Here is a 97,087-nt window from a genome sequence, read left to right as displayed (position 1 = left end):
CGATATCTAAACCGATTGTAGTAATCTTCATAGGTGGACCCGTCCTCTTTCTGATGAGTTTTAGCGACTACATCGTGGCCCATTGCGAGGCCGATTTAAAGTGGATGGGTCCATTCCATTATCCATGCCTCGATCACGCAACGAACGCAAATGCCCTGCGGCAACTCCGAGGGGATGGTGAACTCCTGTGATCTCGGCGTTGGCGCTAAATTCCAAAAGAGTTGTGCCTGTCCCAACTTTTCAGATACCCAAAAGAAAGACCTGATGATGAGGGATTGCAAGCATCGTTACAGTGAATCAGACTTGCCTATTTTGCGTAAGTGCTTGACCTTTAATTTTGTTCTCGCACGCATACCATGATTTAACTTCATATAGAAACCTTAGTAATATCAAGTTTTCAGGTGATACATATAGATTTTTGTTGCATCGAATCTTAATCAGCACTTAGCCTATGAATAGTGATTGATAGTAGCTTATAGGACTGGGGTAAAAATACGATGTTTGGATTAGTCAAAAAGTCCCTTTTAATGGAAGCTCGAGCTAAGGTCTCAGAGCTTGAAAATGAATTGGAAGGTGTCAAATCAGCATTATTGGGAGCCCAAAAAACTTTAGGATCTCCAGAATATATAAAGGCTAACAACTTAATAATGCTCGAAGAGGAACTAGGTGATCTTCGAGCAAAATGTAATGAATTTAGAGGTCAATATGAAATAGAAAAAGAGGCGGCCAAAAAGCACCTTGTTGAGATAGAAGAACAGTGCTCCATCGCGTTAAAAGAGCATGAAAATGCTATCGAGTTAGCAAGGTCAGAATTAGCTTTAGAGATAGATGAAATACATAGAAAAAAAGAAATAATTATATCTGAAGCGAAAACTGAGCGAGAACAGATTTTAGTTCATGCAGAAACTGAAGCCCAAGTAATTGTGGATCAAGCAACAGTTCGTGCAGATAAAAATTTGGCTGATTTAGATAAAAAAATTGAAGCCAGTAAAGCAGAAGAAAAACTGCTTTCTGGGAGAATTCAAAAGCTTCGAGAAGAGCTAAAAGATTTGGAGTTAACCCAAGAGAATCAAGATATCCTCTCAACGATTACGCCATTTAATCAACTCCTTGACGGGCCCCCTAGCCATGATATTAAGGTCTCCTTACAAGAAGTGAAAGACAAACAGAAGGAACTTATAAAACAAGGAAAGGCATTCGATATTCTTCAAGATATTTATTGGAACGATAATCTTGCTAAAGGAAGGGCAAGACAAATGAGGCATGGTAAATTTCTAATAACAGCCTTTAATGCAGAAGTTGATAATATTATAGCTAACACTACAGCACGTAACTTCACTGCTAATGCAAAGAAAATAGATACGTGGTTCCAAAAGGTAAATAAAAGTGGTGACGATAGCTATGTTGAATTAAATCGAACCCTATTATTTTTGCGTCTGGAAGAACATCGCCATGCATTTGAATATAACTATAAGAAGGAAATGGAGATAGAAGAACAACGATTTATGCAAGAGTCTTTACGCGAAGAGGCTAAGGTTAAAAAAGAAATTGAGCTATTTGTTACTGCTCGTGAAAAAGAAGAAAAAGCTTATAAAAAGGATTTAAATATTGCTCTAGAGGAGATGTTAACGGCCAACCAAGAAGAAGTTGAAAAGCTTAATGCACATATCGAAGAATTGAGATTTAAGCTAGAGCGAGCAACCTCTGAGAAAGAGCGAGCACTGAGCATGGCTCAACTTACTAGGTCAGGATATGTTTACGTTATCTCAAATAAGGGGTCATTCGGTGAAAATGTTTATAAGATTGGTATGACTAGACGTTTAGATCCCATGGATCGTGTCAAAGAGTTGGGAGATGCATCTGTTCCTTTCTTTTTTGACGTCCATGCACTAATCCCCTCAGACGATGCTCCTGCTCTGGAAAACAAACTTCACTCGAAGTTTGCCTCTAGAAGAGTAAACAAGATTAATCACAGAAGAGAGTTCTTTAATCTCACGTTTGAAGAGGTTGAAGAAGCTTTAAATGAGTTTGTTGAAGGAAACTTTAACTTAATTCGTGATGTTGTTGCAAAGCAATATGAAGAATCGTTATTTTTAGATCCGCAGGAAATGGTTAATGGCTAGTATAATAAATGATTTAAAGCGTATTCAACGTGTAGTTTCTGTTGTAACTAGGGCTACGGAGCGCTGCTTTCATAATGCAGATGTATCGCTAGTGACATGTAAATATAGCAGCGGTGAATTTACTATGGAGTTGTCAGCTAATGTTCTGGAGTATTATTACCTTGATGCTAATATTTGCTGCGCTAGCGCTGATAAGTGTGCATCAATGTTTATAGCAAGCATCTTAAATTCAGTTGACAGGATTATCAGTAAACTAGAGAAAGAAGAGAAAGAATTTCGAATTGATGTGAAAAAATACGGTGAAGCCTTCTCTGAAAGCCCCGCTGCATATCTATCATCGGCATTAATGTTCAAACAAATTATAACAGGGATAAAATCATGAGTAGTGCTAACTACTAAGTCCTATTAAAAACTACTTAACTTTGAATGTTTTTTGTCAACCTATATATACTAATAAAAATATATGACAGAGAGATTATATGAAAATTATTGAACTTAAAAATAGATTTAGGTTTGCTTGAAAATATCAATGGAAAAGATGGGACATGCATAACTCTTTTGGGATTAACAGCCAACGCCAAGGCTACAGAAGTTCACCCTCCCCTCGGAGTTGCCGCAGGGCGAATAGACAAATTGCGTGAGTCTTGCCATGGATGGCAAGCTAGCTTTCGCAGGTGCAGGGACGCATCCTTCGGAAGCGATAGCAAATTTGGCTATGAGCACAAGGGGCTTTCAACTCCGTTGGGGCGTCTTGGAGAATCCAAGGAGGATAGGACGAGCAGTCCTCCTTGGTCGGGTGTGGGGTGAAGCCCCACGACTTTAAACATATCTCGGCCGTTAGGCCGCAATGACAATACATCTACATAAACAAATACATCTACATAAACAAGTGTGAGATGAAGTCCCACGACTTTGACTTTGATTTAGCAAGCTAACAGGACTGATAAAACTTAAGCAATTTCATGTGCTAGCACGAACGTAAAGGCTAACCCCCCAAGTTGTCACACCTTCAACCTAAGGTTAAATCTTCACACAGACAAACAGCGCATTACCTGAACTTAAATCCCATGGGACGATTTTTTCATAATCGTGTTCAAAGATATGTACTTCAAAATATGGCGCGAGTAACGCTTGCAGCTCCGCAAAACTGGTCGCGACCATAGTATGTTGGTCTTGCCATAATTCAGTTTGATGCGCAGATGTATCGGTATCGACGTCTACATCAGCCTGTTGAGTAAAAGGCTGGTGACTCTTTGCAATACTCAGGTTTAATGACTGGTTTTCGCCTTGACCACTGTAATGCCAGCCAGATTCAAAGGCAAAATGGTGTCCCTCAAACTCGGCAAAATGCTTAATCGATAAGCGGTTATCGATGCGGTGCTTATCAACCGAGTTAAAACAAAATATCCCGCCGTCATTCAAGGCGCGGTGCACGCTGGCAATACAACTCTTTAGCCGCTCGATGCCCGCACTGTAATGGATGGAATATAAAAAACAGGTAATTAAATCCACTGGCTGCTCGAGATAAAAGGCGGTCATATCCTGTAGATTAAACTGGGCCTCAGGGCAACGACGCATGGCCATATCTAGCATGGGTTGATTAATATCCAGACCACGACACTGATAGCCAAGGTCGATAAAGTGCCGTACATGCGGGCCAGTGCCACAGGCTAAATCAAGGTGTTGTTTACCATTATTCCCTAAGAACTGATGCAATCGATGGATGCTCGCACTCTGTTGTTGATAGTTAATATCGGAGCACATTAAATCGTAATAACCGGATAGATCGGTATAAAGCGCGTTAGAATACATAGCAGCAAAGAGAAGGCATGGGCAATTAAGGGTGGCGCATGATATATCAGTTGGCTAAGAACCGATACACGCAATGTGACGCCTAAGCGTGAGCGCAAGACACTTGCATCAATTTAATCCGATAAATCAATGCTACAACGCAGAATAACAATCCAATGTCTCAAAGCTGGTTAAATGCTCGAGCCGAGGCTTTGCAAAATAATAGCCTTGGAAATAGTTAATTCCACGGCCCACAAGATAGTCTAATTCCTCTTTACACTCGATCCCTTCGGCCAGCACCTGAGTGTTAAGCGTGCTACAAATCCCGAGGACTTCATCAATAACAAACTGTTTTTGTTTATCTAAATGGATATTCCTGATTAACTCCATATCGAGTTTTAATACCTGAGGGCGTAAAAACTCCAACCAACTCAAATCCGCAAAGCCACTGCCAAAATCGTCGATGGCAGTAATAAAACCTCGTTTGGCATAACTTTCAAAAATACGGCTTAATTTGGCTCTATCGACAATCTGTTCACCCTCAGTGACTTCAAACATAATGTGATGAATATTAAAACCAAAGAGGTCAGCCGCTTCAATCGAGGCGCGAATACAGGTTTCGGGGTTATAAACAGCATTAGGTAAAAAATTGATACTTAACACTTTATCTAGACCAAGCTTGGCTGCGGTTTCAATAGCCTTCACGCGACAAGCCTGATCAAAATAGTACTTATTGCTTTCGTTTATGCGCTCAAACACCCAAGTGGCGCCTTCGCCATTTGGACCTCGTACTAGGGCTTCATAACCAAAAATTTGCTGATTTGGCCAATCGATGATTGGCTGAAATGCCATGCGAATTTCAAATCCGAGTGATTTGCCACTTAAGCAGTCCATGCAGGTTTGTTGCTTAATTTGAGAGGGGAAATCCATCATAGGTCTCCTTTAGCTTGCCCTCTCTCAGTGTGGGGATGATTAGATCATTTTGCCAGCTTTTCGTGTTTCAACCCGCTCAATAAACACTATTGTGTCAATTCATGGCAGAGCACTGATAGATTTAAATACAAAAAAACGATAGATGAGCCGAGATTAAAGATGGAACAGACGCAACTCTTTTGAGATTTACAGCCAACCCAATTTACCTTCCCCGGCGAGTAGTTGAAGGGCGCTGAAGGCTCTTTATTTAAAAGAATGGACGTGAGTTTGGCATAGTTACCAAACTTGCTTTCAGGAAAGGGGCGAATAACAATCGGTCATTTTCTAATGAGCACAAAGCTCTGCCCGTAAATAAAGTGTTAATGCCTGTCACTTAGCGAGGAACGTCTGGCTGCTTATGAATTAATCCCAAGAGGATCGGTCCAACTTAATCGACTCTTCATTAAAACTCAGGGATGGGGCTATGCTAGCTTGGCTGCCCCCTTCAAAACAACCAACCTATTCACTGCATTGTAAAAACCACCTAATACAATAAGAAACAAAATGCAAATAATGACTTACGGATACACATAACAAAAAACACTAAAATTTAAAGAATTTACCAATTAAATCGCTATAAGTCACAGTTTAATATAGTTTAAAAACCTAGAATCCAGAACCATTCATCATATATTTCATACGGTTATTTTTGGAGTCGGGTTGTGAGTCAAGCCATCTTTTCCAAGCTTTCTTTGCGCAAGTTGTTAATCACTTTGTTCGCTGCGCTTTTAGCGCTGTTTTGCCTATCTTTGGGTACCATTGCCTATCATTTACAAGAGGTTAAAAGCCAGATAAGCCTGCTAGAAAGGGAGTATCACAGTAACGATCAGGCAGCCGCTTTACTTCAGCTAGTATCAGGCCTCAGACGTGAACAGTTGGGTTACAGTTTACGGCGGGTACTGGATGCCCCCATGAGCGAAGAATCACGTCAATATCTGCAAGACCAGACAATGCTGATCCAAGCTGCTCTAAATGAACTCAAACAAGGTTCAGGAAAAGATACTCTAATACAGTTAGAAAAGCTGAACGCTCCACTGCAAGCATTTATGGGGTTGCATACACAATTCTTGAAACAGGATAATAACGACCTACCAGAGAATACCGCCAACATGCTGACATCAATGGAAGCATGGCATATTTACAATAACGTAGAGACAGAACTCAGCGCCTTAATGGCGCTGGAAACTCAGAAAGTCAGCTACGCCAGAAACGCTAGTGAGCAGGCAATCCAATCCCTTAGCAGCAGCCTGATTATCGTCTTCTGCCTCTTTGTCACTATCGCTCTCGGGGCCGCATGGTTCCTGCTGCGCCGGATCTTTATTCCCCTTGGTGCAACCACTCAAGTACTGGAACACATCGCTTCAGGGGATCTCGCCACCCGCATCCCAATGGAAAAGTTCACCAGCAGTGAATTCACCCATTTGGCAAAAACACTTGAGCAAATGCGTACTACATTACAGGATATGATCTCTCAGATTGGCGCGGCCTCGGTACAGTTGGCCGCCGCAGTGGAGGAGATGAGCACAGTTGCGGCCGAAGCGGCCGAAGATATGCATCAACAACGCGCTGAAGTAGACCAAGTGGCAACCGCAATGACGGAACTGCAAAGCTCGATTAGCGATATATCTCGTAACACCACTCAAACGGCCGACCAGGCTAATCAGGGTGTGCAAGCCACAACCGAAGGTCAGCAGGTGGTATTACAAACGCTGGAAACGATTCGAAACTCAGATGTCGAAATAACGACCGCCAGTGAAGTGATTGGTCAATTGCAAAAAGACTCAGACTCCATCGCCATGGTGCTAGAAGTCATTGGCAAGATCACAGAGCAAACCAACCTTCTGGCCCTCAATGCAGCTATTGAAGCAGCCAGAGCGGGTGAAGCAGGCCGAGGCTTTGCCGTGGTTGCGGATGAAGTACGCACTCTCGCCAGCCGCACTCAAAGTTCAGCACTGGAAATCAAAGGTACCATAGAACAACTGCAACAAAGAGCTCTGCATGCGAACGAAGTCATGCAAAAAAGCCGAGAGCGCATGCAAGGGAGTGTTCGCTGTGCCAATGAAGCCAGTGATGCAATTGAAAGGATCAGCGCTGCCATCAGTATTATCAACGATATGGCTATTCAAGTTGCTAGTGCCACCGAGCAGCAAACCGCCGTAACTGGCGAACTGGGTGTCAACATCATCAATATTAGTGATGCAGCCACTAAGGTCTCAATGGGTACGGGTCATGTATCTCAGTCCAGCCAAGAACTGAGTCAACTGGCTCACAACTTAGCTCAGTTGATTAGTCGCTTCCGAACCTAAATACGCAATCACACTTAACCTCATGCGGCCAATAGGTCGCATGAGGATTGGCTCTAATATCAAAAGCCATCCTAACCTCCCTCGGATTTATGATTCGAATTGCATGCCATTAAATGCAAAGACTGCTAAGCAAGATATTCCTCCACAAACGACACAACCTTGATGTCACCATAGAGCAGCTCCGCTTACCCTTCTAACCATGCAAATGAACTTTGCAAAAATGCCATAGCGTCTTGCTCAACAATCAGCCCGTGGGCCATCACTATCCTTTTAGGCTGCCAAGCCAGCATCTTCACCAGATGCGTGCGGGCTTGCTGCTTGGCAAACATAAAACTTAACCGCCAATCTAAGGGCATTTTGCCATTGGGGGCGAGTATGCCCGCGCCTCGGGCGAGCAATCGCTGCAAGGCATTAAAGGCATCGGGGGAAAAGTTCTCGATAAGATCGGTCACGATCAAAGTACTAGACGCTTTATGGAAGAACACACATTCCTGCATAAAGTGGGAGCCAGTAAATAACAACTGTGCGATATCCGCCGACCAAGGCGCATTAAACTCTGGGGTAAACACTTGCTCAAAATGCAGATCGGGACGCTTAGTTTGCACTTCGCTAGTACCAAAACTCTGAGCCTGCGGGTAAGCCTGCTGCCATTCCAATAAAAACAAATGATGCAGATGATTTGGGGCAATCAAATAACGCACCTCGCCGAGGCTGGCGATCTGCGTTTGCAGCTCTGACGTGAGCTTGATAGGGCTGTGCACCCACAAAGTGCCATCACTTAAGCGGACAATCGTCATCCGTGTGGTATAGGGCAAGGTAAAAAAAGGTACCGCCTCGCCATCAACAATCCATAGGTTTTCGGCTAGCTGTTTCATATCGACACTCCCTGTTGTCTACGCAGCCCCATTGACGGGGCCATATCGACCATTGAAACACAAAACCTGCCGATGAGGACACTTAAACTCTGCTCACCATGCTAAGTGGGATATGCCTTTACGGCCAAGCATATAAAAATGGGCTGCTCAGTTGAGCAGCCCATTGCGATAGAGAGTCATACTCACATCGCGGTTTTATTTGAGTTTATAAACCACTTCGACTCTATCCTCGATAGTCACTTGGCCATATTGATAGCTTTCAGCGGCGCCCATGGCATCGGCCTTGGCATTCATGCGCAACATTACGGGCTGCACAGGGCGTTGATCGTAATAACGAATTTGCCACACCTTACCTAAGTTCTCCCCAAATCCCTTGGCTAAGCTTTCGGCTTTTTGTTTAGCATCTACAATCGCCGCTTGGCGCGCCTTGGCCACATACTCGGCCTCTTTGCTCGACTTAAGGGCGATATTATTGACCCTGTTGATCCCCTCCTCTAAGGCGGAGTCCAAAATGGTATTTAAGCGGGCTAAATCACTAATGGTAACTGTGATTTGGCGACTCGCGGTATAACCACTCAGCTCTGGCGCCTTATCCTGGGCATACACATATTGCGGCTGCAGATTTAAGTTAGCGCTTTGGATTTGCTCCTTGGTAATGCCCGCAGCAGTTAAACGGGCGATAAATTTCGCCACTGCGGCATCCGAATTATCCTTGGCGGCCTTAGCCTCTTTCTCGGTAACGGCTACTTCGACATTAAGCTCTGCCATATCCGGCTCAACCTGAATTTGGCTCACGCCCATGGTTTCAATATGGGGAAAATCTACGTCGGCGGCCATCGCCTTCGCGGTAAACACACCTGAAAAAAGACCACCAGCCACTAATACAGCTAAAAGAGAATGCTTCATTGTTAACTCCAACTAAATCATTTAAGGCGAGACTGCCGTGGTTCTGACGCGGCGGCTATCGGTTAAAAGTGCGACTTGCTGTACCAATATGTAACAACCCGATTTGTCGTCCGTTGCGATAGCCACGCATCATGCAAACTACCCCTATAAACGCAGGCAAAAATAAAAAGGGTTAATTTTTTTGAAAATTTTTTAAATCGGCAGCGAGCGGCTGTGCACTGGGCCATTCAAACCTTAAAGCCATTCACGCAAGATGAAATGCGGCGGGATAACTAAGCTACGGACTCTGCCGCGCCGCAACTGGTAGAAACGCTCTCTTGGCTGTACACTTTTCACCCAAAGACACTGTACCTTTTAATCACTTCAGGTATAATCCGCGCTCTTTTTACGGCGCTCTTTTATCAGCATCAGCGAGACACCATGACAGTTGAAACTTTTAATCCTAAGCAAACAACCACGCTTGAGACCCCAGCCAAGACATTAGAAGCAGCGAGTGCTGATTCTACTGCTACCGGGAATCGCATCGGTTTCGTGTCTTTGGGTTGCCCAAAAAACCTAGTGGACTCAGAGCGCATTCTGACCCAATTACGCATCGACGGCTATGAAGTCACCAACAGCTACGACAATGCCGATCTGGTTATCGTCAACACCTGTGGCTTTATCGATGCGGCGGTTGAAGAATCCTTAGATGCGGTGCGCGAAGCCCTAGAAGAAAACGGCAAAGTGATCGTGACCGGCTGTTTAGGCGCCAAGGAAAACCAAATCCGTGAAGTGCACCCTGACGTGCTCGAAATCACGGGTCCACACAGCTACGAAGCCGTGTTAAAGCATGTACACAAGTACGTGCCAAAACCAGAGCACAACCCATTTACCTCGTTAATCCCACAAACTGGGGTTAAGTTAACGCCTAAGCATTATGCTTATTTAAAGATTTCAGAAGGTTGTGATAACCGTTGTACCTTCTGCATCATCCCTGCACTGCGTGGCGATTTAGACAGCCGCCCAGCGGGTAGCGTATTAGATGAAGCCAAGCGTTTGGTTGAATCAGGCGTGCAAGAAATTTTAGTCGTTAGCCAAGACACCTCTGCCTACGGTAAAGACAAGGGCGGCCGCACCGACTTCTGGAACGGTATGCCAGTGAAGCAAGACATCACTAGCCTTGCTCGCCAACTGGGCAAGATGGGCGCTTGGGTACGTTTACACTATATCTACCCATACCCATGGGTTGACGATCTGATCCCCTTGATGGCCGAAGGTTTAATCCTGCCATACCTAGACATTCCGATGCAGCACGCCAGCCCACGCATCCTGAAGATGATGAAGCGTCCAGGCCGTGTTGATCGTCAGTTAGAAGCCATCCAACGCTGGCGCGAAATCTGCCCAGACTTGGTGATCCGCTCAACCTTTATCGTGGGCTTCCCTGGCGAAACCGAAGAAGACTTCGAAATGCTACTCGACTTCCTGCGTGAAGCGCGCCTCGACCGCGTAGGCTGCTTCAAGTACTCAGAAGTAGAAGGCGCTGTAGCCAACACTATCGCTGAACTGATCAGCGAAGACGTGAAGGAAGACAGATACCACAGATTTATGGAAGTCCAAGCCGAGATCAGCGCCGAGCGTTTAGCCCGTTTCGTTGGCCGTACTATGGATATTCTGATCGATGACGTAGACGAAGAAGGCGCGATTGGCCGCAGCTTCGCCGATGCTCCAGAAATCGACGGCATGGTCTTTATCAACGGTGAAACCGAACTCGAACCCGGCATGTTAGTGCGTGCTGTGATCACTCACTCGGACGAGCACGATCTGTGGGCCGAGTTAGTCGACGCCGATGCCGAAGATGATATCGAGGCTTAAGCACTCGGCTTAAACACTAGGCTTAGGCATTCGCGCTAAGCGCTTGCCCTCTGCATTCGATTAGCCAGATTAAAAGCATCAATAGCGAGCCCCTGATATTAATACTAATAGTCAAGGGGCTCGCTTTTTTATGGGCAATCGTTACCGACCTAGTGATAGACATTGAAGGATATCGGCAGCAAATGGCAGAGCAGATAAGTCGAGGAGCTCAAGAATGGCGCGTTAAAGGTTTACAGGACAAGAATCAAAGAGAAATCGAGCAGAGATAAGGGATAAACAAATCAGCGCGAGCAAAGTTAAGGCTTCAACGCTAGGCTCCAGCAAGGCAAACTCCCATAAAGTCGAAAGGGGTATCGCCCCTGTGCTGATACCCCTTTCGGTTTGCTGCTTTACGGTTGTAAGACCCTTTGCCCTTTTTCGGCTTTTCGGTGCGCATTCTAAACAATGAGCTAGTCACCACTGCCTTGAGTGCGTTGTCGGTAATAGTGCCGCGACCATTTTCATGTTCGAGCACACTAGTCTCTTTAAGCTTTGCCATAGGAACTCCTCAGTTAATTTCATACAGGCCAAATACACCTCACTCGACCTGCGGCGACACTATAGCGCAATATGGCAGGATGTACAGAGTTTGTGCAGTAGTGCAAAGAATCACGCTTTTTATTATCAAAAAGTATGATAGATTAATTCAATAAAAATAATACATTAGGCTATCAAGCCTTCGCCTTAGTTGTACTTTTAGCTCGCCCATTGGCGGCAAGATTACCCTTTGTAATCACGGGATAAGGAGATCATTTTGCAATTTGCAGTTATTTATCGGCCTTTGCTTTGCTTAGTAGTCCTGTTACTCAGCCTCTCCCCTAGTCTAGCGCAGGCTTTTTCAAGCTCTGAGTGCATCATTACCATGGGTTATCGCACCAGTGAGCGCCTTCCTTTTATCCAACACGAACCCAATAACCAAGGGTTTTACCACGATATCTATCAAGCCGCCGCCGAGCGGATTGGTTGCAAACTCAGGATCACGCGGGCGCCTAAGATGCGGATTTTGCGGGATTTGAAACTCGGTAATATCGACTTTTACCCCGGCCTGAGTTTTAGTGAGGAGCGCGCCCAATTTGCCTTTTTTATTCCAAATGGCCTATCGGAGCGCGCCATCGGCATTAGCCGTGCGGGAGCCGCCGATATACGTTCGTTAGAGCAGTTGTCCCAGAGTGGGATGACACTGTTAATCGCCCCCGGCAGCTACGACTTTAATGGCCTACCCGAAACCATGTCGGTACGCAAACCGCCAGAACTCGATGTGCCTAAGGCCTTAGATTACCTGCTTGCCAGCCAAGGGGATTTTTTTATCTACGATCAGGCCACCATCAGCTACTACCTTAAACAGCGGGACATGAGCCAATTTAAGCTGCACCCCAATTGCTGCCAGCAGCCTCAGGCCATGTATCTGGGCTTTTCGAAAAAAAGCCGCCATTTTCGCGGGCAACATAACCCTAACTACCGTGCAGACCTCCCCGTCAGCCCAGATAACAGCCCCAACACACTGGCCGAAGATTCAAAGGCCTATGAGTTTGCCAAGGCACTCGCCGCCATGGATGCCGAAGGAGAAACCCAGCGTATCTACTTCAATCACTTCGGTTAATCCAAGGGCGTGTTAAATCAAGCCACTTGATATCCACACTTGGCGCTAGCTTATCTTCATCTTGGTGCTAACGAGCACTTCAGGCCGCTAATTCAGCTTTGTCTTTATAAGCTCTGCGACAATATGCCGCACCTGTCACACTGTGATGATCTTTATAATGCAGCGCAATTTATCCGAGTGAATGGAAGACAATAAGATGGCTGCAAACGCTTCAACGATCCCCCACGGCTTTAAATGCTCCGCAATCGCCAGCGCGCTGACCTTAGCATTAGGCGCTTCGGTTACCTCACACGCCATGGCCAACGAGACAAATCAGACGCAAATTGAACGTATTCAAGTCCATGGCGAACAGAGTATTGGCCGTAATGCCTTAGGCTCGGCCGATGCCTTGCTAAAAGACCAAGGCGTCGATTTCTCCGAAGCGGGCGGCGTCTCCGCCTTGCCCGTGCTGAATGGCATGATGGGCGATCGCATTAAAGTGTTAGTCGATGGCGCGGATATCACCGCCTCCTGTGCCAACCAAATGAACCCACCACTTTCCTACGTTTCCGCTAATCAAATCAGCTCGGTAGAAGTGGTCGCGGGCGTGTCCCCTGTCAGTGCGGGCGGCGACAATATCGCCGGGGTGATTAAGGTTAATAGCCTGAATCCTAAATTTAGCGACAGCGACAACCTCAGCTTCGAAAGCGGCGAGATTTCATCGGGATACCGCAGCACCAGCGATGCCTTCTTACTCGGTGCTAAGGCTGGAATCGCCAGTAAGGACTTAAGTTTCAGCTATCAAGGCGCCTATGAAGATGCCAATAGCTACCACGATGGTCACGGCGATAAAGTACTCGATACCCTCTATCGTGCCCAAAACCATGCGTTAACAGCGGCATGGCGTGATGACAAACAACAACTGGCGATTAAGCTAACGCATCAGGCGATCCCTTTCCAAGGTTTCCCGAACCAATACATGGATATGACGGATAACAAGAGTTACGGTGCCCTAGTCCGTTATCTGCGTGATTTAGACAACGACGGTGAATTTAGCGCCCAGTTAAACTGGCACAGTGTGAAGCATGAAATGGGCTTCTTCACTCCGGAAAAAACCGGCAAGATGCCGATGAACACTGAAGGCAGCGATTACAGCTATCAACTGCATTGGCGCCTACCTATGGGCGAGGACAGCACACTACTCGTTGGGCAGGAATTTTATAACTATCAACTCGATGATACTTGGCCAGCCGTGTCCGGCACTATGATGGCCCCCAATGACTATATCAATATCAATGACGGCGAACGCCGCCGCGCCGCAGTTTATGGCGAGTGGCAGCAAAACCTCACGCCACTCTGGTGGTTGTCTGCCGGGGTGCGTTATGAATATGTCACCACAGATACGGGCGAAGTGCAGGCCTACAGCAATATGCCCATGATGGGCATGCCGAATATGGATGCCGAAGCGGCAAAAGCCTTTAATGCTATGGATAGAAGCCGTGACGACAACCTTATCGATGCGACATTGCTGGCACGCTATCAATTGTCGGCCAAGCAACAATTGGAATTTGGCTTAGCCCGTAAAAACCGCGCGCCAAACCTGTATGAGCGTTACAGCTGGGGCCGTGGCGTGATGGCAACGACAATGATCGGCTGGTATGGCGACGGTAACGGTTACGTGGGCAATCCCGATCTTAAGCCTGAAACCGCGCACACCCTGAGTGCGGCCTACAAGTTTGCGGGCGATGAATGGCAATTCTCGACCACGGCTTGGTATAGCGCAGTGACCGACTATATTGATGCCGAGGTGATTGGCAGCTTTAACCGTAGTGGCCTTGCCAACGGTAAACGCAATATCCTTAAATTCACCAACGAAGATGCCCATTTATATGGCGCTAAGTTTAGTGCGAACTACCTATTAGCCGATACCGACAGCGGTAAATGGCAGATGCAGGGCAAGCTGAATATCACCCGTGGCGAGCGCGATGAGGGTAACGAGCCGCTTTATCAAATCAAACCGCTACAAACCGAGTTAGCCCTTAGCCATCAACTGGGTGATTGGGAAAACCGCCTGTCATGGCAATGGGTAGCGACTAAGGATAAGGTCGATGAGCGCCGTTTAGAAAATGAGACCGACAGTTATTCGCTGTTAAATTTAAGCAGCAGTATCAAGTGGCAAGAGCTGAGTTTAACCTTTGCGATCAACAACCTGTTTGATACTTACTACGAACTACCGCTGGGTGGTGTCAACCTTGCCGAATTTAAGGCCGATAGTACGGGTGGCTTTAGCCAAGTCGCAGGCTCGGGTCGCTCATTTGAATTAGGCGCTAGCTACAAATTCTAATGAGCACCACCGCTAAAATGTGGCAAAGCTATTTAAGACGAGGCAATTAAATCAAAAGGGCAAATGCGAACGCATTTGCCCTTTTGATTAAAGCTCATTCCGTTAACGCTGAACCGTTAGACTGAATGGCTCAATAGGGTCAACTCAATCAGTTACCCGCGACCTTCATCTCGGATAATAAGATCCCGCCGGTGCGGATAGACGAACGTAAATCGAAGTCTTTACTAACCGCCTGAATACCACGGAACATATCCTTCAAGTTGCCCGCGATAGTGATCTCTTCGACGGGGAACTGCACTTCGCCATTTTCGACGTAAAAACCAGCGGCGCCGCGGGAATAATCCCCCGTTACCATATTCACGCCCTGGCCCATCACTTCAGTGACAATCAGGCCTGTGCCCATACCTTTGACTAGCTCATCGAAACTTTGACCCGTGTGCGCCAGCGTCCAGTTGTAGATACCGCCCGCATGGCCTGTGTTGGTTAAGCCTAGTTTGCGCGCCGAATAGCTGGTCAGCAGATAGCTTTCTAACATACCCCGGTCGATGATACGTCGATCTTGCGTCGCTACACCTTCGCTATCGTAGTTGGCACTGGCAAGCGCACCCAGCAGATGCGGCTGTTCTTCAATGTTGAACCAATCGGGGAAGATTTGGGTGTGAATCGCATCCAACAGGAAGCTGGATTTACGGTACAGGCTGCCACCGCTGATCGCGCCGACTAAATGGCCGATGAGCCCTGTGGCGATTTCAGGCGAAAGAAGAATAGGTAAACGCGAAGTCGCAATCTTACGTGCGCCTAAACGGCTCACTGTCTTTTGTGCGGTTTTCAAGCCAACGGATTCGGGAGATAGCATCTCACTGAATTTACGGGCGATAGTGTAATCGTAATCCCGCTGCATGCTGCCATCTGAGTCTTCACCGATCACGCTGCAACTTAAGCTGTAGCGCGAGCTGCAATAACCGTTTAAGAAGCCGTGGCTATTGCCGTAAACCTTGACCGAAGTGTGGGCGTTTGCGCTGGCACCATCGGAGTTATTGATGCGCGGATCGGCATCGAGCGCCGCGGTTTCGGCGCGAATCGCCAATTGGGCTAATTCGTCGGGAGAAATCTCTTCAGGATAATAGAGCTTAAGATCGCGGATCTCGGTCGCCATTAAGGCTTTGTCGGCTAAACCGCTAAAGGGGTCGGCCGAGGTGTAACGGGCGATATCGTCCGCCGCTTTCACCGCCAGGGCAATGGCTTCTGGGCTGAGATCGGAAGTCGATGAACTGCCCTTGCAACCATCGCGATAAACCGTAATCCCTAGGGCGCCATCTTTATTAAATTCAACCGTTTCCACTTCTTTTAAGCGGGTTGAAACCGATAATCCCTGTTGTTTACTGATCGCCACTTCGGCGGCATTTGTCCCTAATTTATTGGCATATTCGAGGGCCACGGCAACCGCATCTTTCAGCGCGGCCAATTCACTATCGATTCTGTTCAAAGACACAAAGCTACTCTTTCGTTGTCGGCAATGGCGTTAGCATAACAAACACCCATGCCATTCTCATTATTTATTGCGCGCTTATTTCGTCAATCTCAGCCATGGCGCACGCGCTTTCGTTAGGCGATTTTTGGCGGGAGATGTTATTATTAGGCCGTTATTTAACTGAGGTTTTATCTATATGAAGATTGTTGGTGATTCAGAGCATTTTAAACAACCCTATGACAGTGACGAAGAGTATGTCAGCAAAACCGAGGACAAGCGTGACTGCGAAGCTGCTCAAAAAGTCGGTATGGAATTGGTGTCGCTCAGCAAAACCCAGCTAGATAAAATCGAGCTGGACGAGCACTTATATGACAGCATCCTGCAAGCCCATAAGATTAAGCCGAAGACAGAAGCCTATCGTCGCCATATGCAATATATCGGTAAGTTGATGCGTCACGTCGATATTGAGCCGATTAAAGCGGCGCTCGCTGTCGTGCTGAACAAAAACAGCAACGAAACCGCTAAGCTGCAAATGTTCGAGAAAATGCGCGAGCGCTTACTGAGCCAAGGCGACAGCGAAATTCAAACCTTAGTGGAACATTACCCACAGTTGGACAGACAGAAGCTGCGTACTTTAGTGCGTCAAGCCACGAAAGAGCTGGCGAAAGGCCCTGAGTCCAAATCCTCAAAAGAGCTGTTTAAATACCTACGCAGCGAAATTCAAGACTAATTAACTCAGCACCACAAGGATGTTTGCTTATGCGATTTAGCAACACGTTTTGCAATCTCACTTTGCTTTCTATTGGCTTATTTGGACTCTGGGGCTGTAACGGCCCCTCTGACGAAGATAACGGTGGCACAGATGCCAGCGACGGTATTTACAAACTGTCTATCGACTTTAAAACCTTATCGGGTAGTCAATGCGGCAGTTTTACCTCACTTCAAAGTTTCCCTAAAGACGCAGGTTTTTGTGCTGTCGCCAAGTTAAACAAAGGGTCAGCAAAGGTCAGCAACCAGAGAGTAAACTTTACGACCGACCTTGGGACGTTAACACCGGAAAGCAAACTCACGGATAGCAATGGTGAAGCCGTTGTTATTGTGAGTAATCCAGATTTGCTGATCAATGCAGGAACGATTACGGCAACCACTACCCCAAGTGATTCGAGCACAGCGCTATCGGCGACTCGCAACTTTGAATTTACAGGCACTATCGACGGTACTGGCGCATCCATCGCCCCAAAACTGAGCGCCAGCATTCTAAGCGGCGCGAATGTAGTGACTCGCTTTAAAGTTGATGAAGCCGTACAACTGCAAGCCATTTTCCTCGATGCCGAGAGTAAAGGTATTACCGACGCTAAAGTCAGCTTCAGTGCGGGGTCAGCGACCTTAACCCCGGCCAGCACGCTAACCGATGAGCAAGGTATTGCCCAAGTCACTTATACCCCAAGTGCCACCGAATTAGGCGCCAACGCCTTAACGGTAACGGTGGATTATCAAGGGCAATCGCTACAAAGCAGCAGCTTGTATGAAGTGCTCAGCAAAGATGCAGTTAACGAAGCCGGCACTCTAAAATTAGGCTCCTTTAATGGCGGCAGTTTTACCGAAGGAAAACTGGCCAGTACGTTAACGGCGCAGGCCGATGGCAGCTATAAAATCAGCGCAGGCGGCAGCTTTGGCGTGACTGCAAGCTTAGTGTTAGAGGCCAGCGATGGCACTGTCACTCGCGTACAGACGCCGTCATCCATCAGTTTCAGCTCTGACTGTACTGCCAGCAATAATGCGAGCTTAGACTCGCCTGTCACGACGCTATCGGGCAATGCCAGCTCGACCTTCCAAGACACCAGTTGCAGCGGGAATAGCGAGCGTAACGATCAAATCGTCGCGACCACAGTCGTGGGTAATCAAACGCTGACGGCGAACTTCCCCTTTACGCTTCAACGTCAAACCTTAGCCAGTCTGAGCTTTGAAGCGGCCGAGCCCAACCAAATTCGCATTAAAGGCGCGGGCGGAACTGGGTCGAGCGAATCATCACTGGTGAGCTTTAAAGTCACCAGCGCCAATGGCCAGCCAGCAGCACAGCAAAAGGTTAGTTTTAGTTTAGATACTGTGGTCGGCGGTTTAAGTTTTGCCAATGGCAGCGCCAGCGCCGAGAGTCTAACCAACTCCCAGGGCATTGCTAGTGTGCGTGTGCTTTCGGGTACTGTGCCGACCCCAGTTCGCGTGGTCGCCAGCGCAGTGGATGCCGATACCAAGGAAGTGATCACTAGCCAATCTGAGCAATTAACGGTTAATACTGGCCTGCCACAGCAACTTGGCTTTGGTCTTTCGACGACGATATTTAACCCCGAAGCGGGCGATTATAACGGTGAAACCGCGACTATTACCGCCAGACTGTCGGACAGCTTTGGTAACCCCGCGCCCGATGATACAACGGTGAACTTCACCACCGAAGGCGGCCAAATCACCTCAAGCTGCCTAACGCAAAATGGTGCCTGTAGCGTGACTTGGACTTCAGGCGCTTATCGCCCTCAAGATCACCGTATTACCATCTTGGCCTACGCCTTGGGTCACGAAACCTTCTTCGACACTAACGGCAACAATCAGTTTGATAGTGCCGATGGTGGCGATGGTGGCGTTATCACTAACGCCTGCTTATTCAATGGTGTAGCAACTCACTGCAGCGGCAATGGAATGGATGTGGAGACCTTCCACAATAGCGGTTTTAGCGACTTACCGACTGCGTTTCGCGATGATAATGAAAACTTTAGCCGCGACAGCGGTGAACCTTATTTCGATAACCTCGCCCGCGAGACCTATCCCGCCGCCGATGGCAAGTTTAACGGCCCTCAATGTGAAGGCAGCCTCTGTGGCGCTGGTCAAGCCAACAAAACCTATGTGCGTAAGGCTTTGGTGTTAAGCATGTCTGGTTCGCAGGCTTATATCAGTGTGCAGCAAGACGGTGTGTTACTCGCAAGCGTTAATGATATTAAACCCGTTGCCGCAGGTAGCGAGTCTGAGTTTGTGGTGTTTGTACATGACAGTGCCAAACAAATTATGCCTGCTAAGACCCAAATCGAGCTCTGCGTCGATTGTAACGGTACGCCAGATATCATTGAGGTAGCCAATACTCTCACTGGCAAGAATGGCTTAGGCACACCAATCAGTTTCACCGCCTCTGCGGGGAGTCAAATCAGTGTAGTGACCACTACGCCTAAGCAAGTTAAGACTACCCTCAGCTTTACCGTGCCGACACTGTAAAAACCAAAAGACCCGCAACTGCGGGTCTTTTACTTTCTAGCTCAATTTGCGAGTTAATTCTGTAACTCTACCGCCTTGCGTAAACGCAGGCTTCGCAGCGCTAAGTACAAGACCCCAACTGCTGCCCAAATCAAGCCAAGCTCTAAGGACTGAGGTTCAAGGTTAAGCCACAGTACGCCAATCGTCGCCGCGCCGCACAAAGGTAAGACGAAGTACTGCAAGTGCTCTTTCAAGGATTGGTTACGTTTCTCTTTGATATAAAACTGCACTATTACCGACAGGTTCACAAAGGTAAAAGCCACCAGCGCCCCGAAGTTGACAAGCGCCAATGCCATTTCGAGATCGAAGGACACCGCCGAAAGCGCCAGTAATCCCACCAGAATCACGTTAAATGCCGGCGTGCGCCATTTGGGGTGAATATAGCCAAAGCCTTTATTGGGCAGCATATTGTCACGCCCCATCACGTAGAGAATACGTGCCACCCCCGCATGGGCTGCCATGCCAGAGGCCAACACCGCAATGGTGGTTGCCACCAGCACCACTGACTGGAATAAATTCCCCCCCACATACAGGGCAATCTCAGGCAGCACAGCATCTAACTGCTGGAAGCGAGAAATATCTGGGAAAAACAGCTGTAAGAAATAGGACACACTGACAAAAATTACGCCACCAATCAGCGCCGTCAGCACGATGGCGCGGGGGATCACCCGCTTAGCGTCCTTGGTTTCTTCACTCAACGAACTTAAGCCATCGAAACCTAAGAAGGAGAAACACAGAATGGTCGCGCCAGTAAACAGCGGCGCAAGGCTTATCTGTTCGGAATAGAATGGACGCACACTGGCAATCACACCTTCGCCTTCGCCAAGGGACAGGCTGTGGGCCATTAGACCGATAAACACTAAGATAATGGCTATCTGGGCGAATACGATAACACCGTTAAAATTCGCCACTAAATCTATCCCCCTCAGGTTGAGTAGAGTCATCACAGCGACTAAACCAAAGATAAAAATCCACGGCTCGACGTTAGGGAACATGGCCGTGAGGTAAATCTTTGCCAGCAACATATTGATCATCGGCATAAACATATAATCGAGCAGCGATGACCAGCCCACCATAAAGCCGACATTCGGGCTAAAGGTTTTTTGCGCATAGGTATAGGCCGAGCCAGCATAGGGATATTTACGTACTAAGTGGCCGTAGCTAAAGGCGGTAAACAGGATCCCCGCTAACGCGAGCAGGTAAGAGGTGGCCACATGGCCTGAGGTGATCTCGGAGACAATGCCAAAGGTGTCAAACACGGCCATAGGCGTAAGATAGGCTAATCCCATCACAACCACTTGCCACAGACTAAGGCTTTGCTTTAAGCCTGGATTTTGTTGGCTCATATCCAACCTCCTTTTGCAGCAGGTGGAATTGCAAACGCAACAGATTGATTTACGGCAACTACCGAACATCCGGTAAACAACAGCCCCATTGAATTGTCCTCAGTAAAGTAGGTTCAAACGAACCTCATATCATTTCCGGATGTTTACCGGCCTCAATTGGTTTAAAACCCATACGCTCAAAAAGAAAATAACCGGGATACTGAATACCCCGGTTATTTTTGCGGCGCGCATTCTCCCCCAAAACAGAGTCTAAGACAACCCAATCAAGGCATTAAGTTGCCTATATGTGCTTTAGGCAGATAAAAAAATCTTACTATTTCGCAAGCTCTCTGAAATGGCTCCTTCGCTTAAGAAGAGTACGAATTTTGTACTTATCTATGTGAGTTTGATCTGATTGTCGCGTTTTTTGAGACAAAGAGACACGCGGTTACAGGCTTATCCTCGTTAAAGGGTTGCCGTAAAGTAGGCTCCATCAACCCGATATTATTTTGATAAAACGACTTAGCAGTCTTAGGAGTCCATGATGAAACTGAATAAAATTATGATGATGGCAGCAGGTGCAGCATTAATGACTAGCAGTGTTCACGCCGTCGAGATCGATTACTTTGCAGGTATGGGTTTAGGTTATCAAGCAGATGAGATTGAAGGTGTTATCAACAAAGACACCGAAGATCTGAGCTATCAAGCCCGCATTGGTATGCTGATTGAACAGAACCATCGTATTACAGGTACTTTTGGTTATATGGAAGACAAATTCAATTTTGCCAATGATAAGTTTAAGCAGGAACAGTACAGCTGGTTAGTGTCCTATGACTATCTGTTACCAGTACATAAAGACGTTAATTTGTTTGCAGGGGTTAGCATTGGTGCCAACGACAACAAAGTCTCAGGCAAATCGGCAACCGATTTTGTATATGGCGGTCAAGTGGGCGTGCAATACAAATGGAGCGAGCATTTCTCATCGGATCTCGGCTACCGTTATTTAGCCCAAGACTATGAAGAAAACGGCAATGAAATTAACAACAGTCAGCAGGTTTACCTCACCTTAGACTACAAGTTCTAACACTATTTTCTCCCTCATTATTTTCTTGGAGTACCTAGTTTATTTGGGTACTCCCTTTTTTTTAAACAGCCTACCGAGTTCGATACAACTATCCACAAGGGAACACACTAGATACAGGGGCCATGTAGCGATATGTGGGATGCTTAGAAGTAAAGGCTTTCGACGATTTTACCGTTAACCAGCATGTCGCATTTATCGCCAGAGCTGGATTTCGTTGCTTGGATCACCCCAGCAATCGCACCAAATGCGCCACCTTGGCTGCTCAGCACTGAGCCAAAATAACATTGGCTAGAGATGGTGTAACCCTTGTATTTACCGCTGAGGTTTTGGGTTGGCGTGTAAGGTGGGAAAGTGCCTTTCATCACTGAGTCGCCATTCACCGACAGTGAAATATTTTTGCGTTCAGTATCGTAGCTACCGCCAAAAACGAGGTTGATACCATCGACTTCAACGGTTTTTTCTTGTGCAACGATGGGAGGTTTAGCGGCGCAGGCGGCCAACAGACAAGTACCCATGGCCAAAGAGAGTAAAGTAATTTTACGCATTTCATCTTCCTTTTGATGCGATAAAAAAATGAAGCAACTGCTTCGAAATTAAACGGCCCCTGTTTAATTTTTTGCCGGACGATTATATCTATATCTGCCTAATATCCAATAACAAATTTAATACAAACATAAAAATCAGTATTCTGTCGGTACGAATAACAGCCCCGCCTAAGATGTACTGGGTTCAGCCAATGCCCGCGCACGACGTTTGATCCCTAACATCGCAAGGCCAAAAAACAGCACAAACAAACCCCAAAGCTGTAACCATTTTGGCAGCACACTCGCCCAGCTTGCGCCCATTTGGTTCAACTCCAACATCCCCATAATGGCGGGCACCGCAGGGATTATCTGCGAGCCCAGCACCAAAGGCTCAGGGATTAAGGCAATCGGCCAGACAAAGCCGGAGACAAACAGAATCGGCATAGAAATCAACAGCAATACTTGAGTCGGTAGGTCACGGCGGCTAAACAGCGTGCTCATCGCAACCCCAGCCGCCGCCGTCGCCAATAAAAATGGCAGCAACCATAGCGCTACTAAACCAAGACTCGCCTGAATACTCACCTTATACCAGTGGTAGCAATACCCCACATAAAAGCTGGTAAACACTATATAAATCAACATAAAGGCGAGAATACGACCGCAGACCAATTGCAGCGGCGACACCTGCTGCCAATAACTGCGGTTGCGCCACTGCCCCGCACCGAGGATCCCGGTTCCAATCAACAAAGTTTGATGCAGGATAAGTAAGAACAGCCCAGGCACCACGTAGGGGGTATAACCTAGGCTAGGGTTAAAGGCAGGCACACTGTTTAAATGCAGCGAGTTTAGGTTCTGCTCGGCTTCTTTCGGATTTTTCCCCTGCGCGAGCATTCCAATTAATTGCACTTGCTTACCCGCATCCATTCCCGCGCTGACAAGTCCCTCGGCCACCGCCGAATAAATCAAGAAGTAACTGGCATCGCCGCCGTAGCTTAAGGTCACGCCCTTGCCCAACAACAAGTCGCGGCGAAATCCTTCGGGGATCACCAATAAACCATGGGCTTTGCCGGTTTCGATAAAACGCTTCGCCTCGGTGATGGAGCCCACTTGGCCTATCACTTGGATTTTAGCGCTGGCATCCGCATGGCGAATAAGTTGACGGCTCAGGGAAGAGTGGTCTAAATCCACCACGATAAGCTGTTGTTCTGTTGGGACTTGGTGCAAGTAAGGCAAAGGATAGAGCACCGAATAAAACAGCACTCCGCCGAATAGGGTCACGGCAATCGCCTTGTCGCTCACAATCGCCTTTAATTCTGTCAGCACTAACTGCCATAAATTCATGTTATTGCCCCCTCGCAGGCAGAGGCGCCGCGTCGTATTCCGCCGCTTCAGCCTGAGCTTTTACCGTCATCGGCAGTAATTTAATCGCCAAGAGATAAATCAGCGGCAGTAAACCGATAAAACCCCAATAACTACTCAATTGCTGCGCCACCGTCGGCCACGCCGCGCCATAACTCACCACACTCACATGGGACTCAATATAATGGCTCGATGGCATGATGAGTCGCCACCACTGGGCGAGTTGCGGCATTTCATGGGTGGGGAAAGTGATCCCCATAAAGGCAAAGGCTGGCGCAAACAGCGCAGTACAAAAACTGATGACCCGCGCGCTATCACGCATCAGCACAAAGATAAACAATACAAGGCTCCACACCGCCAGCAGCATGAACAACTGAGCAACTAGCAGCAGCGCTAAACTGCCCGCAAAAGGCAAAGCCAAATACAGATACAACCAAGCGAGGATAAACCCGCCTTGGAGCATCAATATCGGGCTAAACAACAGGATTTTACCCAACACCTTAGGCCAGAAATGCTCGGTCAATCGATTGGAGATCCCCTCCTCTGACTGCGTGGCATTAAGGTGCAACTCGCGATTTAAGCTGTTGGCCATCACCAACATGGATAATAACTGCCACAGCGCGACCAATACCGGCGGCACTAAAAAACCTATGTAGTTATTGTTACGGTTAAACAGCGCAGTCGTTTGGCTTTTCACTGGGCTTAAGTTCACCGCCACTTGGGATTTTGGCGTGCCCGTCATCAGCTGCTTAAGGCCTGCGACCTGCAACAACCCATCGCCTAGACTCAACTGAATTTGACTCGACAACAACTTACCCACCAGCAAAAACTGGCTGTTGTAACGCACATCGATTGTCGGTTTATGGCCGGTGAGTAGATCCTTTTTCATATCATGGGGAAACACCACTACGGCATAGACCTGCGCCTGTTGCATCGCCGCAACAGCCGAGGGGAGATCGGTAAAACTTCGCGGCTCGGTGACAGGGTTGGCTTTGAGTTGACGGGTCAACATTCGGCTCAGCTGGCTGTGGTCTTGGTCAACAATCGCCACGGGTAATTGCCGAGGTAATCCAGCACTAAATAGCCACCAGAGACACAAGATGCCCAGCAGCGGGATGTAACTGATAAGGGCCAGTTGCCAAGGATCGCGCCATAGCGCCCTAAGCTCGCGCCGCACTAATGCAATGATGCCTGAAGATGCAGGATGCGCCGCATTCTGAGCCCCATTCAACGGCTTAGACTCGCGCAAATGCGTTTGCTCGCTCGGTGACTTGGCCACAATGGTTACTCAGCACTGAGCAGCACAGACATACCGACACGCAGATCGGGGATCGGCGCAGTTGGGCGCAGCTCCACCTCGAAGGTGCGCATATCAAAATCGTGGCCACTTTCGGTTGAGCGCCAAGTCGCAAAATCGCCCATCACGCTGATATGAGAGACAGTGAACTCCAGTGTTTTATCCAGCGCAGGAATGGTTAATGGCAGTTTGTCGCCCTTTTTAAAGCGTTTGAGTTGATCTTCACGCACTTGGAATACCGCCCAAGCGTCCTGCATGTCGATAAGGCTGACCACTGGGAAGCCGCTCGGTGCTAACTCTCCCGCTTGCAACAATACTTCGCTGATTTCACCAGACTTAGGCGCACGCATTTGGCTATCAGCCATGATGGCACTGACTTCTTTCACCGCGCCCTCGGCCATACGAGCATTACCCGCCGCTGCGGCTTTGGTTTCGACCCGCGCACCCTCTTCGGCCATTTGATACATGGCTAAAGCCGCTTGCTCTGTGTACTTGGCCGCTTGCCACTGTGTAAAGGCTTCATCGCGTTTTTGTCTTGCGGCAACCCCTTCATTGAAGAGATTTTCCACTCGGGTATAGGTGGTTTTCGCCAGCGTTGCCGCCGCTTGTGCCTTGAGCCATTGCTCTTTAGCCGCCATCACCTCTTGGGTGCGGGCGCCGTTATTCGCCTCCTGTTGCAGGGCTTTGGCCGCATCGCGACCGCCTTCGGCCTGCATCAACTTGGCATCGAGCTCTGGACTATGGATGGCAAATAACAAATCGCCTTCGCTGACGCTATCGCCACGGCGCACAAGGACCTGTTCAACCCGCCCTGGCACTTTGGATGATACGTTATACTCACGGGCTTCGATTTGCCCCTGTAACAGACTCGGCGCTGGGCTGTAAGCCAGTTTGAGCCCATAGGCTAAGATAAGGCCTAATGCGACCAACGCCGTTAGGGCAAGGATTCTGTTAGCGCGCATTGATAGTCTCCTGCGATTGAGCGCCTGTGGCACTGCGACCGATAAATTCATCTAATTGACCACTGATGGCCATTAATCTGGCATAGGCTTGCACATAGCGATAACTGGCGCCAAGCTGCTGAGTTTTAACGGCACTCAGTTTTAATTCGGCATCGACCCTGTCGATAGAAGTGGACAACCCTTGGTTAAAGGCGATTTCCCTTAAGCGCAGGTTTTCACTCGCCAGTTCGAGTGAGGTATTCAGTGCCTTGACCTCTTCCTCGGCCTGCAATAACTGCCGATAACTTTGGTCTAGCAGCAAACTTAAGTCTTGGCGGGTCTGCGCCTTAGTGTAACGGGCTTGCAGCAAGGCACTCTTAGCCGCTTCCACTTTACCGCTGCGGCCATCGCGGCTCAGCAAGGGCACTTTTACGCCGACACCCACCATCCAGTCCGGCTCCACCTTAGAAAACAAGCTGTCATCTTCATATAAGGTGTAATTACCAAAGAGGAACACAGTCGGATGATATTTGCCTTTCTCTAAGGAAACCAAGCCATTCGCCTGCGCCTCTTTAGCCTCGAGCAGCTTAAGTGCGGGATGCTGGCTCAGGGTCACTTGGGTCAAATCCCCCAATGAAGGCGCCTGTGGCAACACAAATAGAGGTGAGTTAGTGCTGACATCGCTCTGCTGCAACATGCGCGATAGGGCAATCACGGCCATTTCATGTTGACGGCGGGCGCTGCCTAAATTGACCTTAGCGTTATCTAAGGCCACCTGAGAATTCAGGCGCTCGACCTTAGCGATTTGCCCTTCGCGCTCCAGCGCTAGCGCGTGGTCAACGTGCTTAGTGAAGGAGGCCACCAGCTCGGTTTGGGTGCTAACGAGGGATTGAGTCACATCGACGGCATAATAACGGTCAACCAACTGAGTGAATAAGTCGCGTGTAGCTAACTGTAATTCCTGTTGCTTCTCGGCCACCATGGCGGCATGAATGCCTTGAGCCGCGGTGATCTGGCCGCCAGTATAAATCGGCCACATCGCCTGTAAGCTGGCGCGGAAAATATCTTGCTCGGTAAAGGGCGTGACAAATAATGAACCCGGAATACTCGCCAAGGCGCCGCCAAGTGCGGGTGGCAAGGTTGCTGGGTCAAGCGAGGCTAAGGGATTAAGATCCCTTAAATCTAATTCGATTGGTTTTTCGAGGTGGGTATAACTGCCATTCAGGCTGAGGGACGGCAGATTTAAACTCTCGCCTGCCTCTTGCTCGCCCTTGGCGCGATTCACCTCTTGGGATTGGGCCTGGAGTTTATCGCTCACCTTAAGCACTTGCTGCCAAGCCTCAGTAAAGCTACTGGGCTGGGCATTGGCCGCTAACGGCAATAGCGAGGGCAAAGGCAATAAACACAGCCATGCCAAACGTGATAGTTTCATTAACACCTCTAGAGTAGTTACTCTAATTTCCTTTGCAAATGATAACATCCATCATGGAAGGCGGCTAGAACCCACCGCCTTAAGTGCTGCCTAGACAGTAAACAAGCGGGTTACGCGGTGCCTCCAACGGTTAAACGGTCAAGTTTGAGGGTTGGTTGACCTACACCCACAGGCACGCTTTGACCATCCTTACCACACACACCAACGCCCTTATCTAGGGCCATGTCGTTACCCACCATGGAAATCTGGCTCATGGCTTCTGGGCCATTACCAATCAGGGTAGCGCCCTTAATCGCTTGAGTCACTTCACCATTTTCAATCAGATAGGCTTCAGAAGCGGAGAACACGAACTTGCCCGAGGTGATATCAACCTGACCGCCGCCAAAATTAGGCGCATAAATGCCCTTCTTCACCGACTTGATGATCTCGCTCGGATCAGACTCGCCCGCAGTCATATAAGTGTTAGTCATCCGAGGCATAGGCAGATGCGCATAGGATTCACGGCGGCCATTCCCCGTTGGTGCCACGCCCATCAGGCGCGCATTTAATTTATCCTGCATATAGCCTTTGAGAATACCGTCTTCGATTAACACGGTTCTCTGGGTTTGTACGCCTTCATCGTCGATGCTCAGTGAGCCACGGCGATTCGCAAGCGTGCCATCGTCCACGACAGTCACCAGTTTTGAAGCCACTTGCTCGCCGACCATGCCACTAAAGGCGCTGCTGCCCTTGCGGTTAAAGTCACCTTCTAGGCCATGACCCACGGCCTCGTGCAGTAACACGCCCGGCCAACCGTTACCGAGTACCACAGGCATCTCTCCGGCTGGCGCATCGATGGCATTCAGATTGACTTGCGCCTGACGCACCGCTTCGCGGGCGAAGGCAAAGCACATAGGTAAACCGGTTTCATCCGTCACCATAAACACGCTGTAATCGTGACGACCACCGCCACCGGCGCTGCCACGTTCACGCTTGCCATTTTCTTCTAAAATAACGCTGCAATTAAAGCGCACTAGCGGGCGAATATCGGCGGCCAAAGTACCGTCACTGGCGGCAACCAGGATTTCTTCGTGCACACCAGCAAGGCTAATCACCACTTGGATAATACGGCTGTCGAGGCTACGAATATAGGCATCGGCCTCTTTCAGCAGGTTGATTTTTTTCACTTCTTCCATGGCGGCGATAGGGTCGAGACTATCGTACAGCGCAAAGACTTGTTGACGTTTGAAAGCCTGAACCTTGGCCTGCTCACCCGCCCCAGCAATACCGCGCGCCGCCTCGGCCGCAGCGCTTAAGGCCGCTGGCGTAATATCATCGGCATAGGCAAAACCGGTTTTCTCGCCGCTGATGGCACGTACACCGACACCGCGTTCGATATGGAAGCTACCATCTTTAATAATGCCATCTTCGAGCACCCAAGATTCGTGGCGACTACCTTGGAAATAGAGATCCGAAAAATCGACTTTATGTTGATGTATGGTGTTTAAATAACTTTGTAACCCATCGAGGGCTAAGCCACCCTTTAATAAACTTTGCTCTACTTGTGCTAAAAAAGGCATCGCGGTTCTCTCTGAAAGCTTGGCTAAAATTGGCAACTCACTCATTTTTAAAATAACTTAAATTCGCTGTGAGTCTATTTCATCTAAATCTGTTGAAGGCTTAATCTGTTCAAGGCTTAAGGTTCGGTGCAGTAAAGCGATTATGTTGCGCCACGGGCATTTTACTGCGGATGCTGTGCACCTCGGCCACATCGATATCGGCATGCACCCAACCTGTACCGGTTTTCTGCTCGACAATCACCTCGCCCCAAGGACCTATTACCATGCTCTGCCCCCAGGTCTCGCGACTGCCTTCGTTATGGGCGCCCCATTGGGCGGCAGCCAAAATAAAGCATTGGGTTTCAATGGCTCTGGCCTGTAATAATACCTGCCAATGGGCTTCTCCCGTGACCTTAGTGAAGGCCGAAGGCACGGTGATAATCTCGGCTCCTGCGAGGCGTAGCGCCCTGAATAAATCCGGAAAGCGTAAATCATAACAGATGGTCAAGCCAATTTTGCCAAAAGGGGTGTCAATGACGCTGATATGATTGCCAGGGCAGAAGGTTTCACTCTCGCGGTATTGCTTCGTGCCGTCGGCAACATCCACATCAAACAGATGCAGTTTATCGTATTGCCCTAAGGTATCACCTTTATCATCAAACAGATAACAACGGCTGTAGACGCGCCCATCCTCCGCCAGCGCGGGGATGGTTCCCGCCACCATATACACGCAGTAACGGGCAGCTAAGGCACTTAAGGCAGATTTTAACGGGCTAAGATGACTGTCGCCGGCATAGGCGAGTTGCTGACTCTCATGGCCACCAAACAGCAGGCTGCATTCTGGCAGCACCACTAAATGAGGAGCATCTTTATCCCATTGCAGACGCTGACGGGTTAATTCCTCAAGCTGCGATTCGATAAACAACAGATTCGCGCTGACGTCGCGACTGCTCTGACATTGCAACAGGCTGATGCGCATGACTATCTCCTTGAATTGTGTTTATCGACAATGCCACCTTAGGGCTCACAGGCTTAGGCTGTTCTGGTTCGGCTTTGGGCGGCTCAGCAGGCTCTACCTTGGGGAGCGTTGGCGCTTGCGGCGATGTATCTTCATCGACCGCTTTTACTGGTTCAACTTTAGGTTTATCAGCATCTGGCGCAGGCTGCTCATTGTTTTTTTCAGGCTCGACGTGTGGCGTAGCATTTGTCTTAATCGGGTCGCTATTCTTGACAGGCGCCGCATCAGTCTTAGGCTCAGCGCCCTCGGTTGGCGCAGGCAATTCGCCACCCACCATGGGCAGAATCGACTCGGGGATCTCGATCTCTTTACTTTTACGCTCGAGCTCTTCCACCACAGGCTCAGACATAGTGCCTGTCACACGGAAACGGATTTCAGAAATAACCTCAATCACAGGTTCGAGTACCTTGGTAAGCGCAAAAGCGCCAAGGCCTAGTGTCCAAGCGCTGGTGCTGATCAGCACTACAGTCGGCACACTCGACGCCAACTGCGGCACAAAGCGGATATCGTAATTTAAGCTTTCGCTGGTGAGATCCGTATAGCCACGCACCTTCATATTGCCCGCAATCGCATCCATTTCGGTATCCGTGGTTTTAACCACACCATTATCGATTTGTAGATTGCCACTAAAGGAGTTGAAGTACATGCCCTGGCCGAACACATCACTGAAATCTAAGGATAACTTACGCACTAAGGAGTCGAGGCTGAACAGAGAAAAAATCCGCGCGCCCTTATCGCTCACTTGGGATAGATGCCCCTTACCCAGCTCAAACTTCATTTTTCCGTTTAAGGTTTCGAGGGAAAACGCATAGGGCGCCCCCTGCCAAGCTAGCTCGGCATTCACCTTAAGTGGCGCCTCATTCACACCAGGGTCGATGCCTAATTGCTGACTCAAATAATTAAACTGGCTGGCGTTCAAACTCACCGTTAATTCAGTTTGGTTCTGACCATTCTGTTGCTGCCAAATACCATTCCCCTGTAATGACACCTCTGGCGTCGTCAAAGACAGTGTTTGAATTCGATAGCCCGAAGCTTGTGGGCTCGCCTGCAGCACCAGCTTGCCAAAGGGTTTATCGAAGAAACGAAAATCTTCCACATTCACCGCGACGGGCGGTAAATTGGTGAGCACCTGATCCGCAGCGAAATCGCCTTCCCCTTCGGGTTTAACTTCGGGGGAGAAATAAAACTTATTGGCGGTAACTTTTAAGCCCTGGGTCATCCAATTCGGATAAAAATCGACCGTGCCCTCAAACTCGCTGGCCACGGCATCGAAACGCCAGCCATGTTCGTTTGGCTTGGCACTCAATCTGAGTTCGGTCAGCCCTTGCCCCAATAAATCAAACTTGCCGATATTGGCATCAATCCCAGCAACCGAGGGGAACAAAGCTGAATGGCTCGCCTCCTCGACCAAAATACCAGTACGGACAGGCTGATGATCAGTGCCGACAAAGGCATTGATCACTGGCAACCAATTGATGAGTTTGCCGCTAGTCACATCGATCTGGATATGTCCCTGCTCGGTATTGGATACCTCGCCTACATCGAAGAGTCGACCCAATAACAAATCAAAATAACTGAATTGGGTGCCCTTTTCAGCCTCGAAACCACCGACAAACTCGGCCTGCTTATCCAGTTTAACCCTGAGCGTCGCCGTTTGTTGATCGCCAGAAAACTCCGCCATTAGGGGTCTAGGTTCATCTTCGGGTTTTGCAAAGGCACCCGGTAATTTCAAGCTTGCGCCAACCAGATCCGAACCCACATTGGCTTGAATTTGATAGCCTTGATCGTCGAACACCATATTCAAGTTGCCACCCCAAGCGACTTTACCTTGGTAGAAATCACTCAATGGATTGTGCAGATCTTGTGGTAAACGGCTGAGATCCCAACGGCTCTTCATATCCACATTAAGCGCAAAATCTTTGCCTTCGGGTTTAGTGGCAAAACTAAATTCGAAGGGCTGCTCAAATAGACGCGATTGAATACCTTTGCCTTCTACAATCTGATTTGCAAACTGCACTGTGCCCGTCACCGCCTTAAGCTGCAAACCGGGCTGGGCAATAAATACTGGCGTATTATCAAAGGCAATTTGACCACGGATATCCTCGGCCTCACCCTCATACAAGGGAATGCTGATGTCTAAACTACCTGTGACCGCGCCCTGCACTTGTACGACACTTAAGGTCTTGCCCACAGTATCGGCGAGCGGTGATGCCTGCAATACTTGGGTGGCGGCGCTACCATTGGTGGCGAGATCGGCCTGAATTTTTAACAGCGAATGCTCGCCTAATTCGGGGATAAACACATGGGCACCATCGGCCACCACATTCATCAATTTGCCTTGGTTGACCCAGATATCCATGCGGGCATTTTCAAATAAGGCATCGAGAGAAAGCTCAGTCACCGCTGGCCAATCGGGTTGGAATTGGTACTCGGCGTTGTCTAAGGTAAAGGCCGCTTGGAAGACCCCGCTATTATCCTCGAAGGGAAAATGCGCTAAGGCGCCCTGCCATAACACTTGTGCGTTTTGGCTCTGCCCCGCCTTGATAGCGCCATCCAAATACTCCACCAACGCCTCGCCCATGGCTTTGACGGGGAAGTATCTATCCGCATTGGCGGCATTTTTGACGGCCACATTGGCGGCGAGTGACATACTGGCTGCGGCACTAAAATCCAGTTTTAAGGCGGCCGAAACCCCAATATCGTCGTTTTCAAGCTGCACCTGAGGCACGGATAAGGTCGCCTTTTGGGTGTCGAAAGCGCCGGTTAACGCAGCGCCATGCAGCACTAAAGGCGCTGAGAACTGTTCGCCAAAATCGAGGGTATAGGTCTGCTCGGGCAGTGAAAACACTAAACTGTCATGCTGCCACTGTAATGCTAAATCTAAAGGGTTGGTGTTAGGTATGCCTTCGACTTTCTGCCAATGCAATTGCTTGATATGAGTACTGGCCAGCAAGGGTTGCTTGGCGCTTTGATAGAGACGTATCGGCCCAATACTGCCTTCGGGCGCCAGCTGAAACCATTGCTTAAGGACGGCTAAATCGACGCCCGGAAATAATGGCAAGAGTGGGAATAGGGTCGGTAAATCCAAGCGACTCACATAGGCATAAAAAGCATCGTCTTGCTGCTTAGCCGCAAGCTTAAGGTCAGGCCAATGCTCGCCATTGGTCACAAAATCCAAATCCGCACTGCGGATCTCCCAGCCTGTTTCCTTAGGTAGCCAGCTAATGCTGCCGGACTGGATTTCAAACTTTTGCGGCTCACCTTCCATCGACCATTGCAGCCAACTGGGTTCAAACTGCACTAAGCCCGCGCTGATGCTACGATGGGCAAAATCAAACCACGCCTTGAGATTGACCACCCCTTCTAAGGGTAACTTCTTGCTCGGATCATAGGGATTCGGTTGGCGTGATGCCCATTCGCCCAAATCTAAGGACTGGGCCGCAAGATAGATTTGCCCCTTCAGCGTATCTGGCGCAGTTGCGTCACCCTGAAGATCGAGTTGCAAACCCAGCGACTCATTTACCATGGCATTATTATCGAGGTAAATTTCCCCCGCGCCGCGGTGGCGCTCACCACTATTACGCCAGTTAAGGTGGCGAATGTGGATGGGTCGATATTCATGCTGCAAGCTCAATAGCTGCACCGAGGCATCCGTCAGCGAGAAACGTTCGAGCTGCTTTAAGAGTAATTTATATAGCCAATCGGTTTGCGAAGTTTGATTGGCCGCGCCCTGCGCCTTAGTGCCCGATAATTTGTCGATATCGAGGGCAATATGAACGCCATCGAAATTCACATCTTCGATGCGTGGGCTGGTCGTCAGTAGCGATTGCCAAAAATCCAATTTAATTTGAACGTTCTTAACCAGCACAGTGACGGGAAGTTTTTCCTGCGGTGGGATCACCAGATTATCAACCGTCACGGCCGGGCCAAAGGCTTGCCACTGGGCGGATAACTCACCGACTTGCACATCAATTTGATATTCGCTTTTTACATACTCAACTAACTGCTGACGCACACCGTCGACTTGGGGCAATAAGCCGCGGATCAAGCTTACCGTCAGGGCAAACAAGACTAAGATCAGCGCCAGTAATTGCCAGCAAAAACGGCTTAGTTTTTTCGCAGTAAAAAGCGTTGCCACTACATCATCACCACGTCGTATTTGTGCTGGGAATACATGGGCTCATTTTGCAGGCGAATGCGTTTACCTATGTAGACCTCAAGCTCGGCGACCAGATGACTTTCATCGCCACTTAAGCTGTTATATACAGCGGGCGAGCAATAAAGCAAAAACTCATCGGCATCATAGGCTCGATTCAAGCGGATGATTTCGCGGAAGATTTCGTAGGAAACCGTTTCAACCGTCTTCATGCTACCCGTGCTCTGACAGGCAGGGCATTCGCCGCACAGCACGTGCTCCAAGCTCTCGCGGGTGCGCTTACGGGTCATTTCGACTAACCCAAGACCCGAGAAGCCACTGACATTCGTCTTGACTCTGTCTTTAGCGAGCGCGCTATTTAAGCTATTGAGTACCCGCGTTTTATGCTCGTCACTCAGCATATCGATAAAGTCGATAATGATGATGCCGCCGAGATTACGTAGCCGCAGTTGCCGCGCAATCGCTTGGGTCGCTTCGAGGTTCGTGTTGAAGATGGTTTCTTCAAGATTACGGTGGCCAACAAAGGCACCTGTGTTGATATCGACCGTGGTCATGGCCTCGGTCTGATCGATAATCAGATAGCCACCCGATTTGAGTTCGACCTTGCGACCCAGTGCGCGCTGGATTTCATTCTCCACATCGTAGAGATCGAAAATCGGTGCAGGCCCTGAATAGTGCTCAATCTTGTCGGCGATTTCCGGCATAAACTCTTGGGCGAAGGCTTGCAGCTCGGCAAAGGTGCGGCGCGAATCGACTTGAATTCTATCGAGCTCGGTTCCGACAAAGTCGCGCACAATACGCACTGGCAGGGCGAGGTCTTGATACAAAAGTGCCACTCCGCGGCGCTGACGACGCTCGGAGACCTTAGACCATACCCGGCGCAAAAAAGCCGCATCCTGAGCAAGTTCATCTTCACCTACGCCTTCGGCGGCGGTGCGGATAATAAAGCCGCCATCTTCATCGACGAAAGGCAGAGTGATTTTCTTAAGGCGACTGCGCTCTTCTTCCTGCTCAATCCGCTGGGAGACCCCAACATGGCTGGAGCCAGGCATAAATACCAGATAACGGGAAGGCAGGGTGATATCTGTGGTCAGGCGCGCACCTTTAGTGCCGAGGGGATCTTTTACCACCTGCACCATAATATCTTGCCCTTGGCGAACCAACTCGGCGATATCACGGACCACAAAATGGCCTTTTTCCACATCGGCCACGCATTCGGTGTGCGGCACAATATCGGAGGCATGTAAAAACGCGGCTTTATCTAAGCCAATATCCACAAAGGCGGCTTGCATGCCGGGCAACACACGGCTGATTTTGCCCTTGTAAATATTGCCCACCAGACCGCGCTTCATGCGCCTCTCGATATGGACTTCTTGCAGCACGCCATGCTCAACCAGAGCCACACGTGCCTCAGATGGGGTTACGTTAATCAGTAATTCTGAACCCATCTTGCGCTGAACTTTATTCGGATTTAAGCGACCGGTATTCACGACTCACCCCATTAGGGAAATTAAATTAATCTCAGTATGTGTTAAGCCTGAAAACCTATATCACAGAAGTTTGTCTAGCGGATACTCAACTAAGGCCTCATATTGCGCCCGTTAACGAGTCGCTTAATCCATGGATTAGCCTATGCCCGCCGCGGATAGCAGCTCGCGGGTTTCCACTAAGGGCAGACCCACGACGCAGGAGTAACTCCCCTCAATGGATTCGACAAAACAACCGCCCAAACCTTGGATCCCATAGCTACCCGCCTTATCCATTGGCTCCTGTGAGGCAACGTAGGCATCGATGTCGGCGTCCGACAGCACGCAAAAACGCACTAAGGTTTCGACTAAACGTACAGAGGTTTGGTCAGCCATAGCTAAGGCGACAGCTGTCATCACAGTGTGCGCCTTACCCGAAAGTGCGCGCAGAACCCGCTTGGCATCGGCCTCATCTACAGGCTTACCTAATATTTCGTTTTCAAGCACGACGATAGTATCAGAACCTAATACAGCAGGCTGTGACATGCCTGAGCATAATGCAAGCCCTGCCTGGGCTTTTTCGGCCGCGAGTCGCTGTACATAGTCGCGAGGTAACTCACCTGCCCTCGGGGTTTCGTCGATATCCGGTGCCACTTGGGTAAAACGAAACTCGGCGCGGCCTAAACCAATATGAGTCAATAACTCTTTACGGCGCGGCGAGGTTGAGGCTAAGACTAAATTCACGACTAACGAACCTTATAATGACGTCGAACACGACGTAAAATCCAAAAAATCCATGGCCAGAATGCCAGCCCCGATAGTGCGGGTAAGAACAGATCCGTATGGAACTTAGCGCCATCCATCACAAACTCGACCCAGTAGATGATCAGGTGATAGATGACGATCAGCACCATCACCACCAGCGACTGTTGCCACTTAGGGAAGTTACGTAAACGCTGGCAATGCAAAATCGCAATATAAATCACCAGCGACATGGCGAGCGAGCGCACGCCTAAGGTGGCGCCGAGTAGAATATCGAGGGCTAATCCCATCAGCCAGGCGGTGAGAATGTTATATCTGTGGGGCAGCGCAATTGACCAATAAATTAAGATCATCAATAGCCAATCGGGACGCCAGGCATCGACAATCGAAGGCAGCGGCATAATCTGACTCAAGAGCCCGACAAAGAGGGTCAGCCATACCACGAGTCTGCCATTAGCAGCTTGTAAACTCATTAGTGCACCTCGGCTGGCGGTTGAGTGGTGGCAGCATTCGATGCACCATTAGCATTGCTTGGTGTCGCAGCGGCATTCGGCGCTGTCGTATTAGGAGTGGTGCTATTAGGTGCCGTGGTATTAGGTGCTGCACTACTCGGCGCGCTCGCATTAGCAGCCGCGCCTTGAGGATTAGCACTGCCATTGCCGGCATCGGGTTTGGCTTCTTCCGCAGGGCGATCCGCCGCGGGCACAGGGAGTTGATTAGGCAAAGTCACGCCAGAATCTGGGGATGGCCAAATCAACAGCAGATAACGAATCCTATCGAGCGCCGCTAACGGCTGAGCCGTGACACGCGCGTAGCTCTGACCATCTTCGGTCAAGACTTCCATGACCCGCGCCACCGGATAACCTTCGGGGAAACGATTACCAAGGCCCGAGGTCACTAATAAATCGCCAACGCGAATATCGGTACTCTTGGCCACATGGCGCAGTTCAATCTCATCGAGCTCGCCAGTACCATTCGCCACTAAGCGCACATCGTTACGGGTAATTCGTACGGGTAAACCGTGGGACACATCGGAGAGCAAGAGCACGCGGCTGGTCATCTCACTAACCTGAACAACTTGGCCGACGACGCCCTGGGCATCCACAACCGGTTGACCAACAAATACCCCACTGCGCGAACCGTGGTTCAGCACCACATAATGATGGGAAGGATCGCTGGCCACCTCCATCACTTCGGCTACCATCTTGCGGGAATCCTGATAAGCAGGCGACCCCAACAAGGCCCGTAAACGCTCGTTTTCCTGACGCAGATGCTCGAAACGCTGCAGACGCTCACTCATTAATAATTGTTGCCTTAACAACTCTTTATTTTGCAATGCCAGCATATTGCGGGTAGCAAAACTCTCCGATGACCAATCGAGGATCGCACTGGGCACACTCGCAAGGTATTGGATGGGACTTAAGGCAGATGAAAGGGATTCACGGGCAGGCTCGAGACGGTGATTTGCGGCGAGCAAAATCACCGACAGGATAATTGCCAGTGTTAAACGGAACTGGTTCGAAATACCACGAACAAAAATAGGCTTCATAGGAAAGCTAAGGCGGTGATTAACCGCCCCATACCGAAGTTAGATTAGGTTTCTTCGGAGAACAGATCGCCGCCGTGCATATCAATCATTTCAAGGGCTTTACCACCACCACGCGCTACGCAGGTCAGAGGATCGTCCGCCACCATGACTGGAATTCCAGTTTCTTGCATCAATAAACGGTCTAAATCACGCAGTAAGGCACCACCACCGGTTAATACCATGCCGCGCTCAGAGATATCAGACGCTAATTCTGGCGGCGATTGCTCTAATGCCACCATGACTGCACTCACAATGCCTGATAATGGCTCTTGCAGTGCTTCTAAAATTTCGTTGCTGTTCAGCGTGAAACTACGAGGTACACCTTCGGCCAAGTTACGACCGCGGACTTCAATCTCTAATACTTCATCGCCTGGGTAAGCAGTACCGATAGTGTGCTTGATGCGCTCAGCCGTTGCTTCACCAATCAAGCTGCCGTAGTTACGGCGTACATAGTTGATGATGGCATCATCAAACTTGTCACCGCCGATACGTACAGAAGAGGAATACACCACACCGTTCAAGGAGATAATTGCGACTTCAGTAGTACCACCACCGATGTCCACAACCATAGAACCTGTGGCTTCAGATACAGGTAAACCCGCACCAATTGCTGCGGCCATTGGCTCTTCAATCAAATAGACTTCACGGGCACCTGCGCCCATGGCTGACTCGCGAATCGCACGGCGTTCAACTTGGGTTGCGCCAACAGGAACACAGACTAAAACGCGTGGGCTTGGACGAAAAAAGCTGTTGTTATGCACTTGTTTAATAAAGTGCTGCAACATTTTCTCTGTCACATAAAAGTCGGCAATCACACCGTCTTTCATCGGACGGATTGCTTGGATATTGCCTGGGGTACGGCCTAACATTTGTTTGGCTTCTGTACCGACAGCGGCAACAGACTTCTGACCAGAACTACTACGCTCACCACGTATAGCAACAACAGAAGGCTCATTGAGGACTATGCCTTCATCACGAACATAAATTAAGGTGTTAGCTGTACCCAAATCGATCGATAGATCATTAGAAAAAATGCCACGCAGCTTCTTGAACATGTAACTAGCCTGTATTCTGTGGAGTCAGAAGAAAAGAAAAATCAGCTAACTTTATCAATGCCACCCTGATTCCACAAGACCGTTGAGGTTAACAATCGCTAATGGAGTGATTTTTTTTCAAATGTGCCGCTCAAAAACACTATTTAATCGAAAAAAGCGCTTTATTGATGAAAAATCCAACAGTTAAAAACCACTCTCAATACAAGTTCGCAACATTAGTAAAACCTGTTTCTTGCATTTTTCCTCTGTATCACACTTTGCAACGTCACCTCAAAAACCATCGCCTCATGATCAATCACCAAAGCAGAAACCCAATTCAGCAAAATCAAATTGAAAACCGCTTTAATTGACTTCTCGCCAGTAGATGATTCTGTCATGACCACGGTAACGACCAAAAAATGCACTCGCACGGGGATCGGATAAGCTAGTTGGGGAGACCCCATTCCAATTCCAATACCATTCTAACCAAGTCGGTACATCTAAAGGCGCGGTCACTTGGCCGCGATATAAATTGCCACTTGAGGTGATCGCTCGCCACAGCAAATCAAACTGCCCCACTTGGAATGCTGCTGTAGCGCCAGAGCGATTAATACTCTGCCCAGTGGTCAAATCGGGGTCAAAGTTATAACCCAGCCCTGCATTATCCACCTGCGACCCAAGGCCGTAGGTAGCAATAGTGCAGCTATCATCGCCATTTAATACCCAATTAGCCCCATTCCAATATTCGGCTCGGGTCGGCATCCTGAGGATTTCAGTTTCTGGACCATAGGTATTGTCCATCACCACCCTGCCGTGACGCAGGATCTGTGTGGTGATTTTTTTGGCATTACAGTTAGTGCAATTACCTGTGGTTGCCGCATCCATATCAGGTGATGCCACATAGCTAAAAAGTCCATTTGGTCGAGGATCGTTATCCATCAACTGCACGCCAATATCGAGCAGCTCGAAGGGACCATCTTGATATAGATTCGTCGTCACATTTGGGGTGACTCGGCTCAAGTTAGCGCGGTAAGCGCCATCGACCGTCGCCACACCTTGAACCCAACTCGCCGCATTGACGGGCAAAGCGCTTAAGCGACTCTGTAAGTCGATACCATTGTTATTGTTCTCCCCCACCAATTTGGCGGTCGCGAGGGAGAATGGTGGGAAATAGTTCTGCGTCACCGCGCCACCGATATTTAAGGCTTTGAGGCTCATCGACATCGGGAAGGGTTGATCCATATAGCTAAAACTGCCACAGGCAGGCACGACAGAAATATCACCCACTAAGAATCTGTCGGGCACAAAGCGGCCAATATTGGCTGAATAGCCAATCGGAATATTTAAGCTGCTAGCCGCACCGAGATAGTTAGGGCTTGCCTGCGCCGCAATTTGGAATACCCCTACTTCGCTAATCGTCTGATTGGTGATGCTATTAAGGTTATTGGCTTGGATAGCATGACTATAGGATGCCACGCCTAATGCGCCATCATGGCCGCCGCTGGCTATGTTTGGCGCCACGACCTTACTGGTTAGTGTCATGGCCTGGTCACTAAAGTTAGGCGTAGATAAGTTGCCCGAGCAAAAGTCCGTATCGCCGTCTTCCTCCCAAGCCATAGCTTGGACCGTCATACCAAAATTCTGCCCCGCTTTACGGTAGGCATTACAGCTCATATCCGCACTTGGACAACTGGCGCTAGCGTCCACGGGTTTGACGCACAAGCCCGCAGGCACACTGACAAATTGGTCCGAACCTGTCATCACCAGTCCTTGCTCGTTGCTACTGCCGATATATTGGGCATCGAGTTGTAATTTGCCCGCATCGGGGTAATTGACCGACATTTTTGCCTGCCCATTAACATCAAAGCCTAGGCTCAATACAGTAGGTGTGGCGCTCGCAGTACTGATTGCTGTGTTATTAACAGTGACAGCCTTAGGTGTGATTGGCGCACTTGGCTCCACATACTGACTCCAAAAATTCAATGTCTTGGTTTGGCCCTGAAAGCTTGGAACACACTGCTTTGTCACATCGGATTTTTTCACCGCTTTGACTAGCACCTCAACGGGCTTATTAGCCAATTTATCGGGCACATCGAAGACAAAACCACTGTCGGCGAAGGTAAGTGAACAGTTGTTCTCGCTCAGGCCCCCATTCCCGATACGGCATAGGGTTTTACTTAAAGGTTTGGTTGTCGGGCTCGAACCTTTCACACCCAAGGTCACAACGCCAGGGGTGTTACGTCTTAGCTGCAACTGAGTGCTGCCATTGCTAAAGCTCACCTGATTGCCGCCAACCCATATGCCTTCGGAGGCGGATTCGGGTAATAAGGTCGCCGTCAAAGGATCGGTAAAAAGCTGACTACAACTGGCGTTGGCACAGGCTCGAATCGTCACAGTTTCGGGATTACAGGTTAATCCCTGCCCCGTATGGTCAAACTCAAAATGATCGATTTGCGCGCCAATTGGATTAGACCTCAAGGCACAAATTTGAACGTTATCAATTTCATGGTTGTTATTCGAGCCACCAGTTGAGCCTGTAAGCGACAACAAGAAATCACTCGGCGTCGCCGCTTGTCCCGTTTGCGCGATGGCATTAAAAGCAGGGATTAAGGTGACAAACCCAGATCCGGTATTACGCTCAATCTTCACCATCGACTGACCGGATACCTGCGAGTCGATAGTGATTTTATAGCGGTGCGCAGGTGAGACATTGTTGCCATCGACCGTGGGTGATAAACAGTTGCCACTGGTATTGCTGGTACCGTTATTACAGGTGCCCCGCAAATAGCGGTATCCCGAGGTGCCAGCACCAGAGCCACGTACTGCAACCGACTGGCGGCGCTGGCCAATATTGTAACTACCGCCTTCGCCGGAGAAGTTACCAAATTCATCGATCCCTATACCCAACCATCCACCAGCAAAACCATTGATACCGGGTTTAAAGCCATAACCCAAAGGCCCACCAAAGGCGCCTGGCTGAGGGGTGATAGCAGCATCTGATAAGACCAACGCGATACCGTCGGCACCATTGCCACCATAGGCATAGTGATCAAACTGGATCTCGACTAAGTTATTGGCAGCGGGGAATAATCTTTGATAGGTTGAGGCAGTGGATTGATTGGATTTGGCCTCGGTTAAGCGCATACGACCACTAACAATGGCTGGTGTAAAAGTACCGCTACTACGGGATACTACCCAGTCGTTACTTAAGGCACTCTGAGAGAAATTATCGTTAAAACATTGAAGCGGTGGCGCTCCTTCATTGATTTGACCATTCGAGTTGATCACTAAGTAGCGACTCGTCACTCGACCATTAATGACGGAACTATTATCTAGGGTGAGCGTGTCATCACTATACACCAACGCATTAACGAGCGATGAACCAGTTAAATGCACATTATCGTAACCAATGATCAACGCATTGGCGTTATTCGCTTCGTTGAAAGTGGCACCATTAATGTTAAATTCCTGCCGAGTGAAAATGCGCACATTCCCCTGCAAAACTACTTTGGCATTTTGATTTAAGGTAAAACTATTGATCCAATAGTCCCCTTCGGGCAGTACCAAGGTGGCACCACCACCGACTGCAATAGAGTCAAATCGGTACTCATTATAATTGGGCGATAACGTCAGAGTACAAGCAGAGTAGAGGGAAATATTAGAGTACTGATTATAGTACCCCCTACCTAAAGTAAGCTGCTGACCATTGCTGCAATAATCTATGCCACCACCGTAACCATTACTCCATTGGAAGGCATTAGACCCAGTTAACTTTAATCCGCGAATATCACTACCATCGACAGTACATCGACGAGTACCGCCCGCACCATCATCACAGCTGGTATTGGGAAGGCTGCCAGAATTCACAGAGCAATAATCCAGCCTGTCACCACCCGTGCCATTGATAATCCCGCTGTTATAGATCGTAAGCTGCGGAGAATATATCTGGTGGCATACATTCGAGTTATTCCCATGATGCCCCTGCGCAACATTAGGGAAAATGGCACTCTGATCAATATAATCAAACGCATATGTTACGCCTGACATACCTAACAGCGCGCTAGAGAGCACAATTCGATATAACCAGTTAATTGCCACGGGCTTCTACCTCGACTTGACGGCTCACGCGGGTATCCCCACTCTCGCATACCGCTTGGCTCTTAATGTGGTACTGGATGACAGAACCCACAAAATACCGGGTACATTCTAAAGTCACGCTACAGGCATGAAACCCCACCACATTGGGCGGCGTCCAAGAGCTTGCAACACTGGTACATGTCGCCGTCGCATTAGCGGGGGCGTTTAATGGGAATAATTGCGCCAGCGCCGCATCAGCACCGCTGTTCGCCGCCGCTAAGGCGCGAGTTCCCCACACTTCTTGAGTTAATCCGGTATCAGCATCTTCCACAATGTTGATTAAGGCGGCGGCCAATAAAAACATCACGGTAATGACAAAAATACCGATGATTAAGGCGCTGCCACCTTGGCGGTGAGCCGAACACTGACGATATGCTGAGCGCGATAGGCTAAATAAGTTAGGGGACATTAATCACCTGCACTTGATGTCGATATTGAAATGTCTCACCGTTGACATTAAATCGCGGTTGTAAATGCACCATAGCATTATTGACTAGGCTCGATGGCGTTAATATCAGCGGTAAATCGGCACTGTCGTTCAATGCATTGGCCACATTCTGCGCCATTAACACCCCAGCGCTCATGCTGCTAGGCGTGGGTTGGCTGACATTCAACCCATAACCAGTATAACGCTTTAGGGTTAACTCATTGCTGGAGGGCGATTTTTCAAAACAATAACTCACAGGACTCGAACCAAAATAGATCCGCTGCCGCGGTGATGCTTCGGCAAAGCGTGTTGATGCCATAAAGGTAAGAGTGACTTGATTAGCCGGGTTAGGCGACTCACCTAGGGGAGTAAAAGTCTTAATCTGTGCCCGTTTTTGTCTGGCGCTGTTATAGACATCGCTATCAGTCAAAGGATAAATCCAAATATATTGGTTGTCCTTAATGTTATCGGTCGCATTGAGAATTACTGTTCCCGTTAAGGCTGCGGCACTCGGCGCAATCGGCATCGATAAATAAGTGGTGCTCGCCTCAATGGGGACAAATTCAACGCACTGATAGGTTAAGCCATTACCATTGAGCCGCACACTGTTAGGCACGGCGCTGCGCAGCTCACGAGTCATACGCTCGATGGCGAAACGACTCTGGCTTAGCACTTGATCGACCGAGCTTGACTCCACAAAAATCCGCGTGCCGAAAATAATAAAGCTACTCACGCCCACCACCAGAATGCCTAAGATCAGGATCACAGTGACCATTTCGACTAAGGTAAAACCCCGTTCGGAGCGCGCTATGCGCTTTGCAGATAAAGCGCCCATTAGTAATTGCTCCTCACCAGATTGTAAGTGATCACTTCGTTATCTGGGGTAGTCACATTAATGGTCACTAACTTGGTATTGGGTGCAGAACCATAGGCGACAGAGACACTTAATTGATAGTTCGGATATGCCTGCGCATAAGTTTGGCTGGAATTGAGCATAGTGGCGTTTTGAGTTAAGCCGTGATAGTCATCCACATCGTTAAAATCGTTACGCCCCTCACCCGCTTCAGGCCCTAATACGGCTGAGCAACTACCGCCTAATGGACTCCCGCAAGCAGGCACACCGCCATTGGCATTGGTATTTTGATCATAACGCTTACCCCAAATCTCATTCATCACCGAGTGGGCAAGTTCGGCACTCTTGACTCGATGCAAGGTCTTGGCGGCGCGATCCGCCTGCGGAAATAACATGCTACTGAGCATCACAATAGCGATGGCAATGACTAACATGCCAACCACTAATTCGATTAAAGTAAACCCCTGTTGTTTAGCTTTTGAGGATGCTTTTACTGATGTACTTTTCGAAAACAGCCGAGAACTAATTCGCATAAATATAGCCCTCGCTGGAGATATTAATCGCCATAATGTCATTGGCAATCACATTGATACATGGCCCATTACACGCAAGCAATGCTCGACCATTGATATCAAAATCAAGGTAAAAGCTCTTGGCATTGTTACTGATAAGCACTATCTGCGCGCCACCTTGAAAAGCTTGGCTGGATAAAGGGTTAGGAGACAATGGCGAGCCCGTACAACCAGTGGTATTTCGACTGGCAAACTGACTCACTTGATAACCCGTCGCCGACACGACAACGCGGTAACATCTATCTGTATTATTCAAGGCTTTTTGCTGAACCTGGCGCAGCTCGGCCATAAATTCATTGCGCAGGCTAAAGGCGCTATAGGATGACTGGCTAAATAAGCGCGGCAATACCGTCACCGATAGTATCCCAATCAGGATAATAGTGGTCACGAGTTCGACTAAGGTAAACCCAAACTGTCTGCCGCTGGAAAATCTACGCATTGTCCGCTTTGCCGTGATGCTAGGTTCTAGGTTCTAGGTTCTAGGTTCTAGGTTCTAGGTTCTAGGTTCTAGGTTCTAGGTTCTAGGTTCTAGGTTCTAGGTTCTAGGTTCTAGGTTCTAGGTTCAGTTTCTGCCAACTTGATTCGTAAGGCAAATATTTCGCCTAAACAAAAGAAATAATTAGCAAATTCATTTTATTACAGCCAACACTCCGATTGATTGCTGATCTAAAAAAAAGGCCTGCTAGGCAGGCCTTTTTCCGTAATTCAAATTAGCAACCAGTTACAACACTAGTAACTGTAATTGGGCCGTATGCTGTCAGACCATTCACATATTGAACATAACAAGTGCCAGGGTTGTTAGCAGCTTTAGGGCTAACTTGTCCTTGAGGGTAAAAGTAAATACTCGTGCTTGCGCTATCCTCAAGATAAATCCACTCGCTTGATGTTCCACTAGCGGCAGCATTAATATCTAATGCGTTCTCAAGAGAGTCTGTCCATACTGGCGTTGCATGGCCGTAGTTAATCAAAACTGTTTTACCAGTTTCAACAGTTACTGTCGGAGGTGTTGCTGCCGTAGAAGCCACTGTATTATTGCCCGCAATTAACGATTTTGAGTTAATGAGGGTATCTGCACCTTTAATCGCAGCCTCCAATCCTTTCACAGTTGAAGCGCGTGCATCTGATTGTAGATTGATAAATTTAGGCGCTGCAGTAACTGCCAAAATGCCTAGAATAATAATTACGACCACTAATTCGATTAAGGTAAAACCACTTTGCTTTTTCATTTAAAACCCTTACTTAACAACCAGATGACTCAACATGATATTTAGGAGGATTACTAGAATCTGCCTGTTTGTATTCAACCCAACATTTTGCCGTATCTGAAGGTGTCAACTTTTTAGGATGAATAATCACAGGCGATGCAAGTGTCGTTGTGACAGTTGGCGCATCAACAATAGTCCACTCGTTAGTAGTATCTAAATCAAGGACTAACACCATATCAGCTGCTGCTTGCTTCAGATACCCATAAACACCGTTAACTTTAACATCGTCAGTCGCATCAGAATTACCCTTATCATCGATGATAATGCTAGATGTTGCCTTACTCTCTACCCCCTGAATCGCCGCCTTAGAATAAACAAGCGAATTAGCGCCTTGCAAAGACGCTTTGACACCATTCAAAGTAGATGCGTAGGCATCTGACTGAAGATTAATAAACTTAGGTGCTGCTGTGACAGCAAGAATACCTAAAATAATAATAACTACGACTAACTCAATTAAGGTAAAACCTTGTTGTCTTTTCATCATTAACTACCTATGTAATAACAATTCGAAATACAGTAACTTCACGCCAAAGCTATTAAGGCGTAAATGGTGTTTGAGTGAAACTTAATACTTTGCCCGTACCTGGGTTATACACCACCCCTTTTGCACCCGCAGTCGATAAATCTGGCGCTGGCGTCGGTACACCTGTGGTTTGGTTTAGCACCAGTGAAGCCACTTGATGATACACACATAAATCTAAACCGCTTACGGACGTGCCATTAATCGCATTTGAGCTTCCGCCCGCACCATCGATAACGCGCACTGTATAACGTTGATTGCGCGCATCTTGCGAATAAAGCACGTTACGCGGTGCACTTTGCAACACAGTATTAAATACCTGCTGGCAGCTTGCATCGGTCATCGCCGTTGCATCGGTACCAGAGGTGCCCGTTGGATAGCCAAAACGCGGGTCGAGGGACACTGAGGTACCGTCTAAGATCACACTGCTATTTTGGCGACCATCGACTTCCCATTGTGAACGCACAAAACTCACTGCGGTGGATAAACCACCCGCGACTCCGTCCACACTGGCATCTTCAGCATCATCGGTGACATTTAAAAAACGAGGGATCGCGGTTGCGGCCAACAGACCCAAAATTACGATCACAATGACCAGTTCAATCAATGAAAAACCATCTTGCTTAGTCTTCATTCGTCTCTCCCTATCTTGATGAAAGTCCATTCTAACAGCTAAATCAGTTTAAAAAAGCCCGTTACTTAACAATATTTTACGGAAACGTCAAAAAAATGACCCTGCCAGAGTTAAGCTGATAGCCGATACTGTCCCCATTTTGCGCGCGGTAACGGCAGCTATTATCCTTAGCAAAATACGAGCCGATAAGGGATTCGTCCCCCTGCTCCTGCCCCATTAATTGTTGCCACAATCGCTGACACGCTTGGTCATCCAACTGGCTAGGTTGTGGCCAACCCTGCGCATTCATCATCACAAAGGTTTGTTCATTATTTGTGCTTTGTTCGCTAAACACTTCCCAATCTAGTCGCATTTGCGGCGGTTTGCCAAGGGACAACCATTGAGAACGCACCATAGCCAACACGTTTAAGAAGCGCGTATGCTCTAACTCCACATTGCGGGCGGCCAGTTGTGGCATAGTCGCAAAATATTTAAATCCAATCACCGCGAGAATAATCAAGATCAAGGTCAGGCTAACGAGCCGCCCATACACACGTAATAGATCGCTTTCGGCCTTCTGTTGGCTCTGCATCTATTTGATCCTAATTGAGTTAAATTCTCGATTCGGCATTATTTCCCGCCTTTGACTACGTTGAGCATGTCCCACATCGGCAGGTAAATACCCAGCGCCAGCACCAATACAATCGCAGCCACAATTCCGATCAGAATCGGTTCTAACTTAGCGGTGAGATTTTTAAGATCGTAATCGACCTCACCTTCGTAAAAATCGGCGGCATCATTTAATAGTTGGTCAATCTGTCCGGTTTCTTCGCCTACCGCGACCATTTGCAACACCAGTGGCGTAAACAATTTACTCTGGTTCGAAACCCTCAGCATAGATTCGCCAGACTCAATACCACGGCGCATCCCGACAATTTTGTCGTGCATATACGCATTATCCACCGCATCGGCCACCAAACTGAGCGCCTGCGTCATCGGCACACCCGCACTCAACATCATCGAAAAGCTGCGACAATAACGGGAGAGGGTCGAGCGCTCAATAATCGAGCCCACGGCGGGAATGTGTAACTTCCATTGGTCCCATTGTTTCTCGCCTTTTTCCGTATGGTGCCAGTAACGGATCCCAATAATGGTTCCAAGCAGTATAATCAGCATCAGGGGCCAGTAGTTGACAAACAGGTTTGATGTGCCGATTAACACCTTAGTCGCCCAAGGCAAGTCGGCACCGAAACGGGCAAACATCTCGGCGAATTTCGGGATCACCATGATATTTAAAATCACCATGGCCAGCGCGATAGCAATCAATACAAATATGGGATATCGCATCGCGGCTTTAATTCGCCGACGAGTTTCCTGCTCACGCTCGATATAGCCCGAGAGCTGAATAAAAGCGTCCTCTAACTTACCGGTGTTTTCCCCCACATGCACCATAGAAACAAACAGAGAATCAAACACATCCGGATGTTGGTTCATAGCCGATGACAGTGGGCGCCCCGCAGTTAACTGCTCTGAAATATCATTCAGCGCATCTTTCATTCGTTGGGAGTGGGCGGTTTCGGATAAGCCTGCAATGGCGCGCAGGATAGGGATCCCCGAGCGCGTTAACGAGTACATTTGCCGGGTAAAAATTTGTAATTCATCCAAGCCGACTTTGCGCTTAAATAACTGCGCCAGGGTAAAGGACTTAGCTTCTTTAGCGACTTTGACTTCTAACGGGATAATGCCGCGGGCTAACAGCATATCGGCAGCTGCCCCCTCGGAGGCGGCATCGAGCTGCCCCGTTACGGCCTGACCTTGTCCACTGCGTCCACGGTATTGATAAACCGGCATAATTACGCCTCAACGCCTTGCTGAATGATAATATCCCGCGAGAGTGGCACCTGCGACTCACTCACGTCCTCAACAAGCTTAGCCACCTCTTCAATGGTCGTCATGCCCTCGCTCAAAAATTGCAGTGCCGACTCGGCGAGCGGGGTAAAGTTAGGACTTTGCAGGGCTGCACGGGCAAAATCCTGTGGGTTACCGGTACGCATCGCATCGATCATCTTTTCATCCAATTCGAGGATCTCAAAAATACCAATACGGCCGCGATAACCACTGCCGTTACAGCTTTGGCAGCCAGTGCCAATGCGGAACTTGGCGGATGAAAAGTCCTGACGACTCACACTATTTAGCCAGGCTTTTTCCTGCGCCGTAGGTTGATATACAACCCCGCAGTTATGGCACACGCGGCGCACTAAGCGCTGGGCAATAATCACCCTTAGCGCACTCGCCACTAAGTAACTGGCCGCGCCCATATCAAGCAAACGTAGCGCGCTGGTCACCGCATCGTTAGTGTGCAATGTGGATAACACAAAGTGACCCGTAAGTGCGCCCCGAAGACCAATCTCCACGGTTTCTTGGTCGCGCATCTCACCGACCATGATAATGTCCGGGTCTTGACGCAAGGTGGTGCGCAGCACGTTCGAGAAATCGAGCCCAATCTTATGGTTAACTTGAACTTGGTTGATCCTTGGCAATTGGTATTCGACCGGATCTTCTACCGTGATGATTTTGCGATCCGCAGTATTGAGTTCACTTAAGATGCCATACAAGGTGGTGGTTTTACCGCTACCCGTTGGCCCTGTCACCAGCAACATGCCGTGGGGACGTTTAATCTGTTTACGGATACGCGCCAAAATATGCGGCGGCATCCCGGTCTCATTTAAGGTCAACAAGCCTGCGGATTGGTCGAGTAGACGCATCACCACAGATTCGCCGTGGTAAATCGGCATAGTCGACATACGCACGTCAATCTTGTGCCCCTTAATCTCCATATGGAAACGCCCGTCCTGTGGCAGACGTTTTTCAGAAATATCTAGCCCAGCCATAAGCTTAAGCCGCAAGACTAAGGCTGCCGCGATATTGACTTCGTTTAGAATGGTCTCGTGTAACTGGCCATCGATACGTTGGCGGATCCGCAGGGCTTTTTCGCCAGGCTCAATATGAATATCCGAGGCGCGCATTTGTACCGCGTCTTCAAAAATCGACTGCAGCAGCTTAACGACTGTGGTTTCATTATCACTATCGCTTGAGGTCAGGCTCGCCAGATCAAACATTTGATCTGCGGCATATTCCTCTTCGAGCTTACCGGCAATTTGCGCGATTTGGTCGGTACGACGATACAGGTTATCAAAGGCTTGCAGTAACTGCTGCTCGGGGGCGACCGCAACACTGAGCTTTTTCGGCGCAATTAAGTTTTCTAAATGGTCGAGCGCCTGCAAATCTGCAGGATCGCTCATAGCCACTAATACCGTATCGCCCCGATCTTCCACCGCAAGGGCACGAAAACGCCGCGCTTGCACCTCGGGAATAAGGCTCACCACTTCGGCGGGGATGGGGCGTTTGCTGATATCCAGCAGCGGCAGATTGAGCTGCTGCGACAAAAATTGCAGTAGTTGGGTTTCGGTAATAGAGCGCAACTCAATCAGGGTGCGGCCGAGCTTATGCCCAGTCTTGCGCTGCTCTCCCAAAGCTTGTTGTAGCTGCTCTTCGGTAATAATCGATTCTTGAACTAACAGATCGCCCAAACGCATCTTTAATCTGGGTTTCATTGGCTATCTCCTAGTTGTTGTAAACGTTGTTCAATAAAAGCCGTGGCTTGGGTCGACAGGCCTGAATAACTTAAGGCGGTGCGATAGGCCTGACTGGCGGGGCCGAATTGCTGCTGTGAATCGAGGGCATAGGCTAATCCCATCCACCATTTCCCCTGCTGCGGCTCCTGCTGCAATAACTTGCGGTAAGCCTGTTCAACTAACGGATATTGGCCTTGTTTTTGGGCCAAATCCGTTTGCGCTAACCACTTTTGCCTCGCCAAACTATGGCTATCGGGAATTTGAGCAAGGCTAGCAAGAGCCGAATCAGTCTCGCCCATAGCATGTTGCACCCTTGCCAATAGCAAAGCAAATTCAAACTCTTGCGGATAAAGCAATCGCCCCTGCGCCAACACTTCAGCTGCTTGCGCCAGCTCACCTTGACCATAATGCAGCGCCGCCAGTTGTTTGCGCGACTCGTGCAAGCTTGGGTCGAGCTTGAGTGCTTTAGCATAGTAATCCATCGCCTTAACCAGCTGCCCCTGCTTTTCGGCATCCACCGCCAACACTAACTGCTTTTGCGCGAGTTGGCTTGGAGATAACTTCACTTCTCTAATCGCCATTTGCCCCGCTGCCTGAGCCGCAGTTTGGCTTGAAGCTTGGCTCGAAACCTGAGTCGCAGCAGGCACGACTGGCTCACTCGCCTTAGGCTCTGTTTGAGTAATTTTCACTTCGCTCTGATTTGCGTTAACGTCTGCTTGATTTGCTTTAGCGGTAACCTGTTGTGACTCAGCCTGTGTTTGCGCCGACTCTTGGGTTAATGCAGCTTGGTTAGCCATATCGGTTGAGGTGTTTGCCGCAACTGATTCGGTTATCGGTTCACTCATTGGTTCTACCTGCGCCGCGTTTACACGGGGAGATTGAGCCACACTTGGGGTAGATTCTGCTGACGCAGACATCTCCTTTGCTGAAGCATCTGTTGACGGCGGACTCAACTGTGCTATCTCTACAGTCGCCTCTACGGGTGAAGTCTTTACTGCTTCCAAAGGACGTTCATCTGTCTGCAAACTGGCGTTATCCAGCTGAATTTGCGCACTCGCTACAGGATTTGCACTGTTATCTGCGACGCTCTTTACGCCATAGATCGCCTGAAAGGCATATACCAATAATCCGCCCACCAGCAGCGACACTAAACTGATGACTAACCATTTACGCGATGAATTGGGGCGCCCTAAATACTGTGCCTGATGCGCAGCCACATTGCTGAGGGAATGCCCCTGCTGACGCTTATCGAGATCCTGCAGCATCTTGTTGATCACACTCATGCGACGCCTCCCCACAACTGTTGCAGGTTAACGCCAGAGAGCAGTAATGCCCCAATTGCCGCTGCACATGCTATCAGTGCGATCGCCATATACGCTGGCCACCTTTGTGAGCCGCGACTAGCATCTTCAGTATCTTGTATCGCGCCCTTAATGTGGGCCATCTGCACCTGAGTTGCGCCTTCGCCAAAACTAAGCATCAAGGCCTTATGAGCTAAGATGTTGATCAATCTGGGAATGCCACGTGATGCCTCGGCGATCTTACGGGTGAGTTTAGGGCCAAATAAGGCTTGTCCCGCATAGCCGGCCACCGCTAAGCGGTAACGGATGTAGGCATCGGTTTCATCCCAGGTTAACGGCCGCAGACTGTAGCTAAAGGTAATGCGCTGCCGCAGTTGTCTAAAGGCTTGGCGCTTTAACCGCTCATCCAATTCGGGCTGACCAAAGAGCACCACTTGCAGCAGCTTACGGCTTTCGGTTTCAAGATTGGTAAACAGTCGCAGCGCTTCTAGGCTCTCATCGGGCAAGGCCTGCGCTTCGTCCAACACTAATACGATGGCGTGACCATGGGCACTCAGAGCAAGTAATTGCTGCTGGATAAGTCCGGTAAGTTGCTGCTGATCGATTTCGCTGGTGTATTTTAATCCAAGTTCATTGGCCACCGCCCAGCGCAGCTCGGCGGGGGTCAGATAAGGATTAGGAAGATATGCACAATGGAACCCCTGCGGCAGCTCATTAATCAACTTACGGCAGATTAAGGTTTTGCCCGTGCCCACTTCGCCAGTGACTTTGATAAAACCCTCCCCGGTTTGTAGGGCGGTCTGCAACACTTGCAGCGCCTCTACGTGCGGGGATAACCCGAAAAAAAATCCGGTATTAGGTGTTAACGAAAATGGCGTTTGACTGAGTCCAAAGTGCTTCAAATACATGGAAGCTTACTTATTTTCTGGATACCAACGGTCGAGTAAGGTCTTAGAACGCTCCAACTCGTTTTTCCAAGTATCATTACCTACTACGGTAGGCTTTAACATAATAATCAGCTCGGTTTTCTTTTTCTGCTTGCTGCGGTTTTTAAATAATTCGCCGACGAGCGGAATATCACCGAGCAGGGGTACTTGAGAAACCACTTCGGTATTTTCGCTCTTCATCAAACCACCGATCACCACCACATCGCCTGAGGCTGCGCGGATAACGGTATCGGATTCACGGATCTCGCTCTGTGCCAACGGCAGTTCTAAGGATTCGCTGCTGACCTTAATGTCCTTGGTTTGTTCTTTTACATCAATAACGGAAGGATGCACATGGAGCAGCACATTGCCGTCTTTGTCGATTTGCGGCGTCACATCCAACGCGATGCCCGAGAAAAACGGCGTTAACTCAACCTGAGGCGTGGTTACAGGTGTAGTGCCCGCCACTGTGGTCGATGACACGTCGGTGACAAAGTACTCGTCGGTACCGACCTTAATCACCGCTTTTTGGTTGTTCGATGCCGTCACCCTTGGGCTAGACAGCACGTCCACATCGCCTTGGGTATCGAGCAGGCTAATCATGGTCTTGAAATCTGAACCTTTAATGCTCAAGGAAGTCACGCCACCGAGGGAGGCGGTGATTTTATCGCTCAAGCCTGCACCCCCAGAGGTGCCGAAATTAATATCAGTGTTACCAACATGGCCTAATACGTTATCCCATTGAATACCTTGCTGATAACCATCAGACAAAGTGACTTCGAGGATCTTCGCCTCGAGGATCACTTGGCGCTGCAGATGGCTCTCGGCGGAATTTAAAAAGGCACGTACCTGACGTAACTCATTAGGATAGGCACGAATAGTCACTAATCCCGCCTGTGGCGTCACCACCACCTGACGACCACCGCCAGTGTCACCAATAATGGCGCTCAAGGTTTCTTTCAATTCACCCCAAAAATCGGTCTTAGTGCGCGAACGAATAAAGGTGCCGTTAGTGCTATCGCTGCTGTTATTGTTGCCGTAATTACCGTTGTTGGAATTGTTATTGTTGCTGTTATTGCCAAAATTGCCGTTGTTCGAATTGTTGTTATTGGAGTTATTGTTATTAGAGTTGTTATTGTCGGAGATCCGGCCAGAACTCACAGAGGTCAGCGATAGACCATCGCGCTCCATGTATAAGTAATTTAATGGGAAAGTCTCAGTCCGCATGCCCGCAGGGAACACGCGCAGGATGCGCCCTTCACGGCTCACCTCATAACCATAAATATCTTCCACCACTTGAATGGCTTCACTCAGTGTCACACCTTTAAGTGACAATGAAATCGTGCCCTGCACATCGGGGTGCACAGCCACGCTAAAGGGAGTGCCCTGCACTAGGCTTGGGAAAAACACCCTCGCATCCACATCATGGGCAGACACATCGATACGACGCTCTGTTTCCATTGGCGGAGTTAACCCACCCATCATGGCATTGGCGTTCAGCTCACGCTGCACCGCATCGGGCATAGTGGCCGGTGGTGGAGGCGTTGGCTGACTCGCGGTTTGCATCGAGGTGGCCAGCGCTTCTTTTGAAGCAACGGGCTGCGGTCTATCCGTGGTTTGGCAGGCCATAAGGCAAAGTGAGAGTAGAGGCGTAATATATTTAATGGCTGTCATCTGAGTGTTATTCCCTATCTCTCTATTATTGCTTGAAATAATGCTAATTTCCGTCCGTCAGACAAGGAGACCGACGAGGGGGTGATACGCACCACTTTGACCCCTTGAATACTGTCTCCCACGGACACAATCTTATTGTTGATCACGGCATAGGCCGTGTTGCCCGAGCTGACAATGCTGTTAAGCACTAGGGCTTTGTTTTGGTTCTGAGTCACGGCGCCGGCGGCCGAGTAGCCTTTGCCGGGCAAGGTCGGATCCCTTAAGGTTTCGGCCGATACATGGGCAGACAACCCCAATAATGCAATGAAAATATAAGGCTTATTTAGCGACACTGATAAAGTCCTTATTGATACTCAAGGTATAAAGCTCAATATCGATTTTCCCCTTAGGGTATTCGGCTACTTTATAGTCGAGTCGTTTCCAGTAAAGTTTGTCGGGCATGGCCTCTACCGCTTCAACAAAGCGCAGCACAGAAAAATAATCCCCCTCCAAGCTCATGCGTATTCCATGGCTGTAGAGATTCAGCTTTTTCTCTTCACCCACGGCAAGGAGTGGCACGGGCGTAACCGAGGTAAACTTAAGTAATTTAATGCCTTGAACCTGTCCAAGCAGATTACCTAATAGCTCAGGCATATAATCGGCGGGCACCATGTCCACCATCTGCTCATTAAGCTGAGCATCAATCTCTTGATTCTGTTGCTGCAACAAGTTTAAACGCTGGCGATAGTCTTGATTAGGATCCATAGCTAATCGCTGCTGATATAAATCAATCTGTTGTATCGAAATCTTGTTTTCTTGCTCTAACGCCTTCACTTGTTGCGCCGTCGAATACTGTTGTTTCCACAGCGACTCGATAGGCATATAGGCCGACATGGCGACCAGCACTAACACGGCGAGAGCGATAAGCCCGCGCTCACGCTGGCTGAGAACATCAAACTTTTGCGCTAACTGTTCAAATCGGGCTTTCATCGCGCCTGCTCCTCTGGGGTCTCACTCGTTAGCGTGAAAGCCAGCGGTTTATCCTCACCGCGATCCATGGTCATAGACGAAAAAGCCTGACCTTTTAAGGTGTTCGTTGTCTTTAACTTGCCCACCCATTGCGGGATGCTCTGCGGATGATCGGCAAAGCCTTCGAACATAAAGTGCTGCTCGTTAATCACAATATGGTTAAGCCAAACACTCGTATCGGCCACCATAGCTAAATCCTTCAGCACGGGCGCAAAACCTCGGCTGGTGAGGGATGAGCGCAGTGCCAGCTCATTCATCAATAATTGTTTTAACTCGAGCTGCTGCGACTCTAACTCGACGCGCGCGACTAACTCTGCATCGGGTTTACGGGCGGCGATTTGCGCTTCCAGTTCCGCCTTTTGCTGATCGAATTGCTGTTTTTGCGCCGAGGCTTGGCTTAGCGCCCGCTGAGACTCGGCCAATTGCCAATAGCTAAAGGCCGCAAGTATGGCGCAGACCAGCACTAAGCCTAAGGTATAACTCATTAATTTCGAAAAGGTTAGGCTCTGCTTTGGGGGTAATAATGCCGCAGAATATAGATTGACTCTCGATTTTATCACTCGGCACCTCGTGAAAGTTCACTAAAGGCTAATCCCGCCATGCTCGCGCCCACGGCACGCTTATTAACGACATTAACGGCTTGGTTAAAGTTAGCCGATACCAACTTAGCCAAGGCATCTACTGCGCCGTCGGCAAATAATTCAATTGAGGCGACTGGAGGCTGACGCAATTGGCTTTCAAAGTAATCCATAGAACGCTGAATTTCTAGGCTTAAGTTATCCGCCAGTCCGTAATTAAGCTCATCCACCTCGGCCTTATCCAGCTCGGTAAAACCGCGCACTCGGCGCTGCATATACAGCTGACCTTGCTTGACCACAGTCAGCAATAACTCTTGGCCTGTATGATGGCTCACGACTAATCTCGCCTGATTATCCTCATCAAACAGGTTAGTCATGGCTAATTCTTCGATGCTAATGCCTAGCACGCTTAAACCTTGATCGCTGATGGCCTGCACCATAGCGCGCAACTTTTCTTTATCCACCACAACCACACTGAGCTTATTGCTCGGCAGGGGCGACTCAAAGTAATCCAAGTGAATTTGCGGCACAGGGATATTAACCATGTCTTTGATCGACCAGAGTAAAGCTTGGGATAATTCGTCACTATCGACATTCGGTTTATCGGCCACGAGCAACTGATAGCGGCCACTACCGAGGACTATTTGCAAAGATGCGTGGGGAAAGGCGTTGGCAAGTTCGGCGAAGGCCTGTTGCCACAGATCCTGTTGCAGCTCATAGGAAACCCATTGTTCTGCAAGACTTTCAGTCGCGGGAGCATAGACCCACAGCTTATCGGCACAGACATAAACACCGAGCGCCGAGCCAGCCTGTTTGGCTCGCCAAAAGGCTAACCGAGCAAAAAGTCCTTTATCCATAAAAATGCCTGTCTTCCGATAAAGTTAAAGCTTGAGTCATAAGAGCGCGAATAACAAACGTCCAAAACTGAAATAAGGATAAAGCGCATCACCTATAAAATGTGAAACCCATGATATCCAGCGTCATAATTTTGGCACAGGCTAGTTTAGCCGCTAATCAGTGAATTATATAGAGAAATCCGACATTTCGGCCCTATTCTTCCACAGTGATCACATACGCAGAGGAAAAAATTCCCCGCTATTGCACCTCAATCGGCTCACTAAAATACATGCCCTGCGCCATACCCACACCGAGAATTTGTAGTGTTTGCCATTCTTCAAACACTTCAATCCCCTCAGCACAGACTTGCACTTCGGTGCGATATAAGCCACCGATAAGGCTCCGAATAAATAATTGATTTTCTGGACGTAAATGAATATGACGCACAATCGACCTATGCAGTTTAATCATGTCGAAATGGCACTCGCGAATATAGTAAGTACCCACCACCTGCTGACCCACATGGTCGACACACAGTCGCGCGCCCATCTTACGGATCATATCCAGCTTAGGCATAAGCTTATCTTGGTGTTGGATAACGATATCCTCGGACACCTCAAAAATCAGTTGCGGCGTCAGGTGACGATATTCGAGCAGAGTGGTTTTAAGCCACTGGGTAAAGGCGCGGCTCATTAAGGTATCCAGGCTCAGGTTCACACTATAGACTTGATTATTATGTTTCTCCTGCGCCAACAAACCTAATACTCGCTCAATCATCTGCCGCTCAATCTGGGGCATCAAACCGCATTTGTTTGCCATAGGAATGAAGAGCGTTGCCCGTACTAACGCGCCCTGATTATCCCGCGCCCGGGTAAAGATTTCCTTGTGATGCTCAACGCCGTCGGAATCCATCACTGGCTGACTAAAAGGATAAAAACGCCGCTGAACCAAGGCATTCTCTAAGAAGCTGCGCCAACGCACCGAGCCTTTGGCAAACTCCTCATCAATCGCGCCCTTATCGTACATAAACCAATTACTGTTACCTTGTAATTGCGCGGCGCGTAATGCCATATCGGCCTCATCGAGCAACTGATTAACATTATCCCCGGCGGTAAAGTAAGCGCAGCCCAAATGATAAAAGTTGTCTTGATTCTCCACATCGTCGGGCAAGGGTTGGCTCAAACAGACTTTGAGTAATTTACTGGCGAGCTGATCGGCCTCAATCAAAGACACATGGGGAACGACAATCGCAAATTGATTATGGGAGCGGCGTGCAAAGATACTGTTGGGTAAGGTCTGTAAAATAGAATTAATGCTGTTGACTGTCGCATGGAGCAACTCTTTAACCGCGCTCTCACCTTTAGCCTGTTGCAGTAAATCGAGGTCGTCCATCTCCAACAGATAAATTACCCCGTGGGCCACCATGCCTTGGTCATGACTCAAGGCGTCGAGGCGGTTGTTTAAAAACAACCGATTACCAATACGGGTTTGCGCATCTAAAAAAGTATTGGAGCGAATAAATTTATCGAAACGGCCGCGCTCTTTATGGGCGTCCTGTAATTCTTCAAGTAGCTTAGTTAAGGCTCGGTTGATGAGCCTAGGTTTACCATTGCCCGGCGTTGCGAGCGCTTGCTCGTGTTTGCCTTGCAAAATCAATCGGCTACGCTGAGCAAGCTCTTCAATACCATCTAGCTGCTGCGAAAACCACACATGGCCAAAACGCACCAATGCAATCACCGCCAGTAAGCCCACGCCTAAAATTAGCAGTTCATACCAACTGACACTGTAATGCTCGAAGGGCTGTGGCAGCGTGAGGGTCATATTCAATCCCGACAGGGGATCGAGCAGATGGGTATAGACCATGGCATTTTGCGTCTGCACGTTGCCCTGATAGGCGAAGAGCACTTCGCTCTTCATGGTCAAGCGGAATTCGACCGCGTTGTACGCCAGCAGCATAGGCGGCAGCCAAGACTCTAACTCCCAATCGGGCTGAGTTTGGTAATGTTCAATCAAAAGGGATTCCAGCTCAGTCACTTTTTGCTGTTGAAACTTATAGGTCAACTGCACAAAGCTCATCATGGCGCTGAGTAAAAAGACAAAGGCGATAGCGGCCAAGGACATTAACCAAAAACTGGTTAATTTTGTAGTTAACATTCGAGTGAATTTCATCGAGCCGCTATCCTGCAGGATTATTATAATTATCGGTGCACTCTTAACACGAGTTAAACAAATGCTACTCAAGATTATTCAGTAGCATAAGCCAAAAGGCAACCAAGGATTGCTTTTCAACGCCGCGCAAAGCATTCACATGGCAGAATTTTTATCCCGAGTAAAAACAAAAAAGAGGCTAATTAGCCTCTTTTGGGTTTTAGTCGAACTCGCGCTTAATCGGCGTAGTGTGGCAGCGTAGTGATTGCCGCAACACCCGAATCAATCGCAGCCTGCGCGACCGCGCGGGCAACGCGAGGTAATAAACGTGGGTCCATAGGTTTTGGTAGCACATATTCAGGACCAAAACTTAATGAACTCACCTTTGGATAAGCCTTAAGCACGCTTGCAGGGACTTCTTCTTTGGCTAAGCCAGCAATCGCATGTACTGCAGCCACTTTCATTTCATCGTTAATGCACGATGCACGCACATCCAAGGCACCACGGAAAATGAATGGGAAACACAGAACGTTGTTCACTTGGTTTGGATAATCACTGCGACCAGTACCCATGATTAAATCGCTGCGCGTCGCGTGGGCAAGCTCAGGTTTGATTTCAGGGTCTGGGTTTGAGCAGGCAAAAATCACTGGCTTATCCGCCATCATGGCCACTTCTTCAGCGCCAATCACGTTTGGGCCAGATAAACCTAAGAATACGTCGGCACCTTTAATCACATCTTGCAAAGTGCGCTTGTCGGTATCGTTTGCAAACAAGGCTTTGTATTCATTCAGATCGGTACGACCCGTATGGATAACACCTTTGGTATCTAACATGTAGATGTTGGCGCGGTTTGCACCACATTTTACCAGCATGGTCATACAGGCGATCGCAGCAGCGCCAGCCCCCATACACACAAAGGTCGAATCGCTGATCAGTTTGCCTTGGATTTCTAAGGCGTTGATCATACCCGCAGCCGTCACAATCGCAGTGCCGTGCTGGTCATCGTGGAACACAGGCACATTACAACGCTCAATTAATTCGCGCTCGATAACAAAGCACTCTGGCGCCTTGATGTCTTCGAGGTTAATACCACCAAAGGTGCCAGCAATAGCCGCAACAGTGTTAATAAACTCTTCAGTGGTGTTGTGGGTCACTTCGATATCGGTCGAGTCGATATTCGCAAAGTGTTTAAACAACAGAGCCTTACCTTCCATCACCGGTTTTGACGCCAATGGGCCTAAATTACCTAACCCCAGAATCGCCGTGCCGTTAGTGATAACAGCTACAGTGTTACCTTTGTTGGTGTAACGATAGGCATTGTCAGGATTAGCTGCAATTTCACGTACCGGTTCAGCAACACCTGGGCTGTAGGCTAGCGCGAGGTCATGGCTCGTTTCAGCAGGTTTAGTGAGGCAGACTGCGGTTTTACCGGGAACGGGGAATTCATGATAATCGAGTGCTTGTTGACGAATATCTGACATTTTAACATCCTGAAATGCGACATTTATAAGTATGGAAGTAAGGCCGACCAACCCAAGCTCACCTCATTTACGGGCGATTTAAACAGTGTGGCAGGTCGGGGTAAGATACGCCAATTGGGTTAATTTTTAAATAAGATATTGAGAAATTTCGCCTTTGCGACAGATTTATCTCTCTAAGCCAAGTTTTATAAACTTATCTCTACCAATAAAGGATGATTATCCGTTTAAATTTGTAGGAAACAAACGAACATAACCCGCTAAAGCAATGAAAAAATGCCTAATAAAGCAAAAAATGTTGATTAAATTACAATAGAGATAGCTAACTGCGTTATCTTATAGTTAATTGCTATAAATAAGTCGATTTAAGCGGCTTTAGCCTACTATTAAGTGACTTTGATGCTTTTTTAAGTGAAGTCGTACCAGAAAGGCAGAAGAGTAGCGATTTTGTGCCAGAAGGCCAGAAAGCAAAAAGGCGCCAGAGGCGCCTTTTTTAGAAACATTGCTTACGCAATTATTTCTTGCCAAGCATACCGAAACGCTTGTTGAACTTGTCGATACGACCGCCTGTATCAACAACTTTCTGTGTACCTGTGTAGAATGGGTGACATGCACCACAAACGTCTAAGTGCAGGTCTTTACCAGCAGTAGAGTTTACTTTGATTACGTTGCCACAAGTACAGTTTGCAGTGATTACTGCATATTCTGGGTGGATACCTGGTTTCATTGGGATTACCTCAAATGTAAGGCCATGTCGCTCTTCCAACCCGAAGTCGGACACCACATGCAGTTAATAACGATATGTTAGGGCGCAGAATAATACAGTACCACCTACGCGGATACAAGTAGATTATCTGAGCATTTTCACGATAATCTACTCGTTCGCGAACATTTATCTCCCCGCCTCTCTATCTTCGAAACTTGTCTTAGCCGCCTGCGCTTCGGGATAACGCGCAAGTATCTCAGCCGATGGACAATAAAGCGTGGCATCTTTCTTCAGCGCGTTAATTCGATTCTTCGAAAATGCCTTAGGGTTGGCATCGTGGATCGCCAGCATGGCGCCATAGACACTCACTTTCCAGTCAGGGGCATAGCGATTGGAAATGCGCCATAACGTCTCGTTGTGATAATCCAACAGACACTCACCCGAGTTTGTTGACTGAGTATTTGTCGAACTTACCGTATTAACCTCAGTTGCAGTCGCTTCGCCAGCCTTAACTTCGGGCGCATCAATCGCAGTTTTGCTTTTATCCACTATTGGCAGATCAGCAGACGCTTGTGCAACCGCCGGCTCACTCGCGACTTCTGTTGTCGACGGTTCAGGTGTAGACATCTCAGCTTTAGCTGCTTCAGTTTTAGATGGCTCAGATTTAGCCACTTCAGCTTTAGTCTCAGCAGATGCCACTACCGATGAACTCGAGGTGGAGGATGCTTTCACATCAGACTTATCCTCAGGGAAGGTAAATCCAGAGGCGCGAGGTGCAGCGGCAACTTCTGTCGTCACCGCAGCCACAACAACGGAAGCAACGGGCGCAACATCTGTTTCAGCGGTGACTAAATTCACCTCTTGCACAACCTTAGTTGATTTAACTGGGGTTTTGTCACTTTTAGCAGAGCTTGCCGCCAGCTGACTTGTCTCGGCTGTGGCCGCTTTACTCGATTTCACAACCGCCGTTTTTGCTTGGGATACTGAAGAGGCCGCAGAGGAAGCATTATCAAACAGCGGCAGGTTTTTCACTTCATACCAACGATCGACACGGTATTCGCGCACTAACAGCCGCGCCTTAGGATCCGTTACATCTTCCACGCCCGTCAGCAAAACCAAGAAACGGTTAAGCTGCTCGGCCATAAGTTTTTCTTCACCACCGGACTGCTGCACCGCAAATTCGAGCCGAGTCATATCCTGATTATCAGTGATCACATTGACGCGCATTTTGGGGTAAGCGCCCAAATCAAACATGCGGCTATTGATACTCACATGGGAAACTTGCGCCTGCACACAAGCGCTACACACTACGGCGAATAGTCCTAATGATTTCGTTATTTTAGTCATTTACTTACTCTCAACTATCCTTGGATAAACTGTCATTAGGACTAGCCCTCGCTAGCCGTGCTGAGTACACTAAACCTCATTTCCCTTAAGACTCGCCCTGCATATGTCACTGTTTGTTGAAGTTGCGTTACCTGTGCCTATGCGGCAAAACTTTACCTATCGAGTGGATACCGATGAGCAAGGTAAGGAAAGCGCTCAGCAACCTCAGATTGGGATAAGAGTAAAAGTCCCCTTTGGGCGCCAGCAACTGATAGGCCTTGTTACCGCCATTACCGACAGCTGTGAACTGGCCCCTACGCAACTTAAATCTGTCATAGAGTTTATTGATGACGCGCCCTTATTGCCAGAATCGCTTTATAAATTAACCCTCTGGGCCGCAAGATATTACTTTTGCAGCCAAGGACAAATGCTGACACAGGCGCTCCCCGTGGCGCTGCGTAAAGGGCTCGATGCCGCGCCGCAAAAAATTCAGTACTGGCAAATCACAGAGCTGGGCAGCAATATTGCGCCTGAGACATTAAAACGCGCCCCGGCGCAAAAACGCTTACTCGAACGCTTACAGCAAACCAGCCTGACGCAGGAAGACGTCATCAGTTTAGAACTGAATAAAGCCGCGCTCAAAACCTTAGAGGATAAGGGCTGGATTGCCAGACACGAGAAACTCGCCGAGCTCAATCTCGATTGGCGCAGCCAACTGGAACTCGATGAAGCCCCCCATAGACTTAATAAGGAACAGGCAGTTGCCGTTACCCTGCTCACCCAACAGCAAGGATACCACTGCACTCTGCTCGAGGGCATTACCGGTTCGGGTAAAACCGAGGTCTATTTAGCCGTACTCGAACATATCCTTAAGCAGGGTAAGCAAGCGCTGATCCTAGTACCTGAGATTGGCTTAACACCGCAAACCATCAATCGCTTTAAGCGCCGCTTTAAAGTCAATGTGGCCGTGCTGCATTCGGGACTGACCGACAACCAGCGCCTCGAAGCTTGGCGACAGGCTCGCTGCGGCCAAGCCGCCATCATCATTGGCACCCGCTCAGCCCTGTTTACGCCCATGGCTTTTCCCGGCGTAATCATCCTCGACGAAGAACACGACAGTAGCTTTAAACAGCAAGAAGGCGTTGGCTATCACGCCCGCGACCTCGCCGTGATGCGTGGACATTTAGAATCGATCCCGGTGATTTTAGGTTCGGCGACGCCCTCGTTAGAAACCCTGCAGAATGCCCTCAGCGGTCGATATCATCACCTGCAACTCGGGGAACGAGCGGGTAATGCGAAAAAAGTGCGCCAAGGGATTATCGATATCAAAAACCTGCCCCTCAAGGCGGGGATGTCGGCGCCACTCATCAACGAAATCCGCAGCCATTTAGAGGCAGGGAATCAGGTATTACTGTTTTTGAACCGCCGCGGCTTTGCGCCAGCACTGCTGTGCCACGAGTGTGGGCACTTACACGAGTGTGACCGCTGCGATGCGTTTTTTACCGTACATCAATCCCTTGGAGAAATCCGCTGCCACCACTGCGGCAACCAATACGCCATTCCAAGGCAGTGCCACAATTGCGGCAGCACCATGTTGATGGGCCAAGGTATCGGCACTGAGCAACTCGCCGAAGCACTGCAACAGGAGTTCCCCAAGTATCCCGTGGTGCGAATCGATCGCGATACCACCCGCCTTAAGGGGTCGCTCGAAAGCCACTTAAGTGCGATCCATAAGGGCGAATACAAGATCTTGGTCGGCACTCAAATGCTTGCCAAAGGGCACCACTTTCCAGATGTGACCCTAGTGGGATTACTGGATGTCGATGGCGCACTTTTTAGCGCCGACTTTAGGGCGCCAGAACGCTTCGGCCAGCTCTATACTCAGGTCGCTGGCCGTGCTGGCCGCGCCAACAAACCCGGCACTGTGTTGCTGCAAACCCATCAGAGCGATAACCCGATACTGAGGGATTTGCTCCACCGGGGTTATGGCGAATTTGCCCGCAGTCAATTAAAAGAGCGGCAAATGGCGCTGCTGCCTCCCGCTTGGCATATGGTGCTGGTGCGCGCAGAAGCTCACTCAGCCGTGGATGCCGATAACTTCCTGAATGCATTTGCAGCGCTGCTGCCCCAAGATAAAGAGTTTGAGATCATCGGCCCTATGCCTGCGCCACTCGACAGAAAAGCCGGTAAGTTCCGCCGTCAATTGATGTTTCAAGCCAAGCACAGACATAGATTACAGCAGGAGTTTGAGCGAATTTATCCCCTCGTCGAACAGCTGCCAGAGGCCAAACGTTGTCGCTGGAGCCTAGATAGGGATCCGCAGGATCTGTTGTGATTCAATAATTTGATAAAAAATCATCGGGAAGATAGCAATTAGTCATCACAAACGGCTAAAATACGCGGTTATTCCCTGTATTCATTCTTAAAGTTAGTAGCTAAATAATCCATGAAATCACATATCCAATCATTACTTGAACAAACTATCGAATCCTTTAAACAACAAGGTATTTTGCCTGCGGATTTTGAGGCGCGAATTCAAGTAGATCGAACCAAGGATAAGAGCCATGGCGATCTGGCAACCAACTTAGCCATGATGCTAACCAAAGCTGCGGGTAAAAATCCCCGCGAATTGGCGCAGCTGATCATCGACAACCTACCCGCCTCAGCCTATGTGGCGAAAGTTGAAATCGCAGGCCCTGGCTTTATCAACTTTTTCATTGATGACAGCGCGTTAGCGAACCAATTACAGGCTGCAATTAGCGATGAGCATTTAGGGATTAAGCTACCAACGCCACAAACTATCGTCGTGGATTACTCTTCACCTAACCTCGCCAAAGAGATGCACGTCGGCCACCTGCGTTCGACCATCATTGGTGACAGCGTGGTGCGTACCCTCGAGTTTTTAGGCCATAAAGTGATCCGCCAAAACCACGTAGGCGACTGGGGCACCCAGTTTGGTATGCTGCTGGCCTACATGGAAGAATTGCGCGCACAAAATGGCGAACAAGCCCAATTAGAATTATCAGATCTCGAAACCTTCTACCGCGCCGCCAAACTGCGTTTTGACGAATCGGCAGAGTTCGCGACCCGTGCCCGTCAGCTTGTGGTTGAACTTCAATCAGGCGACGAATACTGCAACAAACTGTGGCGTGAATTTAACGACATTTCTTTAAGCCACTGCCACGAAGTGTACGAGCGTTTAGGGGTGAGCTTAACCCGCGCCGATGTGCACGGTGAAAGCGCCTATAACGCCGACTTAGAACAAGTAGTTAAAGATTTAGACGCCCAAGGTTTACTGACTCAAAGCAACGGCGCCAAAGTGGTCTTCCAAGAAGAATTCCGTAACAAAGAAGGCGAGGCGCTGCCTGTTATCATTCAAAAGGCCGATGGTGGTTACCTCTATGCCACCACCGACTTAGCCGCTATGCGTTACCGTTCAAGCGTGCTAAAAGCCGACCGCGTACTGTACTTTGTCGATTTGCGCCAAGCACTGCACTTCCAACAAGTGTTTAGCCTTGCCAAGCTGGCCAAATTTGTCCGTAACGATATGTCACTGGAGCACTTAGGCTTCGGCACAATGAATGGCGAAGATGGTCGTCCGTTCAAAACCCGTACCGGTGGCGTAGTGAAACTGGTTGATCTACTGGATGAAGCCAATACTCGCGCACTTGAGCTGGTTCGCAGCAAAAACCCAGATATGGATGAAGCGACCTTAGCTGAAATTGCCCGCGTAGTGGGGATCAGCGCAGTCAAATACGCCGATCTGTCGAAAAACCGTACCAGCGATTACATCTTCAGCTTCGAGCAAATGCTGAGCTTTGAAGGCAATACTGCGCCTTACCTGCTATACGCTTACACCCGCGTTGCAGGTATCTTCAAACGTGCGACCGATATTGACTTAAGCCAAGCCAAGATCGTACTCGAACATGAAAAAGAGAAAGACTTAGGTAACAAACTGGCGCAGTTTGGTGAAATCCTCAGCCGCGTGATCGACAAGGGTCAACCACATGTACTTTGCGGTTACCTCTATGAATTAGCGGGGGCTTTCTCTAGCTTCTACGAGGCATGTCCAGTGCTTGCCGCCGATAACGACGAGCAAAAGCATAGCCGTTTACTGCTGTCACAACTGACGGCCAACACACTGCAAAAAGGCCTAAATCTACTAGGTATCGAAACCCTAGAACGGATGTAAGCCATGAGCAATCGTGACTATGCCAACAGAAGACCGCAAGCGGGCGCGAAACAGCGCCCCATTCGCGCGACACGAGCGAGGCCTGCCGCTAAAAAGGCTGCGCCTCGCCGTAAGCTCCCGATCCCGTTGATCCTGTTCGCCTTTATTGCTGTCGGCAGTTTTGGCTATTTTCTGTTTAGCATTAAAGATACCGCCAAGCAGGAAACGCCTGTCGAGGTGAAAACCGAGAAACCGACTAAGGCAAAAGAACCAGCAACGATTCTCACGCCTAAGGTGAAAGAGGCCGAGCGCCAAGCCGTGGTAGTAACTGCGCCGGTGGAAGAAAAGCCCGTCGTTGAAGCGCCGAAGAAAGATCCAAACGCCTTGCCACCTAAGCCTAAGGAAGAATGGACCTATCTGGACGAGCTTGAGAATAAAAACGTCGAAGTGGATATTCCCGATGTCGTGGCGACGCGTACACCACAGCAATATCAATTGCAGTGCGCTTCATTCCGTCAGGAGTCTCAGGCGAACCAGATGAAGGCCGTTATTGCGTTCCAAGGGTTAGAGGCGCAGGTCAGGCAAATTGAGGGCACCTCAGGCACTTGGTACAAGGTTATCCTTGGTCCCTACGAACGTAGACGCGATGCCGAGCGTAAACGCCACACCTTGCAAAATGCGGGGATCAATGGCTGCCAGCTGTTGGCCGTTCCAAAGTAATTCTGCTCGCAAAATCAGTCCGAACATCGCGGCGCGTGCCCCATCACGCGCCGCGATTTTTTTATCTTCTTGCCAACTAACTCCTACTCTAGCAACCCTGTTTTGCCCCATTTCAAACATTGAGCTAATACCAATCGTATTAAATATCTGTTCATTCAGCGGGAGTTAAACGTGCTTTAGACAAGGCGAAGGCTTGAAGGCATAGTGGCACTCTGTCGAAAGCCTTAAACGCAGTATAAAGCCCGTTCAACCCCGCCCTTCGGGAGCCTCACAGGTATCTCACTCCCGTGTTACATTGACTTAAAAGGGAATAACCATTTCTTCGTCAATGTGCCTTGGATTGAGATACCTGTGAGGCTCTGAACTGATTAGATATTTAATGTGATTGGTATAATTCACAATTTCATTTTATGAAATTTATAACCACCTATTTTTAAACAGTAAATTTGTTTATTAAGAAAGATTAATATGGCGTTTAATTGACCTAGATCAAACTTAGGCGTATCTCTTAGGTAACAGCAAAACCTGTTGTCTACTCATCAAAAATCCAACCTCAGGGTGAAGTATTATGAATGCATTAATCGAGATTGAAGCCTCTGAATTCAGCCAACTGTTCAAAAGCGGTGACGCCTTAAGCATCCGGATGTATATGGAGCATGTGCACATGCCTCTAGATGTGCAGGATAAGATTTACAACGAGATTTCGGCCTTAGCGGTACTCGAACAAGACACCATAGCGCGCCTTATCGAAACCCATTCCCACTCTGAAATTTCCGAGCGTCTGGCCTATTAATCACGGCTGAAGACGACGCGATACGCCAATGGACGGCTGCATTGAGTTCCCCATTCGCCGCGCCAGTTAACTGATATTTATAACCCGCTTTTTTATCATTAATCCCATGCTAAACCACAAAAAATAAGGCCAAATATCACTATTTGGCCTTAGGTTTATGGGGCTTAAACCGATGAATATTTAAGCCGCAACATGGTTTATGCGTCTTAAGCTTTCTCTTTTAAGCCTATGCTATTCATCCAGTAATCGAAATCGACCATATTACCGGGCAGCACTATACGGCTAGACTTCTGGCTTAAGCCATCGAGCTGCTTAAAGTACTGCTCACCAAGCTGCATACGCAGTGCGTTATGGCCGCCGGGCGCAGCAATCACAGTCGCTAAACGTTCAATCGATTCCGCAGTAGCTCGCGACAGGGTTAAAATCTCCTCCGCTTTACCTTCGGCCTCGTTGATACGGCGCTGCATTTCACCTTCAGAGCGGTTTACGGTTTCCGCTTTAATACCTTCGGAGCGATTGATCTTACTCTGCTTATCACCCTCACTCTTTGCCAGTAATGCACGGCGCTCACGCTCGGCATTCACTTGCATTTCCATGGCGTTTTTCACTGTCTCGGGCGGCGTGATGTTCTTAATCTCATAGCGGTGCACGCGAATACCCCACATGGCGCCCGCTTGGTCGAGCACTTCCACTACCTTAGCGGAAATCACATCCCTTTCTTCGAAGGTACGGTCGAGATCCAAGGTGCCGATCACTGAGCGCGTGGTGGTCTGCGCCAGTTGAATTGCCGCATAGCGATAGTCAGTGATGCCATAACTGGCCTTCACAGGGTCGGTAACAGAGATATAAATCACCCCGTCAACTTCCACATTCACTTCGTCACTGGAGAAGCACTCCTGTGGTGGTACGTCGATAGTTTCCTCTTTTAAGTCATGGATATAAGCCACTTTATCGACAAAAGGAATTAAGGTGTGGAAACCCGCATCTAACGTTGAGTGGTACTTACCTAAACGCTCAACAATATAAGCCGATTTAGTCGGAACTAAGCGGATGGATTGGAACAGCTTAATCACAAATATGGCGAAAATCAGTCCCCAAATGACCATTACCGCGACATCAGTATTCAATGGGATTTGCATTAGCGTGCTCCTTTGCTAGTTGCATTATGGCCACCCACGGTTTGGGTGACTTGTTCCATTCCTTCGAAGAATCCTTCGAGTTTTGCCATTTCCGCGGGGACAACCGACACTTGCGAATCGTTGAGGATCTTACCGACCTGAGCAATAAACTGCTCTTTTAACAGCATATTCATCGCATCGTTACCGCCATTGACCGCTAACGCTTGGGAAATCATCGCCATGCCTTCGGACTTTGCTTTAGCGATAATGGCAATCTCTTGCCCCGTACCTTTAGCTTCGTTGATACGCTTCTGTTTTTGGCCTTCAGAAATGTTAATCGCCTCTTGGCGCTCACCCTCTGACATATTGATCATCGCGGCCTTTTCGGCATTGGCCAAGGTGATTTCGGCGCGCTTACGACGCTCGGCTTCCATTTGTTTTTCGAGGGTATGGATCACATGGCGCGATGGCGTGATATTGCGGATCTCATAGCGTAACACTTTGATCCCCCAAGGCTCAGACGCCTTATCAATCTCGCGCACTATGGATTCGTTTAAGCGATCACGCTCAGAAAAGGTCTCACTGAGGGTGAGCTTACCGATTTCAGAACGCATAGTGGTCTGTGCCAGATTCACGGCAGCTTTACGATAGTTTTCAATACCGTAGCTCGCTAACTTGCCGTCCATGACCTTGAGATACACTAAGCCGTCCACTTCAAGCTGGGTGTTATCCTTTGAGATACAGCTTTGTGGCGGCACATCGAGCACTTGCTCACGGGTGTCGTGTTTATATGCGACGCGATCGAAGAAAGGGATTAGGAAGTGGAATCCCGGTTGTAACACAGTACGGAATTTTCCCAAACGCTCAATGACATGCACCTCACGCATCGGCACTATCAGCATCAGCTTATAGAGAATAAACAAGACAAATAAAATGACTAAGGTAAACACAAACATAGACTCATCCTTTAGTTTTGAGACGTTGCCTGATCAACAGGCTCAACCACTAGGGCAATGTTTTCACGGCAGATAATCCTGACCTCAGTGCCCGCAGCAATGATACTACCATCCCCCAATGCGGGCCATTCGCTCCCTTGGAACTCGACTCTTCCTGTCGTTTGTCCTGGACCTATGGTTTGTTTAACACGGGCGATTTGATTGTAGATATCAAGTTCTTCATCGGTGTTATCCACATGGGAATCTCCACCAACCAATTTTTGAGTGACTTGCCGAAAGGCGAGTAATAAGACGATGGCGGAAATAAACCACAGTGTCAGGCTTTGAACCACACCTTCCACTAGGCCAATCCATAAGGCGCCAGCCACCACTAAGCAGGCGGCGCCGAGTAGCACGACAATACCTCCAGGTATCACCAGCTCGGCTAACATCAAGATAATCCCGATAATAGACCAAACTAAAATCAGATTCGAAAACTCCATATTCCCCCCTGAAATGAGAGCATCCTGTGCAGCACTATAGCAGCAGAGTGACAGATATGCGACATAATATGTCATAAATTTATACGCCGATTTAAAAAGCACGGCAAGACAATTAACTTGGGAAAATGAGGAGATGAATTGACTCGCGGCAAAATATTGACCCGAGTTGTTCTAAAATTAAGCACAATCAATTCAAAAAGTTAGCTCACAATATCATCAAAAATGTATCGATAAATAAAATAACCGCTAAAAATCAATAAATTAAACACCTTAAAACCCACAATTTGATTATGTGATTTTCACAACAACATTCGATAAAAACTTTGAATAATTGTAAATTTTTGCATATATTGCCCGCACTTTTTACCTTGCCCTCAGCCAGAACCTATACAAGCCGCTCCACCCTAGCCGTTTGTAGGTTCTGCCCTCGGAGCAGGAACTGAGTACAACTTTATTTAGCGTCTACCCCTACAACAGGAAATAACAATGAAAAAGACATGCCTATGTCTAGCATTAATGCTTTCACCTCAAGCATTTGCTGGTGACTTAGTACAGTGGTGGGATTTCAGTGCAACCGCCCTTTATGGCGAAGACTACGACTTGGCTCCTTCGGACAAGCAAACGACAGTCACACTCGAAACCGCTGGTGCATGGAAATACGGTGATTGGTTTGCCTTCCAAGATTTTATCTACTTCAAAGGCGACCACACGGGCATGGATAGCACCACCTACGGAGAGATTTCACCTCGATTTAGCGCGAGCAAAATCCTCGGCGAAAAAATTGCGTTCGGCCCTATTACCGATCTTTCATTAGCCCTCACCTACGAAGAAGGTGAAGGCCCTGTGCATAGCTTGCTCTATGGCTTAGGGGTCGATGTTGCCGTACCTTACTTTACCTACCTTAACTTCAACACTTATCGTCGCGATGCGATGAGCTCAGGCAATATCAGTGATGGCTGGCAGTTCACCCCAGTCTTCAGAATCGATATCCCTGTAGGTTCTGCCAATATCGTGCTCGATGGCTTTATCGATTGGGTATTTGCAACGGATAACAGTGGCTACGAAGAAAACTTCCACTTCAACCCGCAGCTGAAATACGATTTAGGTAAGAGCCTATTTGGTGACCACAAGGCAAATAAATTACTTGTGGGTATCGAGTACGATCTGTGGACCAACAAATACGGCGTGAAGGGTGTCGACCAAGACACTTATTCTGTCATTGCTCAGTACCACTTCTAATCTAAGTGATACAGCCCGCCTTAGCGGATACAGCGAATAAAAAAGGTACCTAGGGCACCTTTTTTATTATTACGCAAGCAACACTCGCTTTGCAGGGGAGCGTGTCGGCGAATTAAGCCAGTAGCTTCTTAGCGGCAGCTACGACGATAGAAACAGCACTGACTTCAGTTTGCTTCATTGTCGCTTCGTTCGGAATTTCCTGTTGAGTGCGGTTTACGATAACGCCAGCCACACACGCCGCACGCCAACCTTGAGTCGCACACATAGTGAATAGGGTCGCTGATTCCATTTCATAGTTCAGCACGCCCATATCCTGCCACTCTTTCATTGAGCCAGCGAAACGACGCGTCACACGGCCAGTCACAGTGTCATAGCGCTCTTGGCCTGGGTAGAAGGTATCAGAAGATGCGGTAACGCCGATATGAGGCTCTACGCCCGCATCGCGGCACGCAGCAACCATAGCTGTGGTACATTCGAAGTTAGCCACCGCTGGGAACTCCATAGGTGCAAAGTGTAAGCTCGCGCCATCTAAACGCACTGACGCTTGAGTCACAATCACATCACCCACATTTACATGGGGTTGAATCGCACCTGTGGTACCAACACGCAGGAAGGTATTCACGCCTAATTGCGCTAACTCTTCAACTGCAATCGACGTTGATGGACCACCTATACCGGTAGAGCAAATCACCACTGGCTTACCGTCAGCATACGCTAAGTAGCTGGTGTACTCGCGGTGGCTTGCAAGGAATGTGGCATTATCCATTAACTCGGCAATACGTTTTACACGCTCTGGATCGCCCGGCACAATCGCCAAAGTGGCACCATCGAGCATCGCTTTGGTCAAACCTAAGTGAAATACATCAGCCATCGTGAAAACCCCTTTCATTTTTGATAATAAAATTCTTATTGAATCGACTTTAACCTAGTATCGAAGCGGTGAAGGTTAACTTGATCACAGAATTATCGGCAAGAAGAATTGTTCATTCGTAATGTAATTACCAAACCTATTACAGCTTGATCACAAAGATAGCAAATCTGTGATGTTTCTGTGGGCACTCGTCAATCAGGTGAAATTAAGTGTGAGCCAGAACTGACTCGCTCGCCACACTGGGCAATATAAAAGATATAGGTTGTTGATTTATAGCTAGTTTGCTGAAATCACCCTTTAGTATTAATCTGTAGGAGGACAAATATTGATCCATATCACGTTTCATCATCGTGGCTAGGGTTAGGGTTAAGACGAGACCAAAGCACGATAAAAGACGACAAGGAGAACGCCAATGTTTCCAGAATATCGAGATCTCATTACCACCTTAAAGACTCAAGATGCTCATTTTCAACGTAAATTCAACGAGCACAATCAATTAGATGAAGAAATCAAGCAACTGGAAAAACGCGTTGGCAGTGATTTCAATCCCACAGTGAAAGAACTCAAAAGCAAAAAACTGCACTTAAAAGAAGAGATCTATCAAATTCTCAAATCCCACAATTAAGTGGTGATACCAAAAACGAAGGGCGCCTAAGCGCCCTTTTTGTTGTCTTGCGGCTAAGATTACAGGTAGTAATCCTTCAGAGGTGGGAAACCGTTAAAGCACACCGCTGAATAAGTGGTGGTGTAAGCACCGGCGGTTAACCAGTACATACGGTCTCCAATCGCTAAGTCATTCGGCAGACCATAGCTGTAGTGTTCGTACATGATGTCGGCGCTATCGCAGGTCGGGCCGGCGATAACACATTTATCCAACTCACCTTGTTTGTGGGTGAAGATTGGGAATTTAATCGCCTCATCCATGGTTTCGATTAAACCAGAGAACTTACCCACATCGGTAAATACCCAACGCTCTAATGCTGTGTAGGATTTCTTACTGATCAGCACAACCTCAGATACCAATACCCCAGCGTTAGAGATCAGCGAGCGACCCGGCTCCAGAATGATCTGTGGCAAATCATCACCAAAATCTTCCTTCAGGAAGTGGGTGATTTGCTCAGCATACACACCGAGTTGATTGGTTTTGTCGATATAGTTAGCTGGGAAGCCGCCACCCATGTTGATCATCTTCAGGACGATGTTGTGCTCATCACGCAGACGATCGAAGATGCTCTTCACTTTACCAATCGCCGAATCCCAAGCACCGATATCACGTTGCTGTGAACCCACGTGGAATGAAATACCAAAGGGCTCTAAGCCTAATTCCTTCGCCAGAACTAACAGCTCATAAGCCATCTCATTTTGGCAACCAAACTTACGAGACAGTGGCCAATCGGCGGTGTCTGTGCCTTCGGTCAGGATACGTACATAGATGCGTGAACCCGGCGCTTCTTCGGCGATCATACGTAAGTCGGCCTCAGAATCCGATGCATACATACGCACACCACGCTCATAAAACGCACGCACATCTTGACGCTTTTTGATGGTATTGCCATAGCTCACGCGGTCAGGCGTTACGCCCACGTTAGTGACCATATCTAATTCATAAATCGACGCAATATCGAAGTTTGACCCTTTGTTTTTGAGTAACGTCAGGATCTCAGCCGCAGGGTTTGCCTTAACTGCATAATAAACATCGGCATAAGGAAAACTATTAACCATGTCATCGTATTGTTTCGCAATGATACTGGTATCAATCACCACGAACGGGGTCGCTTTATCTTTGGCAAACTCTTCAATACGTTTGAAGGTTTCAGCATCATAATAGTCAGCAACATCAATAGATTGAAATTGGCTCATTGGGCCAGAGTCTCCTTTGGGTCAAATGGTAAAAGATTCGTTGTCTGTCTTAAAAACGTGCGCAGTAAACGCTATTTTTTTACTTAACGCAACGAATTTTTATGCTTAATAACTAACTTTTTATTCCACGAAATTTTAAGCGGTGGCAAACCTAAAAAAACTGCCATCAAAACATATAATTATGCACAAGAGCACAACAGAGAATATTGACATTTTTGAGGTAGGAAAAATGAATTTTTTACGACGGCAACTCAAGTTTATGCAGCTAAGGATGATCTGAGGAAAAATACTGAGTAACACTCATCGGCCGAATAGCGATTCAAGCTCAATCCGCACGAGCCAAAAATCACCACTTTAAACGAGATAAAATGTGTTGAGGGGTGAGCCCTTCAACATAGCCCCCTCAACATTGGCTTCAAAACTGACTATTGCGACTCGTTTAGTTTCGCTAAGGCTTGGCTTAAGGCTTCACTCGAATCGAAGTAGGCGATGTCCTGAATATTGCGGTGGTCCAGTAAAATCATCGTCGCCATATCTTTAGTATCGGGTAACAGGCGGCTGATCTCGCCTTCTCTGTCTAAACCAATGGCAAAGGGCAACTCCTGCATTTGCGGCACAGCGACAAACTTGGCGATCAACGATGGCATGCCACTTATATCCGCCACATAGACTAAATGCGGTGGAAACTTATCTCCCGCCAGTGGTGTAAGCGTTTCTTTAATAATATCGCCGCCTTTCATACTGCGGCTAAAGAGCACGACTTTGGTTTCGTCAGTCACACTGACTGCTTGCTCATTTTGATCCTGCAATGAAATAGGATTGATCGCATCCCCGGCAACGTAACTCGCCGCCAAGGCCATCATGGGAGTGAAAAGGAAGGACAGACACAACAACAGCTTTCTCATAAACACTTAACTCCATTTTTGATACGGGCAATAGCATACCCGAGTCTCGCAACCGGCTCATTTAATCCGAGCCATTACATGATACGCTTCACAATGCATGGCGAATACGCCTTTCAAAGCAATTGTACGTTATACTAGGGCGGTTAAATTTATTGTAAGGATATCATTATGATAACACCGGGACTCGATCAGGAATTGCAGCAACTCCAAGGCGTTTACCAGCTGATCACCGAGTTTTTAGTCAATTATAGTTTCCAATTAATCGGTGCGGCGCTGGTCTTTTTATTGGGTCTGTGGGTCGCCAGCAAAGTCTCGCGCTTAGTCGCCAAGCAGTGCGAAAAGCATCACATCGACATCACCCTGAGTAACTTTGTCAGCAATCTGATCCGTATCCTGATCATTGTCATGGTGGGAATTATTGCCCTAGGCAAGATAGGCATTAGCGTCACACCCATGGTGGCAGCGATTGGTGCCGCCTCCCTCGGCGCAGGTTTAGCCCTACAGGGGATGCTGTCGAACTATGCCGCTGGGGTCACCATTATTGTGACTCGTCCTTTTGTGGTCGGAAATACCATCGAAATCAAAGGAGAAAGCGGTGTCGTCACGCGGATTAATTTGGGGATGACGATTTTAACCAATGAGGAAGGCGAGCAAATTAGCATTCCCAACAAGCACATCGTTGGTGAGATCTTGCATAACTCCTTCAGTAATAAGCTGGTCGAAACCCAATTTAACCTGAGTTATAACAACGACCCCGAGGCGGCGATAAGCCTAATCACTGAGCTGCTGAGCCAAAACCCCAATGTCAGTCAGGACACTACGCCAAATATTGGTATCAATGGTTTTAATGCCATCGGCATCGAGATTGGTGTACGTTACTGGGTACCGACACAAAGTTACTTTCAGCATAAATACAAGATAAATATGGCCATTTATAACGCCCTTAAACAGGCTGGTATCGAAATGGCTTGCCCAGTGCGAGAAATTCATTTGCAAGAAAAGTAAGCACCGCCATCGAGGCGAATGAATTCAAACATTCGCCTCATCTGGCACAGTTAACTTGCATTTTTTGCGGGATACGCGTTTACTGTGCAGCCCAAATATCGATAGTGATGGAATACTATGTCGTTGATACTTATCATTATAGCCTTTGTCGTTCTGTTTATTTTTTTTGCCAAATACCAAAAAAAGAAAATACAAGCCGAAGCGCTTGCCGCGGGTGAACCCTCGGCGCTACTCAATCACGGACTCACATTAATCAATCAGGGCGAAGTCAACTCTGGCCTAGACTATATTCAGCAGGCCGTTGATAAAGGCTTTGCCGTGGCCGCCATTGCTATGGCCGAGTTGTATTCGGGTCGATTCCAGCAAGTCCCCGCCGATCCCAAGGCATCTGAATATTGGTATCGAAAAGCCGCCGAGATCGATCCGCAATTTTTACCCATGATTACCCTGCCGAGCTTGGTCGCCTCTGAGGCGCAAACTCCCGAGCAATTACGCGAACAGGTCGAACAACTCAAAGCCAGTGCTGAAGCGGGGCAAGTCGAGTTTCAATATGAGCTCGCCTATTTGTATCTCAGACAACCCTTTCTCGATCCCGATGCAAGCCAAGCCATTTACTGGTTCGAAAAAGCAGCCGCCCAAGGCAACCAAGATGCCTATTACCACCTAGGCACCTTGTATTGGCACGATGAACGTGTCACGCCAGACTATAGCAAAGCGCGGGAATACTTTGAGAAAGCCGTCGCCGCCGGTGATGAACTTGCAAAAGATAACTTAGGCCATATGCTGGCCGCTGGCCAAGGCGGCCCTAAGGACCTCGTCCGCGCCGAAGCTTTACTCAGCGAATATGCTGCAGAAAATGATTTTCGCCAGTATTACCTAGGCAAACGTTTCCTCTATGGTGAAGATTTTGCCGTCGATTATGGCAAAGCCCGTCACTGGCTAGAAAAATCCTGCGCCGCTGACAATGTCTTTGCTAAGTTAGCGCTGGCACACCTTAAACTACTCGACCCACAAACGGATAATGACTACCAGCAGGCAAGAACAGAATTAGAAACTCTGGCGTCCCAATGGCAAGAGGAAGCCCTATTCGGCCTAGGAAAAATCTATGAAGAAGGCTTAGGTGTCTCACGCCAACCGATTAAAGCCTTAATGTATTACCAACTGGCAGCCATGAGCCATATCAGTGACTATCAAGAAGCATATGAGAAGCTCAGTAAGCGCTTGGGCACCCTAGAGATCCGCGAAGCCCAAAGCCTGTGTAATAACTTTCTGCATCAACATCCTATCCCCGATGAGCAGCAGGCTTATTACCATCTTAATCAAGCAGAAATCTACCGCAAGGGTGAGCATCCGAGCCGCGAAGCGCTGCAAACCGCAGAGACTTGGTACCGTAAAGCTGCCGACTTGGGCAGCCAAGATGGTATGCAAGCCCTCGTTGATATCAACCGCCATGAGTCGATTGATAAACCAGTACAAACATATATTTGGTCGAGTATATTACTGCGCAACTTTGGTAAATATGGGATGAATAGCGACCAACTCTTGTATCAACAACAGGCCCTACCCCGCTTAACGGAGTCCGAGCTGTTGTATGCCCAAGATGAAATCGAGAGGATTGAAACTCAGCTAGCACCTTACTTACAGAGCAACGAGTGAGGATAAATAGCTGATTGCAGGGTTTGGCCGCTTAGCCAAACCCTAGTGTTGAGAACTACGGCTTAAACCGTGGCTTGGGTTAAATGCCGCAGCGTTGGCGCTACTTAGCTGCGAAAGTGAATAAAGCACTGCGGGTTATCATTAGCGTAGCCGCTGTGTTAAAAAAATTAGAAATCAGCCGCCCTTATCAACGCCTAGCTGCCCCGCCCTCACACAGCGAAAATGGAGCAAAATTATTCCGACTGGCTACTTTAGAGATCGTAAATTTTACAAAGTGTTAACTCGATCACTATCATTTTTTCGTCCTCTCCGACCGAAATCCCTAGCTGCGATACAACAAGCTAATTTAGCAATAAAAACAAATCGTTGTTTTTGAAAATGTAAATTTCCACCCAATTCAATCCATCACCAGTCAATTAGATTTTTATCAATGAAATTTTTATCAATTAGATTTTTTTAATGAAAGTGATACACCTCAAATAAACATCCCGTCACCTTTGATAAATTTATTCACAAGGTGGAAGCAATAGCCACATTCCACCAACAAAGTCATGTGAATGACAATTAAGAAAGGATGAGATGATGAAAACTTCAACTAAGATCGCAATCGCCGTCGCGCTAATCAGCAGTCTGGGACTTCAAGTCTACGCCGCCGATGGGGGCAATCCCAAAAAGGGAAAACACCTCTATAAAAAAGAATGTAAAGCCTGCCATAGCCAAGGTGGTGAAGGTGGCGAGCTGACCCCAATGAGCAAAACCATGAGCCAATGGGATCGCTTCTTCGACAAAGATAAACACAAACTCAAACCTGAGGTATTCAACGGCCTCACCGAGCAAGATCTCAAAGATATACAGCAATTCCTGTATGACCATGCCGCCGACTCGGAGCAACCGCAAACCTGCGGTTAATTGCTGCTAAGCCTAAATCAAAGGGATAACCACAGGCCTGCAACTGTAAGTTAAGCCATTGAAATAAAACCAAGCCCAATATGAGAAAAATGGGGAGCACACCTCAGGGCCTCCTGTTGGGTAAATTTGGCACAGAGCCTTAAGCCAGTGCCAGCGGAACACTCAGGGAGAAACCCTATGCGTACACCTACACTCATTTCGATATTGGTTGCGAATGCGCTGTTTATGTCCGGCCAAACCTTTGCCGCAGCCAACGAAACGCCAGCTGACACCCAAAAAATGGCAGAGCTGAAACAACAGCTTGCCGATATCACCGAACAGCTCGATGAACTCAATATCCGTGTCGATAAAACCGAACGCCACACCTCGTTAGACCGCCTTGAAATCACTGGCGACTTTAGAACCAAAGCTCACTCACTGCATTACCGCGATGTCGTTTGGAACCCCGCCATTAAGGTTAACTTTAATGACTTTGGCGCCAAGGCCATGTCCGGCGCCTTTGGGATGCCAAACGATCCTAACTCGCCACTCGGCCAGATGATGCAAGCCAATCCCGATCTGGCCTCCGCCTTTCAAAATGGCATGTTACAGGGTGTGATGCCCTACGTTCTCGCACAGCAACATATCCAAGATATTGATAACGATATCTTTTACACCACTCGCCTGCGGTTAAATCTTAAGGCCAAGGTATGGGATAACGTCAGCTTTGCCGGTCGTCTGAGCATGTACAAAAACTGGGGCGACTCCACAGGCGTACAAGTGTTCGACTCCTGGCGCTCATTTACTATGGATGGCACCAGCAGCGGCAACACCAGTGGTGACTGGCTAAGGGTAGAGCGCGCCTATTTCGACTGGAAAAAAATCAATGGCTCCGAGTTTTACCTCTCGATTGGTCGCCGTCCATCCACCTATGGCCCACCAAGCCACTACCGTGAAAACGAACTGCGTGGCGGTACGCCTTCTGGCCATTTAGTTAACTTTAACTTCGACGGCGCCACCTTGGGCTACAACCTAGGGGAAATCACTGGCGTTGAGGGGCAAGTGGTTCGCTTCTGTTATGGCCAAGGCTTTGAATCCCAATGGGGTAATGGCGAAATGTTTGGCGATATCGTCACCAAGGATACCCACCTCGGCGGCTTTAATATCGACGCCATCAATGACGGCACTAACTTCCTACAATTTACCCTGTTTGGTGCCAAAGACATCAACGATGGCTTTAAAGGCACTATGGCCTTCCCGACCCAACTGGCGGGTATTTTCGCCCCAACCATGTACCAAGATATGCAAAAGTTTGACAACTTTAACTTTGTCACCCGAGTGCAGCCTAGCGGCGTCATTGGCGATATGTACCTTGGCGGCATTGGCTTTGCGCGGGAGGAAGCTAACGATATCAAATGGTTTGCCTCACTAGGCTGGACGCGCGCAGAGCCAAATGGCAATGCGGGTATGTTCGGCGGCATGTTATCCGATGCGGTGTTTGAAGCAGAGCTCAACAGCACTGGGACCGAAATCATCATGGTGCCGAAAACCAGCGATGATACCGATACCAAAGATGGTTATGGCATCTATGTAGGTATCCAAATCCCCGCGCCCTACGGCAAGTTTGGCTTGGAATATAACTACGGTTCTAAATATTGGACGCCTTTCACCCAAGCCCAAGACGACCCAATCGGTAGTAAGTTAGCTACCCGTGGCCATGTCGGCGAAGCCTATTACATCTTTGATATCAATCCCAAAATGTTTATCAAACTGGCTGGACTCTACTACGACTACGAATACACAGGTAGCGGCACACCTGTGGGCGCACCACAAAAAATCGATGAGGTGTTAGCGGGCTCAGCCTACTCGATGCTGCCTGCGGTCGATAAGGCCTTCGATGTAAATGCCTCTCTGACCATTAACTTCTAACCACATGCCATTCAGCCCTCGGTATTGCCGAGGGCAGGAGTACAGAATGAAAAAACTCATTGTTATTGCCTTAGCGGGTATGGCGTTGCAAGCGCAGGCCGCCAATCCCCATAAAGACGTTCTCAAAGGCCCCTTCGCCACAGGTTCTGAGGTGACGACTCAGTGCCTAACCTGCCACGAAGACCAAGCCACAGACATGATGAAAACCTCCCACTGGACATGGGAGTTAGAACAAAAGCTACCCGATAGAACCGTATTACGCGGTAAGAAAAACAGTATCAATAACTTCTGTGTGTCGATTTCCAGCAACGAACCTCGCTGCACTAGCTGCCACGCAGGTTACGGCTGGAAGGACAGTAACTTTGATTTTAAAGACAAAACCAAAGTGGACTGCCTTGTCTGCCACGACACCACTGGCACCTATGTGAAAGACCCCGCTGGTGCAGGCGAGCCTATGGCGAAACTCGATCTGGCGAAGATCGCGCAAAACGTGGGTGAACCCGTGCGGGATAACTGTGGTAGCTGCCACTTCTATGGTGGAGGTGGTGATGCGGTCAAACATGGGGATCTCGACTCCTCCATGGCCTATCCCGATAAGGCCACCGATGTACACATGGACAGCGACGGCAATAACTTCCAATGCCAAAACTGCCATACCACTGAAAAACATCAAATATCGGGTAATGCCATGGGCGTATCCCCTGGCGGTATTGACCATATAGGTTGTGAGAACTGCCACGAGAGTGCGCCGCATAGCAACAAAAAGCTCAATACCCATACCGCAACCGTGGCCTGCCAAACCTGCCATATTCCCTTCTTCGCAAAGAATGAACCCACCAAGATGCACTGGGATTGGTCAACTGCGGGTGATGATAAACCTGAAACCGTTGATCAATATGGCAAACACACCTATCAGAAGAAAAAGGGTGACTTTGTGTGGGAGAAAATGGTCAAGCCCCAGTACGCTTGGTACAACGGCACGGCTAACGCTTATATGGCGGGGGACAAGATGGACCCGAATGTCGTCACTAAACTGACCTACCCTATGGGCGATATTAACGATGCTAAAGCCAAAATTTATCCCTTTAAGGTTCATACTGGTAAGCAAATTTACGATAAAAAGCTCAATATCTTTATCACCCCGAAAACCTATGGCAAAGGCGGATATTGGAGCGAGTTTGATTGGAATTTAGCGGCGAAACTGGGTATGGAAGCTAACCCAACTATGTTGGAAAAAGGCATCAAATACAGCGGTGAATATGACTTTGCCGCCACTGAAATGTGGTGGCGTATCAACCACATGGTATCACCGAAGGAACAAGCGCTTAACTGTAATGATTGCCACAACAAAGGCACTCGTCTCGATTGGCAAGCCTTGGGCTATCAAGGCGACCCTATGAAAAACAAGCAAGGCCCTAAACATAAACAACCATAAGCTGCTCCACTCGCTATCGCCTAACCAAACTTAAGGCATAGCGAGTATCGCTCCCCTGCAAACCTTTGAGAGCTTAGCACCCGCTGGCTAAGCTCTCTTTTTTATCAGCTATACTCTGCCAACAAAGACAAATCGCCGCAGTTAAAAAATAACACTGTCCCAGTTTGTCTCAATCTATAGGTGTGAAAAGGAGTTTGGCTCTGTTTATAAGTCAAATTAACTGATTTTTATGGCATTTATTTTGCCTAAACAGGCAATGTTCAATTGTGGCAACCTCTATGACCGCGGGCAAAACCCCAACACAGCATTCGACTCAACCGCTTAACCGTTTACTCGGTGAAACCAGCGGTGCCTTCGCCGACCTAGGCACTTTTTTACCCTTAGTCTTGGGCTTAATCGCCCTAAACCAATTTTCGCCCCAAGGGATATTTTTGGGCTTTGGCCTATTCGCAATCTTAAGCGCCTTATTTTATCGCCGCCCTATTCCCGTCCAACCCATGAAGGTTATCGCCGCCCTCGTAATCGCCCAAGGCTTAACACCAGGGATGCTTCAAGCCAGTGCCATGCTGATGGGTATCATACTGTTAATCTTGGCCTTTAGTGGCGCCATCACTTGGCTTGCCAAACAATTGTCCCAAGCCGTGAGTGTCGGCATTCAACTAGCAATTGGTCTGCAATTGATGTGGATGGGCACTAAGATGATGAGCGACTTTTGGCTGCTCGGACTCGGCGCGTTTGCCTTGCTATTTGTGAGTAAATTCTTACCGTTACGTTACCTTGCTATGCCACTGGTGATCGCAGCGGGCATGTTGTGGCAAGCCAACAGCCAAACCGAAATAACTAGCAGCCTGAATATTCCCGCCTTGAGTGCCTCGCTACATTTGGCTTGGCCTAGCCTTAATGAGTGGAGCTCGGCGGCGATTTTACTTGTGTTGCCGCAGCTCGCCCTCACCTTAACCAATGCGGTGATAGCCACCTCAGCAATGGCGCAGGAAAAATTCCCCGAAGACGCCGCCAAACTCACGCCTAAAAACTTGGCCATTAGCTCTGGGCTTGCCAATTTGTTACTCGCGCCTTTTGGGGCTGCGGCCATGTGCCATGGCGCGGGAGGCCTTGCGGTGCAATATCACTTTGGCGCGCGCACTCACCTCGCGCCATTAATCTTCGGTGGTACTTGTGTGGTGATTGCCCTGTTTTGGGATAGCCAAATTGCGTGGTTGCTAGGGCTTATCCCAGTGGCAATTCTCGGCAGTTTGCTTTCCATCGGTGGTTTGCAACTGGCATGGTCAAAGCGCCTTATCGATGGTAAACCCTTCTGTATCTTTGTGATCCTCGCAACCGCAGTCACTTGCTTGGCTGTCAACGCCGCCGCAGGGCTGGCTGTTGGGATTATTCTTGAGCAGGGTCGCCGCACTTGGGCCATGCTCGCCATGCGTTAAGCACCGATATCTCCCTGAAAGTAAAAACCACAGCACATCTCAGTGCTGTGGTTTTATCCCTTAAAATGTTCTTGCAGGATTGGTGGGCGTATCCTTTTGTGCCAGCGCCCATTTCGCTATCGCATCCTTACGCATAAAACCCACTTTCGAGTGTGCTTTAGCATATTGAATAAACTTGTCTAAGGCATTGGCAAGACTAGGCGTCCCCCCGATACGGTCGTGCACACTAATCGACATCATCCGCCGCTGCGATGCACCTTCCTGATAGAGCATATCGAATTCATCTTTAAGCTCCTGTAAGAAGGCGGCAGCCGTCATCGCAGTATTGCCACCAAAGCGACCTATATCATTGTTGCGCAAGGTATAAGGCACCACGGCAAACGGTTTACCCTGCACAGGGATAATTGAAGGTTCATCCCTTGATAAATCATCAATATGATAGATAAAGCCTAAGTCCTTCAGGATATTTAAGGTTTGGGTGCTGTGGCGCATCCAAAACGCATTAAACCCTATGGGACGCTGGCCGGTAATCTTTTCTAAGGTATTGATACTTTGGATGTAAGAATCACGCTCCTGCGCTGGCGACATGCTGTATTGCGCCGTCCACGTCTGCCCATGGCCTGAAATCTCATGGCCTTCATCCGCCACTTGTTTGGCAAGTTGTGGATGTAATTCGGCGGCGCGGCCCACCATGTGGGATGTCACCTGAATATTGTGCTTACGCCATAAACGTAGCAAACGCGGTATCCCCTCATTCATCCCGTAGTCGTACCAACTGGGGGTAATAGTATCTGGATAACCCTGCTCCATTGGTGGAAACGGACCTTCGGCGTTTTTATCCTGCGCGCCAGCCTCAAACTGCATGGAGATAGAAATCACTAGTTGTTCGCCATTAGGCCAAAAACGCTTATTCATACTGCCTCCAACAGAAGTTTGTGTTTGATCATCGAGTGCCACTAAACCTGGTAACCCCATGGAAAAGGCTGATTGACTTAACCCTACACCCGCCACCAAAGCACCGCCCGCCTGTAGACTGGTCTTTAAAAATTGTCGACGTGGGTTCATGACTTGGCTCCTGTGGTCACAGCTTTAGCGGCAAGCTGGCTAAATAGCGTCTGATAATCCTCAAGGTGCCAGTTGTCTGTGATAAAACCATCACGCACTCGGTACATATCTACGGCGCGAAAATCAATTTTTTGCCCTTGTCCACGCTGTTCACCAAAGACACCGGTAAAATGGCCATTAAAGCGGAGACGCACAACCGCACGGTCACCGACCACCAGCAGGTGCTCAACGGTTACCGAGAGATCGGGCACCGCCGCCCTGAAGTGCTTAGAAGCGTCGAGCGGACCAGTAATCCCCTGTGCACGACCTTCGGGCAAGGTGCGATCGATAAAACTGGTCGCTAATGCCCCGTGGGCAAATGTTGGGTCGCCAGTATCCCAAAAACTAGCGTATAGCAAAGCGGCGTGGGCAATAGATTCAGCCAGTGGTGAACCATCACTGATCAGCTCCATTGCCGTTACCTTAGGAGTAAGAGCGGTTTTGACATCAACACTGGCTTGGGTTGAACCACCTTGAGCAGCAAATGCCGTCATGCTTAGACTCGCAAGCGCAAAGCCTATAATGGCTAAGCCGAGTAATCCTGAGCTCCATAAACCGACTTTTATCCAAGGCGCAACGGCGCAATAAGTACGATGTTGCATTATGCCACCTCATCATCACTAGAGCGGATCACAGCTCGCAGCGCCGTTTGATAACTTGGATAATCCGTATATCCAGCCGCACTGCCACCAAATAATGGCCCCTTATCGAAGGGTGATAGGGGTAATTGATTGGCTAAACGATAGGGCAGATCGGGGTTAGCGATAAAGGCGCGACCAAAGGCCACTAAATCGGCATAACCTTTTTCGATAACCTCATTGCCACGCTCGACATCGTAGCGACCCGCCACAATAATGCTGCCTTTAAATACTTTGCGTAGCTCGATTCTGAAAGCCTCAGGCACCTGTGGCGCATCGTCCCAATCGGCTTCCGACAAGTGCAAATATGCTACGCCCAACGCCGATAAATGCTTAGCAGCTAACAGGATAGTATCGACTATCTCAGGGCAAGCCATGTCTTTAAAAGTCACATAGGGTGCGAGGCGAACGCCTACTTTATCGGCGCCAATCTGGGCACTTACCGCTTCAACCACTTCCAATAAAAAGCGAATACGTTTTTCGGGCGTGCCGCCATAGGCATCGGTTCTGTGATTAGAGTTAGTTCGTAGGAATTGGTCGATGAGATAACCATTACCACCGTGGATTTCGATACCATCGAAACCTGCGGCAACGGCATTTGCCCCTGCCTTGGCAAAGTCGGCCACTACGCGGTCGATATCTGTTTGGGTCATTTCCCTCGGCTCGGGGCAGTCCACCATTTGCCCCTCGGGATGCTGCTCATCAACAATCCACACCTTAGTGCCAACAGGGGTTATCGCCGAAGGTGCAATAGGCGCCCCGCCCTGCTGAAAAATCGGATGGGACACTCGGCCCACATGCCAGATTTGATTAAAGATTTTACCGCCCGCTTGATGAACCGCCGCGGTGACTTTTTTCCAGCCGTCAATTTGTGCCTCGGTATAAACGCCGGGGGTAAAAGAGTAGCCTTGGCTGTCGTCCGAAATTTGGGTCGCTTCGGTAATGATCAGACCTGCCGAAGCACGCTGGGCGTAATATTGCGCCATTAAGTCGTTGGGAATATTCCCAGGCTGTGTGGTACGCGCCCGAGTCATCGGCGCCATCACGATACGATTTTGTAATGTCAGTGCCGCTGACTCATAGGCTGTAAATAAACTCATATGCACTCCGAACCATAAATGAAGTTTGAATATCTGAGTGCAATAGTGCATTAATTAATCTATATTGATAATCAGTCAAATATTTAAATCATTTTCAAAAATAATTTGATATGTACCATATAAACGATCTACAACTCGCTCTGCGTATCGCTGCGCTCGAAAGCCTGTCCGCCGCCAGTAAAGAAGTCGGCATGACGCCCGCCGCCGCGAGTGCGGCCCTGCAACGGCTGGAAAAAAAGCTAGGTTGTCAGCTGTTTGCTCGCTCCACTCGGCGATTGCAACTCACGGAAGAAGGGCGAATATTTCTCGATGCAGCTAAACCTGCCCTTGCGTTACTCGAAACCGCTTCCGCTAATTTGGCCGAGCATAGGGGCGAGCTAAAGGGCGAAGTGCGCATCGCCCTGCCCTCGGACATTGGCCGCAGTCGGATCCGCAATTGGCTAGATGAGCTGATGGATAGCGCGCCTGAGCTGTCGATTCAGCTGTACTTTGGCGACCATATGACGGATCTTATCGATCAAAATATCCATTTAGCCCTGCGTTATGGCCAACTGGAAGATTCCAATCTAAAACGGCGCCAACTGTCGATGACGCCAAGGGTGCTCGTTGCCTCCCCCACTTATCTTGCTCAATATGGAGAACCGCAAACACTGAACGAATTGAGTCAACACCAAGTGTTGATCTTAAATCGTGGAGGTGAGCCATGGCAGAAGTGGAAATTCAGCCACAATGATGAAGCCGTAGAGATTGAAGTAAGAGGAAAACGCTTTTGTAATGATGGTGCCGTTGTGCGCGATTGGGCACTGGCGGGGCGAGGTATCGCCTATAAAAGTTGGCTCGATGTGGCGCAGGATGTCACCGAAGGCAGGCTAAAGCTTATCTTAGCCGACAAACTCGCACCTCCGGTGCCACTGCAATTGGTCTATCTGCAAACCGACTATCCAAGCCATAAAATTCGCCGCACTATTGAATTTTTAGCCCAAAAACTGCTGCAATTTAGCCAAGAATATCCCGCGCCTTAAACGATAATTGGGCTTGATAAAAAGCAGCTTGCTCCCGCAACTAAAGATAGATACTTAAAAGCTCTGCGGCGATTCATTCTAGCCCCGAGGTAATATCACCGTCACCACACAGCCTTGCTGCCAGGGTAATTGGGCATGTGCCGATTGCTTGCAGTTTTCAATCTCAATACTGCCATGGTGGCGGCTGACGACATCCTTACAAATGGCTAAGCCTAAACCGAGTCCCGCATCCTTGGTGGAGGCAAATGAGGCCATTAGCTCGCTGGCTTGGCGCTGCAATCCTTCACCATTATCAATCACTAATACTTTAATTTCAGTGGGTTGATAATAGATCTCTACCCTCAACTGCCGCGCTCGGTGATCTTCACAGGCTTCTAGCGCATCTAAACTATTTTTGACTAGGTTGACCCACATTTGACTGAGGCCCACGCTATCCCCCAAGACTTCAAAGGGATGACCTTCAACCAGCACAGTGACTTGCACGCCTGCACGGTCTAACTCGCGCCGCAGCAAGGCCAAGGCTTCTTTGACGACTAGGGTCACATTGAGCGGTTCGGCCTTAGACTGGCGACGTTTGAGCAAACCGCGAATACGGTGCACAACCGCCCCTGCTCGTATCGATTGCGCGTTGATTTTCCCTAAAATATCGTAGAGTTCAGGATTATCCTGCCCCAGCCTTTCTAGCTGTAGCATGGCGCCTTCACTGTATTGGGTTATGGCGGCAATCGGTTGATTTAATTCATGGGCAAGCCCCGCGCCAATCTCCCCGAGAATCGCCGCACTCTGCAACCGCTCTAGTTGCAAGGCTTTATCCTTTAACTGCCGCTCGGTGCTGACCAAAAACTCACTCTTTTGGCGAAACTTATACTCAAGCCACAGGTGATAAATGGTCGATACGATAAAGATCAGCAGCAATACCCCACCCCACTCTTTATTTTTCTCCATCCATTTATAGACGGTTTGATACAGGGGCGGCGCTGCGCCTTGCAGCTGTAATTCTTTAAATAATTCAATCACCTTTAGCTGACTCACCGGCGCTGTCCAACCTAAGGTATCGGCGGTAATCGCCGCCACATGGTCGGCGGGCAAGTCAAACAGGGCGCGGGTAATTTGCATGGTAATGCGCGGCGATACTGTATCCGCCGCCGCAAACGACCAATTAGGATAAAGCTGGGTACTCACCTCGCAGTCATAACCAGGAGGATTGGTTGGATGAATAACCCGATAATCGGCCTGATTGATAAGCCCGGTTTCAATCATTTCCTCTAGCGTGCAAAAAGGTGCAATCGCGGCATCGGCATTACCATCGCGCACTTGATAGATTAGCGGCTCGAGGGGAAAGCCTAAGAATCGCACATCACCGAAAAACTGCTCCGGCAAATAGCCCATTTTATGCAGCAGTCCCATCGCCGCTTGATAGCCACCGAGCGCCTGCGGATCGCTGGCAACCACATTCTTGCCCCGTAAATCCTGCAAACTGCGGATTGGGCTATCGGCACGCACAATAATGGTCGCGCCTATGGTAAAAGTGTTGCCCTGATGTTTACGACTCTTCATGGTCGCCAGCCACGAGAGCGGAAAGTTATTACTCAAGTGCAGATACTGGCCGGGGTTGGTGACAATGAATTGCAAGTCGTGGCTAAGTAACTGGCTACGCATGCCATTAAAATCCACTGGCACCACTTCAAAACGGCTATTGGGGACTTTTTCGCTCAGGTAATCCATCATTGGCTGCCAGCGTTGTTTCGCCTGCAACACACCATGATTGGCCAGCACACCCACCTTAAATTCATTGACGGGCACATCTTCATCGGCATAGCACAGGGTAAGCCCTGTCAGACTCAAGATAACACTCACGAGTATTGCCCGACACCACAACCCCATTGCGCTCGCCTTTTCCACTATGCCCTTGTTATCGGTTCACTTTATCTTCACCGCTTCAATTAAGCTGTGAATCGCCCCAAACTCTGGCTCATGGCCGATAGGATTCGGCTAATTTAGTGATACACCTCCCAAGACCTCGGCTTAAAATTGAGCCAGTTACACCGCAGGCTTAAGCTGATAACACCAAAACCATTGCAAGGAAAACCATGTCCACCAAGCTACCGTTGTACTTAGTCGATGATGATGAGGCGATTCTCGATTCTCTGGGGTTTATGCTCGGGCAATTTGGCTATCAAGTACAAACCTTTAGCAGTGGACGGGATTTTTTAGCCCAATGCCCCTTAACGCAGGCGGGCTGCGTGATTTTAGATAGTAGAATGCCGGAGATCACCGGCCAAGAAGTCCAGCAAAAATTGCTTGAAACCCAAAGCCCGCTAGGGGTGATCTTTCTCACGGGCCACGGCGATTTACCTATGGCATTAAGCGCCTTTCGCAAGGGCGCCTGTGACTTTTTTCAAAAGCCTGTATCCGGCAAAGCTTTGGTTCAAGCGATTGAAAAAGCGCATAAAGAAAGCCAAGCCAGTTTTGAACAACAAAGCCTGCAGCATAAATTTGCCCAACTGACCGAGCGTGAGCAGCAAGTGTTGACCCATGTTATCCAAGGCATGACCAACAAGCAGATCTCCGAGGCCATGTATTTATCCTTAAGAACCATCGAAGTGCATCGCGCTAAGATTATGAAAAAGCTTGAGGTCAGCAATATGGCCGAATTAGTCCAGCATTTAGCTCACCTCAATGCCCTACTGCCTTAATGTCTTAATGTCTTAATGTCTTAGTGCCTTAGTGCCCCACGACTTTAACCACAAGGTCTTTGCTAACCCTGCTCAGATATCCTGACTTGAACACTTTCCCTTGCTTGCCCTGGCAAAAGTTGCCCTGCGACAAGCTGTCGCAGTTTGTCAGTTAAGCTTTGTCGCTTAAGCAATAAACTGCCACACTCGGCTCAGGTTCTCTCCTTTATGTCCCGTAGGCATTAAAGATCCACTGCTTTAGAACCTTCCCCCGAGAACGGCCAGTGTTCTCGGGGCTTTTTTATCTCTCCTGTTTTGTCCACAAGGCTCGCCCCTCAGCCGCCAACAAAGTAAATTCATTTATAAACCCAGAACAAACTCGTTATCGCGTACAAGCTAAAATCTGACCAACTTTATCCATCCCAAACTTTTTTAGCTCAAATTGCGAACAGCACGCCAAATTTAGAGCAATTACCCGAATTGGATTTTATTTCCTGCTAAATCTAACCCCAGACAATATCAGCAATGGCTAACATGCGTATTGTTCGACGCCGACTAGACTTTAGTCAATTCAATCCACGAGGTCAGACAAAGTGAAACTATTACTCAGTTTATTCACTGGACTCATGTTAGCAGGATGCTCATCAACTAACTCAACCCAAAGTATGCCCAATGGCATATTCACCCTCACACCTCAACAGGCAGATAGCGTTATCGTCACTTCTATCAAACAGCAGTGGCCAGATAAACAACTCAAACCGCTACCAGATAAACGTATTGGCTATATCTTCAGCGTATGGTGGGCCATCGACCATGACCACATTAGCGTAGAAGCCATCCCTGAAGGGAAAGAAAGATATTCCTTCAGTGTGACTAACTCAGGCACAGCCCCTTTATCCGGAAACAGTGCTCGGGAAGATTTACTGCCATTGCTCATTGAAAATGCCACTAAAGCACAGAGCAAAAACCAATAATTAATCTCAACTAGGTAGAGGTTCGACTATGAACAAATCAACACTCGCTTTGCTGTCTGTGGTTGCCTTAGGGCATGTATTGCTGACTGGATGTGTATCACAACGGGATACCATGATCAGCCAAGGTTACCCACAGGCCTATGCCGAGGGATTCGACGATGGTTGTCACAGCGGTAACAACGCAGGTGGTAGCTTATTCGATCAATTCAAGAAAGACGTCAGACGTTTTGAAACCGATAAAGAATATGCTCAAGGCTGGTCCGATGCATACAAGCAATGTGAGTCACAGCAGCTCGCCATACAAAGGCAAACTCAACTCAGCATTGAACAGCAACAACTCAATCAACAGAAGAAACTCAACGATCAGAAACAGAAAGAACAGCTAGAGAAAAACGCCTTAAAAGGAGTTAACACTAAGGGACTCGAAAGCATAAAGTAAACCCGAGGCGCCCTTCATCTCATCGCGAAGGGCGCTGTTATCTCTAAGTATTTCGGTTGTCTTCATCATCGCAATCAGTGTAATGATAATGTTATCAAAACATTTGATATCAATAGCTTAATGATCAACTATCAAAGATACGTTAGAATATCGCCATCTTAGCAACAGGTGAGCAGTATGAGCCGTCTACACACATCTAAAGGATTTACCCTAATTGAACTGGTGGTGGTGATTATCATCTTAGGCATTCTTGCCGTGGTCGCTGCGCCTCGTTTTATGAATCTCAGCCAAGATGCCCACGATGCGCGGGCAAAAGCCGCCTTCGCCGCTTTTACCTCTGGCGTAAAACTGTATCACAGTTGTTGGCTTGCGGGTGGACACTCGGGTTATACCCAAAATCTCGCCTGCTATGGTGATGGCACAGTCGACTCCACCACTACTGGCTTTCCACTCGGAAAAGACACAGCCCAAAGCGGTAACCAAGGCACGCAATTACAAGGCGCTTTCTGCGGCGAACTATGGCAATCCTTACTCGATAATCCGGACACAGTCCTCGCCACTCACTTCGATTGGCAAGCAACCCCCAATGTCGATATCGTCTATTGGTATAGCGGCGGCGCAATAACCGACCCTAACACTTATTGCTACTTTAACTATGTGTCGGATGATCGCCGCCTTGGCAGCGAGAATTGGGAACTAAAATACTATCCCCTCGATGGCCGTACGGTTGTCGGCCGCTCGACCTTATCGCAGTAATATCCTACATCAGCCACAGGGCATAAAATCCCTAACGCTCTGTGGCTTTTTCCGCTTTCACTTGAAATCTGACCATCCATCCCCATATCTATTCCATCATCCACCGCAGGATTTTCATTGCGGGCAAGAGAAGAGGATTCAAAAGTGACCACTATCGTATCAGTACGCCGTAATAACCAAGTTGTCATCGCCGGCGATGGCCAAGTCTCCCTAGGCAATACCGTCATGAAAGGTAACGCCAAGAAAGTGCGTCGCTTATATCACAACAAAGTGTTGGCAGGTTTTGCTGGCGGCACCGCCGACGCTTTTACCCTATTTGAGCGTTTCGAGTCCAAGCTCGAGATGCACCAAGGTCATCTATTACGATCGGCCGTTGAACTGGCCAAAGATTGGCGAACCGACCGCATGCTGCGCAAACTCGAGGCCATGCTTGTGGTCGCCGATGCTGAAGCGTCACTGATCATCACTGGTAATGGTGACGTAGTGCAGCCAGAACATGATTTAGTCGCCATTGGCTCGGGCGGTAACTATGCCCAAGCGGCGGCGTTAGCCCTGCTACAAAATACCGAATTATCGGCGCTGGAAATTGCAGAAAAGTCGTTGACTATTGCAGGCGATATCTGCGTATTCACCAATCAATTCAAAACAATTGAAGAACTTAACTACTAACAGCCCGTGAGGAATATTATGTCTGAAATGACCCCCCGTGAGATTGTCCACGAGCTGGATGCCCATATTATCGGCCAGAAAAAGGCCAAGCGTTCTGTCGCCGTCGCCCTGCGTAACCGCTGGCGCCGCATGCAATTGGATGCCGATTTCCGTCAAGAAGTCACCCCAAAAAACATTCTGATGATTGGCCCAACCGGCGTAGGTAAAACTGAAATCGCCCGCCGTTTGGCAAAGCTCGCCAATGCGCCATTTATCAAGGTTGAAGCCACTAAGTTCACCGAAGTCGGTTACGTGGGTAAAGAAGTCGAGCAAATCATCCGTGATTTAACCGACATCGCCATTAAGCTGACCCGCGAGCAACAAATGGGCAAATGCCGTCAACGCGCCGAAGAACACGCTGAAGAGCGTATTCTCGATGCCCTGCTGCCTAAGCCGAAAAACGAGTGGGACAACACGGACAGCGATACCAGCTCCAATACCCGTCAAATCTTCCGCAAAAAGCTGCGCGAAGGCCAGTTAGACGACAAAGAAATCGATATCGATGTGGCCCAGCCACAGGTGGGTATCGAAATCATGTCGCCACCTGGCATGGAAGAAATGACCAACCAACTGCAAAGCCTGTTTAAAAACATGGGCCAAGCACCGGCTAAACGTCGCAAGATGAAGATCAAAGAAGCCTTTAAGCTGTTGATCGAAGAAGAAGCGGCCAAACTGGTTAATCAAGAAGATTTAAAAGAGCAAGCCATTGAATTGGTTGAGCAGCACGGCATAGTGTTCCTCGACGAAATCGACAAAATCTGTAAACGTGGCGAAACCTCTGGCCCAGACGTGTCCCGCGAAGGCGTACAGCGCGACTTGTTACCTTTAGTCGAAGGCTGCACGGTAACCACTAAACACGGTATGGTAAAAACCGACCATATTCTGTTTATCGCTTCGGGCGCGTTCCAAATGGCAAAACCCTCGGATTTAATCCCAGAGTTACAGGGCCGTTTACCGATCCGCGTTGAGCTAGATGCGTTATCAGCCGATGATTTTAAACGCATTTTAACTGAGCCACACGCCTCACTGACCGAGCAATATATCGCGCTGATGGCCACCGAAGGCGTGACCATTGAGTTTGCCGAGTCGGGCATCGAGAGCATTGCCAAGGCGGCATGGCAAGTGAACGAGCGCACCGAAAACATTGGTGCCCGTCGTCTGCATACCGTAATGGAAAAGCTGATGGAAGATATCTCCTATGAGGCGTCCGACAAGTCTGGCAGCTCATTTGTGATTGATGCCGATTATGTGAGTGCTCACTTAGATAATCTGGTTCAAGACGAAGACCTAAGCCGCTTTATCCTGTAACTAGGGCTGTTATCCAAGCCTGCAATGTTCGGTATCCAAGATACCGAACATTCGTGCAAAATTGTGACTGTGGCTAAGGCTTACACTTTGTAACCTTAGCCACAAATTGTTATGTTACAGCTTGTCCATTCCCCGTATTTTCTTGGCACTACCTATGACCACTAGCACACCCAATGTCACCGATCTTAAGCTCAAGCGTAAATCGCGCATTTTAGAAATCAGCTTCGATAACGGCGAGCAGTATCAACTCACCTGCGAGATGTTACGCGTCTATTCTCCCTCCGCCGAAGTGCATGGTCACGGTAACCCTAAGCTGGTCACCCATAAGAAGAATGTGAATATCACCAGCATCGAACCCGTAGGTAACTACGCGGTAAAAATCGTCTTCGACGATGGCCACGATACCGGGCTGTTTTCCTGGCAGGTGCTTTACGATCTTGCCACTCACCAAGTGGAATTATGGGAAAAGTATCTAGCTCGCCTACGAGCTGAGAAGGCTTCCCGCGAACCCCTGATCGCGATGAATATAAAGTACAACTAATACATTAGGATAGCTGGCTGTTAATTGTGATATTTAAACAATTACATTACAGCTAACGACAGCTGTTTAAGAGTATTCGGCCATAGATTAAGCACAGTTATTCCAGTGACACGCCGTAAATATATCCCTATAGGCTCGACGGCGGCATCCATGCCGCCAACGGTCACTTCCATACCAATGCTTAATTCCGCTAATCTCTGCGTATGCTTTAACTCTAAAAACAGGTCATTTTACAATGGGTAGTTTGTGAATCAGTTACTTCTCTTGCTGACCTGAGTATCTAAGGAAAGATAATGTCGGAAAAAGTCCCCTGCACAGCTTGCCAAACCTTAATCATGCCCAGCACAGCAGAGCGGAATGCGGGCTTATGTATGCCCTGTAAAAATGGCAATCGTGAAAATATCGAACAGGCAAAAGCCTATTACCAAAAGGAGCAGGAATTAGATAAAACCTGCCCTTTTAGAGCGCTGTGGCGAGATATTGTGGTGCGGGTGCACGACGATAAACAGGGCTTTCACACGTTAAGCGAAGCGGCGCAGCACTATTACGCCGTCAATTGTCTCTCTGGCGAAGTCTACAACGGCGGCTTTATCCAGTATTTTGATAACTCATCGGGCGAGCATTATGCTGTTGCCGAGCGCGGCCTTCAGCAAATTGGCGCTTTGCACTCGTTAGCCCTATTACAACAGGCTAAACAGGCGGTATTTGGCGACCATCCCGTCCCGACCGACAGAGGCCAACGCCTCGCCGCAACCGATAATCCAGTCGCCGAAGCCCGACTCAATCAACTCGATGATGAGTTTTATAAAGATTTGGATAATCTTGATATCAAGCTAGAAAGCTATGCAATACAAACTGGATTGGTTAACGCAATCGAATAATTGCGGGTTTATTGTGAGTACTTTTCGCAAGTAATTTAGCGATACTTTAACTGAAACTATCAGTAGTATTTTTTTGTTTAAAGTCGTGGGGTTTCCCCCCACACCCGACCAAGAGGGGATCAACAGCAATTCCCTCTTGCCTCTTTGTTAACAAGAGTCCTTGCCGCCCCTAGCGAAGTTATATGCATTAGAGACTAGCCTTGGTCTTATGGATAAATGGCTATCGCTTCCGATGGTACATCCTGTACCCCGAAAGCTAGCCGGTCATATATGGACCCATCCGGTTTGCAAGACATTCGATAGCGATTTTGAGAAGAGTTCATTGCACCCATATATCCGGCCTGTTGTTGAGGGATCTCTCTGGCCCTGATGGATATCTGCTTCTACTGCCC

General features: G+C 48.6%; 82 protein-coding genes. 30 read left to right on the top strand and 52 right to left on the bottom strand.

The genetic code is table 11. From position 1 onward, the window contains the following. Positions 1–497: 497 nt before the first annotated feature. The gene (locus tag CBX96_RS17305) at positions 498–2,123 is read left to right on the top strand and encodes a DUF4041 domain-containing protein (RefSeq protein ID WP_109287532.1); all 1,626 of its coding nucleotides are present in this window, start codon (positions 498–500) and stop codon (positions 2,121–2,123) included. Next, on the top strand, positions 2,116–2,505 hold the full coding sequence (locus tag CBX96_RS17300) for a hypothetical protein (RefSeq protein ID WP_109287531.1): 390 nt from the start codon (positions 2,116–2,118) through the stop codon (positions 2,503–2,505). The genes CBX96_RS17305 and CBX96_RS17300 overlap by 8 nt, the downstream gene beginning before the upstream one ends. A 638-nt stretch (positions 2,506–3,143) precedes the next feature. Here the strand turns inward: CBX96_RS17300 and CBX96_RS17295 are convergent. Next, positions 3,144–3,935 (bottom strand): class I SAM-dependent methyltransferase, encoded by a 792-nt coding sequence (locus tag CBX96_RS17295; RefSeq protein WP_109287530.1) that lies wholly within the window; start codon positions 3,933–3,935, stop codon positions 3,144–3,146. Between the two features lie 132 nt (positions 3,936–4,067). Further along, positions 4,068–4,844 carry an EAL domain-containing protein gene (locus CBX96_RS17290; protein WP_109287529.1) on the bottom strand — a complete coding sequence of 259 codons (777 nt, stop codon included), beginning with the start codon at positions 4,842–4,844 and terminating at the stop codon, positions 4,068–4,070. 953 nt (positions 4,845–5,797) lie between these two features. On the opposite strand from CBX96_RS17290, the gene CBX96_RS17285 reads away from it, so the two are divergent. Continuing rightward, on the top strand, positions 5,798–7,192 hold the full coding sequence (locus CBX96_RS17285) for a methyl-accepting chemotaxis protein (protein ID WP_258294855.1): 1,395 nt from the start codon (positions 5,798–5,800) through the stop codon (positions 7,190–7,192). Positions 7,193–7,377: 185 nt separating this feature from the next. Here CBX96_RS17285 and CBX96_RS17280 read toward each other — a convergent pair whose 3' ends face one another. Together CBX96_RS17280 and CBX96_RS17275 are read right to left on the bottom strand one after the other, a co-directional pair. After that, on the bottom strand, positions 7,378–8,067 hold the full coding sequence (locus CBX96_RS17280; RefSeq protein WP_109287528.1) for a DUF4336 domain-containing protein: 690 nt from the start codon (positions 8,065–8,067) through the stop codon (positions 7,378–7,380). Between the two features lie 195 nt (positions 8,068–8,262). Then, positions 8,263–8,973: an oxidative stress defense protein gene (locus CBX96_RS17275; protein ID WP_011624181.1), complete on the bottom strand. Its 711-nt coding sequence runs from the start codon at positions 8,971–8,973 to the stop codon at positions 8,263–8,265. Positions 8,974–9,393: 420 nt separating this feature from the next. Between CBX96_RS17275 and rimO the strand changes: the two genes are divergently transcribed. After that, complete coding sequence (gene rimO / locus CBX96_RS17270) at positions 9,394–10,824, top strand: 30S ribosomal protein S12 methylthiotransferase RimO (RefSeq protein ID WP_011624182.1); 1,431 nt, start codon at positions 9,394–9,396, stop codon at positions 10,822–10,824. Positions 10,825–11,134: 310 nt separating this feature from the next. On the opposite strand, the gene CBX96_RS17265 is transcribed toward rimO, so the two are convergent. After that, complete coding sequence (locus CBX96_RS17265) at positions 11,135–11,362, bottom strand: ribosome alternative rescue factor ArfA (RefSeq protein WP_086902221.1); 228 nt, start codon at positions 11,360–11,362, stop codon at positions 11,135–11,137. A 255-nt stretch (positions 11,363–11,617) separates the two neighbouring features. Between CBX96_RS17265 and CBX96_RS17260 the strand changes: the two genes are divergently transcribed. Continuing rightward, positions 11,618–12,463 (top strand): ABC transporter substrate-binding protein, encoded by an 846-nt coding sequence (locus tag CBX96_RS17260; protein WP_109287527.1) that lies wholly within the window; start codon positions 11,618–11,620, stop codon positions 12,461–12,463. A gap of 181 nt (positions 12,464–12,644) precedes the next feature. Then, entirely contained in the window at positions 12,645–14,786 is a 2,142-nt protein-coding gene (locus CBX96_RS17255) for a TonB-dependent receptor domain-containing protein (protein ID WP_181382228.1), read from the top strand. Positions 14,787–14,934: 148 nt separating this feature from the next. Here CBX96_RS17255 and pmbA read toward each other — a convergent pair whose 3' ends face one another. Further along, positions 14,935–16,278 (bottom strand): metalloprotease PmbA, encoded by a 1,344-nt coding sequence (gene pmbA / locus CBX96_RS17250; protein WP_011625016.1) that lies wholly within the window; start codon positions 16,276–16,278, stop codon positions 14,935–14,937. Positions 16,279–16,453: 175 nt separating this feature from the next. Here pmbA and yjgA point away from each other — a divergent pair, with 175 nt between their 5' ends. Next, positions 16,454–16,987 (top strand): ribosome biogenesis factor YjgA, encoded by a 534-nt coding sequence (gene yjgA / locus CBX96_RS17245; protein ID WP_109287525.1) that lies wholly within the window; start codon positions 16,454–16,456, stop codon positions 16,985–16,987. A 29-nt stretch (positions 16,988–17,016) separates the two neighbouring features. Next, the gene (locus CBX96_RS17240; protein WP_109287524.1) at positions 17,017–19,515 is read left to right on the top strand and encodes an Ig-like domain-containing protein; all 2,499 of its coding nucleotides are present in this window, start codon (positions 17,017–17,019) and stop codon (positions 19,513–19,515) included. 53 nt (positions 19,516–19,568) lie between these two features. Here the strand turns inward: CBX96_RS17240 and CBX96_RS17235 are convergent, their stop codons facing one another. Further along, complete coding sequence (locus tag CBX96_RS17235) at positions 19,569–20,900, bottom strand: APC family permease (protein ID WP_109287523.1); 1,332 nt, start codon at positions 20,898–20,900, stop codon at positions 19,569–19,571. Between the two features lie 523 nt (positions 20,901–21,423). Here CBX96_RS17235 and CBX96_RS17230 point away from each other — a divergent pair. Further along, positions 21,424–21,963, top strand: a complete 540-nt coding sequence (locus CBX96_RS17230; protein ID WP_109287522.1) for an outer membrane beta-barrel protein — start codon at positions 21,424–21,426, stop codon at positions 21,961–21,963. A 143-nt stretch (positions 21,964–22,106) separates the two neighbouring features. On the opposite strand, the gene CBX96_RS17225 is transcribed toward CBX96_RS17230, so the two are convergent. The 35 genes from CBX96_RS17225 to CBX96_RS17055 all read right to left on the bottom strand — a co-directional run bounded on the left by CBX96_RS17225 (position 22,107) and on the right by CBX96_RS17055 (position 63,103). Further along, the gene (locus CBX96_RS17225; protein WP_109287521.1) at positions 22,107–22,508 is read right to left on the bottom strand and encodes a hypothetical protein; all 402 of its coding nucleotides are present in this window, start codon (positions 22,506–22,508) and stop codon (positions 22,107–22,109) included. Between the two features lie 168 nt (positions 22,509–22,676). Continuing rightward, positions 22,677–23,828, bottom strand: a complete 1,152-nt coding sequence (locus CBX96_RS17220; RefSeq protein ID WP_109287520.1) for an ABC transporter permease — start codon at positions 23,826–23,828, stop codon at positions 22,677–22,679. Position 23,829: 1 nt separating this feature from the next. Continuing rightward, positions 23,830–25,077 (bottom strand): ABC transporter permease, encoded by a 1,248-nt coding sequence (locus CBX96_RS17215; protein WP_181382230.1) that lies wholly within the window; start codon positions 25,075–25,077, stop codon positions 23,830–23,832. Positions 25,078–25,130: 53 nt separating this feature from the next. After that, positions 25,131–26,105 (bottom strand): HlyD family secretion protein, encoded by a 975-nt coding sequence (locus CBX96_RS17210; protein WP_109287518.1) that lies wholly within the window; start codon positions 26,103–26,105, stop codon positions 25,131–25,133. After that, positions 26,095–27,516: a TolC family protein gene (locus CBX96_RS17205; protein WP_109287517.1), complete on the bottom strand. Its 1,422-nt coding sequence runs from the start codon at positions 27,514–27,516 to the stop codon at positions 26,095–26,097. The genes CBX96_RS17210 and CBX96_RS17205 overlap by 11 nt, the downstream gene beginning before the upstream one ends. A gap of 110 nt (positions 27,517–27,626) precedes the next feature. Then, a complete protein-coding gene (gene tldD / locus CBX96_RS17200; protein ID WP_041416705.1) occupies positions 27,627–29,075 on the bottom strand; it encodes a metalloprotease TldD in 1,449 nt (482 codons plus the stop codon). Between the two features lie 109 nt (positions 29,076–29,184). Beyond that, positions 29,185–30,033 (bottom strand): carbon-nitrogen hydrolase family protein, encoded by an 849-nt coding sequence (locus CBX96_RS17195; RefSeq protein WP_011625006.1) that lies wholly within the window; start codon positions 30,031–30,033, stop codon positions 29,185–29,187. Next, positions 29,957–34,210 (bottom strand): YhdP family protein, encoded by a 4,254-nt coding sequence (locus CBX96_RS17190; protein WP_109287516.1) that lies wholly within the window; start codon positions 34,208–34,210, stop codon positions 29,957–29,959. The genes CBX96_RS17195 and CBX96_RS17190 overlap by 77 nt, the downstream gene beginning before the upstream one ends. Beyond that, positions 34,210–35,676 carry a ribonuclease G gene (gene rng / locus CBX96_RS17185; protein WP_049764552.1) on the bottom strand — a complete coding sequence of 489 codons (1,467 nt, stop codon included), beginning with the start codon at positions 35,674–35,676 and terminating at the stop codon, positions 34,210–34,212. The genes CBX96_RS17190 and rng overlap by 1 nt, the downstream gene beginning before the upstream one ends. Positions 35,677–35,853: 177 nt before the next feature. After that, positions 35,854–36,438 carry a nucleoside triphosphate pyrophosphatase gene (locus tag CBX96_RS17180; protein ID WP_109287515.1) on the bottom strand — a complete coding sequence of 195 codons (585 nt, stop codon included), beginning with the start codon at positions 36,436–36,438 and terminating at the stop codon, positions 35,854–35,856. Positions 36,439–36,440: 2 nt separating this feature from the next. Continuing rightward, on the bottom strand, positions 36,441–36,929 hold the full coding sequence (gene mreD / locus CBX96_RS17175; protein ID WP_109287514.1) for a rod shape-determining protein MreD: 489 nt from the start codon (positions 36,927–36,929) through the stop codon (positions 36,441–36,443). Continuing rightward, on the bottom strand, positions 36,929–38,005 hold the full coding sequence (gene mreC, locus CBX96_RS17170) for a rod shape-determining protein MreC (protein ID WP_109287513.1): 1,077 nt from the start codon (positions 38,003–38,005) through the stop codon (positions 36,929–36,931). Before mreC ends, mreD begins: the two co-directional genes overlap by 1 nt. Before the next feature lie 44 nt (positions 38,006–38,049). Continuing rightward, the gene (locus CBX96_RS17165) at positions 38,050–39,099 is read right to left on the bottom strand and encodes a rod shape-determining protein (RefSeq protein ID WP_011624203.1); all 1,050 of its coding nucleotides are present in this window, start codon (positions 39,097–39,099) and stop codon (positions 38,050–38,052) included. A 342-nt stretch (positions 39,100–39,441) separates the two neighbouring features. Then, the gene (locus tag CBX96_RS17160) at positions 39,442–43,176 is read right to left on the bottom strand and encodes a DUF6701 domain-containing protein (RefSeq protein ID WP_219930421.1); all 3,735 of its coding nucleotides are present in this window, start codon (positions 43,174–43,176) and stop codon (positions 39,442–39,444) included. Then, positions 43,166–43,624 (bottom strand): MSHA biogenesis protein MshP, encoded by a 459-nt coding sequence (locus CBX96_RS17155; RefSeq protein WP_109287512.1) that lies wholly within the window; start codon positions 43,622–43,624, stop codon positions 43,166–43,168. The genes CBX96_RS17160 and CBX96_RS17155 overlap by 11 nt, the downstream gene beginning before the upstream one ends. After that, the gene (locus tag CBX96_RS17150) at positions 43,614–44,477 is read right to left on the bottom strand and encodes a PilW family protein (protein ID WP_109287511.1); all 864 of its coding nucleotides are present in this window, start codon (positions 44,475–44,477) and stop codon (positions 43,614–43,616) included. Before CBX96_RS17150 ends, CBX96_RS17155 begins: the two co-directional genes overlap by 11 nt. Next, positions 44,477–45,028 carry a prepilin-type N-terminal cleavage/methylation domain-containing protein gene (locus CBX96_RS17145; protein ID WP_109287510.1) on the bottom strand — a complete coding sequence of 184 codons (552 nt, stop codon included), beginning with the start codon at positions 45,026–45,028 and terminating at the stop codon, positions 44,477–44,479. The genes CBX96_RS17150 and CBX96_RS17145 overlap by 1 nt, the downstream gene beginning before the upstream one ends. Next, complete coding sequence (locus tag CBX96_RS17140; protein WP_109287509.1) at positions 45,018–45,506, bottom strand: prepilin-type N-terminal cleavage/methylation domain-containing protein; 489 nt, start codon at positions 45,504–45,506, stop codon at positions 45,018–45,020. The genes CBX96_RS17145 and CBX96_RS17140 overlap by 11 nt, the downstream gene beginning before the upstream one ends. A gap of 271 nt (positions 45,507–45,777) precedes the next feature. Then, positions 45,778–46,293 carry a type II secretion system protein gene (locus CBX96_RS17135; RefSeq protein WP_109287508.1) on the bottom strand — a complete coding sequence of 172 codons (516 nt, stop codon included), beginning with the start codon at positions 46,291–46,293 and terminating at the stop codon, positions 45,778–45,780. Between the two features lie 13 nt (positions 46,294–46,306). Continuing rightward, positions 46,307–46,816 carry a type II secretion system protein gene (locus CBX96_RS17130; RefSeq protein WP_109287507.1) on the bottom strand — a complete coding sequence of 170 codons (510 nt, stop codon included), beginning with the start codon at positions 46,814–46,816 and terminating at the stop codon, positions 46,307–46,309. Positions 46,817–46,868: 52 nt separating this feature from the next. After that, a complete protein-coding gene (locus tag CBX96_RS17125) occupies positions 46,869–47,486 on the bottom strand; it encodes a prepilin-type N-terminal cleavage/methylation domain-containing protein (protein ID WP_011624994.1) in 618 nt (205 codons plus the stop codon). A 76-nt stretch (positions 47,487–47,562) separates the two neighbouring features. Continuing rightward, positions 47,563–48,057, bottom strand: a complete 495-nt coding sequence (locus CBX96_RS17120) for an MSHA biogenesis protein MshF (RefSeq protein ID WP_089066853.1) — start codon at positions 48,055–48,057, stop codon at positions 47,563–47,565. Between the two features lie 38 nt (positions 48,058–48,095). Then, entirely contained in the window at positions 48,096–49,316 is a 1,221-nt protein-coding gene (locus CBX96_RS17115; protein WP_089066852.1) for a type II secretion system F family protein, read from the bottom strand. 2 nt (positions 49,317–49,318) lie between these two features. Further along, entirely contained in the window at positions 49,319–51,079 is a 1,761-nt protein-coding gene (locus tag CBX96_RS17110; RefSeq protein WP_109287506.1) for a GspE/PulE family protein, read from the bottom strand. Continuing rightward, positions 51,076–52,383: a lipopolysaccharide assembly protein LapB gene (locus CBX96_RS17105; RefSeq protein WP_109287505.1), complete on the bottom strand. Its 1,308-nt coding sequence runs from the start codon at positions 52,381–52,383 to the stop codon at positions 51,076–51,078. Before CBX96_RS17105 ends, CBX96_RS17110 begins: the two co-directional genes overlap by 4 nt. Next, positions 52,380–53,309 (bottom strand): ExeA family protein, encoded by a 930-nt coding sequence (locus CBX96_RS17100; protein WP_109287504.1) that lies wholly within the window; start codon positions 53,307–53,309, stop codon positions 52,380–52,382. Before CBX96_RS17100 ends, CBX96_RS17105 begins: the two co-directional genes overlap by 4 nt. A 6-nt stretch (positions 53,310–53,315) precedes the next feature. Further along, positions 53,316–55,001: a pilus (MSHA type) biogenesis protein MshL gene (gene mshL / locus CBX96_RS17095; RefSeq protein WP_109287503.1), complete on the bottom strand. Its 1,686-nt coding sequence runs from the start codon at positions 54,999–55,001 to the stop codon at positions 53,316–53,318. A gap of 14 nt (positions 55,002–55,015) precedes the next feature. Next, positions 55,016–55,333 (bottom strand): MSHA biogenesis protein MshK, encoded by a 318-nt coding sequence (locus CBX96_RS17090; protein WP_011718433.1) that lies wholly within the window; start codon positions 55,331–55,333, stop codon positions 55,016–55,018. Beyond that, positions 55,320–55,970 (bottom strand): MSHA biogenesis protein MshJ, encoded by a 651-nt coding sequence (locus CBX96_RS17085; RefSeq protein WP_109287502.1) that lies wholly within the window; start codon positions 55,968–55,970, stop codon positions 55,320–55,322. Before CBX96_RS17085 ends, CBX96_RS17090 begins: the two co-directional genes overlap by 14 nt. Next, positions 55,967–56,569 (bottom strand): PilN domain-containing protein, encoded by a 603-nt coding sequence (locus CBX96_RS17080; protein WP_109287501.1) that lies wholly within the window; start codon positions 56,567–56,569, stop codon positions 55,967–55,969. Before CBX96_RS17080 ends, CBX96_RS17085 begins: the two co-directional genes overlap by 4 nt. Further along, complete coding sequence (locus tag CBX96_RS17075) at positions 56,566–57,444, bottom strand: hypothetical protein (protein ID WP_011718436.1); 879 nt, start codon at positions 57,442–57,444, stop codon at positions 56,566–56,568. Before CBX96_RS17075 ends, CBX96_RS17080 begins: the two co-directional genes overlap by 4 nt. Before the next feature lie 238 nt (positions 57,445–57,682). Beyond that, positions 57,683–59,593: an RNase E specificity factor CsrD gene (csrD, locus tag CBX96_RS17070; protein WP_109287500.1), complete on the bottom strand. Its 1,911-nt coding sequence runs from the start codon at positions 59,591–59,593 to the stop codon at positions 57,683–57,685. A gap of 215 nt (positions 59,594–59,808) precedes the next feature. Further along, a complete protein-coding gene (locus CBX96_RS17065) occupies positions 59,809–61,053 on the bottom strand; it encodes a malic enzyme-like NAD(P)-binding protein (protein WP_109287499.1) in 1,245 nt (414 codons plus the stop codon). A gap of 511 nt (positions 61,054–61,564) precedes the next feature. Then, positions 61,565–61,777, bottom strand: a complete 213-nt coding sequence (gene rpmE / locus CBX96_RS17060) for a 50S ribosomal protein L31 (protein WP_011624224.1) — start codon at positions 61,775–61,777, stop codon at positions 61,565–61,567. 165 nt (positions 61,778–61,942) lie between these two features. After that, on the bottom strand, positions 61,943–63,103 hold the full coding sequence (locus CBX96_RS17055; protein ID WP_109287498.1) for a FimV/HubP family polar landmark protein: 1,161 nt from the start codon (positions 63,101–63,103) through the stop codon (positions 61,943–61,945). A 103-nt stretch (positions 63,104–63,206) separates the two neighbouring features. Here CBX96_RS17055 and priA point away from each other — a divergent pair, with 103 nt between their 5' ends. The 4 genes from priA to CBX96_RS17035 all read left to right on the top strand — a co-directional run bounded on the left by priA (position 63,207) and on the right by CBX96_RS17035 (position 68,766). After that, a complete protein-coding gene (priA, locus tag CBX96_RS17050) occupies positions 63,207–65,417 on the top strand; it encodes a primosomal protein N' (protein WP_109287497.1) in 2,211 nt (736 codons plus the stop codon). A 111-nt stretch (positions 65,418–65,528) separates the two neighbouring features. Beyond that, entirely contained in the window at positions 65,529–67,274 is a 1,746-nt protein-coding gene (gene argS, locus CBX96_RS17045; RefSeq protein ID WP_011624227.1) for an arginine--tRNA ligase, read from the top strand. Between the two features lie 3 nt (positions 67,275–67,277). Next, on the top strand, positions 67,278–67,973 hold the full coding sequence (locus tag CBX96_RS17040; RefSeq protein ID WP_109287496.1) for an SPOR domain-containing protein: 696 nt from the start codon (positions 67,278–67,280) through the stop codon (positions 67,971–67,973). Between the two features lie 568 nt (positions 67,974–68,541). Beyond that, positions 68,542–68,766, top strand: coding sequence for a hypothetical protein (locus CBX96_RS17035; protein ID WP_011624229.1), 225 nt, complete (start codon positions 68,542–68,544; stop codon positions 68,764–68,766). Between the two features lie 206 nt (positions 68,767–68,972). Here the strand turns inward: CBX96_RS17035 and CBX96_RS17030 are convergent, their stop codons facing one another. The 3 genes from CBX96_RS17030 to CBX96_RS17020 are packed head-to-tail and all read right to left on the bottom strand — an operon-like array spanning position 68,973 to position 71,322. Further along, entirely contained in the window at positions 68,973–69,905 is a 933-nt protein-coding gene (locus CBX96_RS17030) for an SPFH domain-containing protein (protein WP_109287495.1), read from the bottom strand. Then, the gene (locus CBX96_RS17025; RefSeq protein WP_011624233.1) at positions 69,905–70,840 is read right to left on the bottom strand and encodes a slipin family protein; all 936 of its coding nucleotides are present in this window, start codon (positions 70,838–70,840) and stop codon (positions 69,905–69,907) included. Before CBX96_RS17025 ends, CBX96_RS17030 begins: the two co-directional genes overlap by 1 nt. A gap of 11 nt (positions 70,841–70,851) precedes the next feature. Continuing rightward, positions 70,852–71,322, bottom strand: coding sequence for an NfeD family protein (locus CBX96_RS17020; RefSeq protein ID WP_011718445.1), 471 nt, complete (start codon positions 71,320–71,322; stop codon positions 70,852–70,854). 486 nt (positions 71,323–71,808) lie between these two features. Between CBX96_RS17020 and CBX96_RS17015 the strand changes: the two genes are divergently transcribed. Continuing rightward, positions 71,809–72,561 carry an outer membrane protein OmpK gene (locus CBX96_RS17015; protein WP_011624235.1) on the top strand — a complete coding sequence of 251 codons (753 nt, stop codon included), beginning with the start codon at positions 71,809–71,811 and terminating at the stop codon, positions 72,559–72,561. A 112-nt stretch (positions 72,562–72,673) separates the two neighbouring features. Here CBX96_RS17015 and udp read toward each other — a convergent pair whose 3' ends face one another. Beyond that, positions 72,674–73,432 carry a uridine phosphorylase gene (udp, locus tag CBX96_RS17010; RefSeq protein WP_011624236.1) on the bottom strand — a complete coding sequence of 253 codons (759 nt, stop codon included), beginning with the start codon at positions 73,430–73,432 and terminating at the stop codon, positions 72,674–72,676. 412 nt (positions 73,433–73,844) lie between these two features. On the opposite strand from udp, the gene CBX96_RS17005 reads away from it, so the two are divergent. Further along, positions 73,845–74,057: a YdcH family protein gene (locus tag CBX96_RS17005; protein WP_011624237.1), complete on the top strand. Its 213-nt coding sequence runs from the start codon at positions 73,845–73,847 to the stop codon at positions 74,055–74,057. 59 nt (positions 74,058–74,116) lie between these two features. On the opposite strand, the gene CBX96_RS17000 is transcribed toward CBX96_RS17005, so the two are convergent. Next, positions 74,117–75,292 carry a type III PLP-dependent enzyme gene (locus tag CBX96_RS17000; RefSeq protein ID WP_011624238.1) on the bottom strand — a complete coding sequence of 392 codons (1,176 nt, stop codon included), beginning with the start codon at positions 75,290–75,292 and terminating at the stop codon, positions 74,117–74,119. A 425-nt stretch (positions 75,293–75,717) separates the two neighbouring features. After that, positions 75,718–76,197 carry a hypothetical protein gene (locus CBX96_RS16995; protein ID WP_011624239.1) on the bottom strand — a complete coding sequence of 160 codons (480 nt, stop codon included), beginning with the start codon at positions 76,195–76,197 and terminating at the stop codon, positions 75,718–75,720. A gap of 168 nt (positions 76,198–76,365) precedes the next feature. On the opposite strand from CBX96_RS16995, the gene CBX96_RS16990 reads away from it, so the two are divergent. The 6 genes from CBX96_RS16990 (at position 76,366) to CBX96_RS16960 (ending at position 84,549) form a co-directional block, all read left to right on the top strand. Continuing rightward, positions 76,366–77,202 (top strand): mechanosensitive ion channel family protein, encoded by an 837-nt coding sequence (locus CBX96_RS16990; RefSeq protein WP_109287494.1) that lies wholly within the window; start codon positions 76,366–76,368, stop codon positions 77,200–77,202. Between the two features lie 117 nt (positions 77,203–77,319). Beyond that, positions 77,320–78,858 (top strand): tetratricopeptide repeat protein, encoded by a 1,539-nt coding sequence (locus CBX96_RS16985; protein WP_109287493.1) that lies wholly within the window; start codon positions 77,320–77,322, stop codon positions 78,856–78,858. 579 nt (positions 78,859–79,437) lie between these two features. Continuing rightward, positions 79,438–79,767, top strand: coding sequence for a c-type cytochrome (locus CBX96_RS16975; RefSeq protein ID WP_109287491.1), 330 nt, complete (start codon positions 79,438–79,440; stop codon positions 79,765–79,767). Between the two features lie 177 nt (positions 79,768–79,944). Continuing rightward, positions 79,945–81,675, top strand: coding sequence for a DUF3373 domain-containing protein (locus CBX96_RS16970; RefSeq protein ID WP_109287490.1), 1,731 nt, complete (start codon positions 79,945–79,947; stop codon positions 81,673–81,675). 46 nt (positions 81,676–81,721) lie between these two features. Continuing rightward, entirely contained in the window at positions 81,722–83,110 is a 1,389-nt protein-coding gene (locus tag CBX96_RS16965) for a tetrathionate reductase family octaheme c-type cytochrome (RefSeq protein ID WP_109287489.1), read from the top strand. Positions 83,111–83,388: 278 nt separating this feature from the next. Continuing rightward, positions 83,389–84,549: a putative sulfate/molybdate transporter gene (locus CBX96_RS16960; RefSeq protein WP_181382229.1), complete on the top strand. Its 1,161-nt coding sequence runs from the start codon at positions 83,389–83,391 to the stop codon at positions 84,547–84,549. A 60-nt stretch (positions 84,550–84,609) separates the two neighbouring features. Here CBX96_RS16960 and CBX96_RS16955 read toward each other — a convergent pair whose 3' ends face one another. From CBX96_RS16955 to CBX96_RS16945, 3 genes are read right to left on the bottom strand one after another with little or no spacing between them, the layout of a single operon-like run. Continuing rightward, the gene (locus tag CBX96_RS16955) at positions 84,610–85,614 is read right to left on the bottom strand and encodes a polysaccharide deacetylase family protein (RefSeq protein ID WP_109287487.1); all 1,005 of its coding nucleotides are present in this window, start codon (positions 85,612–85,614) and stop codon (positions 84,610–84,612) included. Further along, on the bottom strand, positions 85,611–86,255 hold the full coding sequence (locus tag CBX96_RS16950) for an ester cyclase (protein WP_109287486.1): 645 nt from the start codon (positions 86,253–86,255) through the stop codon (positions 85,611–85,613). The genes CBX96_RS16955 and CBX96_RS16950 overlap by 4 nt, the downstream gene beginning before the upstream one ends. After that, positions 86,255–87,391, bottom strand: coding sequence for an alkene reductase (locus CBX96_RS16945; RefSeq protein WP_109287485.1), 1,137 nt, complete (start codon positions 87,389–87,391; stop codon positions 86,255–86,257). The genes CBX96_RS16950 and CBX96_RS16945 overlap by 1 nt, the downstream gene beginning before the upstream one ends. Before the next feature lie 110 nt (positions 87,392–87,501). On the opposite strand from CBX96_RS16945, the gene CBX96_RS16940 reads away from it, so the two are divergent. Continuing rightward, positions 87,502–88,413: a LysR family transcriptional regulator gene (locus tag CBX96_RS16940; RefSeq protein WP_109287484.1), complete on the top strand. Its 912-nt coding sequence runs from the start codon at positions 87,502–87,504 to the stop codon at positions 88,411–88,413. A gap of 78 nt (positions 88,414–88,491) precedes the next feature. Here CBX96_RS16940 and CBX96_RS16935 read toward each other — a convergent pair whose 3' ends face one another. Next, on the bottom strand, positions 88,492–90,297 hold the full coding sequence (locus tag CBX96_RS16935) for a PhnD/SsuA/transferrin family substrate-binding protein (protein WP_109287483.1): 1,806 nt from the start codon (positions 90,295–90,297) through the stop codon (positions 88,492–88,494). A gap of 206 nt (positions 90,298–90,503) precedes the next feature. Between CBX96_RS16935 and CBX96_RS16930 the strand changes: the two genes are divergently transcribed. The 8 genes from CBX96_RS16930 (at position 90,504) to CBX96_RS16890 (ending at position 96,695) form a co-directional block, all read left to right on the top strand. Then, positions 90,504–91,109, top strand: a complete 606-nt coding sequence (locus CBX96_RS16930; protein WP_109287482.1) for a response regulator transcription factor — start codon at positions 90,504–90,506, stop codon at positions 91,107–91,109. Positions 91,110–91,681: 572 nt separating this feature from the next. Beyond that, a complete protein-coding gene (locus CBX96_RS16925; RefSeq protein WP_126512052.1) occupies positions 91,682–92,062 on the top strand; it encodes a hypothetical protein in 381 nt (126 codons plus the stop codon). Positions 92,063–92,090: 28 nt separating this feature from the next. Then, positions 92,091–92,501: a hypothetical protein gene (locus CBX96_RS16920; protein WP_089066830.1), complete on the top strand. Its 411-nt coding sequence runs from the start codon at positions 92,091–92,093 to the stop codon at positions 92,499–92,501. 177 nt (positions 92,502–92,678) lie between these two features. Then, the gene (locus CBX96_RS16915) at positions 92,679–93,257 is read left to right on the top strand and encodes a prepilin-type N-terminal cleavage/methylation domain-containing protein (RefSeq protein ID WP_109287480.1); all 579 of its coding nucleotides are present in this window, start codon (positions 92,679–92,681) and stop codon (positions 93,255–93,257) included. A 144-nt stretch (positions 93,258–93,401) separates the two neighbouring features. Next, positions 93,402–93,926, top strand: a complete 525-nt coding sequence (hslV, locus tag CBX96_RS16910; protein ID WP_011073856.1) for an ATP-dependent protease subunit HslV — start codon at positions 93,402–93,404, stop codon at positions 93,924–93,926. 18 nt (positions 93,927–93,944) lie between these two features. Then, positions 93,945–95,273 (top strand): ATP-dependent protease ATPase subunit HslU, encoded by a 1,329-nt coding sequence (gene hslU / locus CBX96_RS16905; RefSeq protein ID WP_088210006.1) that lies wholly within the window; start codon positions 93,945–93,947, stop codon positions 95,271–95,273. A gap of 154 nt (positions 95,274–95,427) precedes the next feature. Continuing rightward, positions 95,428–95,814, top strand: coding sequence for a gamma-butyrobetaine hydroxylase-like domain-containing protein (locus CBX96_RS16900; protein WP_109287479.1), 387 nt, complete (start codon positions 95,428–95,430; stop codon positions 95,812–95,814). A gap of 293 nt (positions 95,815–96,107) precedes the next feature. Continuing rightward, entirely contained in the window at positions 96,108–96,695 is a 588-nt protein-coding gene (locus CBX96_RS16890; protein WP_109287477.1) for a DUF4375 domain-containing protein, read from the top strand. The last annotated feature ends 392 nt before the right edge of the window (positions 96,696–97,087 follow it).

It is taken from the genome of Shewanella sp. BC20 (assembly GCF_003129585.1).
GTDB lineage: Bacteria > Pseudomonadota > Gammaproteobacteria > Enterobacterales > Shewanellaceae > Shewanella > Shewanella seohaensis.
This window is presented reverse-complemented; position numbering and strand designations above follow the sequence as displayed.

What these genes read in the sequence shown, in the direction of transcription:
- CBX96_RS17305 (WP_109287532.1), top strand. Translation starts at nt 498, where the DNA reads ATGTTTGGATTAGTCAAAAAGTCCCTTTTAATGGAAGCTCGAGCTAAG.
- CBX96_RS17300 (WP_109287531.1), top strand. Translation starts at nt 2,116, where the DNA reads ATGGCTAGTATAATAAATGATTTAAAGCGTATTCAACGTGTAGTTTCT.
- CBX96_RS17295 (WP_109287530.1), bottom strand. Translation starts at nt 3,935, where the DNA reads ATGTATTCTAACGCGCTTTATACCGATCTATCCGGTTATTACGATTTA.
- CBX96_RS17290 (WP_109287529.1), bottom strand. Translation starts at nt 4,844, where the DNA reads ATGGATTTCCCCTCTCAAATTAAGCAACAAACCTGCATGGACTGCTTA.
- CBX96_RS17285 (WP_258294855.1), top strand. Translation starts at nt 5,798, where the DNA reads ATGAGCGAAGAATCACGTCAATATCTGCAAGACCAGACAATGCTGATC.
- CBX96_RS17280 (WP_109287528.1), bottom strand. Translation starts at nt 8,067, where the DNA reads ATGAAACAGCTAGCCGAAAACCTATGGATTGTTGATGGCGAGGCGGTA.
- CBX96_RS17275 (WP_011624181.1), bottom strand. Translation starts at nt 8,973, where the DNA reads ATGAAGCATTCTCTTTTAGCTGTATTAGTGGCTGGTGGTCTTTTTTCA.
- rimO (WP_011624182.1), top strand. Translation starts at nt 9,394, where the DNA reads ATGACAGTTGAAACTTTTAATCCTAAGCAAACAACCACGCTTGAGACC.
- CBX96_RS17265 (WP_086902221.1), bottom strand. Translation starts at nt 11,362, where the DNA reads ATGGCAAAGCTTAAAGAGACTAGTGTGCTCGAACATGAAAATGGTCGC.
- CBX96_RS17255 (WP_181382228.1), top strand. Translation starts at nt 12,645, where the DNA reads ATGGAAGACAATAAGATGGCTGCAAACGCTTCAACGATCCCCCACGGC.
- yjgA (WP_109287525.1), top strand. Translation starts at nt 16,454, where the DNA reads ATGAAGATTGTTGGTGATTCAGAGCATTTTAAACAACCCTATGACAGT.
- CBX96_RS17240 (WP_109287524.1), top strand. Translation starts at nt 17,017, where the DNA reads ATGCGATTTAGCAACACGTTTTGCAATCTCACTTTGCTTTCTATTGGC.
- CBX96_RS17235 (WP_109287523.1), bottom strand. Translation starts at nt 20,900, where the DNA reads ATGAGCCAACAAAATCCAGGCTTAAAGCAAAGCCTTAGTCTGTGGCAA.
- CBX96_RS17230 (WP_109287522.1), top strand. Translation starts at nt 21,424, where the DNA reads ATGAAACTGAATAAAATTATGATGATGGCAGCAGGTGCAGCATTAATG.
- CBX96_RS17225 (WP_109287521.1), bottom strand. Translation starts at nt 22,508, where the DNA reads ATGCGTAAAATTACTTTACTCTCTTTGGCCATGGGTACTTGTCTGTTG.
- CBX96_RS17220 (WP_109287520.1), bottom strand. Translation starts at nt 23,828, where the DNA reads ATGAATTTATGGCAGTTAGTGCTGACAGAATTAAAGGCGATTGTGAGC.
- CBX96_RS17210 (WP_109287518.1), bottom strand. Translation starts at nt 26,105, where the DNA reads ATGCGCGCTAACAGAATCCTTGCCCTAACGGCGTTGGTCGCATTAGGC.
- CBX96_RS17205 (WP_109287517.1), bottom strand. Translation starts at nt 27,516, where the DNA reads ATGAAACTATCACGTTTGGCATGGCTGTGTTTATTGCCTTTGCCCTCG.
- tldD (WP_041416705.1), bottom strand. Translation starts at nt 29,075, where the DNA reads ATGCCTTTTTTAGCACAAGTAGAGCAAAGTTTATTAAAGGGTGGCTTA.
- CBX96_RS17195 (WP_011625006.1), bottom strand. Translation starts at nt 30,033, where the DNA reads ATGCGCATCAGCCTGTTGCAATGTCAGAGCAGTCGCGACGTCAGCGCG.
- rng (WP_049764552.1), bottom strand. Translation starts at nt 35,676, where the DNA reads ATGGGTTCAGAATTACTGATTAACGTAACCCCATCTGAGGCACGTGTG.
- mreD (WP_109287514.1), bottom strand. Translation starts at nt 36,929, where the DNA reads ATGAGTTTACAAGCTGCTAATGGCAGACTCGTGGTATGGCTGACCCTC.
- mreC (WP_109287513.1), bottom strand. Translation starts at nt 38,005, where the DNA reads ATGAAGCCTATTTTTGTTCGTGGTATTTCGAACCAGTTCCGTTTAACA.
- CBX96_RS17165 (WP_011624203.1), bottom strand. Translation starts at nt 39,099, where the DNA reads ATGTTCAAGAAGCTGCGTGGCATTTTTTCTAATGATCTATCGATCGAT.
- CBX96_RS17155 (WP_109287512.1), bottom strand. Translation starts at nt 43,624, where the DNA reads ATGTCCCCTAACTTATTTAGCCTATCGCGCTCAGCATATCGTCAGTGT.
- CBX96_RS17150 (WP_109287511.1), bottom strand. Translation starts at nt 44,477, where the DNA reads ATGGGCGCTTTATCTGCAAAGCGCATAGCGCGCTCCGAACGGGGTTTT.
- CBX96_RS17145 (WP_109287510.1), bottom strand. Translation starts at nt 45,028, where the DNA reads ATGCGAATTAGTTCTCGGCTGTTTTCGAAAAGTACATCAGTAAAAGCA.
- CBX96_RS17140 (WP_109287509.1), bottom strand. Translation starts at nt 45,506, where the DNA reads ATGCGTAGATTTTCCAGCGGCAGACAGTTTGGGTTTACCTTAGTCGAA.
- CBX96_RS17135 (WP_109287508.1), bottom strand. Translation starts at nt 46,293, where the DNA reads ATGAAAAAGCAAAGTGGTTTTACCTTAATCGAATTAGTGGTCGTAATT.
- CBX96_RS17130 (WP_109287507.1), bottom strand. Translation starts at nt 46,816, where the DNA reads ATGATGAAAAGACAACAAGGTTTTACCTTAATTGAGTTAGTCGTAGTT.
- CBX96_RS17125 (WP_011624994.1), bottom strand. Translation starts at nt 47,486, where the DNA reads ATGAAGACTAAGCAAGATGGTTTTTCATTGATTGAACTGGTCATTGTG.
- CBX96_RS17120 (WP_089066853.1), bottom strand. Translation starts at nt 48,057, where the DNA reads ATGCAGAGCCAACAGAAGGCCGAAAGCGATCTATTACGTGTGTATGGG.
- CBX96_RS17115 (WP_089066852.1), bottom strand. Translation starts at nt 49,316, where the DNA reads ATGCCGGTTTATCAATACCGTGGACGCAGTGGACAAGGTCAGGCCGTA.
- CBX96_RS17110 (WP_109287506.1), bottom strand. Translation starts at nt 51,079, where the DNA reads ATGAAACCCAGATTAAAGATGCGTTTGGGCGATCTGTTAGTTCAAGAA.
- CBX96_RS17105 (WP_109287505.1), bottom strand. Translation starts at nt 52,383, where the DNA reads ATGAGTGTGATCAACAAGATGCTGCAGGATCTCGATAAGCGTCAGCAG.
- CBX96_RS17100 (WP_109287504.1), bottom strand. Translation starts at nt 53,309, where the DNA reads ATGTATTTGAAGCACTTTGGACTCAGTCAAACGCCATTTTCGTTAACA.
- mshL (WP_109287503.1), bottom strand. Translation starts at nt 55,001, where the DNA reads ATGACAGCCATTAAATATATTACGCCTCTACTCTCACTTTGCCTTATG.
- CBX96_RS17085 (WP_109287502.1), bottom strand. Translation starts at nt 55,970, where the DNA reads ATGAAAGCCCGATTTGAACAGTTAGCGCAAAAGTTTGATGTTCTCAGC.
- CBX96_RS17075 (WP_011718436.1), bottom strand. Translation starts at nt 57,444, where the DNA reads ATGGATAAAGGACTTTTTGCTCGGTTAGCCTTTTGGCGAGCCAAACAG.
- csrD (WP_109287500.1), bottom strand. Translation starts at nt 59,593, where the DNA reads ATGAAATTCACTCGAATGTTAACTACAAAATTAACCAGTTTTTGGTTA.
- CBX96_RS17065 (WP_109287499.1), bottom strand. Translation starts at nt 61,053, where the DNA reads ATGTCAGATATTCGTCAACAAGCACTCGATTATCATGAATTCCCCGTT.
- rpmE (WP_011624224.1), bottom strand. Translation starts at nt 61,777, where the DNA reads ATGAAACCAGGTATCCACCCAGAATATGCAGTAATCACTGCAAACTGT.
- CBX96_RS17055 (WP_109287498.1), bottom strand. Translation starts at nt 63,103, where the DNA reads ATGACTAAAATAACGAAATCATTAGGACTATTCGCCGTAGTGTGTAGC.
- priA (WP_109287497.1), top strand. Translation starts at nt 63,207, where the DNA reads ATGTCACTGTTTGTTGAAGTTGCGTTACCTGTGCCTATGCGGCAAAAC.
- argS (WP_011624227.1), top strand. Translation starts at nt 65,529, where the DNA reads ATGAAATCACATATCCAATCATTACTTGAACAAACTATCGAATCCTTT.
- CBX96_RS17040 (WP_109287496.1), top strand. Translation starts at nt 67,278, where the DNA reads ATGAGCAATCGTGACTATGCCAACAGAAGACCGCAAGCGGGCGCGAAA.
- CBX96_RS17035 (WP_011624229.1), top strand. Translation starts at nt 68,542, where the DNA reads ATGAATGCATTAATCGAGATTGAAGCCTCTGAATTCAGCCAACTGTTC.
- CBX96_RS17030 (WP_109287495.1), bottom strand. Translation starts at nt 69,905, where the DNA reads ATGCAAATCCCATTGAATACTGATGTCGCGGTAATGGTCATTTGGGGA.
- CBX96_RS17025 (WP_011624233.1), bottom strand. Translation starts at nt 70,840, where the DNA reads ATGTTTGTGTTTACCTTAGTCATTTTATTTGTCTTGTTTATTCTCTAT.
- CBX96_RS17020 (WP_011718445.1), bottom strand. Translation starts at nt 71,322, where the DNA reads ATGGAGTTTTCGAATCTGATTTTAGTTTGGTCTATTATCGGGATTATC.
- CBX96_RS17015 (WP_011624235.1), top strand. Translation starts at nt 71,809, where the DNA reads ATGAAAAAGACATGCCTATGTCTAGCATTAATGCTTTCACCTCAAGCA.
- udp (WP_011624236.1), bottom strand. Translation starts at nt 73,432, where the DNA reads ATGGCTGATGTATTTCACTTAGGTTTGACCAAAGCGATGCTCGATGGT.
- CBX96_RS17005 (WP_011624237.1), top strand. Translation starts at nt 73,845, where the DNA reads ATGTTTCCAGAATATCGAGATCTCATTACCACCTTAAAGACTCAAGAT.
- CBX96_RS17000 (WP_011624238.1), bottom strand. Translation starts at nt 75,292, where the DNA reads ATGAGCCAATTTCAATCTATTGATGTTGCTGACTATTATGATGCTGAA.
- CBX96_RS16995 (WP_011624239.1), bottom strand. Translation starts at nt 76,197, where the DNA reads ATGAGAAAGCTGTTGTTGTGTCTGTCCTTCCTTTTCACTCCCATGATG.
- CBX96_RS16990 (WP_109287494.1), top strand. Translation starts at nt 76,366, where the DNA reads ATGATAACACCGGGACTCGATCAGGAATTGCAGCAACTCCAAGGCGTT.
- CBX96_RS16985 (WP_109287493.1), top strand. Translation starts at nt 77,320, where the DNA reads ATGTCGTTGATACTTATCATTATAGCCTTTGTCGTTCTGTTTATTTTT.
- CBX96_RS16975 (WP_109287491.1), top strand. Translation starts at nt 79,438, where the DNA reads ATGATGAAAACTTCAACTAAGATCGCAATCGCCGTCGCGCTAATCAGC.
- CBX96_RS16970 (WP_109287490.1), top strand. Translation starts at nt 79,945, where the DNA reads ATGCGTACACCTACACTCATTTCGATATTGGTTGCGAATGCGCTGTTT.
- CBX96_RS16965 (WP_109287489.1), top strand. Translation starts at nt 81,722, where the DNA reads ATGAAAAAACTCATTGTTATTGCCTTAGCGGGTATGGCGTTGCAAGCG.
- CBX96_RS16960 (WP_181382229.1), top strand. Translation starts at nt 83,389, where the DNA reads ATGACCGCGGGCAAAACCCCAACACAGCATTCGACTCAACCGCTTAAC.
- CBX96_RS16955 (WP_109287487.1), bottom strand. Translation starts at nt 85,614, where the DNA reads ATGAACCCACGTCGACAATTTTTAAAGACCAGTCTACAGGCGGGCGGT.
- CBX96_RS16950 (WP_109287486.1), bottom strand. Translation starts at nt 86,255, where the DNA reads ATGCAACATCGTACTTATTGCGCCGTTGCGCCTTGGATAAAAGTCGGT.
- CBX96_RS16945 (WP_109287485.1), bottom strand. Translation starts at nt 87,391, where the DNA reads ATGAGTTTATTTACAGCCTATGAGTCAGCGGCACTGACATTACAAAAT.
- CBX96_RS16940 (WP_109287484.1), top strand. Translation starts at nt 87,502, where the DNA reads ATGTACCATATAAACGATCTACAACTCGCTCTGCGTATCGCTGCGCTC.
- CBX96_RS16935 (WP_109287483.1), bottom strand. Translation starts at nt 90,297, where the DNA reads ATGGGGTTGTGGTGTCGGGCAATACTCGTGAGTGTTATCTTGAGTCTG.
- CBX96_RS16930 (WP_109287482.1), top strand. Translation starts at nt 90,504, where the DNA reads ATGTCCACCAAGCTACCGTTGTACTTAGTCGATGATGATGAGGCGATT.
- CBX96_RS16920 (WP_089066830.1), top strand. Translation starts at nt 92,091, where the DNA reads ATGAACAAATCAACACTCGCTTTGCTGTCTGTGGTTGCCTTAGGGCAT.
- CBX96_RS16915 (WP_109287480.1), top strand. Translation starts at nt 92,679, where the DNA reads ATGAGCCGTCTACACACATCTAAAGGATTTACCCTAATTGAACTGGTG.
- hslU (WP_088210006.1), top strand. Translation starts at nt 93,945, where the DNA reads ATGTCTGAAATGACCCCCCGTGAGATTGTCCACGAGCTGGATGCCCAT.
- CBX96_RS16900 (WP_109287479.1), top strand. Translation starts at nt 95,428, where the DNA reads ATGACCACTAGCACACCCAATGTCACCGATCTTAAGCTCAAGCGTAAA.
- CBX96_RS16890 (WP_109287477.1), top strand. Translation starts at nt 96,108, where the DNA reads ATGTCGGAAAAAGTCCCCTGCACAGCTTGCCAAACCTTAATCATGCCC.